This is a genomic window from Ferruginibacter albus, from assembly GCF_020042285.1.
GTDB lineage: Bacteria > Bacteroidota > Bacteroidia > Chitinophagales > Chitinophagaceae > Ferruginibacter > Ferruginibacter albus.
The window spans coordinates 943,015-1,058,357 of record NZ_CP083388.1; the positions used below are offsets into that span (position 1 = coordinate 943,015).

Here is a 115,343-nt window from a genome sequence, read left to right on the forward strand (position 1 = left end):
TTTGGGCTTTTTGGAATTCAAGAACATCTAAATTCTGCTTTAGAGTTGATTTCGAAAAAACCAAAGCCTGATTTGAAAAATGTAATAAAGGAAAGCATCTCAATGGTAGAGGTTATCAGTAGACTTATTGAACCAACTGAAAACACTCTTGGGAAAGCTTTAAATAAATTGGAAACCAATCAAAAGATTAATCCAACTTTAAAGTTAGCATTTGAAAAATTGTATGCTTACACAAATGGAAAGAATGGCATAAGACATGCTCTAATGGAGAACGAAAACATAAGCATTGAAGACGCCAGATTTTTTCTAATTGCGTGTTCAGCCTTCACAAATTATCTTATTGGCAAAGCTAATAATGAGAAGTTATTAAATTCTGTGTAGCAGAGTATGCTGCTAACAAAGGTTTTATACAAGTTGGGCATTTTCGTTCCGGCGGGATTTTCACACTAAAACTGTAACTTTTTCTTTTAATGTTATTAGGAGGAATGATAGCGATGATGATGATGTGGGTGAAAAATCTATCTATCCCGAACTTTTAACTCGTCTCGGCGGGCGGGTCATAGTTGATGTTTAAATACTTTTGTTGAGTATACAATGAAAACTTCGCTGAGACAGAAGATGTTGTTGATCAAGGGGCGGGAAGGGTTCAAGTTTTGGCAGACGAAATGAAGAAAACAAAAGACTTTATTTCTGATGGAACTAAATTATACAATAGCAATATGCAATTTAATAATCAACGTTATCTTAATGTTTTTTCTATTATTGTTTCAGTATTGATAATTTTCGATATTAGCACGCTTCACGTTAGTTCATTATTAGGATTCGTTTTTGTTGCAATGTATATTGTTATACTGGCGGCTATAATTTTAGGAATATATTATTTAAGAATAATGATTACTAAGAAAATTACGCTTCGAAAATTTTTACTGTACATTGTTATAATTCTCGCTCTTACAGTACTTCTTATCGGGTTTTCAGTAATGCATATTTTTCCCGATGGACATGATTAAATCCTCAAATCCATACATGAAAAAAGCAATTATCATTGGCGCAACATCAGGAATTGGTAGAGAGCTAGCCATCATATTAGCAGACAATAATTATGTTGTTGGAATAACCGGCAGAAGAAAACAGTTGTTGGATGAATTAAAAGATACAAGACCGGATCATTTTATTGTTTCAGCTTTTGATGTAACGGAAACACTTGCCGTTACAAAAAAGCTGGATGAATTAGCTGCTGATCTTGGTAAGGTTGATCTGGTAATATTAAGTTCGGGGACAGGAGAATTAAATGAACAGCTTGATCTTGCTATAGAGAAAGAAACATTGGATGTAAATGTTACCGGCTTTACAGCAATTGCCAATTGGACGATCAAGTATTTTCTTCAACAAAAACAAGGACAGTTTGCTGCTATTACTTCCATTGCAGGGCTTCGTGGCAGCAGGCATGCACCTGCTTATAACGCTACAAAAGCATTTCAAATAAATTATTTAGAAGGGCTGAGACAGAAAATAAAAAGATCAAAACTTCCTATCACTATAACAGATATACGACCGGGATTTGTAGACACCGCCATGGCAAAAGGAGAGGGAAAGTTTTGGGTGGCTCCTGTTACAAAAGCTTCTAAACAAATATTGAATGCAATTGAAAACAGAAAGCGCATAGTGTATGTTACAAAGCGCTGGAGAATTATTGCATTTGTTTTACGGCTGATACCAACAGGATTGTACAGTAAAATGTAAAAGGCTTTTTTAGTTATTCTAATTAAAGGCGTTCGTTAATTGGAGCGTATCTATGTCAGTAGAACTGCAAACCATTTTAGCTTTTAGATATTTTTTATAAATTTGTTTAAAATGTACAATGATGATACAAAAAAGGAACTTGAAAATATCGTTCGAGGAAGCATCCTTAAGGGGGACGGAAATCATTGCACGACAATCCGCAACTTCTTATGCGCAAGCTTTGGCGCAAGTACAACAGTTAAAAAAGAATTCGAAAGTAAACTCCTCATCAAAAAAGAGCAGGAATCAAGCTTAAGAAACTACGCTACTACTCATCAGCTTTGGATTGATCATCTACCCGGACAATATCTTACAAAAGGTGGCGAATCTAAAGTGTATCTCGATATTCAAACTTCTTCTGTAATCAAAATTAATGATGCAGTTTATTATGCTACATGGCTGGAATATTTTAATAGCTTGATATTGCATAATCTTATTTTTAAAGATACATCCTACAGTTTGATTGGATTTATTGATATTGAAAATGTATTCTATGCAGTGGTGAAACAACCTTTCATTATTGCAGAAGGACAGGCCTCATTGGATGATATTCGCAGCTTTTTAGAATATAATGGATTCCAAAATGTAAAACGGCAAGACTACATTAATAAAGAATATGGTTTGATACTGGAAGACATGCACGATGAAAATGTTCTTCTAAATTCGGAAAAGCTGTTTTTTATCGATACCGTTTTTTATATTGTTGCAGAAAATTACTCTACACCTTAAAGATTACTTTATAAATCTTTGAACCGTACTAACCACTTCACTTATTTTAAATGGCTTACTGATAAATGCATTGGCGCCTGCCTCCATACAGGATACTTCGGCTGCAGGTGAAGCAGACATCATTATTACGGGAATATGGTTGGTTGCAGGATTTTCTTTTATTGTTTTACATATATCCTGTCCTGACTTTCCTGAAAGATAAACATCCATCAATATAACATCCGGCTGAATAGACAGATTTTCTATTGTCAGATCACTTACTCCTAAAACATTAAAGCCTCTTCTGTTCAATAACAGTTCTAAAGCCAGGCGTATATCTTTATCATCTTCTACAATAAGTACTGAATTTTCCATAAATCATGGTTTTAAAGTTTGGGCATGGTAAAATAAAAAGTAGATCCTTTTCCTTTTTCACTGTGTACATTAATGGTACCATTATGCTGCTTTACTATTTCAGCAGCAATATATAAGCCAATTCCAAAGCCGGCAAAGGTTTTTTCTGTTTGTCCTTCTACTCTATAAAAGCGTTCAAATATCTTATCCAAATATTCTGATTGTATTCCAATGCCAAAATCCTGTACAGAAACAGTTACCGAATTATTATCTGTTGCTATATTAATAAGCACTTTTTCTGCCATTGGCGAATACTTGATAGCGTTGGTAAGCAAATTCAAAAATACCTGGTTCAACTTTTCTTTATCTGCATACACATTGCAATGTTGCGCCCCGGTTACAATTACTTTATGAGAAGTAGTGGGCTGCATGATCTTTGCACTTTCATGAATGAGCACTGCCAAATCAAATTCCTTCCTGTTCAATACAAAACGATGCGTATCAATTCTTGTAACATCCAATAAATTATTTAACAGCTCACTTAAGTTTTTCAATTGATTGTGCACGGTATCTAATGAAGAGCTAAGAAAAGTATCTTCTGATTGGGCATAGTTCTCTAAAAGCATTTCGATATAAATACCAATAGAAGTTAATGGTGTTTTCAATTCATGACTGGCAATGCCAATAAAATCGTCCTTATCCCTTAATAGCTTTCGTAAGGCTTCTTCTGTTTGCTTACGTTCTATCAGGTCTGCTGCCTGTCTTGCCAATAGATCCATAAAACGTAATTCCCTTTCTGTAGGTTGATAATGCGTAACCCAGTGCGTACTCATCATACCAATTGGTTTTCCTGCACGTGTAACCAATGGTATTGACAAAGCTGAAAGATAACCGGCTTCTACATGCATGCGTAAGGAACCATCAGGATCCTGGTCTTCTGGCACATCAAAATTGATAAGCGTACGTTCATTATTTGATAATGCTATACCGCAGGAGGTATTAGAAGCGGCGCTTACACGCCGAAAATGTTCTGTTACTTCCGGCTTAAAACCATGTGTGGCAATGATAACAAGCTCTTTTGTTTTTTCATCTAACATCTGGACAGTGCCTGCCTGTGCTTTGGCAAGCTTCATAGATGTGTTGTTTATTTCATTCAACAATGTTTCAATATCATTTTCAGAAATAAGCCGTACACTCAATTCATGCAATAGCTTTGTATCGTGCAGATCAGCAGTTATCATTTCCTCTGCATGCGCACGCTCTAACTTATTCCATATTCGCCTGCTGGTCTCTACCATTAATGTTATTTCTTCTTCCTGCCAATGATAAGGAGCTTCATGATAGATGCCAAGTATAAATTGCCAATCGCCATTTTGTATTACCGGAACATTTATTAAAGAGCCAATATGCAATGCAGCCAACCGTTCCTTATCTGTAACTCTAGGATCTGTTTTAGCATCGTTGATCACAATAGGTTTTCCCTGTAACATTAGTTGCTGAAACTCTTCGCTTATATAATCTGATATGCGGTATTTGCCAATAAGACTCAATCCCGGTTCTTTGTGCCAATCGGCGGCAACATCTACTTCATCCTTATCGACATTTACTTTTACGAAAGTGCATACAGAAGCGCCGTTCAACTGATTTACCATTTTTCCGAAAGTCTGCATTATTTCGGCAGAACTTTTTAGATCAAGTATGCTTTTGCTTAATGATGCAAGAAAGGCGGCACTTTCTTCTGTTTTTTTAAGATTTTCAAATGCTTCTTCACGGGTATTGGCATTTTTAATATTTGCTTTTATTCTTGCAATAAGTTCCCTGGAAGAAAAAGGTTTAATGAGATAATCCTCAGCACCTACTTCCCATCCTTCTAATTTGGATTCTTCGCCTGCACGTGCTGTAATTAAGATAACAGGGATAAGCGTAGTTGCTTTAGTGTTCTTGATTTCTGTGAGCAATTGTATGCCGTCCATTTCAGGCATCATTATATCACTCAGGATTAGTGTAGGCTTATTGTCTTTTATTTTCTTTAATGCATCTACGCCGTTTGTTGCCGTGATGGTATTAAAATGATTGGATAATAATGATTGAATATGTTCTCTCATATCTGCATTGTCATCTACTATCATTATTAACGGGAGCTTTTCTTTTGCTGCTATAGAAGGTTTGTCTTCAGCATTGTCAAGAAAGAAACTCATTTCATCGATATAAACATTCGACTCATTATTATTGAAAGATGTGACAGCAAACTCCTGAACACCGTTCTGTTTTGCTGTTTGTTCAGCCAACGGAATTTTTATTGTAAAGGTGGAACCCTTGCCGATCTTGCTTTCAACAGTGATAAAACCATTTAGCAATTGCACATACTCTTTTACAATTGCCAGTCCAATGCCTGTTCCTTCATAATTTCTGCCTGCAGAATTTTCAATGCGATGAAAGCGATCAAATATATAAGGTAACTGGGTTTCGGCGATGCCTACCCCGGTATCTTTTACTTTCAATATTGCGTAGCCTGTTTCAGACGTTAATTCCAATGCTATTTTTCCTTGTAAGGTATATTTGAATGCGTTGGATAAAAGATTAAAAATAATTTTCTCCCACATCTGCGTATCAACATATACAGGCGGAATTGCTTTTTTGTCTTCAACAATTAACTCAAGCCCGGCTCTTTCAATGATCACACGAAAGTTAGAAGCAAGGTTCCTGGTTAACGTCGAAATATCTACCAATGAAAAATTGATCTGTTGCCTGCCGGCTTCCAACCTGCTAAAATCGAGTAAGGTATTTACAAGTCGTAAAAGGCGTAATGCATTTCGATGACAGGTATTGATGATCTGCTTATCGGCATCGTTGAGATTTTTTTGATGACTGTTTAACAGTTCTTCTAATGGTCCCAATATTAATGTTAGCGGTGTACGAAACTCATGACTGATATTAGAGAAGAATACCGTTTTTGCTTTGTCTATCTGCTCCAATGCTTCTGCTCTTTTCCGTTCTTCATCAAATGCATTGGCATTGGTAATGGCTGTAGAAACCTGTGTTGCCAATATCTGGAAGAAACTTTTATAAGAATCTGTAAATTCCAGGTAAGGACTTATGCCTGCAATAATTATTCCTTCATACTGATGTGTTTTGTTGGATGGTATCGGGATGATGGCAGCATTATTCAGATCAGAAGATTCTGTTTGTTTGCTTAAATCAGAAAGACTTATTGTTTCTATATTACCTGTTGCAAATGCCCGGTTATAAATTGCTGAACTTTTATCGCCGGATAGCTCGATCTTTAAAGGTGTTTTTTGTTCATTTTTTTGAATACCGGCTGAGCTTGCGAGATAAAGGTGTTTATTGTCTTCACTAAGGAGATAGAATAATGCAAAGGGAATATCTTTTGTATGATTGGAAATTGTTTTGGCACACAAAACGCATGCTTCTTCTTTTACTTTGGCTTCACTTGCTACAGCAGCCAGGTCTCTTAAAACTTTCAGCCGGCGTTCACTTAATATCTTTTCGGTTATTTCAGTTACTGTGGCAAGTACTCCACCGATCTTAGTGAAAGCAAGCTCATCCGGTACAGGACTGTAGGCTATTGTAAAATGTGTTTCTTCTAAAAAATTATTTCTTTTGATCTCCAGCATTATATCGTCCATCCATGTGGCATCGCCTCCATTATAAGGCGCATCAATTAAAGGTTGAAGAACATGCCATATCTCGGACCAACAGATCCTTACAGGTTTGCCCAATGCCCAAGGATGTTTGCTGCCAAGTACAGGAATATAAGCATCGTTGTAAATTGAAATATAATCATCGCCCCACCAAAGCAACATGGGAAAACTATTAGACAACATAATGCTAACGGTGGTACGCAAACTTTGAGACCAGGAATCTACACTGCCTAATGGCGTTTGAGACCAATCAAAGTTGCGGATCCTTTCCTGCATTTCTCCATTGGATGATAAAAAGGTAAACTGATCTTTTAAAGCTTCACTTGTCCCCATTTTTGAAAAGATTCACTAATAAACTGATACAAATTGTAAGTAAAAGTTATGAAAAAAAACAACTTGACACAAAAATAATAGTCACAAAATCTTTCGAATAAAACAAAAAGCTGCCGGTAAATTCACCGACAGCTTTTACTACATATTTGGGTTTCAGAGTTACTCTTTTATAAAGCGGCTGCTTAGTACTTGTTTACCATCTGTTAATTGAATAAAGTAAGAACCACTGTTGAGCGTTTCTACATTTATTGTTTGCCCGGTTTTCCAGCTTTGATTTTTTATTGCAGCGCCGCTTTGGTTATAGATCGTTATTCTTCCTTCAGCTAAAGATGTTTTGAGTTTAATTGTATTGCTGCTTCCGGATAAAAGATTCGGCAATAGTTGTAAGCTCCCTGTTGTACCTGCATTATCTGTAAGCTTAACAATATTACTCAGAGTTGCTTTTCCATCTACATCTATTGTTTTAATGCGATAATAACCGGTTGCATCATTCAATGTTGCATCTGTAAAATGATAGTTGTTATTACCATTACCAACAGCGGTTATAGTTCCTATAGAAGTGAACGTATTGCCATCTGTTGATCTTTCTATTTGCATTTCTTTAGTGTTGATCTCATTATTGGTTGACCAATCTAAAACAGCTGCATGATTAGTTACATTGCCGGTGAATGAAATCATCTTTAAAGGAAGAATAATGTTTGATACTATGTTTTGTAACACTAAATGATCTACTTCCATAAAAGCGCCACCGGTTGGTGTAATAGTGAAAGAACTAATTCCTTTTAAGTAAGCGGCATTTGCATTATTAGCTATATCAATGAATGTTGTTTTTTGTTCTGTATTTGTTGTGGGGAAGGAAACGGTAATCGATCCTTTAGAACTGGAAATAACATAATCAGTAGCATCTCCATTTTCGCTATCCAAATAAAAACCGTTGAGGTCAAATTTATTATTGCCTTGTATAGCAAATGTAACAGCAGACTCTTTACTATTCATACCAAAATACAATCCTTCACTGCCAATGCGTCCGCCACCATCGCTAAAGCCATCGACAGAAGAGCGGTAAACAGAATCATCAACAGAAGTAATTTGCATAGAAGAACCTGATGTTGTATTCGTTGCTATTAAGTTGCGTGTGCCAAAGCCTGTATAAGTACCGGAAGCAGCTTCAAAATCATATACTGCTCCTGTGCCCGATAAAGCAAGGGTGGTAAAAGTTTTAGCAGTACTGGAATAAATAGTGGTCATGCCAAGTATACAATAAGCTCTTACATAAACTAAAGTACCCGGAGGAAATACTCCGGCATTTGTCATACTCCAGGTAGTACCGTTGCCTGATCCCATTACTATCTTATTATTCGAAGTAGTAGGAGTATTGTTAGTGGTACTCCATACAATTCCTTTTTCTACATAGGTAGTGTTAACGTTAACGCTGCCTCCCAAAGTAGCAGTAACATTTGTAATAGAAGAAGGAGTTGTGGTGGTAACTAAAGGTGAAGGGGACGCAAAAGATGTTACAACATATAATGCTGTTAGCATGCTTGCAATAAGCTTTTTCATAAAAGGATATAGTTTTAATGGTTGTTTTACAACGCAATAGTTGCCTTTTTATTGTATTATTTGCTACGGGAGCACCGAAAATTAATACGCACTGGCATAATTATAGTGGTACCGGTAGTATGAACGACAAACAAATTTTCATTACTATCATTGTAATTATTGCAGCCGTTGCATTGCTTATTTTATTGATCATTAAAAATAAGAAGGATCGAAAAAAACTCTTTCCTCCAACCTCTTTGGAAGATGCAGTAAAAGAGCAAATAATAGAAGATGAAATGAAGCGGGATGTAATATAAGTTTACAGGCAACGAAATCATACGTAGAATCGTCTTGGTTTATTATCTTTATTAAAATCTCTTATATGCTAAAACGATTTTGCTATTTGCTGCCTGCGGCGCTATTTGTTATTGCAAGCTGCAGCAAGAATAATACTACTACCAGCACTGTTCCTGATGTTTATAAAAAGATCTATGGCGCTTCGGATATCTATGTAGATGGTGATTATGTAATAATTAAATCAACCGGTTTACCCGATCATAAAAGTCCGTATTACCAGGGCACACAATGGAGTGATAAGTATGAGGCGTACAATGGCACCAATCCTAACTGGAACCAGAATCCTAATAAAATTGCGCAGTTCAATTATACGTTTAAAATTCCTTTGCATCCTGCAGAAGCGTCTACGCATGCTTCCACACCCGGCGGACCAATTGGTGTTTCGCTAAATGGTGTACCGTTCTTTAATCAATATGCGGCAATGAATGCACCGCTTACCAATGAAATAAATTCTTTTGATCAATACGGAGGTCATCCGCAACAGCAAGGTGGTTATCATTATCATGTAGAGCCTTATTATTTAACTACTACTAAAGGGGATACTTCTTTGTTAGGTTTTTTGTTAGACGGGTTTCCTGTATATGGACCTGTTGAAAATAACAAAACCATTACGGATGCTGACCTGGATGCTTATCATGGTCACTTTGGCGTAACAGCCGATTATCCCAATGGCATTTATCATTATCATACTACTACCGAAAGTCCTTACATAAACGGCAGCGGATTTTATGGAACCGAAGGAACCGTTACGCAATAGCATTTTTATTTTTTTATTGATCGTGCTGACTCAATGCAATACCAGGCAGTCAGCATCTTTGTTATCATTAAATGCAGACAGTGTTGCTATACTTACTAAAGAAGGCAGCACATATGTTAACGGTAATCTTTTTTCAGGAAAACTATTTACGCTGTATGCGAATAAGGATACAAGCGAAATAAGGAATTATGTGGATGGAAAAGAAACAGGTGAATGGAAAGAATTTTATGAGAATAAACAATTAAAAGAAATTCGCTATTTCGATAACGGAAAGAAGCAAGGAAAATATGTAGCGTGGTGGGAGAATGGTAAACAGAAACTGGAATATAATTTTTTGAATGATGAATACGATGGCGTTTGCAGGGAATGGTCATCCACGGGAATGCTTACAAAAGAAATGAACTATGTGGCAGGGCATGAAAGCGGTACCGAGAGAACCTGGTTTGATGACGGTTCTGTAAAATCGAACTATGTTATTAAGAATGGAAGACGATATGGATTATTGGGCACTAAAAATTGTGTGAATGTTACAGACAGTGTTTTTAAAAAATAGTTGGTTGATCGGTTGCATCATTCTTCTCTCTTGCAACAGTACAGCAAAGCATCTCCCTTATTACAATACACCGGATTTTACTCCAATCTTTATTGATGATGAAACTAAGGTAGCAGAAAAGATTCCTCATATAATTACTGATTTTTCTTTCACGGATCAAAACAATAAAACCATTTCTCAATCTGGTATTGAAGGGAAAATTCATATAGCTAATTTTTTCTTTACAAGTTGTGGAAGTATATGTCCTGTGCTGATGCATAACATGGATAGTGTAAGTGTTGCATTTAAAAACGATACCAATGTTGTGTTACTTTCTTACAGTGTCACGCCATGGATCGACAGTGTACAGAAATTAAAGAAATATACCGATCTAAATGGATACACATCACCTCAATGGCATTTATTAACCGGCAATAAAGCAGCTATTTACGACTTTGCAAGACGTTCTTATTTTGCAGAAGAGCAAACAGGTTATACAAAAGACAGTGCTGATTTTTTACATACGGAACATATTGTATTGGTAGATAAAACGAGGCGCATCCGTGGAATTTACAATGGTACTTTGCGATTAGAAATGCAGCAACTTATTGAAGATATAAAAGAGCTGGAGAAAGAATAATGTTACAGACTTAGTAAACTACATCCCCGAATATCACTATTGTCCAGGCGCCCTAAAATTTCAAAACTATTATCAGGAAATAATTGCCCGGCATCATCCGTAGCAATAAAGGAGCAGGAATAAATATTGGCAAGGTCAATAATATTTACGGCACCTTTAAAAGGCTTATTAGTAGATGAATGTATTGCCAAAGGGTCATCTTCATCACGTATCAAAACCTTCATCCAAGGCGGGCAATTAAAAATTCCATTGTTTAAAGCATAAGCCTGGCTTAATAATTCTGTCATGCCATATTCAGAATGTATTTGCGATACGCCAAAGCTGTTCTTTAAAATAGTATGTACTTCCCGTCTTGTTAATTCTTCTCTTCTTCCCTTCATGCCGCCGGTTTCTATAATAACAGTATTACTCAAAGGCATGGAGTATTTTTCTGCAAAATCGAGCAAGGCAAAGGTTACTCCAATTAATATTGTTTTTTGATGTTGTCTTTCCAGGTCCAGCAATGTGGTACGTAATTCATTTAGCTCGTTTAAGTAAAAGCCACTACGTGGATGCTTGCTTGCTTTGATCAGGCTATCTGCCATCACCACTAAAGAGGAATTGTTTCTTTCTAAATAAGATGGTAATAAAGCCAGGATGCAATAATCATCGGGCTTACCGTAAAACAATTGAAAAGTATGACTAAAGCTCTCTTTATATAAGTTATTGTTCTTAATAAAATGTTTGCTATTGATGGTTTGTGTAGTGCCGCTGCTTTCAAAAATGGCTTCGGGTTCAAACGCAGTGGTAGTTACTTCATGTGTTTTAAAAAAGCTGATGGGCAAGAACGGGATCTGTTCAACGCTTGTTATCTTATTTATCTCAATATTGAAGGTGTCGCAATACCGTTGATACAATTCATTGTTAAAATACTGAAACTGGAATACCTCTAATGCCATTGTAAAAAAATCATCTTCTTTTACTGAAAATATTTTTTTCTCCAGGTCGATATTTTTAAAAGGGGTATTCAATTTGTATCGTTAAATTTGGATAATTATTCAGCAAAGATGCGATACATATTTTTAATAACACTTTTTTGCCTGTTTCTAATTAGTTGCAGTAAAGATAGTTCTCAGCAAAAGCCAACATTAACGTTTGAATCGGTGAATACAACCGTTTTGGAACGTGGACAATACATTCAATTTACACTAGGCTTTACCGATCCAACCGGTCAGTTTAAAAGTGATTCTGCGATCTATGTACGCAAAGTTGTTCCTCAATGCCCGGAAGACAGTGTGTTGAAAGATTGGTTGCCGTTGCCTGCATTCAATGCGTCGGGCAATACCAAGGGAGATATTTTAGTAACGTACGCTTACGGAACCGGTACACAATATTTGCCTATTGCAGAACCAAAATGTGGAGGAAATGATACTTGTTTTTTTCAATTTGTTTTACAAAATGCAGCAGGCAATATGAGTGATACGGTTAAATCTCCGACCATTGTTATAGTTGCGAACTAAATAGTTTGTTCTGAAAAAGATCTTACATTTTATTCTTTCTCATTCTGTTTTTATTGCACTGTGTGCAGCGGCTCTTAGCTGGCAAACCTTGCTCTTGCTGAATTTGCCCGCCAATATTTTCTTATTGCTATTTATCTTTTTCGCCACATTATCGGGTTATAATGCCTATTGGTTACTAAGTAAGTTTTCTTTTAATAAAACAGCATTATGGGGCTTTGTTAAGAAAGAGATCATTCCGGTAATGATCATTCTGTTATCTATAGCAGGAATGTTTTATTGCCTGCTGCAGCTGCATCTTATCTGGTACAATATTGCCATCACCTTTTTGTTGATGGTATTATATTCAATTCCGTTGTTGCCGATCAGGCAAATTCAGTTCACAAGGAAAGCAGGTGCAGTAAAGACAATTCTGTTGTCGTTAACATGGGCGCATGTAACCACTATGATCCCCTTACAAAAAACGATTGCGCATCTTTCGTTCGCAGAGATCATTATCTACCTTATACATTTTTTGTTTGTGCTGCTGTTGTGTATCATTTTTGATAAACGGGATGTAGCAATGGATAAGATGAAAGGGCTGCATAGCATTGCCACCGATATCAGCGCTAAAGGGTTACATTATATAGTGGTAGTGATCTTTATGCTACTTTCTTTACTAAGTGTATCATTAACTCAATTCGGTATTGCATTTCACCAGTCATCCGGATTGTTGATAACAGCCATTATTACATTCATGGTTTATATATTGTCGCTTAAAAAACGCGGCTATTATTTTTATTATTTTTTAGTAGATGGATTGATGCTTTTTTCAGCGTTGATCACTTATTTGTTGAGTCTTTAAATGAATTGTGAAATCTTTATCGATTTATTAGTCGTCGGTAGATTTTCATTATTAACTATTCACCATTCACTATTTTTGTTATCAAATCAAATCTCATGGCAAAAGCAAAAAAAACAAAGAGTATTTTAACAGAGCAATCGTACAAATTTTTAAAGAATTATATTAATAACCCTTCACCAACAGGTTTTGAAAGCAGCGGACAGAAGATCTGGCTCGAATATATAAAACCATTCACAGATAGTTTTTTTACAGATCCATATGGAACGGCTGTAGGGGTAATAAATCCAACAGCACCGTTTAAAGTAGTTATTGAAGCGCACGCGGATGAAATAAGCTGGTTTGTAAATTATATTTCTGACAACGGGTTGATTTATTTGAAACGCAATGGCGGTGTTGATCACCAGGTAGCGCCTGCAAAACGTGTGCTGATACATGGGAAAAAGGGAGCAGTAAAGGCCGTATTTGGCTGGCCTGCTATACACACAAGAATTGCCAATCCTGATAATAAAGAACCACAACCTAAAGTAGACAACCTGTTTTTAGACTGCGGAGCAAGAAATAAAAAAGAAGTGGAAGCATTGGGGATACATATTGGTGCCGTTGCCACTTATGAGGAAGGATACGAAGAGCTGGCATATGATTATTTAATTGGCCGTGCATTTGATAACCGCATTGGTGGTTTCATGATCGCCGAAGTTGCAAGATTATTAAAAGAAAATAAAAAGAAATTGCCTTTTGGATTGTATGTTGTAAATGCGGTACAGGAAGAAGTTGGTCTACGTGGTGCTGAAATGGTTGCCCGCAGAATAAAGCCTGACGTGGCAATTATTACGGATGTAACGCATGATACAACCACCCCGATGATCAATAAAATTATTGAAGGAGATTGTGCTTGTGGTAAAGGACCATCATTGGCATTTGGTCCTGCAGTACATAATAAGCTATTGAATATTGTACAAACCGTTGCTGAGAAAAATAAAATTCCTGTGCAGATGAGAACTGTAAGCAGAAGCACCGGTACCGATACGGATTCATTTGCATATGCGAATGAAGGGTGTCCTTCTGTACTGATCTCAATTCCGCTGCGTTATATGCACACACCGGTAGAAATGTTGCACAAAGATGATATTGAAAATACGATTAAGCTGATGTATGAAACATTACTAACGTTAACGCCTAAAACAAACCTGAGCTATTTTTAATAAAGGAAGATAATTATAGTAAGGCGGCGATAGCTGCCTTTTTTTATTTACTGAAATGAATGATGGAAGTAACAGAATCATTAACGATATCAAACCAAACTGCTTTCTGCGCATATGTTTGGTCTGCCAGGCGCACTTTTGCATCTTGTAAGTTAGGAGAACCAAAACAAGTGCGTTTAGCATAATACATGATCTGTGGTTCAGCTAATCCATTTTTATAATTAATGTAAACAACTTCGTCTGCGGATGCATTTTCTTTTATGGAATTGCCAATTGTTTTTGCATAATCATAACGCTCACCGTCAAAAGAATAAGCTCCCACCGGGTTAATGTAATAGAACTGTGCAATAGAAAGAATGATGAAAAGTCCAATAATAATGTACGATGTTTTATAATTAGTTGACAATGCCGCAGTACATAGCGAAAGGAATAAGGCACTTTTAAAAACAGCATATTCATGCCCGGAAAATTGAGGGAAAATAAAATGATGCAACAGGCAGGTTGCAACCAATAAAACTATGAAGGAAAAAGCGCCAGGGTGTTGTTTTATTATTGCAGGTCTGATCATCCTTCTGTTTATGATCAATAAGATCAACAATGCAATGAATAAAGGAAGATAGGAGGTAAGATAGTTTTTTAGGATTATCCAATAATAAGAGAACAGGCTGCCTGAATTCTCTTCATTCATTCCTCTATAGTCATACCGCGAATGTAAAAGAGTAAAATAGTTTTTATAACCTACATGATGTCCGTAGACGAGAAATACTATCGCAATGGCCATGATCGTTGAGAGTATTGTAACAATTATATAGTTGCCCCATTGCTTGTCCTTTCTAGATCTGAAAAAAGCATATAATATTGTAATACCGCTCCAAAACACGCAAAGCCAATCACAAAAAATTCCTGTTATCAATAGGATGCCGTATAAAAGCAATCTTTTAAATGTTATGTTGCTCCCATTTTCTATAAAACTTAAAAACACATAGGCTGCTGCTAAAAAGAAAGGGATCGTCATTACTTCATGTACAAAGCCATTTCCAAAATACCAGAGCGAGGCAGGATTGAGCAGGAATAGAATTGTTGCAATGATTGCTTTTGTCGGCATGGCATCACTTTCTTCATTGAACATCTTTTTCGCAATTTTAAAAACAAGTGCCATGGATAGCAAGCATAATAGTATATCAAAAAATTGAAGGGAGAGAGGGCTTGCCGGCAGATGAAAAACCTTAAAAAAATAATAGGGGAATAAAAACCATCCGGGGCCAAAACTCATATACAGATCATCACCATTTACAGAGGTTGTATTTGCATACTTGCTACTGAAAAATTTATCACCTTTATTCGTGTAATTCAATACCGGGCAAAAACCGCTGTATGATGGACCACCGTTTGTATTCCATGTATCAATGCAAACAAGCACCATGCCTGCATTAAATTCATGATGTTTGGAAAGCGGCCTGTTCAAATGCGGATATCGTATAGCAATTGAAAGCAGAAAAAATAAAATCAATAAAACAGCCGGTCGCTTTTTAATGATGTTAAGCATGTGTTGATCTTACGAAATTTATTTCTTCTAAAAAGTTCCTATAATTTTAAAATTCACCAACCGTGGTGTTAAGCGATTGGGGATTGCATACGTAGTGTTTGAAAAATCTTTTACTAATTGATAAGAGATAACATTTGCTCTGTCAATTAAATTAAATACTTCAAAGCTTGCCCAGATGCTTTTAAAACCTGAGAATGGATTGTGGCTGCGGCGTGTGCTTTTTTCATCCAGTAATAATGCGCTGAAACCGATATCTACCCGGATGTATGGATCGATAGTAAGTCCATTACGATATTGCACGCTACCCGGAATATTATAAGGCAAATTGCTTCCTACAATAGTATTCAGGTGTACACGAAAGTTTTTGTTGGTAGATAAATAATCCTGCAAATACAATCCAACAGTAACCAAGCGGTCTGTTGGACGACGTACCCAGCCTAATTTTGTAGGAATTACCTGCGCCACTACCTGGTCTTTTGTAGTCGCTGTAATTACTTCTCCTTCTTTATTTTTATAAACATTGTAATACAGGCTGTCAATGTTTTCCATTGTCTTCATAATACCAATGCTTAACCAGCTTTCTGCATCTTTTATCAATTGAGTGTATAGTCTTGTTTCCAGTCCATACGCATACGCTTTTGCGTTGTTGTTGCCGAAATATTGTATATGCACATTGTCAATGTCATAAGGATTTACATCCCACATATTCTTATAATACACTTCGGTTGTTATACGAAACGGACGATCACTTTTCTTAAAGTTATAATCCATGCCCGCCACTAACTGCAAACTTTTTTGTGATTTTACATTTGGATTGATCAAGCCATCATACCCCCTGTATTCACGATAGAATGGCGGTTGGTAATAAGTACCCGCTGCAAATTTGAATATCATCTCCTTGTTCCAATTCGGCTTAATGCTAAATTGAGCACGCGGTGTAACAAAAAATTCTTTGTTGAATGAATTGTAATTGAATCTTGTGCCTAATTGTAACAATACGCTTTTATTAGTGCGGGAAAGGTTGATATTGTCTTGCAAATAACCGCTGTATTTTTGAATAGAAAGATCTGCAGTAGAATTTAAGAAAGAGTAAATATTATTGGTATTTTGAGCAGGGTCATATGGTAAAGAATAACCGGCGCTGTCCTGAAATTCCCATTGATACAATTTATCCTTGATATTATTTTGTTCAAACGTAAGCCCCCATTGTATAAAATGTTTTCCTGCATCCAGGCTTCCTTTATGACTGAAATTCCAGACATCAATATTTAAAGAATTGCGGGAATAATTTTGATAAAATCCTGCGCCTAGTGGATTGGTGATCTGCCCGAAAGTAGCACTGCTTCTATCAAAGTCTCTTTCACCAAATAAATAGGTGCCGCCAATATCTTCATTCTCTTTTTCATTGTCATTAAAGTAGTTTGCCATCCATCTCAACTTTAATTTTTTAGTAGGCTGATGAATGACAGTAAGCCCGATCATATTGGTATTGTAAGCGTCTTTTTCCTGTCCTTCAAAAAAGATATCCAATCCTAAATTGGCTGTATAAAAAGGAGAAAATACTGAAGACGTTTTTTGTGCTGATTCAGGAATCACGGAAAACCGCGTAGAAGAATAGATACCCAGTAATTCCAATTGCCATTTTTCATTTAGTTTATAAGTAAGATAGCTTTGTATATCGTTGGAAGATGGCGAATAGTTACCTTGTGTTTCCTGCGAGCTTAATAAGTTGCTGTTGTTTTTATTTCGTACTCCCAATAAATAAGTAAAACGATTGTTTTGTGAAGAGCCTTCCAGGTGAATATCCTGTTCCAATAAGCTTAATGAAACAGAGCCACCAAAACTCTTAGGTTTTTTATATTGAATGTCAAGCACGCTACTCATTTTATCTCCGTATTTGGATGAAAAACCGCCATTATAAAAGCTAACATTACGAGCCAGGTCAGGATTGATCAAACTTAATCCTTCCTGCTGTCCATTGTTGACCAGGTAAGGGCGAAAGACTTCGAAATCATTGATATAAATAAGATTCTCATCATAGTTGCCACCGCGTACACTGTATTGAGAAGTAAGTTCGCTGTTGCTGCCTACCAATATTTTAATTAATCCTTCCACACCGCCGATAGTGCTTGGCAACTGCACGGCATTTTTAGGATTGATATCTACTTTGCCCAGTTCTGTACGAATATTCTCGCTGCTAACGGTAACGGCTGTAAGGGTAATGTTTCCCTTTTCCATACGAATACCTACTGTTTCATTTTCATTGGTGCTTAAAAGAAAATTTTTCTGAAAGGTGTTGTATCCTGCACAGGAAAACACCAAAGCAAAAGCTTCATTGGAAGGAACTTTGATCTTAAAATAGCCACTATCGTTTGTAATCTCGCCATGTTTCAGGTTTCCCAAAATAACAACAGATACTTTTGCCAGAGGATTTTCATTCTCATCAACGATCTTTCCGCTAACCGTAGCGAATTTTTTTTGTGCAGCCCCAATTAAAACAAAGAATGATAATACAAGGGTTGTAAGTATTCTCATGGCATGAAGGTAAAATATTTATTTTGTATAGAATGTTAGGAAGCAAAACTCCATTATTTTTGGGAATATGAATCAAGTAAAGAATATACTGTTTGGTTTTTTTATGGCTTCTTTTTTATGGAGCTGTTCGGGTAAAAGCGCTAAAGAGAATACCCAAAAAGAAAACAACGATACGACTGCTGTTCGTAATATCTCTTCTTCCAATTCAATGGATACTTTGTTAAGCCAACATTGGGCATATAAAGAAGATTATGACGATTACGATAATTCCAACGGACTCGATATCCCTTACCGCGGTTACTGTTTTTTCCTGGATGGAACTGCGGTAAAAGATCCTCATGAGGAAATGGAGCTTGGTAAATGGAATTTATCTGCTGATAAGACCTCTATTGAAATTAAATATGATAAAGGCAATCAGGAAACATTTAAGATATATGATATCAGGGGAAAGGCATTAGTACTTACGAATGCAGATAAAAAGAAAATTGAGATGGTAGGTGATGGTGTTCAGGAAGTAAATGTGAAAGATGATCCTTATGCTATTTCTAATAATAACTGGAGAATAAAACCAACACAAAAAGAAACACCGGAACAGATCAGGCAACGTTTAAAAGGTTGTGTAAGATTCTTCGATCTTTATTACAAGGATAATGTTGCAAGAAATAAGCTCACCATTTTATTTAGAGGGTTACCTTCCTGCTTCAACTGGTATCAGGGCGGTATTACTTTGCAAAATGAGGATGTGCTTGATGAAAAATGGATAGATTGTTTTTATAATAAAGAGCAGGCAATGGATGCATATAAAATGGCAGATAAGGTGATCTCTAAAAAATACAATTGGGATAAAGAGGAAAAAAATTGGGTAAAGCAATCCGCAGGCGTATTAGACCAGATGTATGTTAAGTTAGATAGCCTTTAATGCAGCAATAGTTGCCTTAGGGTCTTTAGAGCCAAATACAGTATTGCCCGCAACCAATACATCGGCGCCGGCATCGATAATAGCTTTGGCATTTTCCAATGTTACGCCACCATCCACTTCAATTTTTGCGCTGAATTTATTTTCGTCTATCAGTTGCCGTAATTGAGCAATTTTTTTGTAAGTATGCGGGATAAAGGATTGTCCTCCAAAACCCGGATTCACACTCATCATGCAAACCAGGTCAATATCTCCCAATATTTCTTTAATGGCATCAACAGCTGTATGCGGATTGATGGCAACACCGGCTTTCATCCCCAATGCTTTTATCTGTTGAATATTACGATGTAAATGTGTACAGGCTTCTGCATGAACTGTTAAAATATCGGCGCCTGCTTTTTTAAACGCTTCTGCATATCTTTCAGGAGAAGTGATCATTAAATGTACATCACAGGTTTTAGTAGTGGTTTTACGGATAAAGTCTATGATCATCGGACCAAAACTAATGTTTGGTACAAATTGTCCATCCATTACATCCAGATGAAACCAATCTGCTTCACTTTCGTTCAGCATTTTACAATCATCATTCAACGTTAAAAAATTAGCAGATAATAAAGACGGTGCTATAATGGCCATAATGGAATTTTTTGCAAGATACAGATTTCTCACAGAGGCCAGAGTACTCAGAACTTATGATCTGGAATTTGATGTCTGTTATTTAGAATTTATCGAATCCAATGCATCCTGCGCTTCTACAAAATTTTTGTCTAACTGTAAAGCCATCTGGTAATTTTTTATGGCATCATTTTTATTGTCCAGTTTTTCATCGCAACGTCCCATCCAGTAATAGGCTTCATCAAAGCCAACATCAATAGTAACGGCTTGTTTAAGTACTTGTAAAGCATCGTTGTATTTTTTCAGATCATACAGGCAAATAGCCTTTTCACGATAAGAAGGCATGTCGTTATAATGCAAAGCAATGCATTGATCAAAATAATCGATGGCTTTCAATTTATCTCCTGTATAACTGTAATACAAACCTTTTATAAATAAAGCTTCGCTTTGTTTGCCTGTTTCAGGATGATGTAATAAAGAATCAGCGATCGCAATTGCAATTATATTTTTTGTTTTAGCATATAAAGAAGCAAGCGATAACAAATACTCCGGATTATTGCTGAGCTGTGTCGCTTTTTCAAAAGCATGAATAGCATTTAATGTATCATCATTTTCAAAATATAAGGTAGCCTTTATATTCCAGGAATAGCCGTTCAACGAATCTTTTGCAATTAGTTTATTTGCTTCTTCAATCGCTTTGTCATAGGCATTGGCATCGCGGTAATATTGAATTAAGGTTTGTCTTAATAATAAAGAATCAGGGAACTGTTCAATCTGCTTTCTTAATTGTTCTTCTTTGTTTGAATTTGTTTTAGTCGAATTATTATCGTCATTATTACAAGATAATAATGCTATAACAAAGAGTAAACACAAAAACGAGGCTGATCTTATTAGTCTGTTCATAAATACAAAATTATTATCTCTTGCCCAATTCAATGACCTCGCAATCTTTAATATTATTACCGTCAATGGCAAAACGCACAAGTGTTCTTATTTTATGCCAACCCTGGTTACCTGCAGCACCGGGATTAATATGCAGGCATTGCAATTTCTCATCGTACATTATTTTTAAAATATGTGAGTGACCGCTGATGAACAATTGCGCAGGATGTAGTGTCAATTCTTTCTTAACTTCTGCATTGTATTTTGGAGGATAGCCGCCAATATGCTTCATACAAACTTCAACCTCTTCGCATTTCCATCGCAACCATTCAGGATAAATACTTCTTATATCATAGCCATCAATATTGCCATATACGCCCTTCAATGGTTTAAAATTGCTCAGCCTTTCAGCTAATGCTGCATTGCCAAAATCACCTGCATGCCAAATCTCGTCGCAGTTTTTAAAATGTTCAAAAACTGCTTCATCCAAATTGCCGTGTGTATCCGATATAAGCCCGATCCGTGTCATTAAATAAATTGAATGGTAAAATTATAAGTAAGTCTTTATAAATAATTCTTGCTGTTTTAAGATATGTAGACTATTTTTCATGTACAAATAACCCCTAAATTTTCTTGCTATGAAAAAAGCAATTGTATTTGCAGCATCCGTACTTTTTTTTACCAACGTTTTTTCACAAACGTATTCCGGTTACAATACAAGTAATTACACAGGCGTCAATGGTGTATTTTTCAATCCTGCAAATATTGCAGATAGCCGTTATAGCTGGGATGTGAACTTACTATCTGTGAATGCTACTGTTGCAACCGATTACGCATCCATACAATCTTCCAAAATTATCAGTGCTCTAAAGGGTGAAAATATCGCTCCCTTTATAACAAGAAAAGGATTACTATCTACAAGTGGTACGGCTAACGTGGATATATTCGGTCCTTCTTTTATGATCAATTACGACAAGAAGAATTCATTTGCTTTTACTACCCGCATGGGGGCGATGGTTAATATTGATGACATGCCCGATACATTATTGAATGCTATTGAAAATCACGGGGTGAATATTACCAATTTCCCGATCACCATGAAATCAGATGCATTTGCAGGAAGCTATAATGCGTGGACAGAGTTTGGATTGAGCTATGCAAGAGTAATTAAGGATGATAAAAAACATTTTTTTAAAGGTGGGATAACATTAAAGTATTTAGGCGGCGTTGGCTCAGGTTATTTTATTTCCAACAGTTTCCAGGCAATAGTGGGAAAAAATGGGTTGGGAGATACTTATCTTAGAGATGCAACTGCCGACTTATATTTTGCTAATGCCGGCATAACTGATAAGCTGGATCTAAAGCTTTCCGGTAGTGGTTTTGGTGGTGATCTGGGTTTTGTATATGAATATCGCCCGGATAATTTTACAAAAACAGATATTGATCAATACAAATTAAAAATAGACCTGGCATTGCATGATATTGGCAGCATCAGCTACGATCATAGTGCCACCGATGCTTATTATAAATTAAATACCAATACTGTTCCTGCGCCATTTGATACCTTACGCCTGGCAAGATTCAATAATGTTACCAATTTTGATGAGATGACTGCAGTACTGGATGGCGCTGCACCTAAAATACAAAAGCAAGGTGCTACTACAGGGAAATATTCAATGTCGTTGCCTGCTTCTTTATCAGCCGCAATAGACTATAATTTCTTTACCGGTTTTAATGTGAATTTAGGCGGTATGCTTTCATTGAACAGCGGAAAAAGCACCGCAACAAGAACGCATGTGATCAACTATCTTGCACTAACGCCAAGGTATGAACGCAAAAGTTTCGGCGTATATCTTCCTTTATTATTAAATGAGATCTCTGGATTCAATGCCGGTATTTCATTTCGTGCAGGTCCGGTGTTCTTTGGTTCAGGAAGTATCTTATCTACTTTAATAAGTGGCAATACACGTCAGATTGATTTTCATGCAGGACTTCGTTTTGGTATGCTGAGAAAAGATAAAAAAGCAAAACAACCAAAAGCCGAACCTGCAAAAGGAAAAATCATTGATACAGACATGGATGGTATTGCGGATAAGGATGATAAATGCCCGACAGTAGCTGGTTTGGAAAAATACAATGGTTGTCCAATTCCGGATAGTGACAGCGATGGCATAAACGATGAGCAGGATAAATGCCCGACAGTAGTAGGTTTAGAAAAGTATAATGGCTGTCCAATTCCTGATACAGATGGTGATGGAATAAATGATGAAGCAGATAAATGTCCGAATGTAGCGGGTATTGCTAAATACAATGGTTGCCCGATCCCTGATACAGACAACGATGGCGTGAACGATGAAGAAGACAAATGCCCAACAGTAGCCGGCGTTGCAAAATATAATGGTTGTCCTATTCCTGATACAGATAAAGATGGCGTGAATGATGAAGAAGATAAATGTCCAACATTAGCGGGTACAGCAGCCAATCATGGATGTCCTGAAATAAAAGAAGCTGTTAAAAAGCGTATCGACGTAGCTGCAAGTCGCATTTACTTTGCTACCGGAAGCGCTAAATTATTAGCTACATCCAATGCAGGTTTAAATATTGTAGCAGCCGCACTTAAAGCTGATCCTAATTTAAAGATTGATATCAACGGTCATACTGATAACGTAGGTAAGCCCGAAAAGAATCAATTATTAAGTGAAGCCCGTGCAAAAGCGGTATATGATTATTTAGTGAAGAAAGGTGTTGATGCCAATCGGTTAACATCAAAAGGCTTTGGCGATACGCAACCCATTGCAGATAATAAAACGGCTGCGGGTCGTACCAAAAACAGGAGAGTGGAATTGCAATTGCATTATTATTAAAAGAATTTTATAAAAACTAAAACCATCTCTTAGTGAGGTGGTTTTTTATTTAATGGGCTGTCAGCTTTATATCATTATTCAGCATTTGCCCGGGCTGTACGTTACAAGTCCGCCACAAAGCAGCACACAGCTCTTCAGCGGGCTTTTCACTTCCATCCCGCAGCCCGTTAACAATAAAAAAGCATCTCACCTGCAGGCATATGCGCTTTTTCTTTCAAAAAATTATTATATTAGGGTAACAAAAACATATGCCATATGATAAAGTTTCAAGAAATTAAAGTAGGAGACTATTTAATAGCCGATAACGACGGCGACAAAAACCACGGAGAAGTAGTAGATATCAACGGAGACGAAAAACAAATTTGTGTAGACAATGGTGTTCAGGAATTTTGGTACGAGCTGGAACAGTTAAGTGCTATTCCTTTAGATGAAGATCAGCTGCTAAAATTAAAATTTCACAAACAGGTAAACGACGACGGTTCTGTAAAATATTCCAAAGGGGCGTTCCGCATTTTAACTCCTGCTCAAAATGAGTTTTCTCATTTTGAGATTTGGTATAGAGACGAAAGAAGGCATATTACGCATCCAATAAATGTTCATAACCTGCAAAATCATTTTTACGAAATGACGAAGGTGCATTTGAACGATGAATCGTTCGATTAGCTTAATTAAAACAGCTAAAAAACTTCACCCCCGATAAAAAATATCGGGGTTTTTTAGTGCAAAACTACCTTGATTCAGCGGCAAAGGAGAAAATCTCCTGCTTTTTTGTCCACAAAAGCCGGTTTTTCGCCTAAATATTCTTTATTTTTTGCAGAAATTTAATTATAACCCTTATCTTTGCGCTCCCAAAAATATATGGCTAAACAAGCATTAATCAAACAAGACGGAACAATTTTAGAGGCGTTGAGTAATGCTATGTTCAAAGTCAGGCTCGAAAACGGGCATGAAATTTTAGCTACTATATCGGGGAAAATGCGGATGCATTATATAAGGATCTTACCGGGAGATAAAGTGGGGGTGGAAATGAGTCCTTATGATTTAACAAGAGGCAGAATTATTTTCAGATATAAATAATAAAGATAAAAACTTAATAAAATGAAGGTTAGAGCTTCAATAAAAAAAAGAAGTGCTGAGTGCAAAATCGTGAGGAGAAAAGGGAAGTTGTATGTGATCAACAAAAAGAATCCTCGTTTTAAACAACGTCAGGGATAATCAATTTTTAATTATTAATTCTTAATTATAACTATGGCTCGTATTGCCGGTATAGATTTACCAAAAAATAAAAGAGGAGAAATCGGACTTACCTATATATATGGTATCGGACGTTCTACTGCTCAGTATATTTTAACGAAAGCAGGCATTGCTCTTGATAAAAAAGTAAACCAGTGGAATGATGAAGAGCAGACCGCTATTCGTAACATCATCAACAACGAGTTTAAAACAGAAGGTGCTTTACGTAGTGAAGTACAAATGAACATTAAACGTTTGTTGGATATTGCTTGTTACCGTGGCTTACGTCATCGTAAAGGATTGCCTCTTCGTGGTCAACGTACTCGTACAAACAGTCGTACACGTAAAGGAAAACGTAAGACAGTTGCAGGTAAAAAGAAAGTAGCAGCTAAGAAATAACAAATAATAAATTCCAAATAACAAATACGGTTACAAATTTTTAAGTTCAAAAATCGTAAATCGTACTTCGTAAACCGGAAATTATATAGGGCTTATATTTTGAACTGACACCGGATCGCTAAAGCCCGCAGGAGGTTAGGTTCAATCCCGACAAAATCGGGAAAATATTTTTAAAGATTACCTATTCAAGTAACATGGCAAAAGCACAAAACAACGCAAAAGCAGCCGCAAAAAAAAGAGTAGTAAAAGTAGATAGCTACGGCGATGCTCACATTGTGGCAAGTTTCAACAACATCATCGTTAGTTTAACTAACAAGCACGGACAAGTAATTTCCTGGTCAAGCGCCGGTAAAATGGGTTTTAAAGGAAGTAAGAAAAATACGCCTTATGCCGCTCAAATGGCAGCTTCAGATGCAGCTAAAGTAGCATTGGATGCAGGTTTGAAAAGAGTGGATGTATTGGTAAAAGGACCGGGTTCCGGTCGTGAAGGCGCTATCCGCTCCCTTTCACAATCAGGAATTGAAATAGTTTCAATTAAAGACGTAACTCCGTTACCACATAACGGCTGTCGTCCTCCTAAAAAGAGAAGAGTTTAATTTCTGCCTCCAATCGGAGTAACAGAACAACATATTGATAAGCCAGATTTATCATTTACAAAAAGGGTTCAACGATTAATTTTTTACGATTTTTCAACGATCATTGGACCGAATTCTAAAAAAATCGAAATGAAAATTAAATTATGGCACGGTACACAGGACCAAAAACAAAAATCTCCAGGATTTTTGGAGAACCTATTACAGGTAACGGTAAATGGTTAACTAAAAACAGTAACCCTCCCGGACAACACGGCGCTCAGCGCAAACGTAAAACTTTAGGCGAATACGCTTTACAGTTACGTGAAAAACAAAAAGCCAAATACACGTATGGCTTATTGGAAAAACAATTCCGCAAAACTTTTGATGAAGCTGCACGTCGTAAAGGCGTAACAGGTGAAAACCTGATCAAATTATTGGAAGCCCGCCTGGATAACACAGTTTTCCGCATGGGTATTGCTCCAAGTCGCCAGGCTGCACGCCAGTTGGTATCTCACAAACACATTACAGTTAACGGTGAAGTAGTAAACGTTCCTTCATTTTCTTTAAAACCGGGCGATGCTATCGGTTTGAAAAATAAGAGCGCTGCTAACGACACATTGATAAACAATATTCGTCCTAAAAACACAAAATTCAACTGGATAGATTTTAACCAGGCTGAATTAAAAGGTACGTTCATTGCTTATCCTGAAAGAGAAAGCGTTCCTGAAAATATCAAGGAACAACTGATTGTGGAATTGTACAGCAAGTAATCGTGAGACGTCAGAGGTGAGACGTGAAAGTTATAATATTTACGTTTTTCACGATTGACGATTCACATTTCACGAAGCTAAATAAAGTTGAAACTGTACAAGTGAGTGACACAAGAATGTTGAGGAGAGTACAAAAGTTGGAATCATAAATTAAAAAATAAAAATCAAAAATTTAATATGGCCATTTTAAATTTTGTAAAACCAGATAAAATTGTTCTTCAGAAAGCAACAGATTTTGAAGCACAATTTGAGTTTCGTCCGCTTGAACCGGGTTATGGTGTAACGATCGGTAATGCTTTGCGCAGAGTATTATTGAATTCTTTGGAAGGTTATGCTATCATCGGTATCAACATTGCCGGTGCAGACCACGAATTTGCTACTATAAAAGGCATTACAGAAGACGTTACTGAAATCATTTTGAACTTAAAGCAAGTTCGGTTCAAGAAAAAAGTTGATCATGAAGTTAGCACTGAAAAGATCACTATTTCTGTAAAAAATAAAACAGAATTTACTGCAGGAATGATCGGAGAAGCTTCTCCTTCATTTGAAGTAATGAATCCTGAATTAGTTATCTGTACTATGGATAACAGCTCTAAATTAGATATGGAGATCACGGTGAATAAAGGTCGCGGCTATGTACCTGCAGAAGAGAACAAAGAAAAAAGTTCTCACTTTGGATACATTGCTGTTGATGCAATTTATACGCCGATCAAAAACGTTAAATACAGTATAGAAAATACCCGTGTTGAACAACGTACGGATTTTGAAAAACTGATCATGGAAGTTATTACCGACGGTACTATTCATCCGGAAGAAGCAGTGAAACAAGCATCTCGTATTTTGATCCAGCACTTGATGATCATCACAGATGAGAACATCACTTTCGATACAAAAGAAGATAAGAAAGAAGATCTGGTTGATGAACAAACATTGCAATTACGCAAAATATTGAAAACACCATTGGAAGATCTAGACCTTTCAGTTCGTGCGTTTAACTGTTTGAAAGCTGCTAAGATCAATTCTTTGAGCGAATTGGTTCAATACGAACAGGAAGACTTGATGAAGTTCAGAAACTTTGGTCAAAAATCTTTGAGTGAAATTGAACAAGTGTTGAACGAAAGAGGCTTAGGCTTTGGAATGGATCTAAGCAAATTGAAATTAGACGACGAATAACCCCTCCACCCCTAAAGGGGAGCCGGAGTATTTATAACTTAAGTAACCTATAATTCCTGACACGGTATAGGCGAATCTAAAAAACAAATGTCATGCGTCACGGAGACAAACAAAACAATCTAAGCAGAACAGCTTCTCACAGAAGAGCGTTGTTAGCGAACCTGGCAAATCAATTAATTGCGTACAAACGTATCACCACTACGTTGGCAAAAGCAAAAGCATTGCGTACGTACATTGAGCCATTGATCACTAAAACGAAAAAGAACGATAGCAAAGAAGTTATCAGCCATAACCATCGTTTGGTGTTTAGTCATTTAAACGATAAAACTGCCGTAAAAGAATTGTTTACGGTAATTGCTCCTAAAGTTGCGGGTCGTCCTGGTGGATATACTCGTATCATTAAATTAGGCAAGCGTATTGGTGATAACGCTGAATTAGCAATGATCGAGTTGGTTGATTTCAACGAGATCTATGGTAAAGGAATCGTTGCTCCTGCTGCGGAAGAGCCTGCTAAAAAAACACGTCGTTCAGGTGGCAAGAAAAAAGCTGCTGTTGAGGAAGCTGAAGTGGTTGAATCAACCGATGCTCCTGCTGCTGAAGCAACAGAAGAAGCACCTGCTCCTAAAAAGACGAGAAAGAAAAAAACTGAAGAATAATTTAGATAAAACTCCGATAGCAATATCGGAGTTTTTTTTGCTTATGCCTTAAACAATTTCAAGCAAAGTAAATAAGTCGCTGAGAAAAACTTTGCTTGCTTTGCTCCTTGGCATCTTTGCGTGAAAAAGATCATGTGAAAAAATCACTAATAAAACGCACGGATTATTCTTAATTAAAAATTACTTTTGCACAACTTTTTTAAATACAACATGTCAGCATCCTCCACAAAAAATCAAGCAATATTATTATTACAAGACGGAACAGTATTTTATGGAACAGCCTTCGGTAAAATGGGAACTACTACCGGCGAAATATGCTTTAACACAGGCATGACGGGTTACCAGGAAGTATTTACCGATCCCAGCTATTACGGGCAAATATTGATCATGAATAATGTGCATGTCGGTAATTATGGAGTGAAAGAAACAGATGTTGAAAGCGACAGCGTAAAAGTAAAAGGTGTTATTGGAAGAAATTTAGAAGAACAATACAGCCGCTTTATGGCGGATAATTCTTTACAACAATATTTTGAGCAACAAAATGTAGTGGCTATTGATGATGTTGATACCAGGGCGCTGGTAGCACATATTCGCACACAAGGCGCCATGAATTGTATCATCTCTTCTGAAATATTGGATGTAGAGAAATTAAAAGCGGAGTTAGCCAAAGTGCCGTCAATGGCAGGCTTGGAATTAGCTTCTGTAGTGTCAACAAAAGAGCCGTATTATTTAGGCAACCCGGATAGCGATGTGCGTGTTTCTGTATTAGACTTTGGTGTAAAGAAAAATATATTGAACTGTTTGGTTGAAAGAGGCGCTTATGTAAAAGTACACAACGCCAAAGCATCTTTTGAAGAGTTGGAACAATTTAAACCCAATGGTTATTTCATCAGCAATGGTCCCGGCGATCCGGAGCCAATGGAGTATGCTGTTAAAACAGTAAAGCAAATCCTGGCAGCGAATAAGCCTTTATTCGGCATCTGTTTAGGTCACCAGTTATTAGCGCTGGCAAATGATATTCCTACCTTTAAAATGCATCACGGTCATCGTGGATTAAATCATCCTGTAAAGAATTTAATTACGGGCAAAAGCGAGATCACTACGCAAAACCATGGTTTTGGTGTACAGCCTGATGCGGTAAAAGCTTCCAAAGATGTTGAGATCACGCACCTTAATTTAAACGACGAATCCATTGAAGGAATTCGTATAAAAGGCAAGCCTGCGTTTTCTGTACAATACCATCCTGAAGCAACTCCCGGTCCCCACGACAGCCGTTATTTGTTCGATGACTTTATTGCGCTAATAAAAAAGTAAGGGTGTTTACTTTTTACTTTTTAATTTTGATTTATGAAGATCGCAATCATTAATGGTCCCAACCTAAATCTGCTTGGTAAAAGAGAAGTGGATATTTATGGTAATGAAACCTTCGAAATTTTTTTCGAAAAGTTAAAAGCACAATTTCCTCAGGTTGAGTTTACGTATTATCAAAGCAATGTAGAAGGTGAACTGATCAATGAGATTCAACGGGTAGGGTATTCCTACGATGCTATTATTTTCAATCCCGGCGGTTATACGCATACTTCAGTTGCCATTGGCGATGCTATTGCAGCTATTAAAACTCCGGTGGTAGAAGTGCATATCTCCAACATTTTCGGAAGAGAAGAGTTCCGCAAGCTTTCTCATGTGTCCGGCAAAAGTGTTGGTGTGATCAGTGGCTTGGGGTTAAAAGGATATGCCCTGGCAATACAATACTTTCTGTAACTTCTTTTATAGCATTATGCAAATCTTTCTCATCGGCTTTATGGGCAGCGGTAAAACCTATTGGGGCGATCTATGGTCTCGCTCAGGTGAGTTTGCTTTTGTTGACCTGGATGAGCTGATAGAATCAAAAGAAAAGAAAACAATTTCTAAAATTTTTGAAGAGAAAGGCGAGCAATATTTCCGTGAGCTGGAAGCTGCAACATTACGTTCAGTAACTGATAAAAAAGATATCATTATTAGTTGCGGTGGCGGTACTCCTTGCTTTCATGATAATATGCAGTGGATGAATGCGCATGGCGTTACTGTTTATTTAAAAGCATCTCCGCAACATTTAGCAAAACGATTAATGAAGGAAAGACAAAAACGCCCTGTATTAAGTGGTTTGAACGACGACGAGTTGGTGAATTTTATCGATCAAAAAGTAAAAGAAAGAGAGTCGTTTTATAGCCGGGCAAAAATTATTTTGAACGTTGAAGAAATGAAGGATAAGGAAATGCCCGAAGCGATCAGATCCATTTAAAATACCTCACCTAGATTAACGGATATACCTTTTGATCCTTCCATACCTATTCCATAATCAATGCAAACATTTGTTTTAGAGAACTTGTTCAGCTTCAAACGGAGGCCAACACCACATGCAGGAGCAATCACATCAAACTGCCTGGAGATCTCTCTTGGCAACGATTCTGCATTTAAGAATACCACACCACCTATCAATCCGTTATTTAAAATACCAAAGCGGTATTCCGATTCTAAATAGAGCATGTTCCTTCCGCGATAACGTCCCTGTATATAACCTCTACCAGTATTATAAAAATCATCCCAACCCGTGCTGGGCAATAATAAATAAGGAGGCTTGCCTGCAACGGTAAACAGGTTATAACTCCAGAAAGCTAAAATATTTTTTGAAGAAGGAGATAGATGAATATACTTACGCACATCTATCAATAACGATTGCCAGTTCTCATCGCTGCCCATAGCAGTAAGATTGGAACGATATACCACATTGCCATACCACCCATCCGATGGATTGATCTGGTTAAGCCGTGAATCATATAAAAAGCGTAAAACCGGCCCGGATGCAGCCACCGTAGGCGTTAAGCCATAGCGTTGAAAATCGGTGCGGATACCAACTGGAGGATTCACCTGTTTTACATTCCAGAAATAATCATAATAATAACCAAATCCTGTAAACAGGTTTTTTGCAACACTTTTTAAAACCGTTTGATGCAGCTTTATATAATTAAAGTTGATGGTATAACCATTGTTGATATCAGACTTACCGCCTAAACCAAAAGTAGTGGAAGGATATTTTAAATAACGCCAGTCGGTAGTAATATTAAATTCATTATGTTTTGTCCAGATGCTTGCTTGTATAGGAAAGATGATCTGGTTGTATTGCGAATAAGTAAGACTGGTAATAATATTGGATATCTTATCATCAGCAGCATGATGCTTCTCTATATAAAAAGCGCCTGCTGCACTTAATACACCGGCAAAGCCTGTAGCAGTGGAGTAACCGGCGCCGGGCAATACTGAAATATTTACAGTGCCGGTATCTGAACGGTGAGTTTGTTGATGGAGGAGATGATGAAAGAGATTGATCACATCCGTTTGTTGTTGCATAGCATCAGCATGCAAACTATCCTGTGCTATTGATTGCAAGGGTATAAGAACAATGAGCAATAAAAAAAACCTTACCAAAAAAATATTTTTATAAATAACTAAGCTCCCGAAACGAATTGCAAAATAGGGAATCAATAAACCGAATGATGCTAATAGAATGTGAAAGAGCCGTTGCTACATTCCAATAAAGCACTTTAACAAGGTGTTATCGATTTTGTTTACTTGTTATTTAAAATATATTCTTCCAACGGTAATAATCTTGCGTCTTCAATAGCGGCGGTCCGATGTCCTGTGATCTTCATGTATTCAGGGTTTTGTTCAAACGAAAAAAAATCCTGAACACTGTTTTGTTTCACCAGCATACAAATGTCCCAGTGTTCATCAGCAGGACCTATTAAAAAAGAATCGCCTTTTCCAATAAATAAGATCTCACCACCGGAAGCTTTTAAAAATGGTAATGCTTCTTTGATGTATAAATTATAGGCTTCCAGTCCGCTTATTGGTTTGCCCGGATCTAAATGCGGAGTTGTTGAATAATCGGCAGTTTCTTTTAGCTTGATCAGGTTCAGATTAATAATAGCTCCTTTAATATTTTTATTGAATAATGCTTTGCCTGCTTCGTAGGTGGGGTGTAGGTAAGCTTGTTGCATGCTGTTATAATTTGATCGTTCAAAGGTATTCATATAGGTTTGAAACATGCTACCATTTTCTACTAAAGAATTCATCTACCTTTTTATTGAATTCATCTGCATGTTCAATTAATGTACCATGCCCGCTGTTGGGCACTATCCATAACCAGGCGTTAGGAATGTTTTGATAGATCTTTATGGTGTGCTCCAAACGGATAAGATCTCTATCTCCACATATAATTAATGACGGACATTTTATAGCAGCCAGCTCTGAAAAATTTATATGGGGCTGAAAATAATCCAATAAAAATAATTTCCACTCATTCTTTTCTGTTGATGATTTGTACAAATCCATATTTTTCTTCCGGTTATATTCCTCCTGCATTTCTTTATACAAGCCGGCGCTCAATGCTGTAGAATCAGGAATAATATTGGCACCGCTGGCGGCTATCTTTTTTATTCGGGAAGGATAACGCATTGCCATGATCAAAGCAGTAATACCACCATCGCTCCAGCCAATTACATTGCAGGAATCTATTTGTAAGCTATCCAGCAGGGTAATAAAATCGTTCGCCATTAATTCAAAGCTTATGGAATCTCCAGCATCTAAAGACTTGCCCTGCGAACGACTGTCAACTGTGATCACTTTATATTTTGTAGCGAAGTAGGGGATATTATTTTTAAAAGAGCTTATGCTGCCGCCATTACCATGTATCAATAAAACAGGTTCGCCTTTTCCATAAATTTCATAATATAATTTTATGCCGTTGATGAGTTTGTAATTGCCTGCTGATGGGTTATTACCATAGTTTATTTGTTGAGAGAAAGAAGGAGAGGAGATAAAAAGTAGGAAAAGAAAGGAGATTGATTTTATTTTATATCGTATAGCTAATGGTGAAAACATTGTACATGCGTATTAATGATAATAGAAATAAGAAGGTCTTAATACTCTTGTTCCGCTTGAAATAGAAGCGATCTAAATTGCAGTTATTCTACTTGAATGTTGTTGCGAATAATAATGTTTAAGTCTGTCAGCCTTGAATTGATTTGTTTTGCTTTTTCAGTAACACCATCAAATGTAAATCTCAAGTTCTCAAAGATTGACTTGTCTGGTTTTATGAAAATTTTTGTAAAATCATTTTGTGCTGGTACCGATTCTATCGCTCTCGACACTGTTATACCGTTTTTAAAAACATAATGTCCCTTTATGCCATTGCAAACAGTAGTCAATTCACTTTGTTCCGCAGCAAAATTTATTGTCGCCATTCCTAAACTACAAAACTCTTCACCCACAGCAAGATGTTTTTTCTCGTTTCTGCAAGCAAAGATCCGCGTCATAATAATTTCAGCCTTAGTAAGATCATCATATTTATTCTCTAGTGAAATACCGGCGTCATAATTTACTATGAAACTGTCATTTGCAATAATTATTTCAATTGTTTTACAAACTCCGTCAAAATACTCATCAAATGCGTGACATAAAACCTCAAATGGTAAACTATTTAAAGATTTTTCCTGGAAGCATTTGTTAAAATACAATTGGGGTCTCATTCTAATGGCTTCACCGGTAGATAATATCTGAATGTCATCGGCTTTATATTTTTTGTCCATTTTAAATTAAGTTTAATTACAGACAACTAGCAGAGCTTTGGAGGATTGGAATTATTCGTCCAGCTATCAAAAGATCCAGTGCAATACTACTACAATCCATATAAATGCGATTGTCAATATTGCCTGGGTCACAAGATAATTCTTTGATTTTGAAAACAGCCCACCTTTATAGTACTTAAAAAATTTATACAAGTTGAAGATTGTAGGTAGAAGAATAATTAGTCCCAGGTAAATAAAACCATTTGTTGTAGTATACATGAAACTATTTGCTCCTTCTCCGAAAAATAACATAGAAAATATCGCATAACAAAAATAAATTGTCAAACAATAAATCACTTCAACTATAGCTACCTTCAGGAAATGTAAAAAGTCAAATTTGGAAGCCAAAATATTTACGAAGTTCATACTCTGGATGCATTACACGTAAATATATATTATTATGCATTACTCTCAAAGAATGGGTGGTGCGCTACTTTGAAAGTTATTTTTTTTAACGTGTTAGAAAATGGGAGAATTAATTAGTCCTTTTGAATATAATTGAACTATCCCCAATCATATGTTCCCATCTAAATCTATCACTATTTATAATATTAAAAGTGTCTATCATAGTGGGTATAGTACCTTGACCAATAAACGTAATTAAATTTTTTAGTGAATCTAAAGTATAAGGAACCCAAGCCTTATTAAACGCTTTATCATTTTTAAAAGTCCATAAAACAGTATCAGGTTTCTGAGAAAAATCAAGTGTCATGTCAAAAGGGAAAATAGTGTTATCCATAGAAGTTTCCCATTTTCCGGTTAAATAAGAATGCGTCAATGTTTGACTATTTGATTGGCGTGAAATAAAGAGCAGAACAACAAATAAGAAGTACTTCATTATAGAGCTTTTAACGGTAAATGTAATAAAAAAGGCTACATCTATTCATCAGGATAAACCCTACCTAAAAACTGAGTATTGACTTTTTTATTTCGGATTTTTATTGTGTATCATCTATTATAGATGCGGTAGGGATCGAGGAAGAACGCTATCGGTCGATGGAAATCCTATCAGGACCTATGGAAGCTCTATCCGCACACATGGAAGCAAAATTCTGACCGATGGAAATGAAATCTTGACCGATGGAAACCTTACCCGGTTCAATGGAAACTGTATCATGATCAATGGAAACTAAATCCTGTCAGGCGGAAGAAAGACCTTGAACGATGGAAGCGTTACTGGAACCGATGGAAGCTTTATCAGGCATATGGAAAATAAAATCTCCGGTAATCTCTACATTTGCAATTAATTTTTCTTTTTTACACACAATGAATAAAAATATCCTCCTCACTGCCGCTTTATTAGGTGCCGTAGCGGTAATGCTCGGCGCTTTTGCAGCACATGGTTTAAAGCAAATGATAAGAGCAGAGCAAATTGAAATATTTCAAAAAGGCGTTACCTACCAGTTCTACCATGTATTTGCATTGCTGGCAGTAGGCATTTTATATAAAGAGGTTGGCAACAATCTCTTAAAATGGTCTGCAAGATTGTTTACCGCAGGCATTGTATTCTTCAGCGGTTCATTGTATTATCTCGCTTTCTTTGAAGCAGATGCGCCTCCTTCCCCAAAATGGCAATGGCTTTATTTGATCACTCCTTTAGGTGGACTTTGTTTTATTGTGGGTTGGTTATTATTGGCTTTGGCAGTAGCTAAAAACAAGTAAGGTTTTTCGATTCTACAGCCGGCGGCTTTTGGGGGTTACTTTTTCTGTTGTTTATTGGTCTGTCTCAAAATATAGAGTGTCAGTCTGAGCTTGTCGAAGACGATCCTTAAGATATACTCCTCAACCCTAAGAATAGAATTTAAAAGCAGAGTTTACAGCAATACAAAAGCCGAACATAGCTGTACGGCAGGAAAGGGGCGGTCATCGTTCCTGCCTTGAATTTTTTGTTACTTTTTGTTTCAAGACAAAAAGTAAGGAAAAGAGCTAACAAAGACCTGCAAAAAAAGAATTAACATTTTAACATTCCCTGTGTATTACCCTAAAATAGCACTAATGCTTTTCTATATCTTTGTCACTGATGGCAACTAAGAAAAAAACTACTAAACCCAAAGCTGCAGAAGCCGACGCATTGCAAACTGAAACCGTAGAAAAGGTAGAAGTAAAAAAATTGCTGAAAGACGAGCGCACACATAAAATTGCAGGTGCAATATGTATGCTCGTAGCGTTCTTATTATTTGTAGCATTCACCTCTTATTTATTTACCTGGGATGAAGACCAGGATAAAGTAATTAACCAGGGCATTCACCTGTTGTTGGTAAACGATATTAAAGTAAACAATCAGCTGGGAACCTTTGGCGCTTTCCTCTCAGACTTTTTTATTCGCAAAGGATTTGGAATAGCATCCTTCTTGATCTGCACTTTCTTTTTTACCCTTAGCATTAATTTATTTTTTGGTAGAAAAGTTTTTTCTATTGCCCGCAATATTAAATATGTATTGATCGGACTGGTAGTGTTAAGTGTTGGATTTGCAGTAGTGTTCAATGGTAAGCTTTTTCCCTGGGGCGGAGAAGTAGGGAATATGAGCAGGGATTGGCTGTTCAATATTTTGGGGGAAGTTGGAACATTTGCGATATTGATCGTTGCCGTGCTGTCATATATTATCTGGCGATTTAATCCTGCATTTAATTTCACTGCAAAAAAGAATGTACAGCCAATAAATGCAGCCGTGGCAGAAGAGGCGGCAGTTGCTGTTGATGAAATAACACCGGAAGAAAATGCTATATCCGAAGAAGTAAAAGGTAATTTCTTAAAAGGCAATGCCGGGATGATGAATCCTTTAGGTGATACCAGGCCCGCCTTTAATGATGATATTAAAATAATTGAGAAAGAAGAAGAGCCCGTTGCTGTGAAAGAAGAAGAAAAGCCAATAGAATCAAAAGAAATTCCATTAGCAATAGAACCTGCTGTAGTAAAACCGGTGCCTGTTGTAAAAGCAAAAGAAGAAGCGCCGGCATCACCATTGGAACTGGAAATAAAAACAGTACCTGATAAAGTAGAGGAGGAGGTTCCTGTAATGTCGGCAGTACAAAAAGTAGCGGCATCTAAACCTTACGATCCTGTTTTAGATCTGCGTGATTATAAATATCCTACTTTGGATCTGTTGGAAAATCATGGTAGTGAAAAAATAGTGCAGGATCCCAATGAGCTGGAGAATAACAAGAACCAGATCATCAGCACACTTCGCAATTACGATATAGAAATTCAAAAGATAGCTGCAACAGTTGGACCAACGGTAACCTTGTATGAGATCATTCCTGTTGCCGGTGTCCGTATCTCAAGAATTAAAAATCTGGAAGATGATATCGCACTAAGCCTGGCAGCATTAGGTATACGTATCATTGCGCCGATACCCGGTAAGGGTACCATCGGTATTGAAGTGCCGAATGCAAAGAAAACGATCGTAAGCATGAAGACATTACTGGCTTCAGATAAATTTCAAAACAACAATTTTGCACTACCGATTGCTATAGGTAAAAAGATCGATAACGAAAACTTTATCGTTGACCTGGCAAGTATGCCACACTTATTAATGGCAGGTGCAACGGGACAAGGTAAATCCGTTGGATTAAATGCAATATTGGTTTCGTTGCTGTACAAAAAACATCCATCGCAATTAAAGTTTGTATTGGTAGATCCTAAGAAGGTAGAGTTAAGTATTTATCGTGCTATAGAAAATCATTTCTTAGCAAAGTTGCCCGGCGAAGAAGATGCGATCATCACTGATACCAAAAAAGTGATCAATACACTGAATGCTTTATGTATTGAAATGGATAACCGCTACGACCTGTTGAAAGAGGCAGGCTGTAGAAACATTCGTGAGTACAACGAAAAGTTTGCGGCTCGTAAATTGAATCCAGAAAAGGGACATCAGTTCTTACCATTTATTGTGTTGGTAGTAGACGAGTTTGCGGATCTTATTATGACAGCCGGTAAAGAAGTAGAAATGCCGATCGCACGTTTGGCGCAGTTAGCCCGTGCCGTAGGTGTGCATTTGATCATTGCTACACAACGTCCAAGTGTAAATATCATTACAGGTACCATCAAAGCAAACTTCCCGGCTCGTATTGGTTTTAAAGTAAGCAGTAAGATCGATAGTCGTACTATTTTAGATGCCGGCGGTGCTGAGCAGCTAATTGGTAAAGGAGATCTGCTGGTAAGTTACAATGGTGAACTGGTGCGTTTGCAATGTGCATTTGTTGACACACCTGAAGTAGATAAGATCGTTGAATTTATAGGGGAACAACGTGGTTATCCGCAACCTTTCTTATTACCTGAATATGTGGATGAAAAAGAGTTAGAAAGCAGGGACTTTGATGCAAGTGATAAAGATCCTTTGTTTGAAGATGCCGCTAAGCTGATTGTTGCCAGCCAGGTGGGTAGTACCTCTCTGTTACAACGTAGAATGAAGCTGGGGTATAATCGTGCCGGACGTTTAATGGATCAATTGGAAGCGGCTGGTATTGTAGGCGCTAACCAGGGAAGCAAAGCGAGAGATGTATTAATTAAAACAGATGCAGACCTGCAGGAGTTTTTGAATAATATGGTTTAGTTTTTGTAACAATATTGTTATGGCGTAAGGATATTTGCAGCAAGGAATTATTTTATTCAAAAGCGATTAAAATGAAAAGGATCATTCTGATCATATTAGCCTTGGTAGGGTTATTGTTTTTGATCAAGGATTGCAACGATACTTCCAGGAAGATCATCAATAATGCTATACAGGATCAAAAGTATATTACTGCTGTCATTGATTCAGAATGGGTAACCATCTTTGATAAGCACTCTTACAAATATTCCTTTTATATCGATTCCGTAAAATATACCGGCATTGCCAAAGCCGATCTTGATAAAAACAAAGGAGATTCTATTGTTGTTTGTTATTCTGTTAAAAATCCGGCCGCTAATTTTTACTACGATAAAAATGATAAAAGCTATACCTTCTCTTTATTTGATGTGTTCGTTGCGCTTATCCTTATTTTGATCATCGTGCTGTATGTAAGAAGATCAAAACAAAAAGCAACGAAATAAATTCGGGATTAATTATTTACTTCTCCCACTAAAAAAACACTTCCGCAAACAACGATCAGGTCTTTCTCATTCGCTTTTTGTTTGGCAGCTTTAAGAGCATCGTTTACATTTTCAAAACGATCGCCTTGTAAACGATAGATGGCAGCTTTTTGCTGAAGTTCTTCTGCCGGCAATGCCCTTGGAATATGCGAATGTGTAAAATAGTAATTAGCTTCTTTAGGAAACAATTGTAATACGGCATCTACGTCTTTATCTTTTACAAAACCCATTACAAAATGTAATTGTGCATCTGTATGTTGTAATATATAGTTTGCGCTTTGCGATACGATCTGGCGTACACCATTCTCATTATGGCCAACATCCAAAATAATAATTGGCTTGTCCTGTATCACTTCCCAGCGTCCATGTAAGCCCGTTAGTTTTTTTACATTGGCTAACGCAAACTTTTCTGCTTCACTGCTGATTATAAAGCCTTGTTGTAATAATATTTCTTCGGCGCTTAATACGGTTAATAAATTATTTACCTGGTAAGCACCTGTAAGATCTAAAGCAAATATTTCTTTATTCCTATTATTACTGTCTTCAACGCTTAATGATAAAAGCTCTAGCTTAAATTGAAGATCAGAAGTATTGAATTTGTCTTGTGCAAAATAGATGGGGGCTTTTTCTTCTTCCGCTTTTTTTAGAAAAACAGGTTTTGTTTCATCTACATATTCTCCAATAACAACAGGAATGTTTTTTTTGATGATGCCCGCTTTCTCAAATGCAATTTTTTCAAGCGTATTCCCTAAAATATTGGTATGATCGTAACCAATATTAGTAATAACAGATAGAATAGGAGTGATAACATTGGTGCTATCCAATCTGCCGCCTAATCCTGTTTCAATAATAGCAATGTCTACTTTCTCCAATGCAAAATATTCAAAAGCCATTGCAACTGTTAACTCAAAAAATGAAGGCTGTATGCTTTCACTGAGAGCTTTTGTTCTTTCAACAAAATCAACAATAAATTCTTTGGAAATAAATTCACCATTTATTTTAATCCGTTCTCTAAAATCTTTTAAATGTGGCGATGTATATAATCCTGTTTTATATCCAGCCTGTTGCAATATAGCTGCCAGCATATGACTGGTAGAGCCTTTGCCGTTGGTGCCGGCAATATGAATACTTTTGAACTTATGCTGAGGATTATCTAATGCTTTGCAAATAGCAATGGTATTGTGTAAATCTTCTTTATAAGCTGCAGCGCCAATACGACTGAACATTGGCAATTGAGAATAGAGATGATCAAGCGTTTGCTCGTAATTCATTTATCGAAATTAAATAAAAGGAAAATTAATTTACTGTGAAATTGAACTGCACCGTTATGGTTGATTCATGATCTGCTTTGTCAAATTGGATCTGGGAAAGCTTTTGAGCAATTGAAACAGCATATGCTTTATTTCTTGACGATGAATTTTTATCAAAGCCAATAAAAGTTCCTTTACCGGCAGCGGATACTTTAATGATAGCGTTAATGGTATTTTTAGGAAGATCGTCCTTAAAAGAATAATAACGAATAATTTTTCTATCCCCCTTTATGATTTTTGTGCCTCCTAAAGTTCCGGTTGAAACGCCTGCATCGCCCTTACTATTTGGATCATTTCCTTGATTACGAAATCCATTATCTTCATTAGCGCCATTACCATTTCCCTTTCCGGGGCCATTATATGGCTGAATCAAAGGCTTTTTTGGTTTGAGAGTAGGATTGGGTGTAGGAATAGTACTCTTTGTAGGTTTTTTAACTGCAGGAGAGCTAACTATACTTGTTGAATTCAGTTTAGTTTTTGCTGCCTTGGTAACAGGTGCTTCATCTTTATTATTACTTTCATCTGCATCTATGTTATCACTTTGGGCAGGTGCATCGGGTGCTGCGGCTGCTTTCTGTGGCACATCTTCTGTTGCCTGTTGTTGTGAGGGAGACATCTCACCTTTTATCATGGGCTGCTCTTTCCCCCATCCTTCGTTATCATTTCCTAAATTAACTTCTATCAGATCTTGTACAGGAGCTACAGGAGGAGGCATTGTTTTCCAGCCAATAATAATAGCAAGCAATAAAAGCACGATGCAGATAATAAGCGTATAAATAAACGCTTTCCTGTTCTTTTCTACTTCAAATGTTGCTTCTGCGGCTGTCATGATGTTAACAAAGTTATTTTATTAAACGTAAAAGATGCATAATCATGCAAAAATCCATTGCTTAGGCAAAAGTTTTAACAAATTTATTTTTGGTATTCACGCTCTCCGAATAACAAGCTCCCTATACGAACCATATTGGTTCCTTCGTGTAAAGCTTCATGATAATCACTGCTCATGCCCATGCTTAAGATGGTGAATCGTGAATCATGGATCGTCAAAGTATGATAAAGGTTTTTTAAATGATGGAACTCTGCTCTTGCTTTGCGCATATCATTAGTGAAGGAAGCCATCCCCATTAATCCTTTTACAGATACATTTTTGAACGCTGGTAATTGCGGAATGATCGCTTGCAGTTCATGGTCGCTTAATCCGAATTTGGTTTCTTCTTTGGCGATATAAACCTGCAATAACAAATCAATGATTCTATTCGCTTTTTCGGCTTGCTTATCTATTTCTTTTAATAAGCTTATGCTATCTATTGCATGTATCAAGTGAATAAAAGGCGCAATAAATTTTACTTTATTACTTTGCAGGTGACCAATAAAATGCCAGCGAATGTCTTTAGGCAATTGAGCTTGCTTATCTACCAGTTCCTGAACATAATTTTCTCCAAAGTCTCTGTGACCCAGATCGTACAATGCTTTGATGTCTTCAACAGGTTTGGTCTTGGAAACGGCTACCAATGTGGCTTTACCTTCCAGCTCTTCTTTTATTTGATTGTATTTTTCTAAGTTGATGCTCATTTTTGTGGATGTCAATTCATTGATTATAACTTATTGCACGAATTTTAATTAGTGTAATCGCTATTTCAATATCGCCCTGCTAATAACAATTCGCTGCACTTCACTTGTGCCTTCATATATCTGTGTAATTTTAGCGTCACGCATTAAACGTTCTACATGGTATTCTTTTACATAACCGTAACCGCCATGAATTTGCACCGCTTCAGTAGTAACCCACATAGCAGTTTCTGATGCATATACTTTTGCCATGCTGCTGCTAAGTGCATAATCTTTATGTTGATCTTTTTCCCATGCAGCTTTTAAGCATAACAAGCGGGAGGCTTCAATTCGGGTAGCCATATCGGACAGTTTGAATTGAATGATCTGGTGATCTTTTATTTCCTTGCCAAATGATCTGCGCTGTTTGCTGTAAGCAACAGCACGTTCATAAGCGCCGCCTGCAATACCTAGTGCCTGCGATGCAATGCCGATACGCCCTCCGGCCAAGGTCTTCATAGCAAAGCTAAATCCAAAGCCTTCAGCGCCGATCCTGTTTTCTTTGGGAACTTTTACATCAGTGAAAGATATGCTATGTGTATCGCTACCCCGGATGCCCATCTTATTTTCTTTAGCACCCACTGTTATACCCGGCCAATTTTTTTCAACGATAAAGGTATTAATACCATGACTGCCTTTTGTTGCATCGGTTTGTGCCATTACAAGATATACAGAGGCGCTATTTCCATTAGTTATCCAGTTTTTAACACCGTTCAATAAATAATGATCACCTTTATCTTCGGCAACCGTGTGTTGAGAGGTAGCATCGCTTCCAGCTTCCGGCTCGCTTAATAGAAAGGCGCCGATATATAGTTCATCGCCTTTTTTCCCTTGCGCTAAAGGAGTAAGATATTTTTGTTTTTGTTCTTCTGTTCCAAATTCCTGCAAGCCATAACAAACTAAGCTGTTATTAACGCTCATGCATACACTAACACTTGCATCTATCTTGCTTATCTCTTCCATTGCCAATACGTAACTGATAGCGTCCATACCACTGCCTCCATACTCAGGTTTTACCATTAAGCCCATAAAACCCAACTCTGCCAGTTTTACAATTTGCTCTTTAGGAAATTTCTGTAGTTCATCTCTTTCAATTACACCGGGCAAACATTCAGTATTGGCAAAATCCCGGGCAGCTTTTTGGATCATTAAATGTTCTTCTGAAAGTTGAAACAGCATATCGTTCAATTTATAAGTAAGTTAAAAAGAATCGGGCAGTAAAGCTAAATTGCTAAACAGTTTTTGCTAATCTTTCTATAGTCAGTCCTTGTACTATAATACTAAACAACACACAAAAATATGTGGCTATTAAAAGCAGGTTCCTGGTTTCGCTGTCAGGTAAAGACAAAACCATTGCTAATGAAAGTCCTCCGCGTAAGCCACCCCATACGATGATCTTTGCCTCTTTGTTTGTTAGGTTTAATAGACGTGGAAAGATCATGTGAGGAAAGTAAATAATGATGATCCTTGAAATTAAAACAATAAATACAGATATGAACCCAATTAAAATATATCTTGTATTAAAGTCTATAACAATGATGATAAAAGCTATTAATATAAAAAGTACTGCATTGAGTACTACATCTACTAATTCCCAAAATTTATGAAGATACTCCTGGGTCGTATCACTCATAATATGCTGTTTTAAATTGCTCACCATTAAACCCATAACCACCATTGCCAATGGGCCGGAAGTATGCAGGTAATTGCAAAAAGAATAGCCTGCCATTACAAAAGCAATAGTCAATAATATCTCCGTTTCGTAATGATCTATCGATCTTAAAAGCAGATTTAAAAAATATCCTATTGCAAATCCCATTATTATCCCGCCAACAGTTTCCTGTAAAAATAATACTCCAAAATGCAAAAAACTGAATGTTCCGGTTTGTGCTGTAATTAACAAAGAGACAAAAACAACTACACCAATTCCATCGTTAAACAGGCTTTCCCCAAAAATAATGTGTTCTGTTTTTGGAGGAATATTGGCTTTGGTTAAAATTCCTAAAACAGCAATAGGATCCGTTGGTGATATTAAAGCTCCGAAAATTAAACAATAGATAAAGTCTATCGGCACGTTGAACAATTGTGTTACTCCATAAAGACTAACAGCTATTAATAAGGTTGAGAGCAAAATGCCTCCTAATGCAAATATTGTAATTGGCTTTATTTGTTGTTTTAAACTTTGCCAGTTAGTATGAAATGAGCCGGCAAAGAGCAAAAGCCCTAATAAGGCATTGATAATTATTTTATCGATATGAATGAAATGGATATAATTTTTAATTCCTGCAATGTTTACGTTACACCATAGTTTAGAACTGATGATTATTGCCGATAAAATTGTTGACAACAAGAATAGACCAATGACAAAAGGTAATTTAATGAACCGTTGGTTCAGGTATGCAAAACCAGCTGATAAACAGATCAATAAAGTGAACGTGAAATAGATATTCATTATGATTTTAAAATTACTAATTGCAGGCGGGTTTTATCCAAAAGGTTTTTATTTTCTTGCCCGGATTAAGTCAATAAAAATTGCAGGAATATAATTTTTGTGCTAACTAATTTAGCATTAAATTTGTTACCCATGTATGCAATTGTAGATATAGAAACCACAGGAGGCTATGCTTCTGCAAATGGTATTACCGAGATATCTGTTTTTATACACGATGGCGAAAAAGTAGTAAAGCATTTTGAAACGCTCATCAACCCACAACAAATAATTCCACGATATATTACTGCACTTACAGGTATTGATAATTCAATGACGGATGATGCACCGACATTTGAAGAAATTGCGCCGACACTATATGAATTATTGCAAGACAAGATATTTGTAGCGCACAACGTAAATTTTGATTATTCATTCATACGCCATCAATTAAAAGTTTGTGGTTACGATCTGATGATAAGAAAATTATGTACAGTGCGTTTAGGAAGAAAAGTTTTCCCGGGATTACCTTCTTATAGTTTGGGCAATCTTTGCAGATCATTGAATATTGTAATTGAAAACAGGCATCGGGCCGGGGGAGATGCAAAAGCTACCGTTCAACTGTTTGATCATTTGTTGGCAAACGGAGCTATAGCGCATATTGAGCAAATGCTTAAAAAAATTTCATCAGAACAGTGGCTGCCTTTGCATTTAGATAAAAATCAAATTTTGCAATTGCCCGCTACGCCGGGTGTTTATTATTTCCTGGATAATAAAAATAAAGTTGTTTATGTAGGTAAAGCAATCAACTTACGTAAACGGGTAAGCAGCCATTTTACAGTAAATGATGCCGGTAGAAAGCGTCAGAATTTTTTACGCAATGTTCATAAAATATCTCATAAAGAATGTGCGAGCGAATTGGAGGCAATAGTGTTGGAAAGTGTAGAGATAAAGCGATTATGGCCAAAATATAATAAGAGCCAGAAACAGCCCGTTCAAAAGTTTGGGTTGTATTTGTTTGAAGATAACAAAGGTTATCTGCGATTGGCAATTGATAAAAAGAAGAAACATCTGCAGGCGCTTTACTCTTTTAATTTACTGCACGAAGGATTAGTGATGCTGATCAAAATGATAGAAGAGTTTAAGCTGGATAGGAAACTTTGTTTTGTAGATAAAAACCCTTTTACGGAAGAAGAATTAAAATTGTTAGATGCTCCTGTACTGTACAACAAAAAAATAAAGAAGGCAATAACTGCGTTGAACGAGCAATTGCCAACATTTGCAGTGGTTGATGATGGTATTAATGAGGATGAAAAACTTTGTTTATTAATTGAACGCGGAAGTTTCTGGGGAATGGGACATTTACCTGCAGCATCTAAGATTGAAAAGAGCGATGAATTAAAAGCTTTATTAAATCCTTATTCGGACAATGATTATATATGCAACAGTATTTATTCTTTTGTGGAATTGAATCCCGATAAAAAAATAGTTTTACAATAGTTATAAAAAATAAGAACCCGCAATTGCGGGTTCTTATTTTAAAGTTGTATCGGGTCAATTATTTCTTTTTACCGCCACCGAAGTTTTTAGAAATTCCGAAAGTAGCTCCGCTTCCAAAGCTAAGTCCGAATGTGCTGCTTTTTGCACCAGAAGCACCTACACTGCTATAACCTAAGCTACCAAAACCGAAGTTAAGAGCTAAGCCATTGTGTACATTTACACCGATTGCAGGCCAAATTTTAGCACCAAAGCCATTTACTGAATTACCATAACTTGTATAGGTAGCATCAAACTGACCATATACAGAGAAGATATCAGATAAAGGTTTTGCATAACGAATGAAAGGTCCAACACCAAATACCGTTGGTTGATCTGTTACAGTTTCAACATTAAAGTTCAAACCTGCAGTCCAATTGTCATTGAACTGGTAACCGATACCAGGAGTTAAATTAAAAGATGTTGTACCATCTCCTACAGGAGGAGTAGTGCTTGTAAAGCCTACGTTACCATACAATAAAATGCTTCCTTTTTGTGCATTAGCAGAGAAAGCAGCGCTCATTAAAATAAGAGACGCAAATAGCAATTTTTTCATTTTCATTTCTTTTAGTTGGGCGCAAATTTACGATGCGATGCATTTTAAAAAAAATTTTTATTCTAATGAATGGTTAATATAACAGCAACGCATACCTTTTTTTGATAAATGTTAAGTAGAAAGATATACTAATGACATAAAGTCATTTCTGTTGACCATTCTTGCTCCAAGGCTTTCTAAATGCGGAGTATATACCTGACAATCAATTAAACAAACATTTTCTTTTTTTAAATGTTGTACATACCTGATGAACGCAAACTTGCTTGTATTGGGCATTTTACTAAACATGCTTTCACCAAAAAATATTTTTCCTAATCGTATTCCATATAAGCCGCCAACTAATTCATTGTTATACCAGGTTTCTGCAGAATGGGCATAGCCTTGTTCATGCAATTTAGTGTATGCGTCAACGATAGGTTTGCTTATCCATGTTCCTTCTTGTTCTTTTCTTTTAATACTTTGACAGTTGGTAACTACCTGTTTAAAATCTTTATTAATGGTAAAAGAGAAATTATTTTTCTTTAGAACATTCCGCATGCTTTTACTGATCTTTAATTCATTTGGGAATAAAACAAAACGAGGATCAGGGCACCACCATTGAATGGGCTCATCTTCATTATACCAGGGGAAGATACCGTTCTTATAGGCTAATAATAAGCGCTCAATACTCAGATCTCCGCCGATAGCCAGCAAGCCATCTTCTTCTGCAGATGATACGTCGGGAAATTCAAATGAAGTAGGAGAGAGGATAATCATTAGTAGAGAAGTTAAATAATCAGCTGTAACTTCTAATGTTACATCAAAAATTAAACAAGCATTTCAACTGTAGCGCCAATACCTCTTTCGGTAATGGCATCGCACATTGGTTTTAATATATCATAGCTATCTTGTTTAACAGCATATTGACCTTTTGTATGAATGATCATCGCACATTGTTCTGCCTGGTATTCGTCATGACCACAAATATCCATTAATGTTTCAATTACCCATTCAAACGTGTTCACTTCATCATTCCATACAATCAATGCGCAAGGGTCCTGCGTAAGCGTATCTGTGATAGCATCTTCCAGCAATTTTATGTGAGGAGCTGTGGGCATTGTGCCACAAATTTAAAGGAAAAATATCTCACAGAGATAAGGAGTGTACAGAGAAAATCTGCCACGGATCATTTGTTTTTTTCCAGAGAAGTTATAATGTCTGAGAATTGATCGACACGATGATACCAGGTGTTTGGCTTCGCTACTTCCATGCGTATTGCTTTTTTTTCGATGGAGTCATTGGTTAATTCAGCAACAATAAAGTTTTGAAACATTTCTTTATCATCGGCAATACTGATCACATTTTTAAATTCATCGAGGTAACTAAAGTTGGTGCTTACAACCGGTAAACCTGCTGCAAGATATTCGTTGATTTTTAAAGGATAAATACCTTTATTGAACTCATTAATAGCAAATGGAATGATCCCTAAAGAAAAATTCTTTACATAATCGGGCAATTCTTCTAATTTTTTTGCACCGACAAGCTTTACGTTATTGTATTGGCTTAACAATTGTTCACCCTGCTTGTCTACTATTCTTCCTACAAAAACAAAATCAACATCGGGTAATTGTTTTGCTGCATACGCTAACAATTCATAATCCAATCTTTCATCAATGCTACCAATATAGCCTACTGTTTTTTTACTGCTGATAGCGGGATTGTAAGCTTTGTTGAATAATTCGATATTAGCAGCGTTCTTTACTAAAAAGCAAGAGCGGCAAAATTCTTTTTTCTTTTCGTATAACCCTTGTGATGTAACAATAGTGGCATCCGCAATTTGCATGAACGCTTTCTCCAGCCATTCGCCATGTTTTTTTAGCCAGGTAGCAGCGCCTATTTCATCGTAACAATGATAGATCAATGTTTTTTCATTCAGCATTCTTTTATTCACTATTCCCAAGCCCGGGCTGAATGCATTTACATTGACAAGTTCGTTGGTCATATTTAATTTGCGCAACCAACGTTTGGTACTTCTTCTTATCAACCATCCATTAAATTTTAAAAGCTGGTTATAAATAAAACCCTTTGGTAAAAAATTGATAGTGAGAATAACGGGAGGTGTTAGTACGTAAACGTCTGCCTTATCACTTACTTTTAATTTACGAACCCTGTTTGTTAGTCCAAATGCTCTTTTAAATGGAATGTTCTTTTTGCCCGTAATACCTTCTACGATCTCTTTTATGGTATAGGCATTGTCAACATACAATACGTTATTTTGCTCCGCAAACACTTTCATCAATTCCGCAATGGTTTTTGCGTAATCACTTTCCCACATGATGTTTGAGAAGCAGACGATATTTCTGTTGGTGAGCATTAATTAACTAACCTTTTACCTGTTCTATTTCTTTGTGATAAGAATGTTGTGTAGCCACATGTTTTCTTGCATTTCTTAGTTTTAATAAAGACAACACCTGTAAGAAAACAAATTTCGGGATGTGTATCAAAGCCTGGTAAATGCGCTTATCTGTTTTTGAGTTTAGCAGTGCGATAAAAAATCCTGCAACAAAAACGGCTAATATACCGCACCAGATAAACGTTGCACTTATACTAATAAAAATATTTGCAATAGCGATCAATGCAGCCAATATTAATGAGATGAACATTGGTGGGCGTATCAGCATAAACCCATATACTATCTGATTGAAGTTAAATCGCATCAATCCTCTGCCTAAAACAGCAAAGCCGAATTTGTAAAAGCGAAACCACGATTTATTCCATCTTGCACGTTGCTTAACCAATTGTTCCGATTTAGCAATCTTTTCATCATATACCAACACGTTTTCTGCAAAAGCAATGCGAAGGTCTTGTAATAAAATCTCTTTCTGCAATATCTTATCAAAACCCCAGCCGCATTCTAAAATATCTTTTCTTCTTGCTTCTATCTGTTTGCGTAGTTTTTCATCAGCTCCGGCAACTGCAGGATCATGCTCCAAACATTGTCTGTACAAGTCAACATCAAATGCCATTCCTGAGCCGGAAAGCATAGAAGAAGAACCGATGTTGAATAAAACTTTTCTATCGTAAAACAAATAATATAATTCGTTGGTAGCATCAATGCAGGCATAGATGGTATCCAGGTTTTTAGCTGCACGTACGCCTTGCACCGCTTTGTATCCCGCATTAAAATATACGTTCATCTCATGCAGGTAATTCGGTTCAACTAAATTATCACTGTCAATGATGGTAATGATATCGTGCTTTCTTTTAAAGTTATCCATTGCATAAAAATGCGAACGTGCCTGGCTTGCCAACACCTGTTCAGGCTGTAATAAAATTACTCTGGGGTCGGGAGGAAATGGAGTTACTTCTTTACAATCATCTGCTACTACATAGATCAAATACTTATCGTAATCTAGTTTTAATAAAGATTGTAAAACAAAAGGAATATTACCAGTGTCTTTGTAGGCTGTTAATATGATCGCATAATCCGGTAATTTGTCATCGATCGCCTGCGGAGTTTTTTTTCCTTTAATTAAGTATAGTAAATAAGACAGGAATGGAAACACTAATTGTGCTGCCAGGAATAATTGAAATAATATCCAAACAATATATACTAATTTCAAAAGCATTCTTTTTTGTTTTACTAGCGGGACTGAGCTATTGCTCTGACCACTGAGCATCGTTAAGTAACACTAAGTTCTTTATAAATACTCAATGTTTTTTCGGCTGCTTCTTTCCAGGTAAACCGGGCTGCGTTTAAAAAGCCTTTTTCCTTTTGGTTGCCGTACAGCAATGGATCGCTTAATAAACGCTCAATTCCCGAAAAAATTTCATCCGCATTAGCCGGATCTACCAATAAAGCTGCTCCGCCGGCAATTTCAGGCAGGGCAGAGGTATTAGATGTGATCACCGGCGTGCCGCATGCCATTGCTTCAATTACCGGCATACCAAAGCTTTCCCTGTGCGATGGATATAAAAATACAGTAGCCAGGTTGTACAAAAACGGTACATCATTAAAAACCACGTAATCCAATACTTGTATTTTATTGATAAGGGTTGGATCGCCGATCTCATTCAGCCAGTTGGTGATGTATTCTCTTTTGCAATCCGTTAATACTAATGGCAAGCTATCTTTGTTTGAAGCTACATATTTGCTATACGCTTTTAATACACCGATGGTATTTTTTTTAGGTGCTGTATTGGCAAAATGAAGAATGAATTTTTCAGGAAGTTTGTATTGGATCTTAAAACGGGACAGCGTATCGTTATCTGTTATTACATTAAATTGAGGATTAACAGCATTATAAACTACTCTGATTTTTTCTTCTGCTAATTTCAATCTGTCAGCAATAACTTTTTTCTCGTATTCCGATACTGTGATTACGAGCTTCGCTTTTTTTGCCACACGAGGTACAATGAATCTTCTGTACAGATTGCCAAAGTTTTGATACGATGAACCGGAAAAATTTACCGATTCCATGTAAATAACATCGTGTATGGTTATCACCATTGGCACTTTACAAAATAATGGAGCTGTGTTGGCTGTGCAGTGTAATAGATCAGGCTTGATCTTATTTACTATTGCAGGTAATTTTTGTTGTTCCCAAATTGGGTAAGATGAATCGGGTATTTTATGAATGGAAAAATTATTGGTTGCTTCAATACATTGATCATCTTCATCATTCTTTGCAAGAACAATATATTTATTAGTAGTGTCTATCTTTTGCAATTGGCGAATAATTTCCAACGCAACTATTTCCATGCCGTGTTTTTTACGACGAAATAAACGTTGAGCTTCTATGCCAATTGTCATTTGTTGTGTTTTAGTGATCGAACGCAGGTCATTATGATGTTGATGATCTTTAAGGACTTTCTTAAGAAGTCATAATAATCTATAAGATCAGCGTTCTATGTTTTCAAATTTAATTCAAATGCGGTTATGCTGTAGAATATTTGGATCTTGTAAGGTTCCAGGAAACTCCTTTTAAATATGCTTTTAAAAAAACAAATTGCCTGCGAACGATATAACTTATAATTGCTTTTGGCATTGCCAAAAAAGTAAAGCAAAACAGAAACGCCATGAACTGTAAAAAGTTAGTGTTGCGGCGCATATATAAAATTCTGTTTCTGCTTAAATAATACACTTTTAAAGGACTGTTCTTTCCTACTGAAAGAGACTCTTTATGATAGATCAATCCTTTTGCCTGGTAATAAATAGTATAACCTGCTTTTAATATCCTGCTGCTCCAATCCCATTCTTCATAGTAAACAAAAAAATTATCAGGGAACATTCCTACTTTATCTATCACATCTTTACTTACCATCATGGCACAACCATGAGCGCCGTACGTGTAGCGGCTTGTATCATATTGTCCTTTGTCTTCTTCTTTATCTCCAATTGCAGTTGTTCTTCCCGTGTATAAGTTCATGGGATTAAAACCTGCATATTGAATTACGTTAGGATGACTGAAGTAACGGATCTTAGGACAAGTAACTCCAATGCTTTTATCAATTAAAAAGGGCTCTAATAAAACATTTAACAGATCAGGAGTAACTTCTGTATCATTGTTCACTATAAATATATAATCGCCTTTCGCTTGTTTCATTCCCCAATTATTACCTCCGGCGAAACCTAAGTTTTTACCGGCCAATAATAATTTAGTATTAGGATAATTGCCTGCTGAAATTTGTTCAGTTGGATCAATATCGGATGCCATATCGCAAACCAATATTTCGTAATTTTTGTAAAGCAGATTACGGGTACTTTCCAAAAAATCGCAGGTAACAGCAGTCTGGTTCCAGTTGAGCGTAATAATAGATATTAACGGCTCTGTTGTTTGCACAGCAGTCATGTTAAATTGCTTTTAGTGCAAACTTAAACATTTGATTTTTGGAAAAGCGCAGTAGGAGTCTTCAACATTATCATGAGGTCAACCCGTAAGCTGTGGTTTCTTGCATAATCAATATCCAGCGCCATTCTTTCTTCCACGCTCATTTCTTCTTTACCTCTTTTAGATACCTGCCATAAGCCGGTAATACCTGCGGGTGCCATAAAACGTTCTGACCATTCATTGGTGGTAAGGGTAATGCCCTCGTACAATGGTAAAGGACGATTGCCAACAATGCTCATATCTCCTTTTAATACATTGAACAACTGCGGAAGTTCATCTAAGCTTGTATTGCGTAAAAATGTTCCAATCTTTGTTATACGTGGATCATTTTTTAACTTAAAAAACGATGGTGCATTTTCTGTTGTTTCATATTGATTTTGCCCGGCTAATTCACTTAATTTTTTATCCGCATCCGGGATCATGGTACGGAATTTATAAAATTTAAAGATCTTAAATCCGCGACCTGCTCTGCTGGCACTATAAAATATAGGTCCTCTCGATTCAATTCTGATCGCAATAGCGATAATGATAAATAATGGTAAGAAAAATAATATAGCAATCAAGGAAACAGCAATATCAAAGATCCTTTTTCCGATATGTGTTTTTGCGTTGCTTAATTTAAACGTATCTAATTCTTTATGAAATTTTTCGTGCACGACAGGTTTTGTTAAATAAGCATTGGCTTTTTTCAAAAACTTTGCCTTTTCGTGCAAGCGTGTGCAATAGCTTTCTATTTTAACCACATCATCTATCTGGCGCAACGATTTTATTTCATTTAAATGTTGAACCGGAATGTATGATTCATTATAGATCACCGGGATCCTTGTTTCGAATGATGCTTTTATCCAGGAAGTAAATTCAGCTATATCCTTACTGTTGTAAGGTATATCCAGGATGATAAGATCAGGCAATTCCCTGCTGCTTATTTTGCCTTCCGATAAAAATTCCCGGGCAGTAAAAAGATTTTTAGAAATATATGATTCGTTGTACAGCGATAAGCATTTTTTAGTTTTGCTTAATGCATTACCTATGTACAAAAAAGATTTTTTTACATCCGTAGTTTCAATAGTAGTAGCTCCTGCTTCATTATTCACTAACATAACACATGAGTTTATGGTTAAAAATTCGTGCGGCCGTCTTCTCAAGGGATGAGGATAGATCGAATAGGATGCAGGAAATGCGGAGGTTTAGAGGATAGTTGGTTGTTCGGGTTAGAACATATTCAAATTGTTAAACAATTTTCTTTTTTGATGTATTACATCGGGTCGTCCTTTAGATAATAACTGTTCTGTTTTATTATATAAATAAACCGGATCAAATGGCTTGGTTAAAAAATCATTTGCACCTAATTCCATGCAAACGTTCTTAAGCTCTTCATCATTTTCTGCCGAAAGCACTATTACATGTACATTTTTAAAAATTGAACTTGTACTAATGTGTTCCAGCATTTCCAGGTTCTCGGAACCGATACCAGGAATATCTATTACTATTAAGTCAGGATCAAATCCTGTGTTGATCATTTGTATTGCCTTAAAGTTGTCTTCTACCGCATGTACCAAAAACTTTTCGGCGAATAGCGTGGTGATCAAATATCTTAATGGTTTACTTCCATCGATTGCTAAAATTGACCTTTTCATAAACTACGTTCGAAATTTTAAGTTTTCAATCTGTCTTTAAAAAGGCATTACATAGGGTTAAAGAAATACAGAAGGCATAAAACTCAACTGTCTAAGCGGTTTTGTGGATGATGGAAGTGTTTTATACACTTATAATGCTGACAAGTTTAGCGTAAAGGACTCGTTTAAAGGGTGATCAAGGATTGAACTTTGTGAGAGGGGGTATATTGATAATCAACGTAAAAATAGTCTCCATTTTTTAAAATTCAAAATTTATCTTGATAAATATCAGAAAATTATTAAAAAACAACCACGAATTAAAGAAAAAAGATTATTGAAAAAATTGATTTTTTTTATTGCAGACAGGTGATTGTAAGTATGCTATAGATAAAAATTTATGTTGATATTTATCATAAAAAAAATAAAAAAGATATAGAAGCCAAAAAATAATCTTAACTGCGTTTATACCTTCCGGTTAGCTTTTTCCCACAACACCGTTTGCTTTTTATTTAAGAATCTGCCTAAACCCAGGTATAAGGCAACATTCATAAAAACAAAATAATACGGAACATACAGCGCTTTAATTTTAGTGTTGCGCAAAGCCATTAACCAGCCTGTTGTGGCAGCCACATAAAACAGGCATTGTGCTGCTAACAGGGCTGTATATACAATACCGGCATGATGAATATATAGAAGAATATTAAAAATAAATATCAGCGGCAATAAGAACGGGCACACACACCAGCGCAATACCCGATGCGAAATATATTGAAAGGAGAGCTTACCATATTTAAAAATATTAAGCAGGTCTTTAAGCATCATCACCGACTGAAACCCGCCCGCGCTTATTCGGATCTTTCTTTTTTGTTCATCTTTCATGGTCATGGAAGGGGCTTCTGTAGCAAATGCCCGGGGTTCATACATAACCTTGTATCCTTTCTGACATATTCTTAATGAAATGATGAAATCATCCAGCAGCACATTGCCGGGCACGTGCTCATAAAGAGCTGTCCGTACAGAAAATAATTCTCCGGCAGCGCCCACAACAGTGTAAAACTCGGCATCCAGCTTTTTTAAAAAAGATTCATATTTCCAGTATAAACCTTCACCGGCGCCTGCTGCATTTTGTTTTTCAGAAGCATCCACCACCTTCTTTTCTCCTGCAACGGCTCCAATGTTTTCATTTTGGTAATGCTTGATGATTTCTCTTACACAATCCGTATTTAGTAAAGTATTGGCATCGGAAAATATGATGTAGGGTGTGGTTACATATGGTATGGCACGGTTTACAGCAGCAATTTTTCCTTCCCGTTCCGGTTTATATAATAATGTAATGGAAGGATATTCTTTTATAATGTCCGGCGTTTTATCGTTTGATCCATCTGCAACAAATAATAATTTTAATTTATCCACAGGATAATTCAATGCAAAGGTGTTCTCAATTTTTTTGCGGATGAAAGCTTCTTCGTTATAAGTGGCTACTATTAAGGTAACTTCAGGTTCAAAAGCTTTTTCAGCAGGAATAGCTTTCTTTTTCTTAAATAAGGATATGATTTTAAGATATATCCAAAGCACAATGCCATAGCCGATGTAGCTATAAAAAACAATAAAAAGCGATATCCAGAAAAATAGTTTCAGCAGTAACATGCTTTCAAAAATAAGTGTAAAAAGAATTTTGTTATTAATATTTTTTCATGACAATGTGAATAAGTAGAATTATTTTTTGATATTTATTAATCAATATTTTGGCTTTTTAAATTATTTGTATATTTTTACGCCATCTTTAATCCCTCATTGTAGACATTATAGGTCTAATACCTCCTAGAGAAATCATCCCAATACTGAATTACATCACTTCCAATTCCTGTTTACAACACAACAGTTAACGAATCGCCTCAAGAATTCACATTCCTTGCAAATTGCCTTTGAATTAATTCGTGATTAATTATTTAAACCATTAAAATGAAAAAATTTTTATTTACTCTACTTGCCTTTGCCGCAATGTGTTTTGCTAATTACTCTGCTAAAGCACAGGCTGGAGTTTTTGACCCTTCTGATGCTGACCAGGTATTTACAGCTTCAAATAAACCGGCAGCACCGGCTTATGGCAAAGTTGCCAAATGGGGGCATACAAAAACCTATACATGGGGCACTTATGCCAATGGGTATAAGTCTTACTATTATAATGGTATGGCTTTCCGTCTTAAGTTTCCTAAATCATATACGGGTACTGCCGATGGAAAAATATATCCTGTGTATGTGTTCTTACACGGCTTGGGAGAGTTAGGCACTATTTACGATAATGAGTTACAATTATTACATGGCGGGCAGTTACATGCCCAGGCAGTAGATAATGGAAGTTTTGATGGTTTCTTAATATACCCGCAAAGTACAAGCGGCTGGTTACAACCTTATACTCCACTGTTATACAACATAGTGGATTCTTTGATAAAATATAACAAAGCAGATGCTGACAGGGTGATCTTTGAAGGGTTGTCCGGCGGTGGACAGGCTTGTTGGGATCTGATGCAGAGCAGCACTTATATGCAAAAAACTGCGGCATTGGTAACCATCTCTGCAGCAAAAAAAGATGACATACCATATATGTCAAATGGTATCACATTACCAATTTGGGAAACAAATGGTGGATTGGATAATGATCCTTCACCGGACCTGGCACAAACAGTAATAGATTCTTTCACCAGCAAAGGTGGTTATATCATACACGGATTTTATCCAAACTCTGCACACAGCACCTGGGATCCTTTATGGGCTGAAGCAAGTTATTATCCGTTCTTAAATGCAGCACACAAAGCAAATCCATTAGTATATTTTCAACGTACACAATTCTGTGCAAGCGATCCTATCAATGTTAAGTTAGGCATACAAGCCGGCTTCAACGCATATCAATGGAGAAAAGACAGTGTTGTGATCAATTCAGCGACTTCTAATACGTTACAAGTAACGGCATACGGTAAATACCAGGCAAGATTCAGAAGAACAGCTACCGGTGCCTGGTCGGCATGGTCTCCAATACCGGTTATCATTTCTCAAAAAACAGCTACGGTAACACCACCAATACAAGTAAGTGGTTTAGCAAGTAATGTGTTACCTGCTCCTGATGGCAGCACTACTGTTCCTATTACAGTTCCAAATACATATGCAAGTTATGAATGGCATAAAGTAGATAATGGTGATGTGGTAGTTGGTACAAGCGCTATTTATAATGCAGCAGTTGGTCAATATAAAGTAAGAGTGACAGAACAATATGGTTGCAGCAGTAATTTCTCTCCTGTGTATTCTGTTATTTCAGCAAGCGGTGCAAATGCTCCTGACAAAGCAACTAACTTAACTGCATTGGCATTATCCAGCACTTCTGTTGAATTGGATTGGAGTAATAATCCTAATCCTGCTTATAACGAAACTGCTTTTGAAGTATACAGAAGCACTACATCGGGCAGCAATTATAAAATGGTTGCTATTACAGGCGCCGATGTATTAACAGATTTGGAAACAGGCTTAACTCCAAATACAAAATATTATTACATCGTTCGTGCAATAAATAATAACGGCGCATCTGCAGTAAGCAATGAAATAAGTGTTACTACTAAATCGGATGTTACTGCACCTACCGCACCTACCAATTTAACAGTAACCGGTACCACACGCAGTACAGTTTCTTTATCATGGGGTGAATCATCGGATGATGTAGGTGTTTACAAATATGATATCTATGTAAACGGAACAAAAGTTTACTCAACTTCTAATACAACCTTTACGGTTGCAAACTTAACAGCATTACAAACGTATGCGTTCACAGTAAAAGCAAGAGACCTTACAGGTAATTTATCACCTGCCAGCAACCAGGTTTCTGCGCCGGCTGCGTTGTCAGGGCTTACTTATGAATATTATCAAGGAGCCTGGACTTCTTTACCTGACTTCAATGCATTACTTCCTTTCTCAACAGGTACAACAGCAAACGTAACGTTAGCTCCTGCAACACAATCAACCAACTTCGGCTTTTTGTGGCAGGGATTTATTAAAATACCTGCTGCCGGAACATATACATTTGAAACCAATTCAGATGACGGAAGTAAATTATACATCGGTCAATACAGTTATTCTGCAACACCGGTTGTAAATAATGATGGTGCACATAGTGCCGGTTCAAAAACAGGTACTATTACATTATCTGCAGGTATATACCCAATTGCCATTGCATACTTTAATGCAACAGGCGGTGGCAGCATACAGGTTTACTGGAAATCATCTTCTATTGCACGCCAGTTGATACCGGACAATGCATTTAGTGATGCAGTAACACCGGGTGCAGCTCCTGCTAAACCAAGCGCTATTACAATAACTCCAACTGCTTACAATAGCATTAACGTTGGTTGGACAGATAACAGTAATAACGAAACAGGATTTGAAGTATCACGTTCTACAAGTCGTTTAGGTATTTATATTCCAATTGGAACAACTGCAGCTAATGCAACCAGCTTTGTTGATTCAGTAGGATTATCACCTGTTACACAATACTGGTATAAGATAAGAGCTATTAATAATAATGGAGCTTCTGATTATGTAAGTAATTTAAAGGCAGCGTGGTTGTTCAATAATGACCTGACCGATGCTACCAATAACGGATATACGCTTACAGGAAGCGGCAGCCCAACTTATTCTACTGATAAAGTAGAAGGGGCTAATGCTGTTTCATTGAACGGAAGCTCACAATACGCTAATATAAACAATGGCACTACTTTCCCAAGCGATAGCTACACAACACGTACAGTAAGTGTTTGGATCAAACCTACTGCTGCTACCATTGCTGCCGCCAATAAGATCGTTTATGAATTAGGCGGCGCTGATAATGGGTTGGCATTACGTTTCAACAGCGGTGCATTACAGGCAGGAATTGCAGGTAACAGTAACCGTTATACAGCAGTTGTGAATACTGTTGCTACCAATGCAAATTGGGTAAGCAACGGATGGAACCATGTAGTAGTAGTGTATAATGTAAATTCATTACAATTATATTTGAATGGAGTGTTGAAAGCAACTACCAGCTTAGGTATTTCTTCTGTAGGTGCTTCAACAGTGGGTTCACGTGTAGGTGCTACCAATGGTGCAAACGCATTTAACTCAAGCACATCTTCTACCAACTACGGTGGTTTGATCGATGATCTGGAAATCATCGGTGAAGCATTAAACACTGCGGATATCACTGCATTAAAGAATGGTACGTATACAGCGGGCACTACATTAGCATTACCTGCTGTACCAACAGCACCTTCTGCATTAAATGCACAAGCGGTATCATCAACAAAGATCAATTTATCATTTACAGATAACAGCAATAACGAAACAGGATTTGAGATCTATCGTTCAGTAGTAAATGCTACCAGCTTTAAACTAGCTGCAACATTGAATGCAGGAGTTACTTCTTATGCAGACAGTAACCTGTTTGCTAACACCAATTACTACTATAAAGTAAGAGCGATCGGTGTTGGTGGTGCTTCGGCATTTACTGCAAATGCAGGAACAGTAACATTGAACAATAGACCTGTAATTACAGATATCAACAGCTTTGCTGTTAGATACGGCACTTCTACTACTATTAATATCAGTGCTGCAGATGCAGATGCAGATCCGATCACCTTCACTACAGTAAGTGTGCCTTCATTTGCTACATTTACTCCGGGTGCAAACGGAACTGCTACTTTACAAATAAATCCTGCTACTGCAAGTGCAAATGGCACTTATGCTATTTCCATCATTGCAAATGATAACCATTCAGGTGCTGATACAACAACATTTACTTTAACCGTAAATGCGAATTATGTACCGGCTCCAAGCGCCGTTGCTAATCAAACAGTAGCAGAAGGAAGTGCATTAACTGTACCGGTAAGTGCAACAGATGTTGATGGCAATGCTTCATTGGTTTGGTCGTTAACTTCTGCTCCTGCGTTTGCAAGCATAGGGGCTACTACCAATGGTGCTGCAACTATCAGCTTTAATCCTAATTATGCAACTGCAGGTACATATGCAATAACTGCTACCGTTACTGATGGTGCAGGAGGTGTTGCAACTACAACCTTTACAGTAACTGTAACAGATGTAGCGCCACCTTCAGAAAAGATCTATACGGACATGCGTTATACTACGCCTAATGCACCGGCACCATGGAATAATATCAGCGGTGTTACAACAACCGGCTTGAAAAACAGCTTAGGTCAAACAACTACCGTTGGTTTACAATTCTTAGGAACTCCATGGAATGCAGGTAATGCAAGCAACTCAACCGGTAATAATTCAGGTGTTTATCCTGATGCTGCTATTGCAGACTACTTCTGGTTTGGTGCATATGGTGCTCCTGAAACAATTACCTTCAACGTTACAGGATTAACTCCGGCTTCTAAGTACAACCTTACTTTCTATTCAGGTTCTACATGGCAGGGAGCGGGTCCAAACGGAACAACCATATTTACGATCAACGGAGTATCTAAATCGATCTATACAAATTATAACTTACAAACAACAGCAACATTCAGCAGTCAAAGTCCTGATGCTTCAGGTACAATAGCTGTTACTATGAGCAAAGATGTGAACACACCTTACGGCATGGTAAATACTATTGTGATCGAAAAACAATTTGATGACTTTACTGCACCTGCGTTACCAACAAACCTTACTGCACAGGTATTAAGCAGCGGTAATGTTCAATTGCGCTGGAAAGATGTTGCATATAACGAAAACAATTATTTAGTATCACGTGCAACAGATGCAAACGGACCTTACACTGTATTGAATGCCGGTGCAGCCAATGCAAATGATACTACGTATACAGATGCAACTGTACAAGGCAATGCTACTTACTACTATAAGCTGGAAGCTACCAACCAATATGGTTCATCGGGCTTAACAGCAGCAGTATCTGCAACAACTATTAATAAAGCACCTGTATTACCTGCTCTTGCTGATGTGCAATTGAAAGGTGGTGCAAGCACCGTATTGAACATCACTGCTACAGATGATGCAAGCAATACATTGGTAACATCTGTTACAGGATTGCCATCGTTTGCTACTTACCAGGCATTGGGTAACGGAACGGGTAAGATAACTTTCACTCCAAGTGTTGATGACCTGGGTGGTTACAAAAATGTAGTGGTGAAGGTTACGGATAATTTTGGTGCAAGCGTTGCCGATACATTTAATGTGAACGTGATCGATAGCTCACTTCGCACAGTGTATATCAAGTTTGATGCACAAAATGCAAAACCACAGGCTAAGCCATGGAACAATTACTTATCATATCCTTTTGCAAACAATCCTTTAAGCAACTTAACGGACGATGCAAATAACAATACCGGCTTCAGCATTAAATTAAATAATGCATGGGTAAACAACCTGAGCTTTGGTATGATAACAGGAGACAACAGTGGTATTGCTCCGGATAATGTATTGTTGGGTAATATTGAAGTGGATGATAACACTCCACGTGTAGTAGAAATAGACGGCTTGAATCCTGCTAAGAAATACGATGTAGGTTTCGTGAGCAGTTTGGATGCAGGTGATGATGCAACTGCTACGTATGCAAGCGGCGGCAAGACCATTACCTTCAACGGAATGTATAACAGCAATGCAATGCCTTATTTGAATGGCTTAACACCAACGGCATCAGGTGCTATTTTGATCACTTGTACCAAGGCAGCTTCTGCAAGATACATGACACTGAATGGTATGCAGATACACGAATACAATGCATCTACTACTCCTGTTCGTCCGTTCAATTTATTTGCTGAATCGATCTTGGACAGCAGCAAAGTAAAATTAACATGGAGCGACAGAAGTGATAGTGAATCAGGATTCCAGGTTTACCGTGCTACTGCACCTGCCGGTCCTTATACGTTGGTAACAACTACCGGTCAGAATGCTACTACCTATACAGTAACAGGATTAGCATCTAACACGAGATACTACTTTAAAGTAAGAGCTATGAACGGCGCTATCGCCAGTAACTATTCAAATATTGCTACTAAGATCTTGTCGAACAAAACAGTGTTGATCAACCTGAACTTTAATGCAGCACAAAACCAGGCAGCTCCATGGAACAATACCAACGGTCCATCTACCGAAGGGGCAACGTTCAGCAATTTATTAGATAATACCGGCTTGAACAGCGGTGTTGAAATGATCATTACCAAAGAATTGAATGGTGCAGGCTTTGCCGGTTCTACTTCAACAACAGGTGTATTGCCTGCAAACGTAATGACCAGCAATTACTGGACAGATGCCGGACAAACATCTGAAGTTAAATTCGACAACTTAGACGTTCGTAAAAAATATCGTATCGGTATTTTCGGTAGTGCGATCAACTACGGATACTTCTTTGGTAACTATAGCTGCAATGGTAAAAAGGTTCAGTTGAACAGCTATAACAACAGTACTAAAATTGTTTACCTGGATAACTTAACACCAAGTGCAGACGGTGAATTGTATGTTGATATCAATACAGAAGCCGGTTATCCATATACATTTACCAGTGCGTTCATGATCGAATCGTATGATGATGCATCAACGTTTGTTCCTGTAGTGTTGAACAGGGCGGCTGTTCCGGTGGCTGATGTAAATGCAGCTATTGAAAGAGCTACTGTGGATGCGAATGTATATCCAACATTGTTCACCAATAAATTAACAGTAGAATTGAACGATGCTACTGCAGGCAAAGCCGCAATATCATTGTTCGATATAAATGGTAGATTGGTTTACCAGGGTACTATTGTTAAAGGAACCGGAAAACAAGTTTCTGATATTATATTGCCGAATGCGTCTGCTTTAAGAATTGGTAATTACATTATCAATGTTAAATTAGAAAACAAGCTAAGCAAGTCATTAGTGTTAATGAAAGTAAACTAGAAAAACCGTATATTATAAGAGAGGGTTGGCAGTAATAGCCAACCCTTTTTTATTATAAAGTATTTAAGGTTAAAACAAATCCATCTACATCAATACAGGCTTATAGGCTTTGCATAGGTTTGTTGTCGTAGAAACATTACTACACATAGTGTTGGGCTTCTCTTACTTTATCATCTTGCGGGCAGCGCTATCTTGCACTCACAAATTATAACTGAACCCACAAAGATATTATACCCGAAAGCCTATAGACCCTTACTGCCCATTAAGTTTTTGATCTGTTCTTTATAAAACATAACCTCCTCTGTTTTAGAAGAAAAAATTAAAGCAGCTTCTATAAAGAAGCTGTTTTTTTATGCACTTATCCGGAGAGCCTTTAAAATATACGCTTCATTTTTCCTTCACAGCGGGCTGCATAACGGATGACTTTCTTTAAAAGAATCTTGTTGATATAAAATAAGAAATCCATCATGGCTATTTTATCAGGTTATAAAATCAAGTAAACTGCATTAGTAATCTTATTGTAAACGTTTAAATTTTTAATTATGGCTCTGGACAATTTGATCAGTATTGAAATTACTGATGAACAAATGAAAACGATCAACGATGCATTAACTATTATTGAAGATGCGTTGGCTGCTCAATTAGTAAACCTTACTCCTAAGCAACGACAATCGCATGCAAGGGTTCGGTATGAAATGGAAATATGGGTACAAAAGGCAAATAGTTATATGGACAATAATCCGCCGCTCGTTCCTAACTATATTGATATAGACGAAAACCGTAAAGATCTCTCCGCACACACCAAGCTCAATCCATTCATTGATCGAATAGAAAAGCTGTTACAAAGTGTTTTAGATACCAATCTTTTATTGGGCACAGATCTGTATAATAATGCCATGAGTTTTTATCGCAGTTTAAAAATGGCAGCCCGTTCCAATGCCACCTGTAACAATGGTAGATGCGATACATCAATAATAGTATTGAACGCACCAATGCCTACGCCGGATACTGTTACAGTTAAAGCAAGCTGTCCGAATTGTGCGGTAAATGTATGTGCAGTGGTAAATGATGTAGATACAACAGGCGGCGCTACCTATGATACCTGTGGTATACCAACAGGTTATTCTGCCAGCAGCATAAGCGAAAGCGGTTGCATGACCTTTACTCCGGATGGAACAGTAACCAGCACACAAACTACCTGTATCATTACCTGTAACAATGGAAGGTGTGACACCTCTATAGTGATCTTACTTCGACCAAAAGATAATGTAATGCCGATAACATTTACATTAGTAAAAGCAATCCCTGAGCAAAACAATATGGTTACTGTACAATGGAATGTTGAGAACCAGGTAAACATATCAAGCTATGTAATAGAGAAAAGTACTGATGGTATTCATTATAATAATGTAGCTAGAATTACAGCAACTGAAACAAACACTTATACCTGGAAAGATAATAATGCAAGCGGTAATAACTATTATCGTATTATATCAGTAGAGGTTAATGGTAGAAAAGAATATAGCAATATAGTGAAAGCATCTTTATCCAAAAATGAGTATATAAAAGTGTTAGATAGAATACAGGCAAATGGTACTATGCAATTGAAATTTAATAGCATGGCTCCGGGCAACTACCGGGTTATCTTATTCAATGATATAGGTCAGTTATTTTCTCAGAGGGAAATTAGCTTTGGAGGAGGTACTGCGATAGTTCAAATACAATTAAATACAATTTTAACAAAAGGGATTTACATGCTAAAAATTCAACAACCTAATGGAAAAATTACGACAGAAAAGATCAGGAATTAAAGAATGAGCAAATAATAAGTAAGATAAGAAGCCGCTTTTTTAAAAGTCGGCTTCTTATTTTATACTTGTACAAATATTAAATTCATTACTTGTTTTTCCTTTTCAGGTATTCTTCGAACTCATTTAGTCCAAAGCTGCTCAAATTATTTTCTTTTGTCACCATTGCTTTTTGTGCAGCCAATACTCCGTACTTAATATCATCAAATCCTGTAATTTCATGAGCGTCGGGATCAATAGAAATTAATACTCCCTTTTCCAAGGCATAATCAATGTATTTCCAATCAATATCCAAACGGCTTGGGTGAGCATTTAGTTCGACAGCAACATGGTTAGCGGCACAGGCATCAATTATCTTTTTATGATCGACAGGATATCCTTTACGGCTCAATAATAACCTTCCCGTTAAATGACCCAAAATAGTAGAATAGGGGTTTTCAATAGCATTCAACAAACGCATCATTGCTTTGTCTTCTGTCATTTTTAAATTGCTGTGTACAGAAATAATTACCAGGTCGAAGGTAGAAAGTACAGAATTACTATAATCCAGGCTGCCGTCATTCAGGATATCGCACTCAATACTCTTGAAAATTTTGAAGGGAGCGAGTTTTGCATTTAGCTCATCAATATAATGATGCTGTTCTTTGATCCTTTCCTCGTTTAAACCTTTTGCATAAAAAGCGCTTTTGCTATGATCGCTTAATACTAAATACTCGAATCCTTTTGCAATACAGGCATTTGCCATTTCTTCCACCGTATTGCTGCCATCGCTCCAATTACTATGGCTATGAATGATTCCTTTAATGTCTGAGGTTTGAATTAATGTAGGGATAGAAAAATGTTTTGCTTTTTCGATCACCTTGATGTTTTCTCTTAAATAAGCTTCTACGTATTGAATGTTTGCCTGTTCAAAAAAGGATCTGTCAGTATCATCCTTTCCATTTAATTTAAAATTAACTGCAGGGAAATTTGTTTTAAATCCATCAATAAAATCAAAGCTGCCGGTCGTAAAAAACAAACTTTCATCTCTGTTGTCACTTGCATAAAAACGAAGCTTTAATCCGTTCGTTAATTTATATAGAAGTGTATTTTCTTTTTCTTCCAATAACTCAGGGGGATTTGCACTGATCATTTTTTGTTTAATAACATCAATGGATGCTGTTATAACAAATTCCAATTCATCGATCGTTAATTCCTGTCTTCTATAGGCACCGGTTACTCTAACTGCATCAGCAGAAAATAATTTTTCTAAATAATTTTTTATTTGAAAAAAAACGATTTCTACCTGCGCAAATAAGAAAGTTCCCTGGTTGCGTAAATAAAATTCAATATTTTCTTTTACGTTCAATTGTGTTTTTTCACCAAAGCCTTTGTACAATTTCAACCTGTTTTCTTCACAGGCATATAACAATTCACCAATTGTTTCGATCTCCATTTCTTTCCAGATCAATGAAATTTTCTTCGGGCCAATACCTTTTATGTTCAACATTTCAATAACACCTGTTGGCGTTTTTGAGATCATTTCTTTTAAAGCGATCAGCTCACCTGTTTCTAATAATTCAATTATTTTTTTTCCCGTCGATTCACCAATACCTTTTAATGTAAAGATCTTATCGTGTGGCGTATCGCTTAATTGTAAAGGCAGTTGTTCTATGTTGAAAGCCGCACTGGCGTAGGATTTGGCTTTAAAGCTGTTTTCGCCGTGTATATCCATTAATTTAGAAAGAAGAGAGAAGTTTTCTGCAATTGCGTAGTTGTCCATTCATCAAAATTAGAAAATAGTAAGAGTGAGATGAAATAAAAAAGTCCCGGTTTTTACACCGGAACTTTCTTAATTATTCTTTCTTAATTTAGAAGCTTACTTCTTTTTAGCAGCTTTCTTTGCAGCTTTTTTAGGAGCAGCTTTTTTAGCGGCTTTTTTAGGAGCGGCTTTTTTTGCAGCCTTTTTTGGAGCAGCTTTTTTAGCGGCTTTTTTTGCAGTTGCCATGTTTTTAAAATTTAATGGTTAGTAAATAATACTTAAAAGTAAAAACATTTTTTAAACTACCAAAAAAAATATTAATATTTTTTTAAGCAGTCGCTTCTGCAGGATTAACAGAAATAAAATTTTTATCTCCTTTTCCCTTTTTAAATTCAACAATACCATCGGTTAAAGCGAACAATGTAAAGTCTTTTCCTACACCAACATTTTTACCGGGATGATAAACGGTGCCACGTTGACGAACGATGATGTTACCAGATACTACCGGTTGTCCGCCAAAAATTTTTACACCTAATCTTTTACTTTGTGAATCACGGCCGTTCTTTACCGAGCCTTCACCTTTTTTATGTGCCATCTTTAATAAAGTTTATTAGTTGTTTGTTTATTTGTTTACCGGTTTAAAATAAAAGTTTATTAATAAACTAATAAACCATTAAACCAATAGACTAAGCTATGTCAGTTACTTTGATCTGTGTGTATTGAGTACGATGACCATGCTTTTTACGAAAGCCTTTTCTTCTTTTCATTTTAAAAGCAATTACTTTATCGCCTTTAATAAGGTCATTTACAATTTCAGCTTTTACAATGGCTGTAACTTTATCACCGGAAGTAACACTTCCTGCATTATCAGTTAAAAGCACTTCTGAAAACTCAACTTTGTCGCCGGTTTTACCTTCAATATGAGGTACATACAAGCTGTCGCCTGCTTTAACTTTAAATTGCTGACCGGCTATTTTTACTACTGCTAACATAATTTCCCGAATTTAGGACGGCAAAGGTAGGGCTTTTTACCTGAAGTTTACTAATAAATATAGAATAATTTTAGACTGCCGTTTTACCATGTAAAAGGTCAACAACTGGTTTGGGTACCGGCAGCTTGCCAATTTATAAAAACAGCTATTTTCACGCTTAGTTATGCGGTATTTCAATCTTTATATTCGTTATTTGGTAAGGGCTGTAAGCTGTTTGTTCAGTATTTACGCACTGGCTACTTTCATTATAGGGGTAATCATTGTATTTCCTTTTGCGCTTATTTTTTCTTTTTTAGGAAAAGATAGGGGTGGAAATATTATATATGTTATAGGTAGGGGCTGGACGGATTTGTCTTTTTTGCTTTGGGGTATCTGGCATAAAAATATTTACGAAGCGTCACATGATAGAAAACGCCAATATGTTTTTGTAGTGAATCATATTTCTTACATGGATATTCCGGCGATAATGAAAACGGTAAGAAGACAACGATTAAGAGTATTGGGCAAGGTTGAGCCAAGCAAGATCCCCATATTTGGATCTATTTATAAAGATGCAGTGGTAATGGTTGATCGGAGCACCAACGAAAGCAGAATAAACAGTATTAAAGAATTAATGTCTGTTATTCATAACGGTACATCCATTTTGATCTTTCCTGAAGGCACCTTTAACGAAACACATCAACCTTTAATTCCCTTTTTTGATGGGGCTTTCAGAATTGCGATCGAAACACAAACGCCGGTAAAACCGTTATTATTTTTAGATACTTACAAAAGATTAAATTATAGAAGTTTTTTTTCATTAATGCCGGGAAGATGCCGTGCTGTTTATTTAGAAGAAGTGCCTGTTGAAGGTTTAACTTTAAATGATCTGCCGATGTTAAAAGAAAAAGTATATCGGATAATGCAAGAGAAACTAATTTCGTATAAAGCGGAATGGATAAAACAAGATGACAGAAAGCGAGACACTACTATTCAATAATTCCAATGCAATGTGGGCAGAAATAATTCTTCCGTTAGCATTGCCCAATACTTATACTTACGCTGTTCCATTACATTTTCAACCTATTATCAAAAAGGGATGCAGGGTAGAGGTTGTTTTAGGTAAAAATAAACGCTATGCAGGAATAGTAAAGTCCATAAGTCATAAGGCTCCTCCTTATCAAACAAAAGATATCTTAAATGTATTGGACGAAACTCCAATGCTCTATCCACAACAATTACAATTATGGAATTGGATAAGTAATTATTACATGTGCAGCGAAGGAGAAGTAATGGCAGCAGCTCTACCTGCGCATTTTAAATTGAGCAGTGAAACTATTTTATTGTTGAATGAAGAGTATGGAGATGATTTTTCGGGATTGGACGATGAAGAATATATTGTTGCAGAAGCTTTGCTGATAAAAAAGCAACTGAACTTAACTGAAGTACAGCAATTGCTGGATATAACGCATGTATATCCTGTGATAAAAAAACTCATCGATAAAAAGGTTTGCATTGTTTGGGAATCGTTGAGCGAACGATATAAGACAAAAAAGGAAAATTTTATTTTATTGAATCCTCAGTATGATAATGAAGATGCACTGGCTGATCTGATGAATAATTGGAGTAAGGCGCCAAAGCAATTAGAATTATTATTAAGCTATTTGCATCTAACAAAAACTCATGGTGAAGTAACACAACCGGAATTGTTGAAAAAGTCGGGTGCAACTGCAGCGCAGTTAAAAGGATTGACAGATAAAAATATTTTGCTGATAGAAAGGAGAAGTATTGATAGAATTAAAACGCTGCCAAGAGCACTTGATATAAATTTTAATTTAAGTGATGCTCAGCAAAAAGCATTGGATTCGATACGGGAAAGCTTTACTAGTACGAATGTTTCTTTACTGCATGGAGTAACCAGCAGCGGTAAAACTCAACTTTATATTAAGCTGATAGAAGAATATTATACGCAGGGTAAGCAAGTATTGTACCTGCTTCCTGAAATTGCATTAACGGCGCAGATCATACGAAGACTGCAATTGCATTTTGGTGGAAACATTGCCATTTATCATTCTAAATTCAATGATAATGAAAGAGTAGAACTTTGGAATAAAATAAAAACCGGGGAGATACGAATTGTTCTGGGAGCCCGCAGCGGTTTATTCCTGCCTTTTAAAAATTTAGGATTGATCATAGTAGATGAAGAGCATGACTCATCTTTTAAGCAACAAGACCCTGCCCCTCGTTACCATGCAAGAGATTCCGCTATTTATTATGCCTCGTTATTTGATGCAAAGGTTTTATTGGGAAGCGCTACTCCTTCATTAGAAAGCTATTTCAATGCTAAGAAAGGAAAGTATGGTTTAATAGAATTAACTGAACGTTACGGAGGTGTTCATTTGCCCTTAATAGAAATTGTAGATACAAAAAAAGTAGCGCAGAAAGGAAAAGTAATGATATCGCCGCAATTAAAAGAAGCCATTGAAAAAACGGTGGAACAAAATAAGCAGGTGATCTTATTCCAAAATCGCAGAGGCTATTCTCCTTATTTGATTTGCGGAACCTGCGGCTATATTCCTCAATGTAAAAATTGCGATGTTACGTTAACGCTGCATAAGTATTCCAATAAATTGCATTGCCATTATTGCGGAACCACTTATCCTAAATTAGTTGAATGTCCTGCATGCGGTACGGTAAATTGGAATGAGAAAAATTTCGGCACAGAAAAAATTGAAGAATTGATCGAAGATGAATTGCCAAAAGTAAAAGTGGCCAGAATGGATGTGGATTCGGTTAGAGGTAAATCTGCACATGATAATTTGATCAAATTATTTGAACAGCAACGAATAGATGTTCTGGTAGGAACGCAAATGGTGGTAAAAGGATTGGATTTTGAGAAAGTGAGCCTGGTAGGCGTTTTAGATGCTGATGGATTATTAAGCTTTGCTGATTTTCGGGTAAATGAGAGAGGTTTTCAATTAATGGAGCAGGTTAGTGGGAGAGCTGGTCGTAAGGAGGAGCAAGGAAAGGTATTGATACAGGCAAGTAATGTAAAACATCCTGTTTTGCATTTTGTACAGGAGCATGATTATAAAAAAATGTATGAATTTGAGATAGAAAACCGCAAGCAATTTTTCTATCCGCCGTTCAGCCGCCTTATTCATATATCTTTAAAACATAAAAGCAAAGAAGTGGTAGAAGAAGCGGCGAATAAATTGGGAGATGCCCTGCATAAAGATCTCAAAGATTTTGTTGTTGGCCCGGCTGCACCAGTAGTGAATCGCATTCGCAATCAATACCTAATGGAATTATTGATAAAGTTGCCTTTAGACAGCCAGTTAATTAATAATTACAAACAATTGATTCGTAACCATTTTAATTTGCTGTTGGCTGATAAAAAATTCAGGGGAGTGGCAATGATCGCTGATGTGGACGCTGTTTAATTAATATTTAAAAATTGAGAATTAAAAATGAATATAAGCGAAGACATTTCCCTCAAAAAGTATAATACGTTTGGAATTAATGTAACAGCTAAATATTTTTCAGCATTTAGCACTGTTGAAGAATTGGATGGATTATTCGGTCATTCGCCATCTACCACTCATCATTCTCCGTTAATTATCGGCGGCGGCAGTAATATTTTATTCACTAAAAACTTTGATGGACTTGTTTTAAAGAATGAAATAAAAGGAATTGAAAAAGTTAAGGAAGATCATCAGTATGAATATATAAAAGCAGGAGCAGGAGAGGCGTGGCATTACTTGGTAATGTATTGTGTAGAAAATAACCTGGGAGGTATTGAAAACCTTTCATTGATACCCGGCAATGTAGGTGCTTCGCCTATGCAAAACATTGGGGCGTATGGAGTGGAGATAAAAGATGTTTTTCATTCGCTGGAGGCATATCATAAAAAAGAAAAGAGAATTGTTACATTCAATTTAAATGATTGTGAGTTTGGTTATCGTGAAAGTGTTTTTAAACGAAGATTCAAAGACGAGTTTGTGATATTGAATGTAACTTATCGCTTAACTAAAATTCCGATGTTCAATATTTCTTACGGAGCAATTGAAAAGGAATTGGAAGCAATGAATGTAAAGGAATTAAGTATAAGAAGTATATCACAAGCTGTTATCAATATTCGCAGCAGCAAATTACCGGATCCGGCGATAATTGGTAATGCCGGTAGTTTTTTTAAAAACCCAACCATTTCAAATAGTCAATTTCAAATGCTACATTCCAAATTTCCCACTATTATTGGCTACACTCAACCGGGAGAAAAAGTAAAGTTAGCTGCAGGCTGGTTAATTGAGCAATGCGGCTGGAAAGGTTTTCGTTCCGGTGATACGGGTTGTTACGACAAACAAGCGTTGGTATTGGTTAATTATGGCAATGCAACAGGAAAACAAGTCTTTGATCTAAGCGAAGACATCTTACAAAGTGTAAAAGAAAAATTTGATGTTGAATTAGAAAGAGAAGTGAATATTGTTTAATCAAAATCCCCTTCATCAAAACCTTCTTCTTCACTAAATGATTGAGTTCCTAAATTCAGCATACTTCCCATCAGGTCTTTAAACTCAATTTTTCCGTCTAATATTCTTTTGCTGATCAAAGAATGAGCAGCCAATCCATGTAATACAAACTCCATTAGTAAAGCGCTTTCTTTTTCACTTGGAGCTTTAAAATATTTTTTTACCAAAGCATGCAAACCATCTACTTTATATAATAATTGAATTTTATCTGCATCTTTTGTTTCTAAAAATGTATTCAGATGGTTGCCTGCATCAAACCAGCGGGTAATGGCTTTGTAGGGATTTTCTTCCGGCGCTTGTCCTTTGCCTCTTTTCTTTTTTAATTCATCCGGGTTAGGAAAATATAAACTGAATTGTGTACGAATGGCTTTTTCTAATAAATTCAATGCAACCTGGTAAGGACCTTCCTGCTCACCTTCATAAACCAATTCGATCTTTCCGGTAATAGATGGAATAATGCCCACCAGATCACTTATCCAAACCTGTGTTTCTTTTTCATTATTCATAATAGCTCTTCGTTCAGCAGCACTAACCAAATTTTCATAAGCCGCAATAGTAAGCCTTGCGCTCACACCGCTTTTCTTATCAACCAGCTCACTGCCTCTTGCTTCAAATGCAACCTGTTCAATCAAGCGTTTTACAAGATCGCTGATCTTTACTTTTTGTAACTGCTCTGCAGAAATACTTGCTTCCTGTTCGGTTATAGCCAATGATGTTTCCAAAGTTTTTGGATAATGTGTCAATATCTGGCTTTCGATCCTGTCTTTTAACGGGGTAACAATACTTCCACGATTGGTATAGTCTTCGGGGTTGGCAGTGAACACGAACATAACGTCTAGGGGTAAACGTAGTTTAAACCCACGAATCTGAAGATCTCCTTCTTCTAAAATATTAAATAAAGAAACCTGTATTCTTGCCTGCAGATCTGGCAATTCGTTAATTACAAAAATGCTGCGATTGCTACGTGGAATAATGCCATAATGCAATACACGTTCATCAGCGAAGCTTAATTTTAAATTGGCGGCTTTTATGGGATCAATATCGCCGATAAGATCAGCGACACTAACATCAGGCGTAGCCAATTTTTCGCCATAGCGCTGACTTCTATGCAGCCAATCAATCGGAGTAGAGTCTCCTTTTTCTGCAATCAGGTCTGTAGCATATTTTGAAATCGGTTGTAACGGATCATCATTGATCTCGCTTCCTGCAACAATAGGAATATATTCATCCAGCAGATCGATCATTTGCCTTGCCATTCTTGTTTTTGCTTGCCCACGTAAGCCTAAAAACAAAATATTATGTTTAGATAATAAAGCTCTTTCTGTATCAGGGATCACCGAATCTTCGTAACCCAAAATTCCGGGGAAAGGATTTTCTTTTTTCTGGATTTTTTTTATCAGATTTTGGCGAAGTTCTTCTTTAATGCTTTTAGAAACATATCCGCTCTTCTTTAGCTCACCAAGTGTTTTAATATTATTCATTCTTTATTTTTAGTTAATCAACTTTAGTAATTTTATTGAACATAGTTGTGTCACTCACTTGTACAGAAATAGCATTATTCAACTAATAAACCGTCTTCCTTTTTCCGCTTTCAAAATCTTTAAAGATAAATGAACCGAGTTTATCCAGCGATGCAAAGAAAGCTTTACCGTTATTGGTTTCTGTAAATTCCTGTACAAATCGTTGCAAATAAGGATCGCTGGCGATCATGAACGTAGTGATGGGGATCTTTAGTTTTTTACATTGCGTTGCCAGGCTCATACAACGATTCAATATTTTCCTGTCAACACCCCAACTGTTTTTATAATAACGACCACCAACTTTTAAGCAAGTGGGTTTGCCATCTGTTATCATAAATATTTGTTTGTTGGGATTTCTTCTTCTACGTAAAATATCCATCGCCAATTCCAAGCCTGCAACAGTATTGGTATGGTAAGGTCCAACTTGTAAATACGGAAGGTCTTTTATTTCTATTGTCCATGCGTCATCTCCAAATACAACTATATCCAATGTGTCTTTCGGGTATTTTGTCTGGATCAATTCGCTCAACGCCATTGCTACTTTTTTAGCAGGAGTAATTCTATCCTCACCATATAAGATCATGCTGTGTGAAATATCGATCATCAGCACAGTAGAAGTTTGCGTTTTAAAATCAGTTTCCCGGATTTCCAGGTCGTCTTCATGTAAAGAGAAACTTTCTACACCATGATTGATCTGTGCATTACGAATGGAAGAAGTGAAATCGATCTGTTCTAATGTATCACCGAAAATGTAAGGACGTGTTTCGGGATTTATCTCATCACCATTACCCGGCTTGAACGTTTGATGATTGCCTTGTTTTGTCTTCTTTAATTTTCCGAAAATTTCTTCCAGACTTTTTCTACGGATCCCTTGCTCTGTTTTAGGAGTAATTTTTATTTCGCCGTTTTGTTTGTTCTCATCTATATATCCATTTTTCTTTAAGTCTTCAAAGAAATCACCCATGCCATATTCATCGTCAGTTAAATTATACTCCTTATCCAATTCATTCATCCATTGCATAGCTTCGCCTGCATCGCCATTGGTATATGCGAGCATTTTCAAAAAAATGTCGAGCAATTGCTCAAACTTTGATTTGCCTTGCTGGCTGGGATCGTATTTTGAAAAATTATAGCCTATCATATCTACTACAATTTACGAAACATTTAATGGAAACGGTTTGTTCAAATATCAAATAAAAAACCGCAGATGAACTGCGGTTGTAAATTTTATTTTTCCATTACATAGAACAAATCAAAACAGTTTTCGTTCACATCATCTACATAATAATCATCCATTTTAATGCCGGATGTAAGTGAGGTATTATTCGTCAGGATCTTTTTGCGATTGTATCTGTTTAATATGTCGTAAGGTATTTGCAGCATCCATCGTGGTAAACGGTACTGCAAATTGAAAATATCAAAACGGGTTATCTTACGAACACCTGCTTTGTTCTTTTCGTAATATTCCATTACTGTTGAGTTTCCAAATACGCCTTTTGTAATAACACTTTTAAAAACTTTAGCGCATAGATTTTTTAATTCATTCGGAAAATATTCTCTTACATGCCACGGGTTGCGTGTTATTGACATCGGTTTATTAGGCGTGGTAACGATCAGCTTTCCGCCTGGTTTTAAAATGCGATGCGCTTCCCGTAAAAACAACAGATCGTTTTGTACATGTTCAATTACCTGGAAAGTAATAACAACATCAAAAGAATCGGATGGCACATTACTCATTGGCGGAAACACCGTTTGTTGAAATTCCAAATTGGGATATTGGGATAGATCAACATTGGGGGGATACTTATCCAGCGCTACGTATTTTTTTACAAGCGGATATAAAAGATTAATAGCATATCCTTCGCCGGAACCAATCTCACAAATTTCGCTCCCGGGTGGTATAAAATCCGTTGCTTTATGATAAGCCAATATCGAGCGCTGAAAAACATAATTATCCGAAGGATCCATACCTGAAACACGCTCGGCTGTTTGTAATGAGCTCATTAATTATTTTTTTTCGTTGTATCTTTTGAAACAGCAGCTGGTTGGGCAGGTACACCTTTATAGTGCTGTTCCATTTGCTTGATCATATTTAATAATCCCTGCGCCTGTTGATTGTCTTGCGTAAATACATCCGCATCATCACCCAGGCTGCTATAATAAGCAACTTGTTGTTCCAGGTCTTTTTGAACAGAAGCTTTTACTTTATCAGCCAAAGTGAAATCACCTGCTTTATAACAGGCTTCCAAAAACTGTATGGAAAAATAATCCTGCTGCTGAAAACGTGATACCATTCCATAAGGGAAGTTTTCCTGCAACATGTTTTTATCACATCTTTCCAATAGGTTTTTAGCATCGTCTTTTCTACCGGCATCGGCAAGATCCGAAGCTATATTAGCATAAGTAAAACGAATAGAGTTTAGGTGACGACGGTTTTCTTCATCATAATAAACACCTGGCTTATCGCAATTACCAAAAGCAAATTTTTTCATTAATTTATCATAAGCCCAATTGCGGTTAACACCCGGATTTGCCACAGGCACCAAACGATAGGTCAGTCCATCCTGTCTTAAAAATTGATCAAAACCAAGTCCAACACTTTGTTGCGTAAAGCAGATGGGGCGTTTCCATTTATTGCCTGCGATCATATTCAATATCGCCGCATCATTTTTATAAAGAGCACCTTTGGAAGTTTCGAATCGTAGTTCCGTTAATACACTGTCATCGGCATTTACTGTTCCATTGCTGCGTACGAAATTAACATCAACAGGGATAGAGAATTTTTTAGTAGGATAAACATTTAATACGTTTCCGTCTCTTCCCGTTTGTGTTTTGGAAGGATCATCACTTCCTGCATAATCATGCATTACTGTGTATAGATCCATGTATTGGTTTGGATCAATACCGCTTATAGGTGAATAAACGATCGCATCTCTTGTAGGGCCTTGTATTTGATCTGCTGTCCAGATAGGATCAATAGGATCGCTTTGATTGATCTTATAGCGCAACTCATTTATGTACCAATCTGTACCTAATAAGCTTTGGTTGATCACACGAACATCTCTGCGGATACCTTCAACCTCCTGGGCATACCACAGAGGATAGGTATCATTATCCCCATAAGAAACTAATATCGCATTAGACGGACAACTTTCTAAATAATCAATTGCCAGGTCTCTTGCAATGGTTTTATTACTACGGTCATGGTCGTCCCATTCCTGCATTCCCATAATTACAGGAACAGCCAATATACAAACAACAGCCGCGGCATAGCCGGATGCTGCTCCCTTTATGAACTTTGAGAATAACTCTTTGACATACAGCACCCCCAAACCGATCCATATGGCATAAGCATAGAAAGCACCTACGACGGCATAATCTCGCTCACGTGGCTGGTTCATGGCAGGATTGAGGTAAATAAGAATGGCAATACCTGTGAAGAAGAAAAGTAATCCTACTACCAATGCATCTTTTTTGTCTCTCTTAACATGATAAAAGATACCCAAAATACCTAGTATTAACGGTAACGCATACATGTTGTTATTGGATTTATTTTTCTTCAAACTTTCCGGTAACATATCCTGGTTACCCAAACGGGCATTATCCCAGAATGTGATACCTGTTTTCCAGTTGCCATCGCGTACATTGTTCATTAGAATACCTTGTATGTCATCTTGTTTGCCGGCAAAATTCCACATGAAATAGCGCCAGAACATCCAGCCGGTTTGGTATTGAACAAAGAAACTGATATTTTCACCCATGGTTGGTTTGCGGGTCCATTCTCCTGTTTTCGGATCTCGTGTTATGCCGCAGAATCCTGCATAGTAGTCAGCATGGCTTTGATCGTTGCTTTGATCCCACATGCGCGGGAATATGTGCATATCTTCATCAGCGTAAACATATTTTACGCTTCTGCCATTTTTAATGTAGTTATCTTTTCCTTTAACATAGGTCTCGGTTACGTCTGAGCTAATAGGCTCTGCAGTAAAATCCTGCCCATAAAGAATAGGCCAATCACCATATTGCTCACGACTTAAATATCCTACCAAACTAACAGGATTGTCTACGTTAAACATATCAATAGCCACATCTGCTTTGCTTCGGATAAGTGTAGTAAAGTAACTGGTATAGCCCAATAACATAAATGAGAAGATCCATAAACCCAGCTTTAAAAAATTCCAATTTTTCTTATTGGCAATACGCATAGCGTATATAATAACTGCAGTTAATAAAATAAAGAAGAAGGCAAAGCCACTGAAGAATGGCAAGCCAAAACTGTTCACAAATAAGATGTCAAAATCGCCGGCCCAATTGATTGTCCATTGTAATACTGCTTTTTGAACAGTGCCTGTTATTACACATCCAATTATAAATGCCAGTACAATTCCCCAGGTAGTTACATTGTAGCGTTTATAATAATAGATCATTACAATGGCAGGGATCGTTAACAGGTTCAATAAGTGAACACCAATTGATAAGCCCATTAAATAAAATATCAGGATCAACCAACGATCTGCTTTTGTAAACTTACCGTTGATACCTGCTTTTTGTTCTTCTGTAACAGCATTTTCCCATTTTAATATTGCCCAAAACACAATGGCTGTAAAGAAAGAGGACATCGCATATACTTCACTTTCTACAGCGCTGTACCAAAATGAATCGCAGAAGGCATAAGCAAAAGCACCCACAACACCTGCAGCCATTATGATAAATGTTTGCTCGCCGGTAGGAGTTTCATTATTGCTCGTTAATATTTTCTTTGCAAAATGTGTAATGCTCCAGAATAAAAACAAAATAGTAAAGGCACTTGCCAAAGCGCTTGATGTATTTAACCCGATAATAGCTTTATGAGGGTTGCTGATAAATGCCATGAACAAACGTCCAATGATCACGAAAAGCGGTGCCCCGGGTGGATGGGGGATCTGTAGCTTATAAGCACTGGAAGCAAATTCTCCGCAATCCCAAAAACTGCCGGTAGCTTCCATTGTCATTAAATAAATAAGAGAGGCAAGAATCAACACTACCAAGCCGGTAATGTTGTTAATACGTTTGTAATTCATATATCGTTGATTAATAGGTGGGCAAATATAGTTAGTTTGTGCGTTTATGAGGGTAGTTTATAGTTTTTTTAATGTTATTGGAAATAAGACATAATTCTATTGCCGGGCAGGCAATAAGATGAAAAGGAGCTTTCATTTTTTTAGGGTAATGATTTCTAACGATTTTCCATCTTTTCTGCAATGAAAAAATTATTCATTATTAATTACTCAATTCTCAATTATTTCATTACCTTTGCCGTCCTAAATTTTAGAACAATGGCCAGAGTATGTCAGGTTACCGGAAAAAAGCCGATTACAGGAAATAAGGTTTCGCACTCAAATATTAAAACCAAACGCAGGTTTTTACCCAATTTGCAGACAAAGCGTTATTTCTTTGCTGAAGAAGACAAATGGATCACTTTAAAAGTGTCTTCAGAAGCTATCCGCACTATCAATAAAAATGGATTGCTTTCAGTAGTTAAACAATTGCGTGCAGCTGGCGAAAAAATTTAATAATCTTAATTTCAGAATACAATGGCAAAGAAAGGTAACAGAGTTCAGGTGATTTTGGAATGTACCGAACACAAAACAAGTGGGTTGGCAGGTACAAGCCGTTATATCACTACTAAGAACAAGAAAAATACTCCTGAACGTATGGAGTTGAAGAAGTACAACCCTATAATGAAAAAAGTAACTGTTCACAAAGAAATTAAATAATTGTACTCATTTGCTGATTGGCAAAAATTAGCAAATAGGTATATTATCACAATAGCAAATTAAAATATTATGGCAAAAGCAGCTTCAAAGAACGCGAAAGTAAAAGATGCTAAAGCGGCAGCAGATGCGAAAAACTGGACAAAAGTTATTCGTGCAACCCGCAGTGAAAAAACCGGTGCTTATACTTTTAAAGATTCAATTGTACATAAAGAAAAAGTAAAAGATTTTTTAGCTGCTAAAGTTTAAGTAGCTAAGTTTATTATATTAAAGCTGTTCTGATACCGGAACAGCTTTCTTTGTTTTTGCACATTCCATATAATTTGGAATTTGCTTTTGGGAATTTGTAATTTAAAATTCTATGGGATTATTCGATAAGCTTTTTGGAAAAAAGCAACAGCAGGAAACACTTAATGAAGGTTTGCAAAAAACACGTGAAGGTTTTTTTAGCAAGATCACCAAAGCTATAGCAGGTAAAAGCACTATTGATGAAGAAGTGCTGGATAATTTGGAAGAAGCCCTGGTAAGTGCCGATGTTGGTATTGAAACGACCGTGAAAATTATTGACAATATTGAAAAGAGGGTAGCAAAGGATAAGTATTTAAATACCGGCGAGCTGAATACAATTTTAAAAGACGAGATCCGGAATGTATTAATTTCTGCTCCACAGGATACTTCTTACACAAATTATGAATTACCTGCTGGGCATAAGCCACACATTGTTTTAGTTGTTGGTGTTAATGGTGTTGGTAAAACAACTACTATCGGTAAGCTTGCACATAATTTTTCAAAAGCAGGTAAATCTGTTTTATTAGGCGCTGCCGACACTTTCAGAGCTGCTGCAGTAGATCAGTTAACTATTTGGAGCGAACGTACGGGAGTTCCTATTGTAAAAAAAGAAATGGGCAGCGATCCTGCGTCGGTGGCATTTGATACGGTAAGCAGCGGCGTAGCAAAAAATGTAGATGTGATTTTAATTGATACTGCCGGTCGTTTACACAACAAAGCGCATTTAATGGATGAATTAAGTAAGATCAAAAGAGTAATTCAAAAAACAATCCCGGATGCCCCACATGAAGTGATGTTGGTACTGGATGGCAGTACCGGACAAAATGCATTGGAACAGGCAAAGCATTTCACAGCGGCTACGGATGTAACGGCCCTTACCATTACTAAGTTGGATGGAACCGCAAAAGGAGGCGTTGTTTTGGCTATAGCCAATCAATTTAAAATTCCTGTAAAATTTATTGGTGTTGGCGAAAAGGCAGAAGACCTATTGGTTTTTGATAAGCAACAATTTGTTGATGGATTATTTCCCACAGTAGAATAGTTTTCAAGCATAAAAAGTTAAATGTCTTTAATAATTAAAGTTGGTGAATACAATATTCTGAAAGTGCTACGCATGGTAGATTTTGGTGTTTACCTGGATGATGGTGAACAAGGAATTTTATTGCCTAAACGTTTTGTACCTGAAGGAATAAAGATAGAAGATGAAATAAAAGTATTCTTATATCACGATGGCGAAGACAGGTTAATAGCTACCACGCAAGAACCTTTTGGAATATTGGGCGACATCGTAAAACTAAGAGCAGTGAATGTTACTCCACAAGGTGCGTTTTTAGATTGGGGATTGATGAAAGATCTGTTTGTTCCTAAATCGAAACAATTGGTAGGAATGCGACTACATGGGGAATACATCGTAAAAATTTATCTAGATGAACAAACAGGTCGTGTTGCTGCAACAGAAAAAATAGATCTATTTTTAAGCAACGATGATCTTACGATAAAAGAACTGGAAGAAGTTGATCTGCTGGTATATCGTAGAACAGATATTGGGTATGTATGCATCATCAATAATAAACATACAGGTGTATTACATTTTAACGAGGTGTATCGCAACATAAATACCGGCGATAAGTTCAAAGGCTTTATAAAAAAAATATATCCCGAAGGAAATAAAATAGATGTTGCTGCAGGAAAACCAGGCTACCAAAGGGTAGAAGACGAAGTGACGAAAGTATTGCGCTTATTAAAAGAGAACAATGGTTATTTGCCTTACAATGATAAAAGCTCTCCGGAAGATATTTATGATTACTTTGGCATGAGCAAAAAAACCTTCAAGATGACCACCGGCAATTTGTATAGGCAACGCAAAATAGCTTTTGAAAAAACAGGGATTAAGCTTATTGATTAATGGCACGAATAAAAGTTGACCTTCACGATGTTTATAATAATAGCTATGCTATAGATAAAGCGTTGCAGAATGCTTTTGAAGAAGCTATCGATAAAAAAATAACGGAAATAGAGATCATACCCGGAAAAGGAAGCGGGCAACTTAAAAAGAAAGTGCAGCGCTTTTTACAGCTGCCGCACATTAAACCTTTGTATCACCGTATGGAAAACGATAGTAAAAATTTCGGAAGACTATTTGTCTATTTCAAATTCAAATAGCTGCAAATCAAACTTAATTAGTTACGATTGTTTTTCTTGTTATAATATTTCCTGCCCCTTTATCAATACTCACCATATAAATTCCCGGATTTATAGTTTGTTTCAGTTGTATAGCCATTGTTCCTCCGGAGGCCAATGAAATCACTTTTTCCGATATAATAACTCTGCCTGATATATCCAGCAATTTTAAGCTTCCATTTGCAATAGCACTAGTATTATAAATGCATAGTTGAGTAGAAGTAAGATGAACGATATTGTTGTTCTTGTCTTCTGTAATACTAACAGGCATTATAGTAGAATAACTGTATTTATTATCTCTATCTACTGTTTTTAAGCGGTAATAGATTTTGTTCGACGTTGGCAGATCATTATCTGAGAAACTATAATTATTGGTAGCATTCAAACTCCCTTTTGCAGTTATCGTAGAAACAGCAACAAAGCTTTTGCCATCTGTACTTCTTTCAACAACAAAGTTTTTAGTATTTAATTCATTAGTGGTAGTCCATTTTAATGTTGTACCTAATTGTGAATAGGCAATAGAACAATTAACCAGGCATACAGGAACCGTTGTTGCTGTAATACTATATGTGACATGATAATTGGTAAGAGGATTTGCATTATTATCATACACAGTATCACTACAATCGGATGTTGAATTGTACGCACCTGATATACGATAATAAACTTCCAGTACATAATTCCCCGGATCTTTATTGGTAAGATCAGTGCCTGCATTAGGAACTGCTCCCCATTGTTGGTCGCCATCGCCGCATGCACTATTGTCGTTTGGAAAAGTACCACTTGAACAATTGGATATAAAATCAAAATTTACAGAATCAAAAACCGGGCTTGCAGGCCGATTACCTTCAGGATAGGTTGTAAAAAATATCCTGGCGCCGCAAACATTGCTGTTAGAATTTTTAAACGTTTTCATCTTCCCGCCATTTAATTGCAAGCTATTGGTGTTTTGTTGAAAGCTGCCCAAAGAACCAATAAAATTTAAAGCGCCTATTTTATTATTATCAGTGCTGTCAAATGTATTATAATAATTAAAAGATGAATTAGCTGTTAGTCCTGCTGCGCTTGCCCAAAAACCAAAATTTTGAGCAAAACAGGTTGCAGTAAAAAATGAAACACAGGAGATAAGTAAGAATTTTTTCATGCAATCAGTATTAAATAAAAGAATATGTGTACAAAATACACAATAAAATTCAAATCGAAAATAAGAATGACTGATTTTTGATTGATTGCAGAAAAATAATTAAAAGATTTATGCCGAAAGAAAATCTCTAAACCAATAGCCGGAGTTTTTAATAGTACGGAGTTGCGTATTGAAATCAACATGTACCAAACCAAAGCGGGCATTATATCCTTCTGCCCATTCAAAATTATCCATCAATGTCCAGGCAAAATATCCTTTGATATTGACTCCTTCATTTTTTGCAGCAAGAACTGCCTGCAGGTGTTGTTGAAAGTAATTAATTCTTGCAGCGTCATCAATTACACCATTCCTGATCTCATCTTTAAAATAAGAACCGTTTTCAGTAATGATGATCTCTTTCACTGCATCATAACTCCATATTCTTTTTATTGTTCTGTAAAAGCTGTCTGCATTTATCTCCCATCCCATATCGGTATGAGGTACTTTACGTGTCTTGGCTTTTACTTCCGATGCCTGTACCAGAGGGATAAGGCTATTATATTTTATCACCAAAGGAAAATAATATTGTATGCCAATAAAATCAAAATCAAAATGCAGCCGTTCAATATATTTCCATTCCTTATTATGCAGGTGCATTCTTTCTGTAAGTCTGAATGTTTCTTCTCTTGGATAACCTTTTCCTAATGCAGGTTCAATAAATAAGCGATTCATTAATATATCAACTCGGTTAGCTGCCTGTATGTCTTCTTTTTTATCAGAATGAGGAATAATTTCAGAAAAAGAAAAAGTAGTGCCGATATATGCATAAGGAACTAACTGACGAATGATTCTTGCACCTTCCGCTTGTGCAATAGTAGTGTGATGAACTGAAGGAAAGAAGTTGTCAATGCCTTTTTTACCCGGGGCATGCGTACCCAACATATAACCTAAAGAAGTATAAGCAAATGGTTCGTTTAAGATGATCCAGTTCTTGACTTTGCTTCCATAAGCTTCAGCGCACACAGTTATAAATCTGTTGAACCATTTGTTGATGAAATAGTTTGTCCAACCTCCCTTTTTTTCTAATTCATAAGGCAGGTCCCAATGATATAGGGTAACGTAGGGCGTTAGTTCAAGCTTGATACATTCATCAATAACCCGATGATAAAAGTCTATTCCTTCTTTATTGATCTTTCCTGTACCATCGGGTAAAATTCTACTCCAGGAAATAGAGAGGCGAAATGAGTTGAAGCCAAGCGCTTTCACTAATAACAAATCATCTTTATACCGATGATAAAAATCGCAGGCTATGGTTGGCTTACCTTTCCCTTTAATGTTATTGCCGTTTCTTGAAAAAACATCCCAGATAGATGGTCCGCGTCCATATTGATTGGCGGCTCCCTCATTCTGTGCAGCTGCAATAGCAACACCCCATTGAAAATTTTTTCCGAAATCGGTTGCTTTAAGATGATGAAGAGATGATGACAATATCAAATAATTGTTAATACTGCAAAGTTGCAGCAGGTACGCACCTAATCATATTAAGAGAGTGTTAAGTTTTAATTGCCCCCCAGACCTTCAGAACTTTTAGTACGTTTGGTTTCTTCTTCAATTCCCGTTTGTCTGGCTCGTGTTTGTTTCATTTGGTTATTTCCAAAATGATAAGTGAAGTTAAATTTAAGAATACGGCTTTCCCAATTACCGCTTGCGTCAGTGTAGGCGCCACCGTAATCACTAATGCCACGCCATGGCATGGTATAAAAAATATCGCTGCAGCTTAGTTTAATATCAGCCTTGTTCTTTAATAATTTTTTTTGTAAGCCAACATCAACTCCCCAGGTAGGACTGCTTTTAAATGTTCCTGCCCAAACAGAAGGTCCTTCATAATAACCCGATAACTCTGCTGTATAACCACTGCCCAATGAAAATGTTTGTTGCGCATATAAGTTATAAGACGCTACTGAAAGATCAATATTTATCCTTCCATTGTCAATATCTCCTTTGTATTTACTATAGTAACCATTAATATTTGCATAAATAGACCACCACTTGTTGATCTGGAAAGGCAATGAAAAATTAAGACTTACTATATCCTGGGAGGATAAATTGGTTTGAGTTATATAAGTGCGTGTTTTTTCCGCCGTGTCAATGATCCTTGCCTCAAAATCGCTTACATGGCTATAACTTAAAGAAGTAACAAACCTGTTTTTAAATGTGTGTGTTAATTCTACAATATTGGTATACTGGGGTTTTAAAAAAGCATTCCCTTTTTGATAAGTAAGCTCATCTAATTTTATTTCAAAAGGGTTAAGATCCTGGTAACTTGGCCGGTCTATACGTCTGCTATACGATAAGTTCAGTGTATGCTTGTCATTGATAGTATAGGAGATATTGGCATTAGGGAAAAGTCCCGTATAATGCTTGATTACACTATCATCAGAAGTAGTACTGTTGCTGAGTATCCTGGTCAATATTCCTTTGCTGTTAGTGTTTTCTGCCCTTAACCCTGCCTGTACCGACCATTTTGTGTTGATTATCTTGCTGTAATTAATATATGCTGCGTTTATGTTTTCAGTATAATCAAAATGATTGCTTTGTGAAGAATCTAAATAAGAAGCATTGTTTATTATATTATAAAAATTTAAGCCGTTGGAAGTAGTAACATAGCTGAATTTGCCGCCGAACCCCAGCTTACCTTTTTTAAACGGCATTTCATAATCTAATTTGGCAGTATAAATATTTATGTCAATATTAGTACTGTTGGAGTAATTTTTTGAATAGAGAAAAGTTGTGTCAGTATCGTCTATCAATTTATATTCATTAGGCTGATAGCTGGTTTTTTTACTGATATAATAACCATAATCAGCATCAATGCTCAAGGAATGTCCTACCGTGTCTGCCAAATGATAATTCAAATTATAATCCATGTTCTTCACATTACCCGGGATGGTATTACTGGCATAAAGCACTTTATATTTATACACCAAGGTAGATTCTTCAGGAGTAATGATGGTACTGCTGTTGGTAGTATTGCTTACATTGTTAATATTCCCTGTAGCAATAAAGCCAAGAGATGATTTCGCGGTAAGGTAATAGTCCAGTCCTGCTTTGAAATTATGCACCCATCCAACAAAATTTTGATGACTGGTTTGATTATAAATGCTGTCACTCTGCTTACGATACAGGAATAAATTACTTTCCCTGTTTCCCCAATTAAAACTATACGTGCTGAATAAATTTATTTTTTTATCACGATAATTAAAGCTGAAAGCTTCCGGGTATTTAAAACTTTTGCCATAATTAATACCTGCTGATACAGAGCCGTTAAAACCTAATTTTTTATTTCTTTTTAGCCTGATATTGATAATACCGGCATTACCCGCAGCATCATATTTAGCAGATGGGTTGCTGATAATTTCTATTGCCTCTATATCAGAAGAATTAATGGAACGTAAATAAGCAGGTAGATCACTGCTGCCCATTTGTGTTGGTCTGCCATCAATATAAACAGCAACGCCGTTTTTGCCTTTTAAAGTGATATTATCGTCTTTATCCGTAACAACACCAGGCGATTTTTGTAATAGTTCAAACGCATTGCTTCCGGTGGCATTAATACTATTCTCTACATTAAAAACAGTTTTATCCTGTTTTACTTCTATCATTGGTTTAGCATAATTACTTTTAACTATTATGCCTTGAATATTTTTACTGGTATTAATTAGTGTAACAGGAGAAATGCTGATATTTTCTTCGTCATTTATTGAAAAAACAGGTGAAAAAGATTTTTCATAACCTACGCACGAAACATTAATAAAATAATTGCCTTTTTTATAGGTTATAATTTCATAAGCGCCTTTAGAATTCGTTATCTCAGTTTTTACCAATGCAGAATCAGATGACCGTAATAGCATTACCGTGGCGGCATTTACAGGCTTGCCAAGGTTGTCTTTTACGTCACCATTAATTTTACAATGCGTTTGGGCTGTTAGTTTTAGCATTGTAAACACGAACACGAGTACGGATAATGTGGTTTTCTTTCTCATTATACAAGTATTCGAATGGTAAATTTATTTAAATATTAAATATGCACAAAAACACAAATATTTATAACGCTTATTTACTGTGTGTATTATAGGTGTTTTTACTCTTTTTATGGGATGCGGATAACACAATATTTGAGGTTAACTTTGCGTATTATTAATAATTATGAAGACAAGAAGGTTGCAACAGGACAAGGTTAATATTATTACTTTGGGGTGTAGTAAAAATATGGTTGACAGCGAAGTATTAAGCGGTCAGCTACAGGCAAATGATATTGATGTAGTACATGAAAGCAGCAAAAGAGACCACAATATTGTAATCGTAAATACTTGCGGATTTATAGAAAAAGCGAAAGAAGAAAGTATAAATACTATCCTTGAGCAGGTAGATTTAAAGCGTAGCGGAAAATTAGACAAAGTTTATGTTACCGGTTGCCTCAGTGAACGTTATAAAAATAACCTTGAAGAAGAAATTCCTGAAGTGGATGCTTATTTCGGAACGATGGAACTGCCTTTGATCTTAAAACAATTAGAAGCAGACTATAAAGCAGAATTGGTGGGAGAGCGCTTATTGAGCACGCCACAACATTATGCTTATATGAAGATCAGCGAAGGATGTAACCGTACCTGCAGCTTTTGTGCTATTCCCTTAATGCGTGGGCAACATGTAAGCAAACCCATTGAGTTTTTGGTAGATGAAGCCAAGCGTTTGGTAGATAAAGGTGTAAAGGAAGTTATGTTGATCGCACAGGAATTGACCTATTATGGACTGGATATCTATAAAAAACGGGAATTACCTAAATTATTGCATGCGTTGGCTGATGTAAAAGGTTTGGAATGGATTCGCCTGCATTATGCATATCCGTCAAAATTTCCTATCGAGATCATTGATGCGATGAAGGAAAGGGATAATATTTGTAATTATCTTGATATGCCTTTGCAGCATGCCGCCAACAATGTCTTGAACTTGATGAAGCGCCAGATAACAAGAGAAGAAATGGAAGAGTTGGTGGGAGAAATTCGTCTACGCATCCCCGATATATGTCTTAGAACTACCTTAATTGCCGGTTTTCCGGGAGAAACAAGAGATGATGTGGATGAATTAAAAACATTTTTACAAAAGATGCGTTTTGACAGGGTTGGTATTTTTACATACAGTCACGAAGAAGGGACAAGCGCTTACGATATGAAAGACGACATTCCTGCTGAAGAAAAAGAAGCAAGAGCGCAGGAAATAATGGAAGTGCAGCAGGAGATAAGCTATGAAAAGAACCAGGAAAAAGTTGGTAAGACATTTAAAGTGTTGATCGATAAAAAAGAAGCCGGAAGGTATTTAGGTCGCACTGAGTTTGATAGTGTAGAAGTGGATAACGAAGTGATTATTCAAAGCAAAAAGAAACTGACAATCGGAGAATTTGTAAACGTAAAAATTACAAAAGCTTACGATTATGATATAGAAGGGGAAGTAGTGTAATAGAGCACTTATGACAGCGTTCTATATATTTTGAACAAATTTATAATTCATACGTTTTAGTAAATTCGTCATTAATCATTCGCAATTCGTAAATAAAAAGGATGTCAATTTCCGCTGACTGTATTAAGTATGAGCAAACAGGCTATTTCGGCAAGTTAGTAACCGATTATATCTCCGCCAATGAATCAATACAGCCTTTTTATAATCATCCTGTTTCTATTGATGGAATTAGAACTGCGATTGCCGAAAGAAAGAAATTCAATACAGGCAGAAATCTTTTGGTTACTGAATTAAAAAAGCAATACACTACAGTCGAAACTTCCCAGCAGGTAAATGTCAATATAGATCTACTCTTAAGTGAAAACACATTTACTATTACTACGGCACATCAGCCCAATATTTTTACCGGTCCACTTTATTTTATGTATAAGATATTACATGTAATAAAAATTGCGGCATCCTTACAACAGCAATTACCTCAATATAAATTTGTTCCTGTTTATTACATGGGTAGCGAAGACGCAGACCTGGAAGAACTAAATCATATTTATATCAATGGAGAAAAATATGAATGGAAAACCGATCAAACAGGCGCTGTTGGCAGAATGAAGGTTGATAAAAACCTGTTGAAATTAATAGAACAAATGGAAGGAAGATTATTGGTGTATCCTTTTGGCAAAGAAGTGATCGATATAGTAAGATCGAGTTACAAAGAAGGTACAACCATTGAACAATCAACCTTTACATTGGTAAATAAATTATTTGCCGAATATGGCTTGGTTGTTTTATTGCCGGATAATGCTGCATTAAAAAAAGCATTTATTCCAATTGTTGAAAAGGAGCTGAAAGAAAATTTTTCACATAAATCAGTCGCAGAAACCATCTCAAAATTTCCACACGAATACAAGGTACAAGCGGCAGGAAGAGAGATAAATTTGTTTTACTTAAAAGATGATAAAAGAGAAAGGATAGAAGCTGCCGATCCTAATTTGCAAGCTGAAATAAAAGAACATCCTGAACGGTTTAGTCCAAATGTAATTCTCCGCCCTGTTTTCCAGGAATTGATCTTACCGAATATTTTATTTGTTGGTGGTGGTGGAGAAATCGGCTATTGGCTGGAATTGAAAAAAGTCTTTGAAGCAGCCGGCGTTCCTTACCCGATCCTTACTTTGCGTAATTCTTTTTTATTGATCTGTAAAGAAAGAAGCGAACAGGTAGATAAACTCAAGCTTTCTCTAACAGACTTATTTAAAAGCGAAATAGATCTGTTAAATGAATTGGTAAAAAGAGAAACGTCTATTCAATTATCACTTAGCAAAGAAAAAGAACAGTTAATTAACCTCTATAAAAATTTTCAAAACCTTGCAGGTAAAGCAGATGTTTCTTTAATGCAACATACAGAAGCATTGCAAACAAAAGCATTGAAAAAAATAGATGCTTTGGAAAAGAAAATGCTGAAAGCTGAAAAGAAAAAATTCGAAGCTGAACAACGACATCTTCACAAACTAAAATCACAACTGTTCCCTAATAACAATCTGCAGGAAAGAATCGATAATGGCTTATGCTATTATGCTAAATACGGAAAAGAGTTTATTCAACGTATTTACAACTATTCATTAACCCTAGAACAAGAGTTTACTGTTTTAACGGAAGAATAAAACTATCTTTTTACTTAGCAATAGAGTAATCTTTAGGTAAGCTTTTAATTAATTCAATAAGCCTGGCTTTCACAAATTGTGCATTTTTATCAGTAATAATCATCGTCTCGTCTTCTCCGCCATTATAACCTCCTTTTTTAGCTTCTTTATATACTTGTTGTCGATATGATTTAAATTGTTTATCTCTTTTTGAAAGCCACGCAAGCTGTTCGCTTTTAAGATTTTTCTTTTGAGTACTGTCACACATCGATCGAAGCTTCTTATATCTAACATTCAGCAAACTGTCTATTTGGTAGTAAAATGTTTCTGAACATCTCAACATCCGATCTCCTTGGTCTAAGCAGGACTGGTATTGAGTTTCTAAACTATCAATTGTTTTTATTGTTTGAGAGAATCCGGCCAAATAGGTCAAGCAAAATAAAAAAGTGATCTTTATGATCTTAAGATTTGTCAATTTAAAATTTGCTATTTGTAATTTATTTACATATCATAATCATTCCTAAACCCGGCGCTCTTCGTATTCTTTACGCTTTCCATTACAATGTCATCCAGGTATTCTTTATAAGCTTCCAGTTTGGCAGCAATGGTAGTATCGTGTAAAGCCAAAATCTGTGCAGCCAAAATACCTGCATTTTTTGCATTGTTTAAAGCCACCGTTGCAACCGGCACACCGTAAGGCATTTGTAAAATAGACAAGATGGAATCCCATCCATCGATTGAGTTAGAAGATTTAACGGGAACACCGATAACCGGTAAAACGGTTTGGGCAGCAACCATACCCGGTAAATGTGCGGCACCACCAGCACCGGCAATAATAACTTTCAATCCTCTTGATTTGGCATTTTTTGCGTAATCGGCTAAGCGATCAGGAGTTCGGTGGGCAGACACGATTGTCAATTCGGGTTCAACTTCAAACTGGCGCAGCATTTCAGCAGCGCCTTTCATAATGTCAAGGTCGCTTTCGCTTCCCATTATAATTCCTACAAGTGCAGACATAGATAATTTGTTTTGATATATTCACGTCAAACTTACTAATTAAAATTTATTCTGTTTAGATTCTATTAACAATTCGTTTTCTAAAAGGACCAGCCAGTTTTTAAAAAAACAATCGTCCAATACGCAGTTAAAACATTAATATATTTGCGCATACAATAGAAACAATATGCCCGTCAAAAATCTTTCGATACTTGGTTCCATTTTTTCCGTATTCATTTTGGTATCCTGCCATTCAAAAAAAGATGTAAAGCCAAAAAAAGATGCTCCTGTTATTGTGGACGTATTAATAGCAAAGTCACAAAGCGTTGACAATACTATTGAAGCCAACGGAACAATCATTGCAAATAATTCTGTTCAATTACATCCTGAAGTTGTAGGAAGACTAGTATACTTAAATATTCCTGAAGGTAAGGCTGTAAAAAAAGGAACGGTGTTGGCAAGATTGAATGATGCAGACCTTCAGGCTCAACTTGCCAAATCAAAAGTGCAGTTAGACCTTTACCAAAAAACAGAAGAACGTTTAAAACAATTATTGGATGTAAATGGTGTGAACCAGGCAGACTATGATGCGGCATTGAATAATGTAAATGGTACCAAAGCGGATATTCAATACACACAGGCATTGATCGATAAAACTATTATCAAAGCGCCGTTTGATGGGGTGATTGGGTTAAGACAAGTCAGCATAGGTGCTTATGTTTCTCCTTCTGATGTAATTGCATCCATGCAACAAACAAATGGAATAAGGATTGATTTTACGTTGCCGGAACAATACAGCGATGTTATAAAAATTGGCGGTAAAGTAAATTTAGAAGTAGATGCTGCCAATGAAGCAAAACGTACTGCAACAATCATTGCTATGGAACCACAGATAAATCAAGACTCACGTAATATGACAGTACGTGCAATTGTGCAGGATGGAAAAGGAAATATAGGTTCGTTTGTAAAAGTTTTGGTTGATGTTGGCGCTAATAAAAAAGCAATCTTAGTTCCTACCAATTCAATAATACCGGATGATAAAAACAACCAGGTGATAGTAGTGAAAAATGATAAAGCAAATTTTGTGAACGTACAGATTGGAATACGGCAAGCAAACAATGTAGAAATAGTGAAAGGTATAAATGAAGGAGATACAGTAGTTGTAACAGGCGTATTGTTTGCAAAACCAAAAGCCGCTTTAAAAGTGCGTAAGGCAAAAACATTGGAACAGTTTGCTTCAGAGCAATAATGTCCTTAAATGAGATTTTGAGAAGAATAATTAGAATTTCTTCTTGATTATTGAATAAGAATAAACGGTACAAGTGAGTGACACAACGATGATGAATAGATGCAGAATGCTTGTACAAAAAATAAAAACAAAACACCTCAGCAGTAAATGAATATATCCGAATTATCATTAAAGCGCCCCGTTTTAGCAACGGTAATGAATTTAATGATCATCTTATTTGGTGTTGTTGGTTATACGTTTCTTGCCGTAAGAGATTACCCGGCTATTGACCCGCCCATTATTACCGTTACTACTTCTTATACCGGTGCCAATCCTGATATCATCGAAAGCCAGATCACAGAACCACTGGAAAAGCAGATCAATGGTATTCCGGGTATTCGTACCATCAGTTCTACAAGTTCATTAGGTAGCAGTAATATAACAGTAGAATTCAATCTTGGTGCGGATTTGGAAGCTGCTGCCAGTGATGTACGTGATAAAGTAGGACAAGCGCAACGGGCATTGCCATTAGATATCGATGCACCGCCGGTGGTAACTAAGGCAGATGCCAATAGTGATTTCATTTTGTTGTTGGCAATACAAAGTCGTAGTAAAAGTCTAGCAGATCTAAGTGATTATGCAGATAACGTATTACAACCGCAATTACAAACAATTGATGGAGTAAGTTCTGTAAATGTATTTGGCGATAAAGGGTTATCCATGCGTATTTGGTTAGACCCTGATAAAATGACCGCCTACAACATTGCTTATAATGATATAAGCACGGCGATGACAAATGAAAACGTTGAAATTCCGCCGGGAAAAATCTACGGTAACAATACAGAGCTTACTATTAAAACTTCGGGTAGGCTTACCAGTGAGAAAGACTTTAATGATTTAATTATTAGAGAAGACAGTACCGGTATTGTTCGCTTAAGTGATATAGCAAGAGTTGAGTTAGGTCCGCAAACACCTGAACAAAGTTGGAAATACAATGGCGTGAACGCAGTAGGCTTGGCGATCATTCCTCAACCCGGCGCTAATAATATTGAGATAGCGGATGAGTTCAATCAAAAATTAAAACAGCTTGAAACCGGTAATAAATCTGATATTCAGTTTAACGTGCTCGTTGATAATACCAAATACATTCGTCAATCTTTAGATGAAGTAAAAGAAACATTGCTGATCGCTTTTGGCTTAGTGGTATTGGTAATATTTTTCTTCTTTAGAAACTGGTTGATTGCAATTCGCCCATTAATTGATATTCCTATTTCGTTGGTGGCTACGTTCTTTATAATGTATTTGTTTGGCTTCTCTATAAATATATTAACCTTATTAGGAATTGTGCTGGCAACGGGTTTGGTGGTGGATGACGGTATTGTTGTTACCGAAAATATTTTTAGAAAACTGGAAGATGGATTGCCAATTCGTAAAGCAGCATTGGAAGGAAGTAAAGAAATTTTCTTTGCTGTTATCTCCACTTCAATTACACTGGCAGTAGTGTTCTTACCCGTTATTTTTTTACAAGGTTTCGTAGGTAGACTTTTCCGTGAGTTTGGCGTAGTGTTGGCAGCGGCAGTTTTAATATCAGCATTTGTATCACTAACGATAACGCCTGTACTAAATGTTTATTTAACCAAGAAAGATGCTTCTCATGGATGGTTCTATCAAAAAACAGAACCCTTCTTTCAGGGAATGGAAAATGGGTACAAGCGGTTGTTATCAGCATTCATGAAGATACGTTGGATTGCATGGGTAATTGTACTTGCTTGTTTTGCCATAATTATAATATTGTGGTTTAGTACTCCAAGTGAATTGGCTCCATTAGAAGATAGAAGTACAATCCGCTTCACAGCCACAGCACCTGAAGGAGCCAGCTTTAGCTATACCTCTAACTTAGCAGATCGCATTGGGAATTATTTATACGATTCAGTTCCTGAAAGAGATTTTGTTTTTGTGCGTACGCCTTCGGGTGGTAGCGTAAATACTACAGCTCCGCGTATCGGGCTTATTCCTCCCGATCAACGGAATCGTACACAAGATCAGATAGTAAACGATCTTCAAAAGAAATTGAATCGTTTTAACGATACAAGGATTTTTGCCGTACAGGAACAAACCATTGCTGTAGGTTCCAGCTCTAAAACAGGTTTGCCGGTGCAGTTCGTGTTACAAAATCAAGATCTGAATAAGCTAAAGGATATTATTCCAAAGTTCTTAGATGAAGCAAGAAAGGATAAAACATTTTCTAACGTAGATGTGAATTTAAAATTTACAAAACCTGAATTAGATGTCACATTAGATAGAATGAAAGCCAAAGACCTCGGCTTATCAACCAATGACATCATCTCTGCTATGCAGGCAGCTTTCAGCGGAGGCAGGCTATCGTACTTTATCATGAATGGATATCAATATCAGGTAATAGCGCAGGTTGATAGAAAAGATAGAAACGAGCCGGATGATATAACAAAATTGTATGTCCGAAATAATAAAGGAATTAATATTCCGCTAAGCGCTATTGTTAGCATGGCGCCTAATACAAGTCCGGCAACCTTATATCACTACAATCGTTACAAGTCGGCAACTATTTCGGCATCATTGGCGGAAGGTAAAACGATAGGAGATGGTATTAAAGCAATGCAGGCGATTTATAATAAATTAGCGGATGCTTCGTATCAATCAGCATTGTCGGGTTCTTCAAGAGATTATGCAGAAAGCTCATCCAATATTTTATTTGCATTCGGGCTAGCAATAATTATGATCTATCTGGTATTAGCAGCACAGTTCGAAAGTTTTACAGATCCGCTAATAATTATATTGACGCTGCCATTAGCAGGAGCAGGAGCTTTATTGAGCTTAACTATCTTTGGACAAACATTAAATATTTTCTCGGAAATAGGAATGATAATGTTGATTGGCTTGGCTACTAAAAACGGAATTCTGATTGTTGAATTCGCTAATCAAAAACGTGAGAAAGGAATGAGTAAGCTCGATGCTGTAATAGAGGCATCTGCACAACGTTTGCGCCCGATCTTAATGACAAGCTTGGCTACATCATTAGGTGCATTACCAATTGCATTGAGTTTAGGCGCAGCATCAACAAGTCGTATTCCATTAGGTATTGTGGTAGTTTGCGGAATTTTATTTTCGTTGATACTAACCTTATTTGTAATTCCGGCAGTATATACTTTTATTGCTGGAAAGCATAAGGTGCATGTAACACAAATATCAGAGTAGATAATATCTTTGATACAAGCTTTATACTACTATTGAACATCGTTGTGTCACATTTCGTTCATCGGCATTACTACTATTTAACTTTTATCTTAGCGTATGGCTTCGACAAGCTCAGCCTGACAAAGAGTATAAGAGTAAAGAAGATCTCGAAAACAATTGAACAATAGTTAGCTGTCAGTCTGAGCTTGTCGAAGACGGGCCATTTTAAATAAATGAAAAAACAAGTAATTACTATAACAATCTTTATGGCGTTAATGCCAAGTTGCTTTGCTCAGGATATGAGCTTGCAGGATGCTATCAACATCGCACTAAAGAATAGTTTTGATATACAGATTGCAAAGAACAACCAGCAAATAAGTACCATCAATAATAACATTGGTATTGCCGGTGGTTTGCCTTTGGTAACAGGTTCTATTACTGATAACGAGCAGGTAAGTAATATCAACCAGGAATATTCAAATCCTGCGAATAATACAAAGAGAGATAATGCCGCCTCCAACACACTTAGTGCAGGCGTTACCGGTAGCATACTTTTATATAATGGTTTACGTGTGGTTGCTACCAAGCATCAACTGGAGGTATTGGAACAAATAGACAAGCAAAAATTAACTTCTGCAGTACAGGATATTATATCTTCCGTAATGTTGAAGTATTATGATATTGTACGACAAAAAAGTTATTGGCAAACCTTGCAGCAATCAATCGTTGTATCGAAGCAAAAGCTTGATATTATTGAATTGCAACGCAAAGTTGGTATGGCAAATGATGCAGACTTATGGCAGGCGCAATTAGATCTGAATGGCCAGATACAGGCAAGTAAATCACAGGAGTTGATAATTGAACAGGACAAAACAGACTTACTTACTTTTCTTACGTTAAATCCTGATTCTGTTATCGACATAAAAGATACCATTACAGTTGATAAAAACGTTACGCTGGATAGCGTATTGGCACAACTACAAAACAATGCAGATGTTCGTGCAGCCGACTTGCAAATACAAGCCAATCGCTGGATAGAAAAAGAAACGGCAGCACAACGTTATCCTTCTATCCGATTAAATGCAGGTTATAATTTCGGGAGAACGCAAAATGCATCTGGCTTTAGTTTATTAAACCAGAGTTATGGTCCGTTTGTAGGGGTGTCTATCGGCATACCGATTTATAATGGTTCTATTTATAAACGGGAAGAAGAAGTGGCGAAAATAAATACGCAAAATGCCGCGTTGCAAAAAGATATTTTACTGCGTGATTATAAAAGTGATGCGGTAAAAACATGGCAGGCGTATACCAATACATTGGAACAGTTAGAAACTGAAACACAGAATAACAAATTGTCTGCGCAATTGTTAGATCTCATCATTAAAAAATTCCAGCTGAAGCAAGCTACCATTATCGATGTAAAGCAAGCGCAACAAAGCTTTGAAGAATCAGGCTATCGACTGGTTAATTTAAGTTATGCGGCTAAATCATCTGAAATAGAATTAAAGCGCTTGCTGAATCAATTAAGCTTTTAATTTCTATTGGGTATAAAATTTCCTTAGCTGAGTAAAAATTTTCTTGGATTCTTATTGAGATATCCCTTCTCTCTTAATGGTATGTTTTTTGTCGACAGTAATAAAAACATATTTTATGAATATCTTAATTTATTTACTGATGGCAATAGCCACAGCTTCAAGCACGCAATTAACTGTTTCCAGTTCTGCGTTTAAAAATGGTGATTATATTCCCAAAAAATATACTTGCGAAGGAGATAATGTAAATCCTCCCATCACTATTTCAAATATTCCGGCAGGGACAAAAACTTTTGCTTTAATTGAAGAAGATCCGGATGCTACCAAAGGAACATTCGATCATTGGGTAATCTGGAATATCAGTCCGGCTAAAACAGATATAAAAGAAAATACAGCACCCGGCGAAGAAGGATTGAATGGTTCCGGAAAGAAAGGCTATACAGGATCATGCCCGCCAGCAGGTACAGGAATACATCATTATCATTTTAAAGTATTTGCATTAGATAAAGAGCTGTCATTGGAATCAACTACCATCAAACAAGAATTAATGGGTGCTATGCAAGGACATATTATTGAACAGGCGGAATTAATAGGATTGTATCAAAACACTAAACTTTAAAATTTATTTATGCGCAAGACAAATGATATAACAATAGATGAAGAAGAGATCAAAGGTTCCTTGTCAGTAAAGATGGCAAATAACCAAACCTTGGACGATGTTTGCATGCAATACATTCCGGATTATAATCGTGACAGGTTTGAAGCATTTGCCATTCGTGTTTTTTTAGGTGATGAGACCGTTGTAACCATTTATGCAATTGATAAGCTGCGAATAGAAGATGCATCGCAAAAAAAAGATAAAGTGCCTGTAAAGAAATTCAAGCTCACAGATATTTCTCTACAGGATCTGTTTAGCTATTGCAGCGCTTTTAATTGTACGTTAAACACCGGTAATTACGATCTGGATGATATGGAAGTGGTGAATAAGTAAAAATTAACCATTTGATTTTTTATTCTGTTATGGGTAAAGAATTGATTTAAGTATTTTGCTGAAAATTGTTAGATGAATAAGATTGCAACAGCCATTAAAAATACTTACATCAATTCTTTTGGCGATGATTCAATTATAGCCGCAGCTCCCGGGAGAATAAATATAATTGGTGAACACACTGATTACAATAACGGCTTTGTATTGCCTGCAGCTATTGATAAAGCTGCTTATGTTGCTATCGGTAAAAGAGATGATAATGCGATTGTCTTAATTTCAAAAGATCTGGGTGATACATTAGAAACAACACTTTATGATCTAATGCCTATTGCCAATAGCTGGACGAATTATGTTACAGGCGTTGTTGATCAATTTTTAAAACGAGGGTATTCAATCAGTGGTTTTAATTTAGTGTTAAGTTCTGATGTTCCGATGGGAGCGGGGCTGTCTTCTTCTGCAGCAGTGGAATGTGCTGTGGCATTTGCATTAAGCGAATTATTTCAGTTAGATATTTCTTCAATCGAATTAGTGAATATAGCACAAAAAGCAGAACATGAATTTGCCGGCGTACTGTGCGGCATCATGGATCAATTCGCAAGTGTTTTCGGAAAAAGAGGCCATGCAATAAAATTGGATTGTCAGACATTAAAGTATGAATATATCCCGCTGACATTAAATGCTGTAAGCATCTTATTATTCAATACAAACGTAAAGCATTCATTAGCATCAGGTGAATACAATGTAAGAAGAGAACAATGTAATGAAGGTGTTGATTTAATTAAAAAATATCATCCCGAAATAAATTCATTAAGAGACGTTACGCTTGAAATGCTGGAACAGCATGTAAAGCCAAAAAACGAATTAATATTTCGTCGATGTAAATACGTATTAGATGAAAACAAACGATTGGCAGATGTTTGTGAAGCCCTGGAAAAAAATGATATTAAAACGGTTGGACAAAAACTATTTGCATCGCACGAAGGCTTAAGTAAAGAGTATGAAGTAAGTTGTAAAGAGTTGGATTTCTTGATCGACTATGTCAAACAAAAAACTTATGTATTTGGTGCAAGAATGATGGGCGGTGGCTTTGGCGGTTGCACCATCAATTTAATACAGGCAACTGAAGCAGATTCCTTAATAAAAGAGATCAGCGAAGCATATAAAATTGCAATGAATAAAGAGCTGAGCATATACACTGCAAGTATAGGCGGCGGCGCTCGTCTTATATAAAATTTTATTTCGCCTTTTTTGCTAAAGTAATATACACCGGAAAGTGATCGCTGTATCCATAATTGTAAGTAGTTCCGTTAGTCCATGTACGTTTAGGATAGCCTTTGTATTTACCAGTTTGGTCAATTAAAAATTCCTTGTTAAAAATGGTAGCATTATAATAAAAATAGTGGCTGGTGTTTTTATTCAGCCATGACCCTGATATCATTATTTGATCAAAAAGATCCCACGAATCCTGGTAACCCAAAGTTCCTATCCCTTTCTTATATAAATTGATCCATGGATTATAAATATCGGTAAGTCCAACATCTTCTTTATCCGCTTTTGCTTTCATAACTTTAAGAACACTATAGTTGATCGGGTCATCGTTCAAATCACCCATTGCAATTATTTTAGAATTAGGATCAATCGCTAAAATAGAATCAATCCTTGTTTTGCAAACCTGTGCAGCTACGGCACGGGCAGGCCTGGATCGTTCCTCACCTCCAACTCTTGAAGGCCAGTGGTTTACAAAAACGTGTACGGTATCTCCATCCAATATTCCCTTTACATACAAAACATCTCTTGTATGCCTTGCATCTTTTGCGCCACCGGGCATTTGCACATAAAATGGAGCACTGTATAATACGGTAAAATATTTGGGATTATATATAAAGCCTACATCAATACCTCTTTCATCCGGCGATTCATAATGAACAAAACGTAAGTGGCGATTCTTTAATTTATCCCTGTTTATAAGGTCGTGTAATACAATAGAATCTTCTATTTCTGCACAACCCATAATTGCCAGCCCATCGGGATTTACATCTGTTCCGATTTGAGAAATGGCAGAGGACAAGTGATCTAATTTATCATAGTATATCTTAGTGTCATAATGATACTCTCCATTCGGAGTAAAATCATCATCATTTTTAAAAGGGTCGTTAATAGTATCGAATAAATTTTCAAGGTTATAAAATCCAACCAATGAAACTCTGTACTTATTTTGTTGTGCAAATCCCTGCAGACATACCATTAACATAATGCCTGTCATATAAACGATCTTACGCATCTCTTTTCAGATATTTTTATGCTGCAACTACGATTTTTGTTGCCAATATCTTGCTGCTTGTTGTGTTAATCTTACATTATATTTTTCAGGCAATAATTAATCATTTGTTTACAATTTCTTCATCTTCTAAAAATGCAGCCTTGGTACCTTCGAGCGCTTATTTCAAAATATGCTTATGATAAAGAAGTTCAGGTACTGTGTGATGATCGCTTTATTGCTAATCTTCTCACCATCGGTTTTTTCACAAACACAACAAGCAACAGATTCAATTCCGGCAAGTGATTCAATTGCAAGAAAAGTGGATTCAACACTTTTGCAGAATGCACAAGATAATCAGGTGGATAATATCCCCGTAATTACTTTGGATGATGATGCATCGGATGGCTCTGCGCAGAATATTTCATCGCAATTAACGGCCGGTAGAGATCCTTTCTACAATGCGGCAAGCTATCAATTCTCTGATGTTCGTTTTCGCATAAGAGGTTACGACGCTGATCTGTTTAATACTTATATCAATGGTGCTCCTATGGAAAACCTGGATAACGGGTTTACACCTTACGGCTTATGGAGCGGATTGAATAATGTATTTCGTAATCGCCAGTCTACATTAGGCTTAAAGCCTACCAGCTATGCTTTTGGAGATATTGGAAGTAATTCTTTCATAGACACACGGGCATCACATCAACGCAAGCAAACAGAAATATCGTATGATGTTTCTAATAAATCATATACACATCGTCTTATGTTCAGCCATTCAACAGGCTTGAACAGTAAAGGATGGGCATTAACAATAGCCGGTTCAAGAAGATATGCAGCTGAAGGATATGTAGAAGGAACCTATTATGATTCATGGTCCGGATATCTTGGTATAGATAAAAAGATCAATGATAAACATCTGCTTTCTTTAGTAGGGATTTTTGCACCAACAGAAAATGGTTTACAAGGCGCTACTGTTCAGGAGATGTATGACCTGGCAGGTACTACAAGATATAATCCTTACTGGGGATATCAACAAGGTAAAAAAAGAAATGCCAGAGTTTCAAAAGTTTCTCAGCCTTTGATTATTCTTACACACGATTGGAAAATAAGTGATAAAGCTTCCTTGTTAACAGCAGCATCAACTTCATTTGGCGATAGAAGTGTAAGTAGTATCGATTGGTTCAATGCGCCTGATCCTCGTCCTGATTATTATAAATACTTGCCTAGCAATTTTAATAACGATCCGGCAATGATCGCTTCATTTAAAAATAATGAAAACTTACGCCAAATAAATTGGGATAGAATGTACAATGTCAATTATGAAAATTTTGACACGGTCCATAATGCCAATGGTGTAGCAGGCAATACAGTTGCCGGAAGAAATTCTAAATATGTTTTGTATGATAGAGTAACGAATACTACGCGTTATAACATCAATACTACACTTAATGCCAAGCTGGCTTCTTTTATTGACCTGGCTGGAGGGCTAACGTATGAAATGCAGAAGAGTGAATATTACAAGCAATTAACTGATCTGTTAGGTGGCGATTATCTTACTGATTTCAATTCTTTTGCAATGACGGATTATCCGGGCAATCCTAACTACTGGCAAAATAATTTATTAACTCCTAATCGTGTAGTGAAAGTAGGAGATAAATATGGGTATGATTATGCCATTAACGTAAATAAAGGTTCAGGATGGGCACAAACATCTTTTAAATTACGTAAAGTAGATTTTTATATTGGAGGTCAATATAGCTATACGCAATTCTGGCGTACCGGTTATTATATGAACGGGATCTTCCCGGACAATTCTTATGGAGAATCACAAAAATATACGTTTAACAATTTTGCAGTTAAAGGAGGTATAACTTATAAGATCAATGGTCGTAGCTATCTTTTTGCAAATGGAGAGTATTCAACCAAAGCTCCCTACTTTGCTAACTCTTATATCTCTCCGGAAACAAGAGATTTTATACAAAATAATTTAAAGTCAGAAAAGGTAAGTACTGTAGAAGCTGGCTATGTAATGAATGCACCTAATGTAAAACTTCGTTTAAGCGGTTATTTTACACAGTTTAAAGACCAGGTAGATGTATTGAAATTGTATGATGATAGTTCGCAGGCTTTTGGAACTTTAGCATTGAACAATATCGGTAAGCAACAATACGGGATGGAACTGGGTGGTGAGATAAAAGTATATAAAGGGCTTACTGTAAATTTTGCTGCGGCAATGGGAAGGTATTATTATAATACCCGCCAAACGGCTACTACTACTAATGATTATAGCGCTACAGCCCGTAGAACCGATACGGTATATTCTTTAAATTTTCATGTACCAACACCGGAAGAAGCTTACACAGTTGGATTAGAATATCGTTCGCCTAAATATTGGTTTGTAAACCTGAATGTAAATTATTTCAGAGATATGTGGGTGCAGTTTAGCCCGCTTAGAAGAACAGCAGAAGCTGTTGGAGCAGTACCTAATGGCGCATTGGTTGAGCCGGGATCTTATCAATGGAATACAATTATTAATCAAACCGTATTACCACCTGCTTGTACAGTGGATTTGTATGCAGGATATTCCTGGAAGATAAACCGCAAATTCAGATCATTGAAGAAACCAACTTATTTGAACTTTAGTTTAAGCGCAGATAATATTTTAAACAACCGCTTTATTACAGGGGGTTATGAGCAATTGCGCTTTGATTACTCGACAGACAAAAACGTTAACAAGTTTCCGCCAAAATATTTTTATAGTTATGGCACCACTTATACAGCTAGTATAGGTTTGAGATTTTAATTGAATGAAAAACATCTAATAAAACAAAGATTATGAATACTTTTTTGAAATCACTAACTGCAGCAGCGACGGTTATAGTTGCGATAGTTATTATCAGCTCTTGTAAAAAAGATTTTGATTCACCACCGGTGCCTTCATATCCTAATGTAGATACAATGCGTACGATCAGCATTAAAGATCTGAAAGCAATGCATCAGAAAGGGCATGTAGAAGCAATAACCGGCGATTCGGTAATTGTAGGAACCGTAGTAGCAGATGATAAAAGCGGAAACTTTTATCAAAGCGTGATAATTGAAGATGAAACAGGTGGTATATTGATTCGTATGGCAGGTTCAAACCTGTATACACAATATCCTGTAGGTCGTAAAGTGGCTGTTAAATGTAGCGGCTTATACATGGGCGATTACAATGGGTTGATACAATTAGGTGGCGGTATTGATAATACATCTACTCCTCCCGGTGTAACATTAATTGCAAATGGGTATTTTGATAATTACGTGGTAAAAGGAAGCTTGTACAATCCTGTAGTTCCTACTACTGTAAAAATAGCAGACCTTGATGATAGCTATCAAAACATGCTAATTAAAATAGATAGCACAGAATTTACAAGTGCAGAATTAGGCAGTACTTATGGTGATCCTACCAGAACAGTATCTGCAGTGAATTTTGATATAGAAAATTGCGGAGGCGATATCATTACATTGCGTAATAGTAGCTATGCAAATTTTGCAGCTATACAAGTGCCACAAGGAAAAGGTAGTTTGACCGGTATTTATGGTGTTTTTGGAACATCTAAACAAATACAAATAAGAGATACTACTGATGTACAATTCTATGGACCTCGTTGCGATGGAAGTACTGGTAATAACGGTGGCGGTGGAAATCTTAACCCAAAAATGAATTTAGTAGATTTAAGAGCATTATATACAGGTACAGATATTAAGGTTACAGGAAATTATTCTATTGGAGGTATTGTTATCGGTACAGCCAGTGGCGGTAGCTTATCAACAGGAAATATAGTAATACAAGATGGTGATTATGGCATTTCTGTATACTTTGGTAAAGCGGTTAGTTATAACTTGGGCGATTCAGTATTATTTAATATTACAGGCGACTCTTTAATAAATTATAAGGGTTCTTTAGAAGTAAAAGTTATTGGATCAGCTGCTGTTTCAACTCCTGCACATAACCAGGTTATTACTCCAAAAGTAATGACAGTAGCAGAGATAAACACTGCTTTTGGCGCTGCTTTAGGCTCATCTATCGAAAATACTTTGGTAAAAATTAAAAGTGTCACGGCATCACCTGCAGGAGCTACTTATGCTAATACAAAATCATTTTCAGATGGCAACTCCATTGCTTTCTTCACAAGAGATGCAAGTTACAGCAGTAGCTCGTTGCCAAGTGGAGGCTGCTACGATGTAGTAGGTATTGTTACTCCATTTAGCAATAAACCGGAAATAAAATCAAGACTTGCTAGCGACGTTACTGTAGGCTCTAATTGCAGCGGCGGCGGTGGAGGTGGTGGAACAACACCAACCAAAACGGTTGCACAACTTCGTGCAATGTTCCCGGGTTCAAATTATACTATCCCTTCAGGAACGGTTATTTCAGGTATTGTAATTTCAGATGCTGCTAATAAAAATGTAACTGCAGGTTCTGTTATTCTGCAACAAGGTAATAGTGGTGTTATGATTTATTTTGGAGGAACAATTTCACTTAACGTTGGTGATTCTATAGTAGTAGATGTAAGTGGATTTTCACTGGAAAAATATAATAATGCATTGGAAATATATACGCCAGTAGGAACTACTGTGCCAACTGCCGTTGGTTCACGTACTATTACTCCTGCAGTAATGACAATAGCAGCTTTAAAAACAAGCCTTGCCCTTCCATTAAGTGATCCGGGGAACGTAGAAGGTACCTTAGTGCAAATTGCAAACGCTACAGCCACTCCTGCCGGTACTTATAAAGGCAATAAAACGCTTACAGATGCTAGTGCTAACATGACATTGTTTACAGGCTCTTCTGCAACTTTTGCAAATGATAATATGCCAACTGCTGCTAAAACATGGACGGGTTATGCACTTAACTATACATCAGGTCCTGAATTTATTATTAGAAACCCGGCAACTGATGTGCAATAATTAGGCAAACATCTTTAAATAATTCAAAGTCTCCTTTTGGGAGACTTTTTGTTTTATCCGGCATGTTGGTGTAAAAATTTTGTAATCATACCAAAAACCACGTATTTTTATAAAGATTGCTGCCATAAGGAATCATCAACCTTCAACCAATTTATTTATGGCAATACGTGTAGCAATCAACCACAAAACCACTTACCATTACGATCGCCCGGTATTTCTATCGCCTCATATTTTTCGTTTACGTCCTGCTGTTCATTCCAGAACAAAAATTGAATCGTATTCTTTAAAGCTCACTCCTAAAGATCATTTTATTAACTGGCAGCAAGATCCATTTGGTAACTACCAGGCTCGTGTAGTATTTCCCGATCAGACAACAGAGTTATCTATTGATGTAGAAGTAATAGCAGAGTTAGTAGTAATAAATCCTTTTGATTTTTTTGTAGAGAGCTATGCGGAAAAGTATCCATTCAAATACGATGGACAATTAGCAAAAGAGCTCATTCCTTATTTGGAAATAAAAGAGAACGGACCGTTGCTGCGTCAATGGCTAATGAGCATTGATCGTTCTAACTCTATGCCGATCGTTGATTTTTTAGTAATGCTGAATCATCGCTTGAACAAAGACATTAGTTATTCGATTCGTATGGAGGCGGGCGTACAAACCTGCGAAGAAACATTAAGCCGTAGGATTGGTTCCTGTCGTGACTCTGCATGGTTATTTGTGCAGGTATTGCGTTACATGGGATTAGCGGCACGTTTTGTTTCAGGATATTTAGTGCAATTAAAACCTGATATAAAATCCATTGATGGTCCATCAGGACCTGAAGAAGATTTTACCGACTTACATGCATGGACAGAAGTATACATACCCGGAGCCGGTTGGATCGGCTTGGATCCAACATCCGGATTATTTGCAGGCGAAGGGCATATCCCTTTAGCATGCACTCCCGATTATGTAAGTGCTGCACCGGTTGTAGGACTGTCGGATGTTTGCGAGACCACCTTTTCATTTTCCAATACCGTTACTCGAGTACATGAAGATCCTCGAGTTACCAAACCTTTCAGCGAAGAGCAATGGGCTGCTATCAATGCTGTAGGAATGAAAGTAGACGAAGACCTGGAGAAAGGTGATGTACGAATGACAATGGGTGGTGAACCAACTTTTGTTTCTATTGATGACATGGAATCAGCGCAATGGAATACGGCTGCTGATGGAAAAGAGAAACGGATTTTATCGCATGACCTGATCTTTCGCTTACGTGAAAAATTTGGACCTTCCGGATTGATACATTACGGACAAGGTAAGTGGTATCCCGGCGAACCCTTGCCCCGCTGGCAATATGGCTTGTTCTGGCGCAAAGATGGTTATCCGATCTGGAGAAACATCGACTTGATTGCACATGAAAAAACAGCAAGAAAATATACACCAAAAGATGCGCAGGCTTTTGCAACAGAGCTGGCAAAACATTTAGCGGTTAGCCCGGATAATGTAAGCGCCGCTTACGAAGACAGTTTTTATTTTTTATGGACAGAAGGAAAAAATCCTGTGAATGTTGATCCTCTAAAAACGAATTTAAAAGACTCTTCAGAACGAAGAACATTGGCGAAGCTATTAGACAAAGGATTGGACGAGCCGGTTGGTTATGTGCTACCTATTCAATGGAATTACTGGAATAATAAATGGTTAAGCTGTCAATGGAAATTTAACCGGGAGCATTTGTTTTTGATACCGGGCAATTCACCAATAGGGTTACGCTTACCATTAGACTCTTTACCTGTTATTGCCAAATCAAAAGTACCGCAACAAGTAGAACGCAGCTTATTTGAAGAATTACCCTTACTGGATTTTTTTCATGAAAGTATAACAGCCCGTTATGGAATGGTGTATGAAGCAGCGCCACCAACAATCATTCAAACTAAAAAAGAAAGTTTTAAACGAACAGAAAAACAAGCGGAAGTATTACCTGCATGGAGAGCGGAACTGGAAAAGATAAAAGCAGATGCAGAAAAACAAAAACAGGAAAAAGAAGACAAAGGAATTGAGAAAGAAATTTTGTTTGAAGTACAAACCGTTAAAACAGCGTTAAGTGTTGAAGCAAGAGAAGGTATTATCTACATCTTTTTACCACCGCTGCAATATTTAGAGCATTACTTGGATATGGCGGCATCTATTGAAGCTACGGCTGCCAAGCTTAATATGCCGGTACGTATTGAAGGGTATGAGCCACCAAGAGATTATCGTGTAGAACGTTTGGTTGTTTCGCCCGATCCGGGAGTTATTGAAGTAAATATTCATCCTGCGAAAACATGGAAAGAGTTAGTACATAATATAGATATACTATTCCAGGAAGCTACCTTATCAAGGTTAGGCACTGAAAAATTTATGCTCGATGGTCGGCATACGGGAACAGGCGGCGGTAACCACATCACTATCGGCGGCGCAACACCTGCCGATAGTCCGCTTTTACGCAGACCTGATTTATTACGCAGCTTAATTACTTACTGGCAGCATCATCCCGGCTTATCGTATTTATTTTCCGGTGCGTTCATAGGTCCAACCAGCCAGGCGCCACGTATTGATGAAGGGCGTGATGAAAAGCTATATGAAATGGAAATTGCTTTCGACCAGATTCCTGATGATGGCTATGTTCCGTTTTGGTTGGTAGACAGGATTTTCCGTCACTTATTAACCGACATCACCGGTAATACACATCGCTCTGAATTTTGTATTGATAAATTATATTCTCCTGACTCTTCTTCCGGAAGGCTTGGTATTTTGGAGTTTCGTGCATTTGATATGCCGCCGCACAAGCACATGAGCATGGTGCAAATGCTGTTGATACGTGCATTGATCGCTATGTTCTGGAAGAAACCTTACAAACATGACCTGGTAAGATGGGGAACAGAGTTGCATGATAAATTCATGTTACCACATTATGTGGCAGAAGATATAAAACAAGTGGTGGCAGATCTAAACGATGCAGGATATCCTTTTCAGGTGGATTGGTTTGATACGTTCTTAGCATTCCGTTTTCCGCATTATGGTTCAGTACGTGTTCAGGGTATTGATATGGAGCTAAGCATGGGTATTGAACCCTGGCATGTATTGGGTGAAGAGATGTCGAGCACAGGTACCGCACGTTTTGTTGATTCATCATTGGAACGTGTGCAGGTAAAACTAAAAAACTTTAACGGCGACCGTTATGCGCTTTTATGCAATGGCTCCCGTGTGCCGTTAAAAGCTACTGATATAAAAGAAGAATTTGTTTGCGGCGTACGCTATCGTGCGTGGCAGCCGCCTTCTGCATTGCATCCAACTATTGGTGTTGATACACCGTTGACATTTGATATTGTTGATATGTGGAATAGCCGCTCTATTGGAGGTTGTACTTATTATGTTTCGCATCCGGGAGGAAGAAGCTATAATACGTTCCCTGTAAACAGCTATGAAGCAGAATCAAGGCGGGTAAGCCGTTTCGGCGATACATCACATACGCAACAAGTATTAGAGCATCGCCAGTATTTAAGCATCGTTGAACATTTTATTCAGGAAAACAATAATACATTCCTTTGTGATGCACCACCGCCATTGGTAAATAAAGAGTATCCGTATACGTTGGATTTGAGACATTTTTGGAAGCGGGGAAAGTAGATTTTTGTTACCGGCAGTTGTATTTCTATTAAGCAGTGTTGTGTCACTCACTTGTGCTGAGTTTTTTTATTCAACTTTATTTATCTTACTAATCATTTGAGTTGAAATAAGAATGATTGGTAATTCTATTGTATAAATCATAATTCACTCAACAATTTTTTTATAAAACTGTTACACCAACCATCAAACTATAAATATGAGTCAATTATTTTCTCCGATCACAATAAGAAATATCACTTTTAAAAACAGGATAGTAGTTTCACCGATGTGTGAATATTCATCAGAAGATGGTTTTGCTACTGACTGGCATTTAGTGCATTTGGGAAGCCGTGCTGTTGGCGGCGCTGCATTGGTAATACAGGAAGCTACAGCTGTTTCACCGGAAGGAAGAATTACCTATGGTGATCTGGGAATATGGAAAGATGAGCATATAGAAAAGCTGCAGCAAATAGTTTCTTTTATTCATGCACATGGCGCAGTAGCCGGAATACAATTAGCACATGCAGGGAGAAAAGCCAGTCATGAGCTGCCATGGAAAGGAGGGAAGCTTATTCCACAAGGAACAGAAAATAGCTGGCAAACAGTTTCCTCCAGTGCAATTGCATTTAGCGAAGGAGATGAACTGCCGCTTGCTTTGGATAATGCAGGCATTGATAAAGTGATTAACGATTTTGTAGAAGCTGCTAAGCGTACTTTCAAAGTAGGATATAAAGTAATTGAAATACATGCGGCACATGGCTATTTAATTAGCCAGTTTTTGTCGCCACTAACCAATAAAAGAACAGATGAATACGGTGGTTCGTTTGAAAACCGTATACGTTTATTATTGCAGGTAGTAGAAGCAATAAGAAAAATATGGCCACAGGATTATCCCTTGTTTGTTCGCATTTCTGCTATTGATTGGGCTGAAGGTGGATGGGATATTGAATCATCTGTTAAACTGGCGGCTATTCTAAAAACAAAAGGTGTAGACCTGATCGATACTTCGTCCGGGGGTGTAGTAAAGCATCAGAAAATTACAGTTGAACCCGGTTACCAGGTTGGTTTTGCAGAACAGGTAAAAAAGGAAGCTGGTATTTTAACCGGCGCTGTAGGATTAATTACGAATGCGCAACAAGCGGAAGATATTGTAACTAGCGGTAAAGCAGATATGATACTATTGGCAAGACAATTTTTGCGTGACCCATATTTTCCTTTGCATGCAGCACATGAATTGAAGGCAGATATTGCTTGGCCGATCCAATATGAAAGAGCGAAGTAATTATAAACTTACAAATGCATCTAAAAAGCTGCTGATGTATCGATGCTGATTTTCTATATGCAAAGGCAATAGTTCATTCATCTGTTTTTCAGGTTGTATATAAGGTGCAATTTTTAATTCATCCCTGTCGTGCTCCGTTAAACTTGCCAATAAATTTTCTTCCACTTCAGGATGGAATTGGAGTGCTGCTATATTGTTACCAATAGCAAAACCCTGTTGTAGCGTGGCTTCTGATTGAAACAGTTGTATCGCATTTTCTGGCAGATCAAATGTATCTCCATGCCAATGAAAAGTGGTAAATTCTTCAGGAAGATCTTTTAACAAAGCATGCTTTTTATTGGCTTCTATCTTTTTTACTTTCCACCAGCCAATCTCTTTTTGCGTGTGTGGGTAGACGTTACCACCCAAAACAGCTGCAATGATCTGGCAGCCCAAACAAATGCCCAACACTTTTTTGTTGGCATCAATAGCTGCTTTTACAAATTGTCTTTCTACTACCAGCCATTCAAATTTATCTTCATCATAAGCACCCATTGGCCCACCCATCATTACCAGCATATCAAAGCTCTTTAAAGAAGGCAATGTTTCATTATTATAAATATGAGTAATAGAAAAACTATGTCCGTTTTGTTCTGCCCATTTGCCGATGTAGGCAGGATGTTCGAATGGAACGTGCTGAATGAAGTGTATTTTCATGGTTATAATAAAAGCTTAATAAAGATAAAACATACAATAGAGTTTCAACAACCCGAAATTCAAATAACATAACGATGTTGAGTAATGAACATGTGGTGGTGTAAGATCAGTACATTGTTTTATCCATTTTATTCTTCCAGGCTTCGAAAACTTTCAGTGCTTCTTCTCTGCCAATTGATCTCATCGGGATTTTTCTTTGTTCGGTGCTTTGGCTCAGCTCTTCATATATCATCGAATCATCAAAGCCAATTTCTGATGCATCGCCTCTTGAATTACCGAAATAAACAACTTTCGGTCTTGCCCAGTAAATGGCACCCATGCACATAGGGCAGGGCTCGCAAGAGGTATATATTTCACAATCCTCCAATTGAAAGGAGTTTAAATGTTGGCAGGCATCCCGTATGGCAACTACTTCTGCGTGGGCGGTAGGGTCGTTGGTAAGCAGCACCAAATTGTTGCCTCTGCCTACTATTTCATCGCCTTTTACAACAATGCATCCAAACGGGCCGCCTTCATTATTAGTCATTCCCTGGTGCGAAAGCTTAATAGCTTCCAGCATAAATCGTTCTTCTCTGGTCATATCTTATTAAAATTCAACAGGTAAATATATAAAAAACTGTTCGTGAACGTTTGCATTTGGCAATTCATTATTCTTTCAGAAAAAACCTAAAATATCCGTAATCTGTAGTATCTTCGCACTCCAAATTTGACTGGCTATTGTATGAAGTTAACAGGTCCTTTCATAAAGTGTATGTGTTGCGGCTCCGGCTCATCGTGCTAAACTAAAGTTTATGCACCAACCGCAACAACAATAAACAATTTCCTGAAAATTTTATTATTAATTAAATGACACATACACTTAAAGATTTTACTTCCGAATTACTCCATCAAACAACTGGACTAAGTGTCCCGGACACATTGACCTTGCTCACAAATAAATTTCCCGGAAAAGTAACTTTTTCTACCAGCTTTAGTTTCGAAGACCAGGCAATTGCTCACGCTATCTTAAGCCAGAATTTGCCTGTATCAATTTTTACATTGGATACCGGTCGCATGTTTGCAGAAACCTATTCTGTTTGGAACAGCACCAACGAAAAATATCAGACACATATAAAAGGATATTATCCTAATGCAGAAAAACTACAGGAGTTTATAGAAGCAAAGGGACCTAATTCTTTTTACGAATCGATTGAGAACAGGAAAATGTGTTGCGGCATTCGTAAAGTAGAGCCTTTAAAAAGAGCCTTGGCAGGTAATGAAATATGGATTACAGGCTTGCGTGCCGAACATTCTCCAGAGCGTCATGATCTGCAATTGTTTGAATGGGATGAGGGCAATCAAATTATAAAATACAATCCATTACTTCACTGGACCACAGAAGAAGTTTGGAAATATATAAACGAAAACAATATTCCTTACAATCCCTTACACGATAAAGGTTTTGTAAGCATTGGCTGTGCGCCGTGTACACGTGCTATTCGTCCCGGCCAGGATTTTAGAGCCGGACGTTGGTGGTGGGAAGATGCATCAAATAAAGAATGTGGCTTGCATGAAACCAGTGCAGCTGTTAAACAATAAAAGAGATGAGTAAGTATCAGTTAGATTATTTAGATCAGTTAGAGTCGGAATCTATTCACATTTTTCGTGAAATAGCGGGGCAGTTCGAGCGCCCGGCTTTGTTGTTCTCGGGAGGTAAAGATTCAATAGTGATGGTGCATTTGGCATTGAAAGCATTTCGCCCCGGAAAATTTCCTTTTCCGTTAGTGCATATCGATACGGGTCATAATTTCCAGGAAGCATTGGATTTTAGAGATGAACTGGCAAACAGCATTGGTGAAAAATTGATCGTTAGAAATGTAGAAGATACGATCAGAGAAAAAAACCTTACAGAACCTAAAGGGAAATTTGCAAGCAGAAATGCATTGCAAACATTTACATTGTTAGATACTATTGAGGAATTCAAATTTGATGCTTGTATCGGCGGCGCAAGAAGAGATGAAGAAAAAGCAAGAGCGAAAGAAAGAATTTTTTCTGTAAGAGATGAGTTTGGTCAATGGGATCCAAAATTGCAACGTCCGGAATTGTGGAATACGTACAATGGACGCATACATAAAGGAGAGAATGTTCGTGTGTTTCCCATTAGTAACTGGACGGAATTAGACATCTGGAATTATATCAAAAGAAATAACATCGCATTGCCTTCTATCTATTTCGCACACGATAGAGAAGTGTTGGAATACCAGGGACAATATATAGCAACATCTAAGTTCATACAAATTGAACCGGAAGATAAAATTGCTATAAAGAAAGTAAGGTACAGAACTGTTGGAGATATGACATGTACTGCAGCCGTTGAATCTAGTGCGTCTGATTTGGATGGAATCATCAATGAAATTATAGCAACCAAAACCAGTGAACGCGGCGAAACAAGAATTGATGATCGTGTAAGCGAAGCGGCGATGGAAGATAGAAAGAAGAGCGGGTACTTTTAAATTAATAATTAGTAATTAAAAATTAAGAATTGACAATACGTCATTCTAAATTAAAAATATAATGGACATACTACGTTTTATAACTGCAGGAAGTGTTGATGATGGCAAAAGCACATTGATCGGTCGTTTATTGTACGATAGCAAATCTATCATGATCGATCATTTGGAAGCGATAGAAAAGCAAAGTAAAAATAAAGATGAAGGTGAAATTGATCTGGCTTTGCTGACAGATGGTTTACGTGCAGAGCGTGAACAGGGAATTACCATTGATGTTGCGTATAAATATTTCTCTACGCCAAAGCGCAAGTTCATTATTGCAGATGCGCCCGGGCATATTCAATATACCCGTAACATGGTAACGGGTGCCTCCAACTCAGACCTGGCAATTATTTTGGTAGATGCAAGAAATGGTGTGGTGGAACAAACACGCCGTCATTCGATCATTACATCGTTATTAAATATTCCGCATGTAGTGGTTGCTATTAATAAGATGGATCTGGTGGATTATTCACAGGATGTATTTAATAATATAGTGTTGGATTATTCTGCTGTTGCCAAAACATTGGGATTAAAAGATATCACTTACATACCAATGAGCGCTTTAAATGGCGATAACATTGTAGAGAAATCAGAAAAATTTCCATGGTATGAAGGCGAATCTTTGTTACATTTTTTAGAGAATGTAGAATTAACAAATGATATTAATTATACGGATGCAAGATTTCCGGTACAGTATGTAATTCGTCCGCAAACAGAAGACCTGCATGATTATCGTGGCTACGCCGGGAAAGTGATCAGCGGAGTGTATAAAGTAGGAGATAAAATTACCGTGCAACCTGCAGGCTTGCAAAGCACTATTAATAAAATTGAAGTAGGTGGCAAAGAAGTGCAGGAAGCATTTGCACCACAAAGTGTGATCTTGCATTTAGCAGATGATATAGACATTAGTCGTGGAGATGTGATTGTACAAAATAATAACCAACCTAGTGTAGAAAATGAATTGGAAGTATTTTTATGTTGGATGGGTAGCAAACCGTTAAAGGCCGGTAACAAATATTTGTTGCAAATAAATAGTCGCCTGGTAAAAGCAGTAGTACGTGAAATAGAGTATAAGTTAGACGTAAATAGCTTGCAACAGGAAGCAGCGCCGGAAACAGTTCAATTGAACGATATTATAAAAGCAACTATTAAAACAGCAACGCCAATACCATTTGATTCATACAAAAAATTGCGTGTAAATGGCGGCGCTATTTTAATTGATGAAACAAGCAATGTAACTGTTGGAGCTTGTATGATTCAATAAAATTATATTCTTAATTACTAATTAAACAGCATGAGCACTTTTATAAAAGAATTGTTAGCAAATCATAAAAAAGCAATGACTGCTTTTCCTGATAACGTTTTGGCTAAAGAGTTCATCGATAAGTTTTTTGATTTCTTATTCATTCCTCATCCGCAACGTAAGCAGGCTGAGTTTGAAATGGAAAGAGAATTTGAATCGCTGAAAAGTTACTTGTCTACATTAATATATGATGTAGTGGCTGATGGTGATAAAACACAGGCAATCGCTAATGAGTTTTTTAACGAAGTGCCGAAGATCTATAAAATGTTATTGGAAGATGCGCAGGCTGTATTGAATTTTGATCCTGCTGCAAAATCAATAGAAGAAGTGTTGGTGGCTTATCCCGGGTTTTATGCAACAGCAGTGTATCGTTTTTCACATCAATTATATAAATCAGGAGTAAAAATATTGCCAAGATTTTTTTCTGAATATGCGCATAGTAAAACAGGTATTGATATTCATCCCGGCGCTACCATAAGCAATTCATTTTTTATTGATCATGGTACGGGTATTGTAATTGGCGAGACAACTAAAATTGGAAAGAACGTAAAAATATATCAGGGTGTTACATTAGGTGCATTGAGTGTAAGCAAGGATAAAGCAAAAACACAGCGTCACCCGACCATTGAAGATAATGTAACCATTTATTCGGGTGCAACTATATTGGGAGGTGAAACAATAATTGGTCATGATAGTGTGATAGGAGGTAATGTTTGGTTAAC

General features: G+C 36.8%; 99 protein-coding genes and 1 pseudogene (2 of these 100 only partly in view). 54 read left to right on the plus strand and 46 right to left on the minus strand.

Going from position 1 to position 115,343, the window contains the following annotated elements:
• The 3 genes from K9M53_RS04195 to K9M53_RS04205 form a co-directional block, all read left to right on the plus strand.
• Positions 1–381 carry the final stretch of an AbiJ-NTD4 domain-containing protein gene (locus tag K9M53_RS04195; RefSeq protein WP_224018294.1) on the plus strand. It extends 495 nt beyond the left edge of the window, so the window shows 381 of its 876 coding nt (coding positions 496–876); its start codon lies beyond the left edge, outside the window; it ends in the stop codon at positions 379–381.
• Positions 382–1,026: 645 nt separating this feature from the next.
• Positions 1,027–1,743 carry an SDR family NAD(P)-dependent oxidoreductase gene (locus K9M53_RS04200; protein ID WP_224018296.1) on the plus strand — a complete coding sequence of 239 codons (717 nt, stop codon included), beginning with the start codon at positions 1,027–1,029 and terminating at the stop codon, positions 1,741–1,743.
• A 111-nt stretch (positions 1,744–1,854) separates the two neighbouring features.
• Complete coding sequence (locus tag K9M53_RS04205; RefSeq protein WP_224018297.1) at positions 1,855–2,511, plus strand: putative polyvalent protein kinase domain-containing protein; 657 nt, start codon at positions 1,855–1,857, stop codon at positions 2,509–2,511.
• Between the two features lie 3 nt (positions 2,512–2,514).
• Here the strand turns inward: K9M53_RS04205 and K9M53_RS04210 are convergent, their stop codons facing one another.
• The 4 genes and pseudogenes from K9M53_RS04210 to K9M53_RS04220 all read right to left on the minus strand — a co-directional run bounded on the left by K9M53_RS04210 (position 2,515) and on the right by K9M53_RS04220 (position 8,399).
• Entirely contained in the window at positions 2,515–2,865 is a 351-nt protein-coding gene (locus K9M53_RS04210) for a response regulator (RefSeq protein WP_224018299.1), read from the minus strand.
• A gap of 11 nt (positions 2,866–2,876) precedes the next feature.
• Positions 2,877–3,509 carry a sensor histidine kinase gene (locus K9M53_RS16175; RefSeq protein WP_390687758.1) on the minus strand — a complete coding sequence of 211 codons (633 nt, stop codon included), beginning with the start codon at positions 3,507–3,509 and terminating at the stop codon, positions 2,877–2,879.
• 87 nt (positions 3,510–3,596) lie between these two features.
• Positions 3,597–6,839: pseudogene (locus K9M53_RS04215) on the minus strand (response regulator); the annotation flags it as partial.
• Between the two features lie 159 nt (positions 6,840–6,998).
• Positions 6,999–8,399, minus strand: coding sequence for a T9SS type A sorting domain-containing protein (locus K9M53_RS04220; RefSeq protein WP_224018303.1), 1,401 nt, complete (start codon positions 8,397–8,399; stop codon positions 6,999–7,001).
• Positions 8,400–8,416: 17 nt separating this feature from the next.
• Here K9M53_RS04220 and K9M53_RS04225 point away from each other — a divergent pair, with 17 nt between their 5' ends.
• The 4 genes from K9M53_RS04225 to K9M53_RS04240 all read left to right on the plus strand — a co-directional run bounded on the left by K9M53_RS04225 (position 8,417) and on the right by K9M53_RS04240 (position 10,664).
• Positions 8,417–8,695: a hypothetical protein gene (locus K9M53_RS04225; protein ID WP_224018305.1), complete on the plus strand. Its 279-nt coding sequence runs from the start codon at positions 8,417–8,419 to the stop codon at positions 8,693–8,695.
• A 65-nt stretch (positions 8,696–8,760) separates the two neighbouring features.
• A complete protein-coding gene (locus K9M53_RS04230) occupies positions 8,761–9,492 on the plus strand; it encodes a YHYH protein (protein WP_224018307.1) in 732 nt (243 codons plus the stop codon).
• Entirely contained in the window at positions 9,464–10,045 is a 582-nt protein-coding gene (locus K9M53_RS04235; RefSeq protein ID WP_224018309.1) for a toxin-antitoxin system YwqK family antitoxin, read from the plus strand. Before K9M53_RS04230 ends, K9M53_RS04235 begins: the two co-directional genes overlap by 29 nt.
• A complete protein-coding gene (locus K9M53_RS04240) occupies positions 10,017–10,664 on the plus strand; it encodes an SCO family protein (protein WP_224018312.1) in 648 nt (215 codons plus the stop codon). The genes K9M53_RS04235 and K9M53_RS04240 overlap by 29 nt, the downstream gene beginning before the upstream one ends.
• A gap of 2 nt (positions 10,665–10,666) precedes the next feature.
• Here the strand turns inward: K9M53_RS04240 and K9M53_RS04245 are convergent, their stop codons facing one another.
• Complete coding sequence (locus K9M53_RS04245; RefSeq protein WP_224018314.1) at positions 10,667–11,674, minus strand: LuxE/PaaK family acyltransferase; 1,008 nt, start codon at positions 11,672–11,674, stop codon at positions 10,667–10,669.
• Between the two features lie 36 nt (positions 11,675–11,710).
• On the opposite strand from K9M53_RS04245, the gene K9M53_RS04250 reads away from it, so the two are divergent.
• The 3 genes from K9M53_RS04250 to K9M53_RS04260 all read left to right on the plus strand — a co-directional run bounded on the left by K9M53_RS04250 (position 11,711) and on the right by K9M53_RS04260 (position 14,206).
• Entirely contained in the window at positions 11,711–12,163 is a 453-nt protein-coding gene (locus K9M53_RS04250) for a hypothetical protein (protein ID WP_224018316.1), read from the plus strand.
• Positions 12,164–12,287: 124 nt separating this feature from the next.
• Complete coding sequence (locus tag K9M53_RS04255) at positions 12,288–13,004, plus strand: UbiA prenyltransferase family protein (RefSeq protein ID WP_224018318.1); 717 nt, start codon at positions 12,288–12,290, stop codon at positions 13,002–13,004.
• Positions 13,005–13,099: 95 nt separating this feature from the next.
• Positions 13,100–14,206, plus strand: a complete 1,107-nt coding sequence (locus K9M53_RS04260) for a M42 family metallopeptidase (RefSeq protein WP_224018320.1) — start codon at positions 13,100–13,102, stop codon at positions 14,204–14,206.
• Positions 14,207–14,249: 43 nt separating this feature from the next.
• On the opposite strand, the gene K9M53_RS04265 is transcribed toward K9M53_RS04260, so the two are convergent.
• Together K9M53_RS04265 and K9M53_RS04270 are read right to left on the minus strand one after the other, a co-directional pair.
• Positions 14,250–15,752, minus strand: coding sequence for a glycosyltransferase family protein (locus K9M53_RS04265; RefSeq protein WP_224018322.1), 1,503 nt, complete (start codon positions 15,750–15,752; stop codon positions 14,250–14,252).
• A 27-nt stretch (positions 15,753–15,779) separates the two neighbouring features.
• Entirely contained in the window at positions 15,780–18,287 is a 2,508-nt protein-coding gene (locus tag K9M53_RS04270) for a TonB-dependent receptor (RefSeq protein ID WP_224018324.1), read from the minus strand.
• Positions 18,288–18,354: 67 nt separating this feature from the next.
• Here K9M53_RS04270 and K9M53_RS04275 point away from each other — a divergent pair, with 67 nt between their 5' ends.
• Complete coding sequence (locus K9M53_RS04275; protein ID WP_224018326.1) at positions 18,355–19,206, plus strand: hypothetical protein; 852 nt, start codon at positions 18,355–18,357, stop codon at positions 19,204–19,206.
• Here K9M53_RS04275 and rpe read toward each other — a convergent pair.
• The 3 genes from rpe to K9M53_RS04290 all read right to left on the minus strand — a co-directional run bounded on the left by rpe (position 19,192) and on the right by K9M53_RS04290 (position 21,229).
• Positions 19,192–19,839 carry a ribulose-phosphate 3-epimerase gene (gene rpe / locus K9M53_RS04280; protein WP_224018328.1) on the minus strand — a complete coding sequence of 216 codons (648 nt, stop codon included), beginning with the start codon at positions 19,837–19,839 and terminating at the stop codon, positions 19,192–19,194. The two genes, K9M53_RS04275 and rpe, sit on opposite strands and share 15 nt — an antisense overlap.
• 78 nt (positions 19,840–19,917) lie before the next feature.
• Complete coding sequence (locus K9M53_RS04285) at positions 19,918–20,721, minus strand: tetratricopeptide repeat protein (RefSeq protein ID WP_224018330.1); 804 nt, start codon at positions 20,719–20,721, stop codon at positions 19,918–19,920.
• A gap of 13 nt (positions 20,722–20,734) precedes the next feature.
• The gene (locus K9M53_RS04290) at positions 20,735–21,229 is read right to left on the minus strand and encodes a metallophosphoesterase family protein (protein ID WP_224018332.1); all 495 of its coding nucleotides are present in this window, start codon (positions 21,227–21,229) and stop codon (positions 20,735–20,737) included.
• A 109-nt stretch (positions 21,230–21,338) separates the two neighbouring features.
• Between K9M53_RS04290 and K9M53_RS04295 the strand changes: the two genes are divergently transcribed.
• The 12 genes from K9M53_RS04295 to K9M53_RS04350 all read left to right on the plus strand — a co-directional run bounded on the left by K9M53_RS04295 (position 21,339) and on the right by K9M53_RS04350 (position 30,651).
• A complete protein-coding gene (locus K9M53_RS04295) occupies positions 21,339–23,564 on the plus strand; it encodes a DUF5723 family protein (protein ID WP_224018334.1) in 2,226 nt (741 codons plus the stop codon).
• 255 nt (positions 23,565–23,819) lie between these two features.
• The gene (locus tag K9M53_RS04300; protein WP_224018336.1) at positions 23,820–24,227 is read left to right on the plus strand and encodes a hypothetical protein; all 408 of its coding nucleotides are present in this window, start codon (positions 23,820–23,822) and stop codon (positions 24,225–24,227) included.
• Between the two features lie 195 nt (positions 24,228–24,422).
• Positions 24,423–24,641, plus strand: a complete 219-nt coding sequence (infA, locus tag K9M53_RS04305; RefSeq protein ID WP_224018339.1) for a translation initiation factor IF-1 — start codon at positions 24,423–24,425, stop codon at positions 24,639–24,641.
• 21 nt (positions 24,642–24,662) lie between these two features.
• On the plus strand, positions 24,663–24,779 hold the full coding sequence (gene ykgO / locus K9M53_RS04310) for a type B 50S ribosomal protein L36 (RefSeq protein ID WP_224018341.1): 117 nt from the start codon (positions 24,663–24,665) through the stop codon (positions 24,777–24,779).
• Between the two features lie 33 nt (positions 24,780–24,812).
• Entirely contained in the window at positions 24,813–25,196 is a 384-nt protein-coding gene (gene rpsM, locus K9M53_RS04315) for a 30S ribosomal protein S13 (protein ID WP_224018343.1), read from the plus strand.
• Positions 25,197–25,390: 194 nt separating this feature from the next.
• The gene (rpsK, locus tag K9M53_RS04320) at positions 25,391–25,792 is read left to right on the plus strand and encodes a 30S ribosomal protein S11 (protein ID WP_224018345.1); all 402 of its coding nucleotides are present in this window, start codon (positions 25,391–25,393) and stop codon (positions 25,790–25,792) included.
• A gap of 143 nt (positions 25,793–25,935) precedes the next feature.
• Positions 25,936–26,541: a 30S ribosomal protein S4 gene (rpsD, locus tag K9M53_RS04325; protein ID WP_224018347.1), complete on the plus strand. Its 606-nt coding sequence runs from the start codon at positions 25,936–25,938 to the stop codon at positions 26,539–26,541.
• 177 nt (positions 26,542–26,718) lie between these two features.
• Positions 26,719–27,714: a DNA-directed RNA polymerase subunit alpha gene (locus K9M53_RS04330; protein ID WP_224018350.1), complete on the plus strand. Its 996-nt coding sequence runs from the start codon at positions 26,719–26,721 to the stop codon at positions 27,712–27,714.
• A 92-nt stretch (positions 27,715–27,806) separates the two neighbouring features.
• A complete protein-coding gene (gene rplQ, locus K9M53_RS16180; protein ID WP_224018352.1) occupies positions 27,807–28,370 on the plus strand; it encodes a 50S ribosomal protein L17 in 564 nt (187 codons plus the stop codon).
• Between the two features lie 210 nt (positions 28,371–28,580).
• On the plus strand, positions 28,581–29,684 hold the full coding sequence (gene carA / locus K9M53_RS04340; RefSeq protein ID WP_224018354.1) for a glutamine-hydrolyzing carbamoyl-phosphate synthase small subunit: 1,104 nt from the start codon (positions 28,581–28,583) through the stop codon (positions 29,682–29,684).
• A 33-nt stretch (positions 29,685–29,717) separates the two neighbouring features.
• Positions 29,718–30,131, plus strand: coding sequence for a type II 3-dehydroquinate dehydratase (locus K9M53_RS04345; protein ID WP_224018356.1), 414 nt, complete (start codon positions 29,718–29,720; stop codon positions 30,129–30,131).
• A gap of 16 nt (positions 30,132–30,147) precedes the next feature.
• On the plus strand, positions 30,148–30,651 hold the full coding sequence (locus K9M53_RS04350; protein WP_224018358.1) for a shikimate kinase: 504 nt from the start codon (positions 30,148–30,150) through the stop codon (positions 30,649–30,651).
• Here the strand turns inward: K9M53_RS04350 and K9M53_RS04355 are convergent.
• The 5 genes from K9M53_RS04355 to K9M53_RS04375 form a co-directional block, all read right to left on the minus strand.
• Positions 30,648–31,835: a BamA/TamA family outer membrane protein gene (locus tag K9M53_RS04355; RefSeq protein WP_224018360.1), complete on the minus strand. Its 1,188-nt coding sequence runs from the start codon at positions 31,833–31,835 to the stop codon at positions 30,648–30,650. The genes K9M53_RS04350 and K9M53_RS04355 overlap by 4 nt on opposite strands.
• A gap of 140 nt (positions 31,836–31,975) precedes the next feature.
• On the minus strand, positions 31,976–32,482 hold the full coding sequence (locus tag K9M53_RS04360) for a DUF1330 domain-containing protein (protein ID WP_224018362.1): 507 nt from the start codon (positions 32,480–32,482) through the stop codon (positions 31,976–31,978).
• Entirely contained in the window at positions 32,457–33,290 is an 834-nt protein-coding gene (locus tag K9M53_RS04365; RefSeq protein WP_224018364.1) for an alpha/beta fold hydrolase, read from the minus strand. Before K9M53_RS04365 ends, K9M53_RS04360 begins: the two co-directional genes overlap by 26 nt.
• A gap of 83 nt (positions 33,291–33,373) precedes the next feature.
• Complete coding sequence (locus tag K9M53_RS04370) at positions 33,374–33,997, minus strand: hypothetical protein (protein WP_224018366.1); 624 nt, start codon at positions 33,995–33,997, stop codon at positions 33,374–33,376.
• A gap of 514 nt (positions 33,998–34,511) precedes the next feature.
• Complete coding sequence (locus K9M53_RS04375) at positions 34,512–34,874, minus strand: hypothetical protein (RefSeq protein WP_224018368.1); 363 nt, start codon at positions 34,872–34,874, stop codon at positions 34,512–34,514.
• 326 nt (positions 34,875–35,200) lie between these two features.
• On the opposite strand from K9M53_RS04375, the gene K9M53_RS04380 reads away from it, so the two are divergent.
• The 3 genes from K9M53_RS04380 (at position 35,201) to K9M53_RS04390 (ending at position 39,067) form a co-directional block, all read left to right on the plus strand.
• Positions 35,201–35,698 carry a DUF423 domain-containing protein gene (locus K9M53_RS04380; RefSeq protein ID WP_224018370.1) on the plus strand — a complete coding sequence of 166 codons (498 nt, stop codon included), beginning with the start codon at positions 35,201–35,203 and terminating at the stop codon, positions 35,696–35,698.
• Positions 35,699–36,056: 358 nt separating this feature from the next.
• Positions 36,057–38,588, plus strand: a complete 2,532-nt coding sequence (locus tag K9M53_RS04385) for an FtsK/SpoIIIE family DNA translocase (protein ID WP_224018372.1) — start codon at positions 36,057–36,059, stop codon at positions 38,586–38,588.
• 71 nt (positions 38,589–38,659) lie between these two features.
• On the plus strand, positions 38,660–39,067 hold the full coding sequence (locus K9M53_RS04390) for a hypothetical protein (RefSeq protein ID WP_224018374.1): 408 nt from the start codon (positions 38,660–38,662) through the stop codon (positions 39,065–39,067).
• Between the two features lie 8 nt (positions 39,068–39,075).
• On the opposite strand, the gene K9M53_RS04395 is transcribed toward K9M53_RS04390, so the two are convergent.
• The 5 genes from K9M53_RS04395 to K9M53_RS04415 form a co-directional block, all read right to left on the minus strand.
• Positions 39,076–40,377 (minus strand): bifunctional folylpolyglutamate synthase/dihydrofolate synthase, encoded by a 1,302-nt coding sequence (locus tag K9M53_RS04395; protein ID WP_224018376.1) that lies wholly within the window; start codon positions 40,375–40,377, stop codon positions 39,076–39,078.
• Between the two features lie 25 nt (positions 40,378–40,402).
• Positions 40,403–41,245, minus strand: coding sequence for a hypothetical protein (locus K9M53_RS04400; RefSeq protein ID WP_224018378.1), 843 nt, complete (start codon positions 41,243–41,245; stop codon positions 40,403–40,405).
• A gap of 83 nt (positions 41,246–41,328) precedes the next feature.
• Positions 41,329–41,988, minus strand: a complete 660-nt coding sequence (locus K9M53_RS04405) for a YggS family pyridoxal phosphate-dependent enzyme (protein WP_224018380.1) — start codon at positions 41,986–41,988, stop codon at positions 41,329–41,331.
• A gap of 60 nt (positions 41,989–42,048) precedes the next feature.
• Positions 42,049–43,203 (minus strand): acyl-CoA dehydrogenase family protein, encoded by a 1,155-nt coding sequence (locus tag K9M53_RS04410; RefSeq protein ID WP_224018382.1) that lies wholly within the window; start codon positions 43,201–43,203, stop codon positions 42,049–42,051.
• Between the two features lie 52 nt (positions 43,204–43,255).
• Positions 43,256–44,476 (minus strand): cation:proton antiporter, encoded by a 1,221-nt coding sequence (locus K9M53_RS04415; RefSeq protein WP_224018384.1) that lies wholly within the window; start codon positions 44,474–44,476, stop codon positions 43,256–43,258.
• Positions 44,477–44,608: 132 nt separating this feature from the next.
• Here K9M53_RS04415 and K9M53_RS04420 point away from each other — a divergent pair, with 132 nt between their 5' ends.
• Positions 44,609–45,952, plus strand: a complete 1,344-nt coding sequence (locus K9M53_RS04420; protein ID WP_224018386.1) for an exonuclease domain-containing protein — start codon at positions 44,609–44,611, stop codon at positions 45,950–45,952.
• Positions 45,953–46,010: 58 nt separating this feature from the next.
• Here the strand turns inward: K9M53_RS04420 and K9M53_RS04425 are convergent, their stop codons facing one another.
• The 10 genes from K9M53_RS04425 to K9M53_RS04470 all read right to left on the minus strand — a co-directional run bounded on the left by K9M53_RS04425 (position 46,011) and on the right by K9M53_RS04470 (position 55,677).
• A complete protein-coding gene (locus tag K9M53_RS04425; protein WP_224018388.1) occupies positions 46,011–46,544 on the minus strand; it encodes a porin family protein in 534 nt (177 codons plus the stop codon).
• Positions 46,545–46,655: 111 nt separating this feature from the next.
• On the minus strand, positions 46,656–47,300 hold the full coding sequence (gene aat, locus K9M53_RS04430) for a leucyl/phenylalanyl-tRNA--protein transferase (RefSeq protein WP_224018389.1): 645 nt from the start codon (positions 47,298–47,300) through the stop codon (positions 46,656–46,658).
• Positions 47,301–47,350: 50 nt separating this feature from the next.
• The gene (locus K9M53_RS04435) at positions 47,351–47,641 is read right to left on the minus strand and encodes an ATP-dependent Clp protease adaptor ClpS (protein WP_224018390.1); all 291 of its coding nucleotides are present in this window, start codon (positions 47,639–47,641) and stop codon (positions 47,351–47,353) included.
• A gap of 68 nt (positions 47,642–47,709) precedes the next feature.
• The gene (locus tag K9M53_RS04440; protein ID WP_224018391.1) at positions 47,710–48,858 is read right to left on the minus strand and encodes a glycosyltransferase; all 1,149 of its coding nucleotides are present in this window, start codon (positions 48,856–48,858) and stop codon (positions 47,710–47,712) included.
• Positions 48,859–48,904: 46 nt separating this feature from the next.
• Complete coding sequence (locus K9M53_RS04445; protein WP_224018392.1) at positions 48,905–50,152, minus strand: glycosyltransferase; 1,248 nt, start codon at positions 50,150–50,152, stop codon at positions 48,905–48,907.
• 53 nt (positions 50,153–50,205) lie between these two features.
• A complete protein-coding gene (locus K9M53_RS04450; RefSeq protein ID WP_224018393.1) occupies positions 50,206–51,336 on the minus strand; it encodes a glycosyltransferase family 4 protein in 1,131 nt (376 codons plus the stop codon).
• A gap of 124 nt (positions 51,337–51,460) precedes the next feature.
• The gene (locus tag K9M53_RS04455) at positions 51,461–52,375 is read right to left on the minus strand and encodes a glycosyltransferase family 2 protein (RefSeq protein ID WP_224018394.1); all 915 of its coding nucleotides are present in this window, start codon (positions 52,373–52,375) and stop codon (positions 51,461–51,463) included.
• 23 nt (positions 52,376–52,398) lie between these two features.
• Positions 52,399–53,514, minus strand: a complete 1,116-nt coding sequence (locus K9M53_RS04460) for a sugar transferase (protein ID WP_224018395.1) — start codon at positions 53,512–53,514, stop codon at positions 52,399–52,401.
• A gap of 111 nt (positions 53,515–53,625) precedes the next feature.
• Positions 53,626–54,051, minus strand: coding sequence for a response regulator (locus K9M53_RS04465; RefSeq protein WP_224018397.1), 426 nt, complete (start codon positions 54,049–54,051; stop codon positions 53,626–53,628).
• A 441-nt stretch (positions 54,052–54,492) separates the two neighbouring features.
• Complete coding sequence (locus tag K9M53_RS04470; protein ID WP_224018399.1) at positions 54,493–55,677, minus strand: glycosyltransferase family 2 protein; 1,185 nt, start codon at positions 55,675–55,677, stop codon at positions 54,493–54,495.
• A gap of 315 nt (positions 55,678–55,992) precedes the next feature.
• Between K9M53_RS04470 and K9M53_RS04475 the strand changes: the two genes are divergently transcribed.
• A complete protein-coding gene (locus K9M53_RS04475; RefSeq protein WP_224018401.1) occupies positions 55,993–62,946 on the plus strand; it encodes a fibronectin type III domain-containing protein in 6,954 nt (2,317 codons plus the stop codon).
• A gap of 542 nt (positions 62,947–63,488) precedes the next feature.
• On the plus strand, positions 63,489–64,757 hold the full coding sequence (locus K9M53_RS04480) for a T9SS type A sorting domain-containing protein (RefSeq protein ID WP_224018403.1): 1,269 nt from the start codon (positions 63,489–63,491) through the stop codon (positions 64,755–64,757).
• 85 nt (positions 64,758–64,842) lie between these two features.
• Here K9M53_RS04480 and K9M53_RS04485 read toward each other — a convergent pair whose 3' ends face one another.
• The 4 genes from K9M53_RS04485 to rplU all read right to left on the minus strand — a co-directional run bounded on the left by K9M53_RS04485 (position 64,843) and on the right by rplU (position 67,487).
• Entirely contained in the window at positions 64,843–66,516 is a 1,674-nt protein-coding gene (locus K9M53_RS04485; RefSeq protein WP_224018416.1) for a DNA polymerase/3'-5' exonuclease PolX, read from the minus strand.
• Positions 66,517–66,612: 96 nt separating this feature from the next.
• A complete protein-coding gene (locus tag K9M53_RS16085) occupies positions 66,613–66,741 on the minus strand; it encodes a hypothetical protein (protein ID WP_255415860.1) in 129 nt (42 codons plus the stop codon).
• Positions 66,742–66,823: 82 nt separating this feature from the next.
• Positions 66,824–67,090 (minus strand): 50S ribosomal protein L27, encoded by a 267-nt coding sequence (gene rpmA, locus K9M53_RS04490; RefSeq protein ID WP_224018417.1) that lies wholly within the window; start codon positions 67,088–67,090, stop codon positions 66,824–66,826.
• Positions 67,091–67,181: 91 nt separating this feature from the next.
• A complete protein-coding gene (gene rplU / locus K9M53_RS04495) occupies positions 67,182–67,487 on the minus strand; it encodes a 50S ribosomal protein L21 (RefSeq protein WP_224018418.1) in 306 nt (101 codons plus the stop codon).
• Positions 67,488–67,650: 163 nt separating this feature from the next.
• On the opposite strand from rplU, the gene K9M53_RS04500 reads away from it, so the two are divergent.
• The 3 genes from K9M53_RS04500 to murB are packed head-to-tail and all read left to right on the plus strand — an operon-like array spanning position 67,651 to position 71,956.
• Positions 67,651–68,466: a lysophospholipid acyltransferase family protein gene (locus K9M53_RS04500; protein ID WP_224018419.1), complete on the plus strand. Its 816-nt coding sequence runs from the start codon at positions 67,651–67,653 to the stop codon at positions 68,464–68,466.
• A complete protein-coding gene (priA, locus tag K9M53_RS04505) occupies positions 68,435–70,909 on the plus strand; it encodes a replication restart helicase PriA (protein WP_224018421.1) in 2,475 nt (824 codons plus the stop codon). The genes K9M53_RS04500 and priA overlap by 32 nt, the downstream gene beginning before the upstream one ends.
• A 27-nt stretch (positions 70,910–70,936) precedes the next feature.
• A complete protein-coding gene (murB, locus tag K9M53_RS04510) occupies positions 70,937–71,956 on the plus strand; it encodes a UDP-N-acetylmuramate dehydrogenase (RefSeq protein ID WP_224018423.1) in 1,020 nt (339 codons plus the stop codon).
• Here murB and K9M53_RS04515 read toward each other — a convergent pair.
• The 4 genes from K9M53_RS04515 to K9M53_RS04530 all read right to left on the minus strand — a co-directional run bounded on the left by K9M53_RS04515 (position 71,953) and on the right by K9M53_RS04530 (position 78,575).
• Positions 71,953–73,476, minus strand: a complete 1,524-nt coding sequence (locus K9M53_RS04515) for an AAA family ATPase (RefSeq protein ID WP_224018425.1) — start codon at positions 73,474–73,476, stop codon at positions 71,953–71,955. The two genes, murB and K9M53_RS04515, sit on opposite strands and share 4 nt — an antisense overlap.
• Positions 73,477–73,558: 82 nt before the next feature.
• A complete protein-coding gene (locus tag K9M53_RS04520) occupies positions 73,559–74,656 on the minus strand; it encodes a vWA domain-containing protein (RefSeq protein WP_224018427.1) in 1,098 nt (365 codons plus the stop codon).
• An 86-nt stretch (positions 74,657–74,742) separates the two neighbouring features.
• A complete protein-coding gene (locus K9M53_RS04525; protein WP_224018429.1) occupies positions 74,743–75,519 on the minus strand; it encodes a class I SAM-dependent methyltransferase in 777 nt (258 codons plus the stop codon).
• Positions 75,519–78,575: a glycosyltransferase family 117 protein gene (locus K9M53_RS04530; RefSeq protein ID WP_224018431.1), complete on the minus strand. Its 3,057-nt coding sequence runs from the start codon at positions 78,573–78,575 to the stop codon at positions 75,519–75,521. The genes K9M53_RS04525 and K9M53_RS04530 overlap by 1 nt, the downstream gene beginning before the upstream one ends.
• A 255-nt stretch (positions 78,576–78,830) precedes the next feature.
• Here K9M53_RS04530 and rpmB point away from each other — a divergent pair, with 255 nt between their 5' ends.
• From rpmB to K9M53_RS04560, 6 genes are all read left to right on the plus strand, one after another.
• Positions 78,831–79,067: a 50S ribosomal protein L28 gene (gene rpmB, locus K9M53_RS04535; RefSeq protein WP_224018433.1), complete on the plus strand. Its 237-nt coding sequence runs from the start codon at positions 78,831–78,833 to the stop codon at positions 79,065–79,067.
• Between the two features lie 21 nt (positions 79,068–79,088).
• Complete coding sequence (gene rpmG / locus K9M53_RS04540) at positions 79,089–79,271, plus strand: 50S ribosomal protein L33 (RefSeq protein WP_224018435.1); 183 nt, start codon at positions 79,089–79,091, stop codon at positions 79,269–79,271.
• Between the two features lie 69 nt (positions 79,272–79,340).
• Entirely contained in the window at positions 79,341–79,517 is a 177-nt protein-coding gene (locus tag K9M53_RS04545; protein WP_224018437.1) for a DUF4295 family protein, read from the plus strand.
• 112 nt (positions 79,518–79,629) lie between these two features.
• Positions 79,630–80,598 (plus strand): signal recognition particle-docking protein FtsY, encoded by a 969-nt coding sequence (gene ftsY, locus K9M53_RS04550; protein WP_224018439.1) that lies wholly within the window; start codon positions 79,630–79,632, stop codon positions 80,596–80,598.
• Positions 80,599–80,619: 21 nt separating this feature from the next.
• Positions 80,620–81,462, plus strand: a complete 843-nt coding sequence (locus K9M53_RS04555) for a CvfB family protein (protein WP_224018441.1) — start codon at positions 80,620–80,622, stop codon at positions 81,460–81,462.
• Positions 81,462–81,719, plus strand: a complete 258-nt coding sequence (locus K9M53_RS04560) for a Smr/MutS family protein (protein WP_224018443.1) — start codon at positions 81,462–81,464, stop codon at positions 81,717–81,719. The genes K9M53_RS04555 and K9M53_RS04560 overlap by 1 nt, the downstream gene beginning before the upstream one ends.
• Before the next feature lie 13 nt (positions 81,720–81,732).
• Here the strand turns inward: K9M53_RS04560 and K9M53_RS04565 are convergent, their stop codons facing one another.
• The 3 genes from K9M53_RS04565 to K9M53_RS04575 form a co-directional block, all read right to left on the minus strand.
• Positions 81,733–82,881, minus strand: coding sequence for a hypothetical protein (locus tag K9M53_RS04565; RefSeq protein ID WP_224018445.1), 1,149 nt, complete (start codon positions 82,879–82,881; stop codon positions 81,733–81,735).
• A gap of 108 nt (positions 82,882–82,989) precedes the next feature.
• On the minus strand, positions 82,990–84,348 hold the full coding sequence (locus K9M53_RS04570) for a GH1 family beta-glucosidase (RefSeq protein WP_224018446.1): 1,359 nt from the start codon (positions 84,346–84,348) through the stop codon (positions 82,990–82,992).
• Between the two features lie 71 nt (positions 84,349–84,419).
• Positions 84,420–86,903 (minus strand): TonB-dependent receptor, encoded by a 2,484-nt coding sequence (locus K9M53_RS04575; protein WP_224018447.1) that lies wholly within the window; start codon positions 86,901–86,903, stop codon positions 84,420–84,422.
• A gap of 163 nt (positions 86,904–87,066) precedes the next feature.
• On the opposite strand from K9M53_RS04575, the gene rimO reads away from it, so the two are divergent.
• Positions 87,067–88,374 carry a 30S ribosomal protein S12 methylthiotransferase RimO gene (rimO, locus tag K9M53_RS04580; protein WP_224018448.1) on the plus strand — a complete coding sequence of 436 codons (1,308 nt, stop codon included), beginning with the start codon at positions 87,067–87,069 and terminating at the stop codon, positions 88,372–88,374.
• Positions 88,375–88,475: 101 nt separating this feature from the next.
• Positions 88,476–90,032 (plus strand): bacillithiol biosynthesis cysteine-adding enzyme BshC, encoded by a 1,557-nt coding sequence (bshC, locus tag K9M53_RS04585; protein ID WP_224018449.1) that lies wholly within the window; start codon positions 88,476–88,478, stop codon positions 90,030–90,032.
• Between the two features lie 10 nt (positions 90,033–90,042).
• On the opposite strand, the gene K9M53_RS04590 is transcribed toward bshC, so the two are convergent.
• Both K9M53_RS04590 and purE read right to left on the minus strand, forming a co-directional pair.
• The gene (locus tag K9M53_RS04590; protein ID WP_224018450.1) at positions 90,043–90,486 is read right to left on the minus strand and encodes a lysozyme inhibitor LprI family protein; all 444 of its coding nucleotides are present in this window, start codon (positions 90,484–90,486) and stop codon (positions 90,043–90,045) included.
• Positions 90,487–90,512: 26 nt separating this feature from the next.
• The gene (gene purE, locus K9M53_RS04595) at positions 90,513–91,028 is read right to left on the minus strand and encodes a 5-(carboxyamino)imidazole ribonucleotide mutase (RefSeq protein WP_224018451.1); all 516 of its coding nucleotides are present in this window, start codon (positions 91,026–91,028) and stop codon (positions 90,513–90,515) included.
• Positions 91,029–91,194: 166 nt separating this feature from the next.
• Here purE and K9M53_RS04600 point away from each other — a divergent pair, with 166 nt between their 5' ends.
• The 6 genes from K9M53_RS04600 (at position 91,195) to galK (ending at position 99,198) form a co-directional block, all read left to right on the plus strand.
• The gene (locus K9M53_RS04600) at positions 91,195–92,256 is read left to right on the plus strand and encodes an efflux RND transporter periplasmic adaptor subunit (RefSeq protein WP_224018452.1); all 1,062 of its coding nucleotides are present in this window, start codon (positions 91,195–91,197) and stop codon (positions 92,254–92,256) included.
• 147 nt (positions 92,257–92,403) lie between these two features.
• Complete coding sequence (locus K9M53_RS04605) at positions 92,404–95,469, plus strand: efflux RND transporter permease subunit (RefSeq protein WP_224018453.1); 3,066 nt, start codon at positions 92,404–92,406, stop codon at positions 95,467–95,469.
• Between the two features lie 212 nt (positions 95,470–95,681).
• Positions 95,682–96,983 (plus strand): TolC family protein, encoded by a 1,302-nt coding sequence (locus K9M53_RS04610; protein ID WP_224018454.1) that lies wholly within the window; start codon positions 95,682–95,684, stop codon positions 96,981–96,983.
• A 115-nt stretch (positions 96,984–97,098) separates the two neighbouring features.
• Positions 97,099–97,599: a YbhB/YbcL family Raf kinase inhibitor-like protein gene (locus K9M53_RS04615; protein ID WP_224018455.1), complete on the plus strand. Its 501-nt coding sequence runs from the start codon at positions 97,099–97,101 to the stop codon at positions 97,597–97,599.
• Positions 97,600–97,608: 9 nt separating this feature from the next.
• Entirely contained in the window at positions 97,609–97,971 is a 363-nt protein-coding gene (locus K9M53_RS04620) for a hypothetical protein (RefSeq protein WP_224018456.1), read from the plus strand.
• A gap of 72 nt (positions 97,972–98,043) precedes the next feature.
• Positions 98,044–99,198, plus strand: a complete 1,155-nt coding sequence (gene galK, locus K9M53_RS04625; protein ID WP_224018457.1) for a galactokinase — start codon at positions 98,044–98,046, stop codon at positions 99,196–99,198.
• Positions 99,199–99,202: 4 nt separating this feature from the next.
• Here galK and K9M53_RS04630 read toward each other — a convergent pair whose 3' ends face one another.
• On the minus strand, positions 99,203–100,249 hold the full coding sequence (locus K9M53_RS04630; protein ID WP_224018458.1) for an endonuclease/exonuclease/phosphatase family protein: 1,047 nt from the start codon (positions 100,247–100,249) through the stop codon (positions 99,203–99,205).
• 175 nt (positions 100,250–100,424) lie between these two features.
• Between K9M53_RS04630 and K9M53_RS04635 the strand changes: the two genes are divergently transcribed.
• The 4 genes from K9M53_RS04635 (at position 100,425) to namA (ending at position 110,091) form a co-directional block, all read left to right on the plus strand.
• Entirely contained in the window at positions 100,425–103,031 is a 2,607-nt protein-coding gene (locus K9M53_RS04635) for a TonB-dependent receptor (RefSeq protein WP_224018459.1), read from the plus strand.
• A gap of 32 nt (positions 103,032–103,063) precedes the next feature.
• On the plus strand, positions 103,064–105,178 hold the full coding sequence (locus tag K9M53_RS04640; protein WP_224018460.1) for a DUF5689 domain-containing protein: 2,115 nt from the start codon (positions 103,064–103,066) through the stop codon (positions 105,176–105,178).
• Positions 105,179–105,335: 157 nt separating this feature from the next.
• Positions 105,336–108,830: a transglutaminase family protein gene (locus K9M53_RS04645; RefSeq protein ID WP_224018461.1), complete on the plus strand. Its 3,495-nt coding sequence runs from the start codon at positions 105,336–105,338 to the stop codon at positions 108,828–108,830.
• A gap of 196 nt (positions 108,831–109,026) precedes the next feature.
• Positions 109,027–110,091 (plus strand): NADPH dehydrogenase NamA, encoded by a 1,065-nt coding sequence (gene namA, locus K9M53_RS04650; RefSeq protein ID WP_224018462.1) that lies wholly within the window; start codon positions 109,027–109,029, stop codon positions 110,089–110,091.
• Here the strand turns inward: namA and K9M53_RS04655 are convergent, their stop codons facing one another.
• The gene (locus K9M53_RS04655) at positions 110,092–110,787 is read right to left on the minus strand and encodes a type 1 glutamine amidotransferase (RefSeq protein ID WP_224018463.1); all 696 of its coding nucleotides are present in this window, start codon (positions 110,785–110,787) and stop codon (positions 110,092–110,094) included. It lies immediately after the preceding gene.
• 106 nt (positions 110,788–110,893) lie between these two features.
• Entirely contained in the window at positions 110,894–111,367 is a 474-nt protein-coding gene (locus K9M53_RS04660) for a nucleoside deaminase (protein WP_224018464.1), read from the minus strand.
• Between the two features lie 266 nt (positions 111,368–111,633).
• Here K9M53_RS04660 and K9M53_RS04665 point away from each other — a divergent pair, with 266 nt between their 5' ends.
• The 4 genes from K9M53_RS04665 to epsC form a co-directional block, all read left to right on the plus strand.
• Positions 111,634–112,365, plus strand: a complete 732-nt coding sequence (locus K9M53_RS04665; RefSeq protein ID WP_224018465.1) for a phosphoadenylyl-sulfate reductase — start codon at positions 111,634–111,636, stop codon at positions 112,363–112,365.
• A gap of 5 nt (positions 112,366–112,370) precedes the next feature.
• Positions 112,371–113,279: a sulfate adenylyltransferase subunit CysD gene (gene cysD, locus K9M53_RS04670; RefSeq protein ID WP_224018466.1), complete on the plus strand. Its 909-nt coding sequence runs from the start codon at positions 112,371–112,373 to the stop codon at positions 113,277–113,279.
• Between the two features lie 61 nt (positions 113,280–113,340).
• Positions 113,341–114,582: a sulfate adenylyltransferase subunit 1 gene (locus K9M53_RS04675; protein ID WP_224018467.1), complete on the plus strand. Its 1,242-nt coding sequence runs from the start codon at positions 113,341–113,343 to the stop codon at positions 114,580–114,582.
• 30 nt (positions 114,583–114,612) lie between these two features.
• Positions 114,613–115,343, plus strand: partial view of a serine O-acetyltransferase EpsC gene (gene epsC / locus K9M53_RS04680; RefSeq protein ID WP_224018468.1) — the 5' portion only. Its footprint extends 97 nt past the window's final position; the window shows 731 of its 828 coding nt (coding positions 1–731); its start codon is at positions 114,613–114,615; its stop codon lies beyond the right edge, outside the window.

Coding starts and splice junctions, on each gene's coding strand:
- K9M53_RS04200 (WP_224018296.1), top strand. CDS start 1,027: ATGAAAAAAGCAATTATCATTGGCGCAACATCAGGAATTGGTAGAGAG.
- K9M53_RS04205 (WP_224018297.1), top strand. CDS start 1,855: ATGTACAATGATGATACAAAAAAGGAACTTGAAAATATCGTTCGAGGA.
- K9M53_RS04210 (WP_224018299.1), bottom strand. CDS start 2,865: ATGGAAAATTCAGTACTTATTGTAGAAGATGATAAAGATATACGCCTG.
- K9M53_RS04220 (WP_224018303.1), bottom strand. CDS start 8,399: ATGAAAAAGCTTATTGCAAGCATGCTAACAGCATTATATGTTGTAACA.
- K9M53_RS04225 (WP_224018305.1), top strand. CDS start 8,417: ATGGTTGTTTTACAACGCAATAGTTGCCTTTTTATTGTATTATTTGCT.
- K9M53_RS04230 (WP_224018307.1), top strand. CDS start 8,761: ATGCTAAAACGATTTTGCTATTTGCTGCCTGCGGCGCTATTTGTTATT.
- K9M53_RS04235 (WP_224018309.1), top strand. CDS start 9,464: ATGGAACCGAAGGAACCGTTACGCAATAGCATTTTTATTTTTTTATTG.
- K9M53_RS04240 (WP_224018312.1), top strand. CDS start 10,017: ATGTTACAGACAGTGTTTTTAAAAAATAGTTGGTTGATCGGTTGCATC.
- K9M53_RS04250 (WP_224018316.1), top strand. CDS start 11,711: ATGCGATACATATTTTTAATAACACTTTTTTGCCTGTTTCTAATTAGT.
- K9M53_RS04260 (WP_224018320.1), top strand. CDS start 13,100: ATGGCAAAAGCAAAAAAAACAAAGAGTATTTTAACAGAGCAATCGTAC.
- K9M53_RS04265 (WP_224018322.1), bottom strand. CDS start 15,752: ATGCTTAACATCATTAAAAAGCGACCGGCTGTTTTATTGATTTTATTT.
- K9M53_RS04270 (WP_224018324.1), bottom strand. CDS start 18,287: ATGAGAATACTTACAACCCTTGTATTATCATTCTTTGTTTTAATTGGG.
- K9M53_RS04275 (WP_224018326.1), top strand. CDS start 18,355: ATGAATCAAGTAAAGAATATACTGTTTGGTTTTTTTATGGCTTCTTTT.
- rpe (WP_224018328.1), bottom strand. CDS start 19,839: ATGGCCATTATAGCACCGTCTTTATTATCTGCTAATTTTTTAACGTTG.
- K9M53_RS04285 (WP_224018330.1), bottom strand. CDS start 20,721: ATGAACAGACTAATAAGATCAGCCTCGTTTTTGTGTTTACTCTTTGTT.
- K9M53_RS04290 (WP_224018332.1), bottom strand. CDS start 21,229: ATGACACGGATCGGGCTTATATCGGATACACACGGCAATTTGGATGAA.
- K9M53_RS04295 (WP_224018334.1), top strand. CDS start 21,339: ATGAAAAAAGCAATTGTATTTGCAGCATCCGTACTTTTTTTTACCAAC.
- K9M53_RS04300 (WP_224018336.1), top strand. CDS start 23,820: ATGATAAAGTTTCAAGAAATTAAAGTAGGAGACTATTTAATAGCCGAT.
- infA (WP_224018339.1), top strand. CDS start 24,423: ATGGCTAAACAAGCATTAATCAAACAAGACGGAACAATTTTAGAGGCG.
- ykgO (WP_224018341.1), top strand. CDS start 24,663: ATGAAGGTTAGAGCTTCAATAAAAAAAAGAAGTGCTGAGTGCAAAATC.
- rpsM (WP_224018343.1), top strand. CDS start 24,813: ATGGCTCGTATTGCCGGTATAGATTTACCAAAAAATAAAAGAGGAGAA.
- rpsK (WP_224018345.1), top strand. CDS start 25,391: ATGGCAAAAGCACAAAACAACGCAAAAGCAGCCGCAAAAAAAAGAGTA.
- rpsD (WP_224018347.1), top strand. CDS start 25,936: ATGGCACGGTACACAGGACCAAAAACAAAAATCTCCAGGATTTTTGGA.
- K9M53_RS04330 (WP_224018350.1), top strand. CDS start 26,719: ATGGCCATTTTAAATTTTGTAAAACCAGATAAAATTGTTCTTCAGAAA.
- rplQ (WP_224018352.1), top strand. CDS start 27,807: ATGCGTCACGGAGACAAACAAAACAATCTAAGCAGAACAGCTTCTCAC.
- carA (WP_224018354.1), top strand. CDS start 28,581: ATGTCAGCATCCTCCACAAAAAATCAAGCAATATTATTATTACAAGAC.
- K9M53_RS04345 (WP_224018356.1), top strand. CDS start 29,718: ATGAAGATCGCAATCATTAATGGTCCCAACCTAAATCTGCTTGGTAAA.
- K9M53_RS04350 (WP_224018358.1), top strand. CDS start 30,148: ATGCAAATCTTTCTCATCGGCTTTATGGGCAGCGGTAAAACCTATTGG.
- K9M53_RS04360 (WP_224018362.1), bottom strand. CDS start 32,482: ATGAATTCTTTAGTAGAAAATGGTAGCATGTTTCAAACCTATATGAAT.
- K9M53_RS04365 (WP_224018364.1), bottom strand. CDS start 33,290: ATGTTTTCACCATTAGCTATACGATATAAAATAAAATCAATCTCCTTT.
- K9M53_RS04370 (WP_224018366.1), bottom strand. CDS start 33,997: ATGGACAAAAAATATAAAGCCGATGACATTCAGATATTATCTACCGGT.
- K9M53_RS04375 (WP_224018368.1), bottom strand. CDS start 34,874: ATGAAGTACTTCTTATTTGTTGTTCTGCTCTTTATTTCACGCCAATCA.
- K9M53_RS04380 (WP_224018370.1), top strand. CDS start 35,201: ATGGAAGCGTTACTGGAACCGATGGAAGCTTTATCAGGCATATGGAAA.
- K9M53_RS04385 (WP_224018372.1), top strand. CDS start 36,057: ATGGCAACTAAGAAAAAAACTACTAAACCCAAAGCTGCAGAAGCCGAC.
- K9M53_RS04390 (WP_224018374.1), top strand. CDS start 38,660: ATGAAAAGGATCATTCTGATCATATTAGCCTTGGTAGGGTTATTGTTT.
- K9M53_RS04395 (WP_224018376.1), bottom strand. CDS start 40,377: ATGAATTACGAGCAAACGCTTGATCATCTCTATTCTCAATTGCCAATG.
- K9M53_RS04400 (WP_224018378.1), bottom strand. CDS start 41,245: ATGACAGCCGCAGAAGCAACATTTGAAGTAGAAAAGAACAGGAAAGCG.
- K9M53_RS04405 (WP_224018380.1), bottom strand. CDS start 41,988: ATGAGCATCAACTTAGAAAAATACAATCAAATAAAAGAAGAGCTGGAA.
- K9M53_RS04410 (WP_224018382.1), bottom strand. CDS start 43,203: ATGCTGTTTCAACTTTCAGAAGAACATTTAATGATCCAAAAAGCTGCC.
- K9M53_RS04415 (WP_224018384.1), bottom strand. CDS start 44,476: ATGAATATCTATTTCACGTTCACTTTATTGATCTGTTTATCAGCTGGT.
- K9M53_RS04420 (WP_224018386.1), top strand. CDS start 44,609: ATGTATGCAATTGTAGATATAGAAACCACAGGAGGCTATGCTTCTGCA.
- K9M53_RS04425 (WP_224018388.1), bottom strand. CDS start 46,544: ATGAAAAAATTGCTATTTGCGTCTCTTATTTTAATGAGCGCTGCTTTC.
- aat (WP_224018389.1), bottom strand. CDS start 47,300: ATGATTATCCTCTCTCCTACTTCATTTGAATTTCCCGACGTATCATCT.
- K9M53_RS04435 (WP_224018390.1), bottom strand. CDS start 47,641: ATGCCCACAGCTCCTCACATAAAATTGCTGGAAGATGCTATCACAGAT.
- K9M53_RS04440 (WP_224018391.1), bottom strand. CDS start 48,858: ATGTGGGAAAGTGATTACGCAAAAACCATTGCGGAATTGATGAAAGTG.
- K9M53_RS04445 (WP_224018392.1), bottom strand. CDS start 50,152: ATGCTTTTGAAATTAGTATATATTGTTTGGATATTATTTCAATTATTC.
- K9M53_RS04450 (WP_224018393.1), bottom strand. CDS start 51,336: ATGACAATTGGCATAGAAGCTCAACGTTTATTTCGTCGTAAAAAACAC.
- K9M53_RS04455 (WP_224018394.1), bottom strand. CDS start 52,375: ATGACTGCTGTGCAAACAACAGAGCCGTTAATATCTATTATTACGCTC.
- K9M53_RS04460 (WP_224018395.1), bottom strand. CDS start 53,514: ATGTTAGTGAATAATGAAGCAGGAGCTACTACTATTGAAACTACGGAT.
- K9M53_RS04465 (WP_224018397.1), bottom strand. CDS start 54,051: ATGAAAAGGTCAATTTTAGCAATCGATGGAAGTAAACCATTAAGATAT.
- K9M53_RS04470 (WP_224018399.1), bottom strand. CDS start 55,677: ATGTTACTGCTGAAACTATTTTTCTGGATATCGCTTTTTATTGTTTTT.
- K9M53_RS04475 (WP_224018401.1), top strand. CDS start 55,993: ATGAAAAAATTTTTATTTACTCTACTTGCCTTTGCCGCAATGTGTTTT.
- K9M53_RS04480 (WP_224018403.1), top strand. CDS start 63,489: ATGGCTCTGGACAATTTGATCAGTATTGAAATTACTGATGAACAAATG.
- K9M53_RS04485 (WP_224018416.1), bottom strand. CDS start 66,516: ATGGACAACTACGCAATTGCAGAAAACTTCTCTCTTCTTTCTAAATTA.
- K9M53_RS16085 (WP_255415860.1), bottom strand. CDS start 66,741: ATGGCAACTGCAAAAAAAGCCGCTAAAAAAGCTGCTCCAAAAAAGGCT.
- rpmA (WP_224018417.1), bottom strand. CDS start 67,090: ATGGCACATAAAAAAGGTGAAGGCTCGGTAAAGAACGGCCGTGATTCA.
- rplU (WP_224018418.1), bottom strand. CDS start 67,487: ATGTTAGCAGTAGTAAAAATAGCCGGTCAGCAATTTAAAGTTAAAGCA.
- K9M53_RS04500 (WP_224018419.1), top strand. CDS start 67,651: ATGCGGTATTTCAATCTTTATATTCGTTATTTGGTAAGGGCTGTAAGC.
- priA (WP_224018421.1), top strand. CDS start 68,435: ATGACAGAAAGCGAGACACTACTATTCAATAATTCCAATGCAATGTGG.
- murB (WP_224018423.1), top strand. CDS start 70,937: ATGAATATAAGCGAAGACATTTCCCTCAAAAAGTATAATACGTTTGGA.
- K9M53_RS04515 (WP_224018425.1), bottom strand. CDS start 73,476: ATGAATAATATTAAAACACTTGGTGAGCTAAAGAAGAGCGGATATGTT.
- K9M53_RS04520 (WP_224018427.1), bottom strand. CDS start 74,656: ATGATAGGCTATAATTTTTCAAAATACGATCCCAGCCAGCAAGGCAAA.
- K9M53_RS04525 (WP_224018429.1), bottom strand. CDS start 75,519: ATGAGCTCATTACAAACAGCCGAGCGTGTTTCAGGTATGGATCCTTCG.
- K9M53_RS04530 (WP_224018431.1), bottom strand. CDS start 78,575: ATGAATTACAAACGTATTAACAACATTACCGGCTTGGTAGTGTTGATT.
- rpmB (WP_224018433.1), top strand. CDS start 78,831: ATGGCCAGAGTATGTCAGGTTACCGGAAAAAAGCCGATTACAGGAAAT.
- rpmG (WP_224018435.1), top strand. CDS start 79,089: ATGGCAAAGAAAGGTAACAGAGTTCAGGTGATTTTGGAATGTACCGAA.
- K9M53_RS04545 (WP_224018437.1), top strand. CDS start 79,341: ATGGCAAAAGCAGCTTCAAAGAACGCGAAAGTAAAAGATGCTAAAGCG.
- ftsY (WP_224018439.1), top strand. CDS start 79,630: ATGGGATTATTCGATAAGCTTTTTGGAAAAAAGCAACAGCAGGAAACA.
- K9M53_RS04555 (WP_224018441.1), top strand. CDS start 80,620: ATGTCTTTAATAATTAAAGTTGGTGAATACAATATTCTGAAAGTGCTA.
- K9M53_RS04560 (WP_224018443.1), top strand. CDS start 81,462: ATGGCACGAATAAAAGTTGACCTTCACGATGTTTATAATAATAGCTAT.
- K9M53_RS04565 (WP_224018445.1), bottom strand. CDS start 82,881: ATGAAAAAATTCTTACTTATCTCCTGTGTTTCATTTTTTACTGCAACC.
- K9M53_RS04575 (WP_224018447.1), bottom strand. CDS start 86,903: ATGAGAAAGAAAACCACATTATCCGTACTCGTGTTCGTGTTTACAATG.
- rimO (WP_224018448.1), top strand. CDS start 87,067: ATGAAGACAAGAAGGTTGCAACAGGACAAGGTTAATATTATTACTTTG.
- bshC (WP_224018449.1), top strand. CDS start 88,476: ATGTCAATTTCCGCTGACTGTATTAAGTATGAGCAAACAGGCTATTTC.
- purE (WP_224018451.1), bottom strand. CDS start 91,028: ATGTCTGCACTTGTAGGAATTATAATGGGAAGCGAAAGCGACCTTGAC.
- K9M53_RS04600 (WP_224018452.1), top strand. CDS start 91,195: ATGCCCGTCAAAAATCTTTCGATACTTGGTTCCATTTTTTCCGTATTC.
- K9M53_RS04605 (WP_224018453.1), top strand. CDS start 92,404: ATGAATATATCCGAATTATCATTAAAGCGCCCCGTTTTAGCAACGGTA.
- K9M53_RS04610 (WP_224018454.1), top strand. CDS start 95,682: ATGAAAAAACAAGTAATTACTATAACAATCTTTATGGCGTTAATGCCA.
- K9M53_RS04615 (WP_224018455.1), top strand. CDS start 97,099: ATGAATATCTTAATTTATTTACTGATGGCAATAGCCACAGCTTCAAGC.
- K9M53_RS04620 (WP_224018456.1), top strand. CDS start 97,609: ATGCGCAAGACAAATGATATAACAATAGATGAAGAAGAGATCAAAGGT.
- galK (WP_224018457.1), top strand. CDS start 98,044: ATGAATAAGATTGCAACAGCCATTAAAAATACTTACATCAATTCTTTT.
- K9M53_RS04630 (WP_224018458.1), bottom strand. CDS start 100,249: ATGCGTAAGATCGTTTATATGACAGGCATTATGTTAATGGTATGTCTG.
- K9M53_RS04635 (WP_224018459.1), top strand. CDS start 100,425: ATGATAAAGAAGTTCAGGTACTGTGTGATGATCGCTTTATTGCTAATC.
- K9M53_RS04640 (WP_224018460.1), top strand. CDS start 103,064: ATGAATACTTTTTTGAAATCACTAACTGCAGCAGCGACGGTTATAGTT.
- K9M53_RS04645 (WP_224018461.1), top strand. CDS start 105,336: ATGGCAATACGTGTAGCAATCAACCACAAAACCACTTACCATTACGAT.
- namA (WP_224018462.1), top strand. CDS start 109,027: ATGAGTCAATTATTTTCTCCGATCACAATAAGAAATATCACTTTTAAA.
- K9M53_RS04655 (WP_224018463.1), bottom strand. CDS start 110,787: ATGAAAATACACTTCATTCAGCACGTTCCATTCGAACATCCTGCCTAC.
- K9M53_RS04660 (WP_224018464.1), bottom strand. CDS start 111,367: ATGACCAGAGAAGAACGATTTATGCTGGAAGCTATTAAGCTTTCGCAC.
- K9M53_RS04665 (WP_224018465.1), top strand. CDS start 111,634: ATGACACATACACTTAAAGATTTTACTTCCGAATTACTCCATCAAACA.
- cysD (WP_224018466.1), top strand. CDS start 112,371: ATGAGTAAGTATCAGTTAGATTATTTAGATCAGTTAGAGTCGGAATCT.
- K9M53_RS04675 (WP_224018467.1), top strand. CDS start 113,341: ATGGACATACTACGTTTTATAACTGCAGGAAGTGTTGATGATGGCAAA.